Source organism: Cellulophaga tyrosinoxydans (assembly GCF_900176415.1).
In the GTDB taxonomy this organism is placed as follows: domain Bacteria; phylum Bacteroidota; class Bacteroidia; order Flavobacteriales; family Flavobacteriaceae; genus Cellulophaga; species Cellulophaga tyrosinoxydans.
This window is the reverse complement of sequence record NZ_FWXO01000001.1, coordinates 719,461-834,803: the sequence shown is the minus strand read 5'-3', so window position 1 is coordinate 834,803 and position 115,343 is coordinate 719,461. Positions and strand designations below refer to the sequence as shown.

The 115,343-nt window shown below is 33.1% G+C and carries 104 protein-coding genes and 1 pseudogene (2 of these 105 only partly in view); 43 read left to right on the top strand and 62 right to left on the bottom strand.

What is annotated here, in order from left to right:
* The 8 genes from porW to B8963_RS03750 all read right to left on the bottom strand — a co-directional run.
* Positions 1–1,005, bottom strand: partial view of a type IX secretion system periplasmic lipoprotein PorW/SprE gene (porW, locus tag B8963_RS03785; RefSeq protein ID WP_084060055.1) — the 5' portion only. It extends 1,545 nt beyond the left edge of the window; 1,005 of the gene's 2,550 nt are visible here — the first part of the coding sequence; it begins with the start codon at positions 1,003–1,005; its stop codon lies off the left edge, out of view.
* 395 nt (positions 1,006–1,400) lie between these two features.
* Positions 1,401–2,096 carry an ABC transporter ATP-binding protein gene (locus B8963_RS03780; protein ID WP_084060054.1) on the bottom strand — a complete coding sequence of 232 codons (696 nt, stop codon included), beginning with the start codon at positions 2,094–2,096 and terminating at the stop codon, positions 1,401–1,403.
* Between the two features lie 26 nt (positions 2,097–2,122).
* On the bottom strand, positions 2,123–3,595 hold the full coding sequence (locus B8963_RS03775) for a DUF5687 family protein (protein ID WP_084060053.1): 1,473 nt from the start codon (positions 3,593–3,595) through the stop codon (positions 2,123–2,125).
* A gap of 35 nt (positions 3,596–3,630) precedes the next feature.
* Positions 3,631–4,035: a DUF2059 domain-containing protein gene (locus B8963_RS03770; protein ID WP_084060052.1), complete on the bottom strand. Its 405-nt coding sequence runs from the start codon at positions 4,033–4,035 to the stop codon at positions 3,631–3,633.
* A 42-nt stretch (positions 4,036–4,077) separates the two neighbouring features.
* A complete protein-coding gene (locus B8963_RS03765; RefSeq protein ID WP_084060051.1) occupies positions 4,078–4,770 on the bottom strand; it encodes a hypothetical protein in 693 nt (230 codons plus the stop codon).
* Entirely contained in the window at positions 4,767–5,408 is a 642-nt protein-coding gene (locus tag B8963_RS03760) for a hypothetical protein (RefSeq protein ID WP_084060050.1), read from the bottom strand. The genes B8963_RS03765 and B8963_RS03760 overlap by 4 nt, the downstream gene beginning before the upstream one ends.
* A complete protein-coding gene (locus B8963_RS03755; RefSeq protein ID WP_084060049.1) occupies positions 5,405–6,052 on the bottom strand; it encodes a hypothetical protein in 648 nt (215 codons plus the stop codon). The genes B8963_RS03760 and B8963_RS03755 overlap by 4 nt, the downstream gene beginning before the upstream one ends.
* Positions 6,053–6,063: 11 nt before the next feature.
* Entirely contained in the window at positions 6,064–6,402 is a 339-nt protein-coding gene (locus tag B8963_RS03750) for a PadR family transcriptional regulator (RefSeq protein WP_084060048.1), read from the bottom strand.
* A gap of 126 nt (positions 6,403–6,528) precedes the next feature.
* On the opposite strand from B8963_RS03750, the gene B8963_RS03745 reads away from it, so the two are divergent.
* On the top strand, positions 6,529–7,578 hold the full coding sequence (locus tag B8963_RS03745; protein WP_084060047.1) for a ferredoxin--NADP reductase: 1,050 nt from the start codon (positions 6,529–6,531) through the stop codon (positions 7,576–7,578).
* A gap of 74 nt (positions 7,579–7,652) precedes the next feature.
* Here the strand turns inward: B8963_RS03745 and B8963_RS03740 are convergent, their stop codons facing one another.
* Positions 7,653–8,429, bottom strand: coding sequence for a patatin-like phospholipase family protein (locus B8963_RS03740; RefSeq protein ID WP_084060046.1), 777 nt, complete (start codon positions 8,427–8,429; stop codon positions 7,653–7,655).
* A gap of 332 nt (positions 8,430–8,761) precedes the next feature.
* On the opposite strand from B8963_RS03740, the gene B8963_RS03735 reads away from it, so the two are divergent.
* The 8 genes and pseudogenes from B8963_RS03735 to B8963_RS03700 all read left to right on the top strand — a co-directional run bounded on the left by B8963_RS03735 (position 8,762) and on the right by B8963_RS03700 (position 18,775).
* Positions 8,762–9,460, top strand: a complete 699-nt coding sequence (locus B8963_RS03735) for a TIGR04282 family arsenosugar biosynthesis glycosyltransferase (RefSeq protein WP_084060045.1) — start codon at positions 8,762–8,764, stop codon at positions 9,458–9,460.
* 77 nt (positions 9,461–9,537) lie between these two features.
* Complete coding sequence (locus B8963_RS03730) at positions 9,538–12,741, top strand: SusC/RagA family TonB-linked outer membrane protein (RefSeq protein ID WP_084060044.1); 3,204 nt, start codon at positions 9,538–9,540, stop codon at positions 12,739–12,741.
* Between the two features lie 9 nt (positions 12,742–12,750).
* Positions 12,751–14,214, top strand: a complete 1,464-nt coding sequence (locus tag B8963_RS03725; RefSeq protein WP_084060043.1) for a SusD/RagB family nutrient-binding outer membrane lipoprotein — start codon at positions 12,751–12,753, stop codon at positions 14,212–14,214.
* 6 nt (positions 14,215–14,220) lie between these two features.
* Entirely contained in the window at positions 14,221–15,561 is a 1,341-nt protein-coding gene (locus B8963_RS03720) for an SLC5/6 family protein (protein ID WP_394334729.1), read from the top strand.
* Positions 15,546–16,148 (top strand): annotated as a pseudogene (locus tag B8963_RS03715) (metallophosphoesterase family protein); the annotation flags it as partial. The gene B8963_RS03720 and the pseudogene B8963_RS03715, both read left to right, overlap by 16 nt.
* A 270-nt stretch (positions 16,149–16,418) precedes the next feature.
* Positions 16,419–16,754, top strand: coding sequence for an arsenosugar biosynthesis-associated peroxidase-like protein (locus B8963_RS03710; protein WP_084060716.1), 336 nt, complete (start codon positions 16,419–16,421; stop codon positions 16,752–16,754).
* 87 nt (positions 16,755–16,841) lie between these two features.
* Positions 16,842–17,900: an arsenosugar biosynthesis radical SAM (seleno)protein ArsS gene (gene arsS / locus B8963_RS03705; RefSeq protein ID WP_084060042.1), complete on the top strand. Its 1,059-nt coding sequence runs from the start codon at positions 16,842–16,844 to the stop codon at positions 17,898–17,900.
* A 260-nt stretch (positions 17,901–18,160) separates the two neighbouring features.
* Positions 18,161–18,775: a TetR/AcrR family transcriptional regulator gene (locus B8963_RS03700; RefSeq protein WP_084060041.1), complete on the top strand. Its 615-nt coding sequence runs from the start codon at positions 18,161–18,163 to the stop codon at positions 18,773–18,775.
* Here B8963_RS03700 and B8963_RS03695 read toward each other — a convergent pair.
* The 3 genes from B8963_RS03695 to B8963_RS03685 form a co-directional block, all read right to left on the bottom strand.
* Positions 18,772–19,812 (bottom strand): glycosyltransferase family 9 protein, encoded by a 1,041-nt coding sequence (locus B8963_RS03695; protein WP_084060040.1) that lies wholly within the window; start codon positions 19,810–19,812, stop codon positions 18,772–18,774. The two genes, B8963_RS03700 and B8963_RS03695, sit on opposite strands and share 4 nt — an antisense overlap.
* 11 nt (positions 19,813–19,823) lie before the next feature.
* A complete protein-coding gene (locus B8963_RS03690; RefSeq protein ID WP_084060039.1) occupies positions 19,824–20,426 on the bottom strand; it encodes a DUF4254 domain-containing protein in 603 nt (200 codons plus the stop codon).
* A 132-nt stretch (positions 20,427–20,558) separates the two neighbouring features.
* Positions 20,559–21,491, bottom strand: a complete 933-nt coding sequence (locus B8963_RS03685; protein ID WP_084060038.1) for a DUF6427 family protein — start codon at positions 21,489–21,491, stop codon at positions 20,559–20,561.
* A 39-nt stretch (positions 21,492–21,530) separates the two neighbouring features.
* Between B8963_RS03685 and B8963_RS03680 the strand changes: the two genes are divergently transcribed.
* Positions 21,531–21,752 carry a DUF6341 family protein gene (locus B8963_RS03680; RefSeq protein ID WP_084060715.1) on the top strand — a complete coding sequence of 74 codons (222 nt, stop codon included), beginning with the start codon at positions 21,531–21,533 and terminating at the stop codon, positions 21,750–21,752.
* A 60-nt stretch (positions 21,753–21,812) separates the two neighbouring features.
* Here the strand turns inward: B8963_RS03680 and purD are convergent, their stop codons facing one another.
* The 19 genes from purD to B8963_RS03585 all read right to left on the bottom strand — a co-directional run bounded on the left by purD (position 21,813) and on the right by B8963_RS03585 (position 42,877).
* The gene (gene purD / locus B8963_RS03675; protein WP_084060037.1) at positions 21,813–23,084 is read right to left on the bottom strand and encodes a phosphoribosylamine--glycine ligase; all 1,272 of its coding nucleotides are present in this window, start codon (positions 23,082–23,084) and stop codon (positions 21,813–21,815) included.
* A 74-nt stretch (positions 23,085–23,158) separates the two neighbouring features.
* Positions 23,159–24,226, bottom strand: coding sequence for an MraY family glycosyltransferase (locus B8963_RS03670; protein WP_234989604.1), 1,068 nt, complete (start codon positions 24,224–24,226; stop codon positions 23,159–23,161).
* 484 nt (positions 24,227–24,710) lie between these two features.
* Entirely contained in the window at positions 24,711–25,463 is a 753-nt protein-coding gene (locus B8963_RS03665; protein WP_084060035.1) for a glycosyltransferase family 2 protein, read from the bottom strand.
* A gap of 215 nt (positions 25,464–25,678) precedes the next feature.
* Complete coding sequence (locus B8963_RS03660; protein WP_084060034.1) at positions 25,679–26,980, bottom strand: O-antigen ligase family protein; 1,302 nt, start codon at positions 26,978–26,980, stop codon at positions 25,679–25,681.
* A gap of 16 nt (positions 26,981–26,996) precedes the next feature.
* Positions 26,997–27,701: a glycosyltransferase gene (locus tag B8963_RS03655; protein WP_084060033.1), complete on the bottom strand. Its 705-nt coding sequence runs from the start codon at positions 27,699–27,701 to the stop codon at positions 26,997–26,999.
* Between the two features lies 1 nt (position 27,702).
* A complete protein-coding gene (locus B8963_RS03650) occupies positions 27,703–28,563 on the bottom strand; it encodes a glycosyltransferase (RefSeq protein WP_084060032.1) in 861 nt (286 codons plus the stop codon).
* 3 nt (positions 28,564–28,566) lie between these two features.
* Positions 28,567–29,595: an EpsG family protein gene (locus tag B8963_RS03645; RefSeq protein WP_084060031.1), complete on the bottom strand. Its 1,029-nt coding sequence runs from the start codon at positions 29,593–29,595 to the stop codon at positions 28,567–28,569.
* A gap of 437 nt (positions 29,596–30,032) precedes the next feature.
* Positions 30,033–30,998, bottom strand: coding sequence for a glycosyltransferase (locus B8963_RS03640; protein ID WP_084060030.1), 966 nt, complete (start codon positions 30,996–30,998; stop codon positions 30,033–30,035).
* A 5-nt stretch (positions 30,999–31,003) separates the two neighbouring features.
* Positions 31,004–31,651: an acetyltransferase gene (locus B8963_RS03635; protein ID WP_084060029.1), complete on the bottom strand. Its 648-nt coding sequence runs from the start codon at positions 31,649–31,651 to the stop codon at positions 31,004–31,006.
* A gap of 2 nt (positions 31,652–31,653) precedes the next feature.
* Positions 31,654–32,721 carry a DegT/DnrJ/EryC1/StrS family aminotransferase gene (locus B8963_RS03630; RefSeq protein WP_084060028.1) on the bottom strand — a complete coding sequence of 356 codons (1,068 nt, stop codon included), beginning with the start codon at positions 32,719–32,721 and terminating at the stop codon, positions 31,654–31,656.
* On the bottom strand, positions 32,718–34,157 hold the full coding sequence (locus B8963_RS03625; protein WP_084060027.1) for a lipopolysaccharide biosynthesis protein: 1,440 nt from the start codon (positions 34,155–34,157) through the stop codon (positions 32,718–32,720). The genes B8963_RS03630 and B8963_RS03625 overlap by 4 nt, the downstream gene beginning before the upstream one ends.
* 195 nt (positions 34,158–34,352) lie before the next feature.
* Entirely contained in the window at positions 34,353–35,207 is an 855-nt protein-coding gene (gene rfbD / locus B8963_RS03620; protein ID WP_084060026.1) for a dTDP-4-dehydrorhamnose reductase, read from the bottom strand.
* Complete coding sequence (gene rfbC, locus B8963_RS03615; RefSeq protein WP_084060025.1) at positions 35,208–35,753, bottom strand: dTDP-4-dehydrorhamnose 3,5-epimerase; 546 nt, start codon at positions 35,751–35,753, stop codon at positions 35,208–35,210.
* Positions 35,753–36,619 carry a glucose-1-phosphate thymidylyltransferase RfbA gene (gene rfbA, locus B8963_RS03610; protein ID WP_084060714.1) on the bottom strand — a complete coding sequence of 289 codons (867 nt, stop codon included), beginning with the start codon at positions 36,617–36,619 and terminating at the stop codon, positions 35,753–35,755. The genes rfbC and rfbA overlap by 1 nt, the downstream gene beginning before the upstream one ends.
* A 19-nt stretch (positions 36,620–36,638) precedes the next feature.
* Entirely contained in the window at positions 36,639–37,682 is a 1,044-nt protein-coding gene (gene rfbB, locus B8963_RS03605; RefSeq protein WP_084060024.1) for a dTDP-glucose 4,6-dehydratase, read from the bottom strand.
* Positions 37,683–37,684: 2 nt separating this feature from the next.
* Positions 37,685–38,740, bottom strand: a complete 1,056-nt coding sequence (locus B8963_RS03600; RefSeq protein ID WP_084060023.1) for a hypothetical protein — start codon at positions 38,738–38,740, stop codon at positions 37,685–37,687.
* Between the two features lie 5 nt (positions 38,741–38,745).
* Positions 38,746–40,434: a DUF6909 family protein gene (locus B8963_RS03595; protein ID WP_084060022.1), complete on the bottom strand. Its 1,689-nt coding sequence runs from the start codon at positions 40,432–40,434 to the stop codon at positions 38,746–38,748.
* A 67-nt stretch (positions 40,435–40,501) separates the two neighbouring features.
* Positions 40,502–42,001, bottom strand: coding sequence for a GH3 auxin-responsive promoter family protein (locus tag B8963_RS03590; protein ID WP_084060021.1), 1,500 nt, complete (start codon positions 41,999–42,001; stop codon positions 40,502–40,504).
* Positions 42,002–42,007: 6 nt separating this feature from the next.
* A complete protein-coding gene (locus B8963_RS03585) occupies positions 42,008–42,877 on the bottom strand; it encodes a M23 family metallopeptidase (RefSeq protein WP_084060020.1) in 870 nt (289 codons plus the stop codon).
* A 205-nt stretch (positions 42,878–43,082) separates the two neighbouring features.
* Here B8963_RS03585 and tatA point away from each other — a divergent pair, with 205 nt between their 5' ends.
* Together tatA and B8963_RS03575 are read left to right on the top strand one after the other, a co-directional pair.
* Entirely contained in the window at positions 43,083–43,274 is a 192-nt protein-coding gene (tatA, locus tag B8963_RS03580) for a twin-arginine translocase TatA/TatE family subunit (RefSeq protein ID WP_084060019.1), read from the top strand.
* Between the two features lie 483 nt (positions 43,275–43,757).
* Complete coding sequence (locus B8963_RS03575; protein WP_084060018.1) at positions 43,758–45,866, top strand: OmpA family protein; 2,109 nt, start codon at positions 43,758–43,760, stop codon at positions 45,864–45,866.
* Between the two features lie 72 nt (positions 45,867–45,938).
* On the opposite strand, the gene B8963_RS03570 is transcribed toward B8963_RS03575, so the two are convergent.
* From B8963_RS03570 to B8963_RS03540, 7 genes are all read right to left on the bottom strand, one after another.
* Positions 45,939–46,679, bottom strand: a complete 741-nt coding sequence (locus B8963_RS03570; protein WP_084060017.1) for a succinate dehydrogenase/fumarate reductase iron-sulfur subunit — start codon at positions 46,677–46,679, stop codon at positions 45,939–45,941.
* A gap of 10 nt (positions 46,680–46,689) precedes the next feature.
* The gene (locus B8963_RS03565) at positions 46,690–48,690 is read right to left on the bottom strand and encodes a fumarate reductase/succinate dehydrogenase flavoprotein subunit (RefSeq protein ID WP_084060016.1); all 2,001 of its coding nucleotides are present in this window, start codon (positions 48,688–48,690) and stop codon (positions 46,690–46,692) included.
* Positions 48,691–48,702: 12 nt separating this feature from the next.
* The gene (locus B8963_RS03560) at positions 48,703–49,380 is read right to left on the bottom strand and encodes a succinate dehydrogenase cytochrome b subunit (RefSeq protein WP_084060015.1); all 678 of its coding nucleotides are present in this window, start codon (positions 49,378–49,380) and stop codon (positions 48,703–48,705) included.
* A gap of 593 nt (positions 49,381–49,973) precedes the next feature.
* Complete coding sequence (locus B8963_RS03555; RefSeq protein WP_084060014.1) at positions 49,974–50,984, bottom strand: hypothetical protein; 1,011 nt, start codon at positions 50,982–50,984, stop codon at positions 49,974–49,976.
* A gap of 345 nt (positions 50,985–51,329) precedes the next feature.
* A complete protein-coding gene (locus tag B8963_RS03550) occupies positions 51,330–51,716 on the bottom strand; it encodes a DUF2721 domain-containing protein (protein ID WP_084060013.1) in 387 nt (128 codons plus the stop codon).
* Between the two features lie 9 nt (positions 51,717–51,725).
* The gene (locus B8963_RS03545; protein ID WP_084060713.1) at positions 51,726–52,064 is read right to left on the bottom strand and encodes a cupin domain-containing protein; all 339 of its coding nucleotides are present in this window, start codon (positions 52,062–52,064) and stop codon (positions 51,726–51,728) included.
* Positions 52,065–52,074: 10 nt separating this feature from the next.
* A complete protein-coding gene (locus B8963_RS03540) occupies positions 52,075–54,924 on the bottom strand; it encodes a beta propeller repeat protein (RefSeq protein ID WP_084060012.1) in 2,850 nt (949 codons plus the stop codon).
* A gap of 223 nt (positions 54,925–55,147) precedes the next feature.
* Between B8963_RS03540 and B8963_RS03535 the strand changes: the two genes are divergently transcribed.
* The 3 genes from B8963_RS03535 to B8963_RS03525 all read left to right on the top strand — a co-directional run bounded on the left by B8963_RS03535 (position 55,148) and on the right by B8963_RS03525 (position 57,708).
* Positions 55,148–55,444 carry a hypothetical protein gene (locus tag B8963_RS03535; RefSeq protein ID WP_084060011.1) on the top strand — a complete coding sequence of 99 codons (297 nt, stop codon included), beginning with the start codon at positions 55,148–55,150 and terminating at the stop codon, positions 55,442–55,444.
* A gap of 140 nt (positions 55,445–55,584) precedes the next feature.
* Positions 55,585–56,877 carry an aminopeptidase P family protein gene (locus B8963_RS03530; protein WP_084060010.1) on the top strand — a complete coding sequence of 431 codons (1,293 nt, stop codon included), beginning with the start codon at positions 55,585–55,587 and terminating at the stop codon, positions 56,875–56,877.
* A gap of 15 nt (positions 56,878–56,892) precedes the next feature.
* The gene (locus B8963_RS03525; RefSeq protein WP_084060009.1) at positions 56,893–57,708 is read left to right on the top strand and encodes an amidohydrolase family protein; all 816 of its coding nucleotides are present in this window, start codon (positions 56,893–56,895) and stop codon (positions 57,706–57,708) included.
* 52 nt (positions 57,709–57,760) lie between these two features.
* Here the strand turns inward: B8963_RS03525 and B8963_RS03520 are convergent, their stop codons facing one another.
* On the bottom strand, positions 57,761–58,357 hold the full coding sequence (locus B8963_RS03520) for a fasciclin domain-containing protein (protein WP_084060008.1): 597 nt from the start codon (positions 58,355–58,357) through the stop codon (positions 57,761–57,763).
* Positions 58,358–58,551: 194 nt separating this feature from the next.
* On the opposite strand from B8963_RS03520, the gene B8963_RS03515 reads away from it, so the two are divergent.
* From B8963_RS03515 to miaE, 3 genes are all read left to right on the top strand, one after another.
* Positions 58,552–59,166 carry a MarC family protein gene (locus B8963_RS03515; protein ID WP_084060007.1) on the top strand — a complete coding sequence of 205 codons (615 nt, stop codon included), beginning with the start codon at positions 58,552–58,554 and terminating at the stop codon, positions 59,164–59,166.
* Between the two features lie 11 nt (positions 59,167–59,177).
* Positions 59,178–60,671 carry a YfcC family protein gene (locus tag B8963_RS03510; protein WP_084060006.1) on the top strand — a complete coding sequence of 498 codons (1,494 nt, stop codon included), beginning with the start codon at positions 59,178–59,180 and terminating at the stop codon, positions 60,669–60,671.
* Positions 60,672–60,746: 75 nt separating this feature from the next.
* Positions 60,747–61,328 carry a MiaE family protein gene (miaE, locus tag B8963_RS03505; protein WP_084060005.1) on the top strand — a complete coding sequence of 194 codons (582 nt, stop codon included), beginning with the start codon at positions 60,747–60,749 and terminating at the stop codon, positions 61,326–61,328.
* Here the strand turns inward: miaE and B8963_RS03500 are convergent.
* Positions 61,315–62,601 (bottom strand): branched-chain amino acid transport system II carrier protein, encoded by a 1,287-nt coding sequence (locus B8963_RS03500; protein ID WP_084060712.1) that lies wholly within the window; start codon positions 62,599–62,601, stop codon positions 61,315–61,317. The genes miaE and B8963_RS03500 overlap by 14 nt on opposite strands.
* Before the next feature lie 275 nt (positions 62,602–62,876).
* Between B8963_RS03500 and B8963_RS03495 the strand changes: the two genes are divergently transcribed.
* Positions 62,877–63,131: a hypothetical protein gene (locus tag B8963_RS03495; protein WP_084060004.1), complete on the top strand. Its 255-nt coding sequence runs from the start codon at positions 62,877–62,879 to the stop codon at positions 63,129–63,131.
* A gap of 144 nt (positions 63,132–63,275) precedes the next feature.
* Here B8963_RS03495 and thiL read toward each other — a convergent pair whose 3' ends face one another.
* The gene (thiL, locus tag B8963_RS03490; RefSeq protein WP_084060003.1) at positions 63,276–64,322 is read right to left on the bottom strand and encodes a thiamine-phosphate kinase; all 1,047 of its coding nucleotides are present in this window, start codon (positions 64,320–64,322) and stop codon (positions 63,276–63,278) included.
* A gap of 190 nt (positions 64,323–64,512) precedes the next feature.
* Here thiL and B8963_RS03485 point away from each other — a divergent pair, with 190 nt between their 5' ends.
* The 12 genes from B8963_RS03485 to B8963_RS03430 all read left to right on the top strand — a co-directional run bounded on the left by B8963_RS03485 (position 64,513) and on the right by B8963_RS03430 (position 74,400).
* The gene (locus B8963_RS03485; protein WP_084060002.1) at positions 64,513–64,842 is read left to right on the top strand and encodes a HesB/IscA family protein; all 330 of its coding nucleotides are present in this window, start codon (positions 64,513–64,515) and stop codon (positions 64,840–64,842) included.
* 99 nt (positions 64,843–64,941) lie between these two features.
* On the top strand, positions 64,942–66,387 hold the full coding sequence (gene sufB / locus B8963_RS03480) for a Fe-S cluster assembly protein SufB (RefSeq protein WP_084060001.1): 1,446 nt from the start codon (positions 64,942–64,944) through the stop codon (positions 66,385–66,387).
* Between the two features lie 82 nt (positions 66,388–66,469).
* A complete protein-coding gene (locus tag B8963_RS03475; protein WP_084060000.1) occupies positions 66,470–66,865 on the top strand; it encodes a four helix bundle protein in 396 nt (131 codons plus the stop codon).
* A gap of 27 nt (positions 66,866–66,892) precedes the next feature.
* Positions 66,893–67,645, top strand: coding sequence for a Fe-S cluster assembly ATPase SufC (sufC, locus tag B8963_RS03470; protein ID WP_084059999.1), 753 nt, complete (start codon positions 66,893–66,895; stop codon positions 67,643–67,645).
* Between the two features lie 79 nt (positions 67,646–67,724).
* The gene (sufD, locus tag B8963_RS03465; protein WP_084059998.1) at positions 67,725–69,041 is read left to right on the top strand and encodes a Fe-S cluster assembly protein SufD; all 1,317 of its coding nucleotides are present in this window, start codon (positions 67,725–67,727) and stop codon (positions 69,039–69,041) included.
* Positions 69,042–69,045: 4 nt separating this feature from the next.
* Positions 69,046–70,272 (top strand): aminotransferase class V-fold PLP-dependent enzyme, encoded by a 1,227-nt coding sequence (locus tag B8963_RS03460; protein ID WP_084059997.1) that lies wholly within the window; start codon positions 69,046–69,048, stop codon positions 70,270–70,272.
* A 182-nt stretch (positions 70,273–70,454) separates the two neighbouring features.
* Positions 70,455–71,519 (top strand): zinc metalloprotease, encoded by a 1,065-nt coding sequence (locus B8963_RS03455; RefSeq protein WP_084059996.1) that lies wholly within the window; start codon positions 70,455–70,457, stop codon positions 71,517–71,519.
* Positions 71,520–71,596: 77 nt separating this feature from the next.
* The gene (locus tag B8963_RS03450) at positions 71,597–72,034 is read left to right on the top strand and encodes a hypothetical protein (RefSeq protein ID WP_143312463.1); all 438 of its coding nucleotides are present in this window, start codon (positions 71,597–71,599) and stop codon (positions 72,032–72,034) included.
* 60 nt (positions 72,035–72,094) lie between these two features.
* Positions 72,095–72,520: a SufE family protein gene (locus B8963_RS03445; protein WP_084059994.1), complete on the top strand. Its 426-nt coding sequence runs from the start codon at positions 72,095–72,097 to the stop codon at positions 72,518–72,520.
* A gap of 27 nt (positions 72,521–72,547) precedes the next feature.
* Positions 72,548–72,877 carry an SUF system Fe-S cluster assembly protein gene (locus B8963_RS03440; RefSeq protein WP_084059993.1) on the top strand — a complete coding sequence of 110 codons (330 nt, stop codon included), beginning with the start codon at positions 72,548–72,550 and terminating at the stop codon, positions 72,875–72,877.
* A gap of 20 nt (positions 72,878–72,897) precedes the next feature.
* Positions 72,898–73,401 carry a DUF2480 family protein gene (locus tag B8963_RS03435; protein ID WP_084059992.1) on the top strand — a complete coding sequence of 168 codons (504 nt, stop codon included), beginning with the start codon at positions 72,898–72,900 and terminating at the stop codon, positions 73,399–73,401.
* A gap of 72 nt (positions 73,402–73,473) precedes the next feature.
* Entirely contained in the window at positions 73,474–74,400 is a 927-nt protein-coding gene (locus B8963_RS03430) for a DUF3078 domain-containing protein (protein ID WP_084059991.1), read from the top strand.
* A 687-nt stretch (positions 74,401–75,087) separates the two neighbouring features.
* Here B8963_RS03430 and hflX read toward each other — a convergent pair.
* Positions 75,088–76,299, bottom strand: a complete 1,212-nt coding sequence (hflX, locus tag B8963_RS03425; protein WP_084059990.1) for a GTPase HflX — start codon at positions 76,297–76,299, stop codon at positions 75,088–75,090.
* 53 nt (positions 76,300–76,352) lie between these two features.
* Between hflX and B8963_RS03420 the strand changes: the two genes are divergently transcribed.
* The gene (locus B8963_RS03420; RefSeq protein WP_317043682.1) at positions 76,353–77,432 is read left to right on the top strand and encodes an endonuclease/exonuclease/phosphatase family protein; all 1,080 of its coding nucleotides are present in this window, start codon (positions 76,353–76,355) and stop codon (positions 77,430–77,432) included.
* Between the two features lie 122 nt (positions 77,433–77,554).
* Complete coding sequence (locus B8963_RS03415) at positions 77,555–79,765, top strand: S8 family serine peptidase (RefSeq protein WP_084059989.1); 2,211 nt, start codon at positions 77,555–77,557, stop codon at positions 79,763–79,765.
* Positions 79,766–79,809: 44 nt separating this feature from the next.
* On the opposite strand, the gene B8963_RS03410 is transcribed toward B8963_RS03415, so the two are convergent.
* The 7 genes from B8963_RS03410 to B8963_RS03380 form a co-directional block, all read right to left on the bottom strand.
* A complete protein-coding gene (locus tag B8963_RS03410; protein ID WP_084059988.1) occupies positions 79,810–80,523 on the bottom strand; it encodes a 3'-5' exonuclease in 714 nt (237 codons plus the stop codon).
* A gap of 2 nt (positions 80,524–80,525) precedes the next feature.
* Positions 80,526–82,322, bottom strand: coding sequence for a DUF4153 domain-containing protein (locus B8963_RS03405; RefSeq protein WP_084059987.1), 1,797 nt, complete (start codon positions 82,320–82,322; stop codon positions 80,526–80,528).
* A 247-nt stretch (positions 82,323–82,569) separates the two neighbouring features.
* Positions 82,570–83,046: a methylated-DNA--[protein]-cysteine S-methyltransferase gene (locus tag B8963_RS03400; RefSeq protein ID WP_084059986.1), complete on the bottom strand. Its 477-nt coding sequence runs from the start codon at positions 83,044–83,046 to the stop codon at positions 82,570–82,572.
* Position 83,047: 1 nt separating this feature from the next.
* Positions 83,048–84,163 (bottom strand): CNNM domain-containing protein, encoded by a 1,116-nt coding sequence (locus B8963_RS03395; RefSeq protein ID WP_084059985.1) that lies wholly within the window; start codon positions 84,161–84,163, stop codon positions 83,048–83,050.
* A 42-nt stretch (positions 84,164–84,205) separates the two neighbouring features.
* Complete coding sequence (locus tag B8963_RS03390; protein WP_084060710.1) at positions 84,206–85,513, bottom strand: serine hydrolase domain-containing protein; 1,308 nt, start codon at positions 85,511–85,513, stop codon at positions 84,206–84,208.
* 58 nt (positions 85,514–85,571) lie between these two features.
* Positions 85,572–86,558, bottom strand: coding sequence for a porphobilinogen synthase (hemB, locus tag B8963_RS03385; protein WP_084059984.1), 987 nt, complete (start codon positions 86,556–86,558; stop codon positions 85,572–85,574).
* A 6-nt stretch (positions 86,559–86,564) separates the two neighbouring features.
* A complete protein-coding gene (locus B8963_RS03380; RefSeq protein ID WP_159447272.1) occupies positions 86,565–87,173 on the bottom strand; it encodes a hypothetical protein in 609 nt (202 codons plus the stop codon).
* 252 nt (positions 87,174–87,425) lie between these two features.
* Between B8963_RS03380 and B8963_RS03375 the strand changes: the two genes are divergently transcribed.
* Together B8963_RS03375 and B8963_RS03370 are read left to right on the top strand one after the other, a co-directional pair.
* On the top strand, positions 87,426–88,301 hold the full coding sequence (locus B8963_RS03375) for an ABC transporter ATP-binding protein (protein WP_084059982.1): 876 nt from the start codon (positions 87,426–87,428) through the stop codon (positions 88,299–88,301).
* Positions 88,302–88,303: 2 nt separating this feature from the next.
* Positions 88,304–91,909: an ABC transporter permease/M1 family aminopeptidase gene (locus B8963_RS03370; protein WP_084059981.1), complete on the top strand. Its 3,606-nt coding sequence runs from the start codon at positions 88,304–88,306 to the stop codon at positions 91,907–91,909.
* Positions 91,910–91,967: 58 nt separating this feature from the next.
* On the opposite strand, the gene B8963_RS03365 is transcribed toward B8963_RS03370, so the two are convergent.
* From B8963_RS03365 to hemA, 12 genes are all read right to left on the bottom strand, one after another.
* Entirely contained in the window at positions 91,968–93,278 is a 1,311-nt protein-coding gene (locus B8963_RS03365; RefSeq protein WP_084059980.1) for an NAD(P)/FAD-dependent oxidoreductase, read from the bottom strand.
* 193 nt (positions 93,279–93,471) lie between these two features.
* Entirely contained in the window at positions 93,472–93,864 is a 393-nt protein-coding gene (locus tag B8963_RS03360; RefSeq protein ID WP_084060709.1) for a YchJ family protein, read from the bottom strand.
* 10 nt (positions 93,865–93,874) lie between these two features.
* Complete coding sequence (locus tag B8963_RS03355; protein ID WP_084059979.1) at positions 93,875–95,098, bottom strand: tetratricopeptide repeat protein; 1,224 nt, start codon at positions 95,096–95,098, stop codon at positions 93,875–93,877.
* Positions 95,098–96,399 carry an ATP-binding protein gene (locus tag B8963_RS03350; protein ID WP_084059978.1) on the bottom strand — a complete coding sequence of 434 codons (1,302 nt, stop codon included), beginning with the start codon at positions 96,397–96,399 and terminating at the stop codon, positions 95,098–95,100. Before B8963_RS03350 ends, B8963_RS03355 begins: the two co-directional genes overlap by 1 nt.
* Before the next feature lie 32 nt (positions 96,400–96,431).
* Positions 96,432–97,334, bottom strand: coding sequence for an oxygen-dependent coproporphyrinogen oxidase (gene hemF, locus B8963_RS03345; RefSeq protein WP_084059977.1), 903 nt, complete (start codon positions 97,332–97,334; stop codon positions 96,432–96,434).
* Positions 97,335–97,387: 53 nt separating this feature from the next.
* Positions 97,388–97,951 (bottom strand): GNAT family N-acetyltransferase, encoded by a 564-nt coding sequence (locus B8963_RS03340; RefSeq protein WP_234989603.1) that lies wholly within the window; start codon positions 97,949–97,951, stop codon positions 97,388–97,390.
* 5 nt (positions 97,952–97,956) lie between these two features.
* Positions 97,957–98,982, bottom strand: coding sequence for a uroporphyrinogen decarboxylase (gene hemE / locus B8963_RS03335; protein ID WP_084059976.1), 1,026 nt, complete (start codon positions 98,980–98,982; stop codon positions 97,957–97,959).
* Between the two features lie 38 nt (positions 98,983–99,020).
* On the bottom strand, positions 99,021–99,377 hold the full coding sequence (locus tag B8963_RS03330; protein WP_084059975.1) for a bleomycin resistance protein: 357 nt from the start codon (positions 99,375–99,377) through the stop codon (positions 99,021–99,023).
* Between the two features lie 6 nt (positions 99,378–99,383).
* Entirely contained in the window at positions 99,384–100,064 is a 681-nt protein-coding gene (locus tag B8963_RS03325) for a potassium channel family protein (protein WP_084059974.1), read from the bottom strand.
* Between the two features lie 32 nt (positions 100,065–100,096).
* The gene (locus B8963_RS03320) at positions 100,097–101,845 is read right to left on the bottom strand and encodes a TrkH family potassium uptake protein (RefSeq protein ID WP_084059973.1); all 1,749 of its coding nucleotides are present in this window, start codon (positions 101,843–101,845) and stop codon (positions 100,097–100,099) included.
* 16 nt (positions 101,846–101,861) lie between these two features.
* Positions 101,862–103,436, bottom strand: a complete 1,575-nt coding sequence (gene hemC, locus B8963_RS03315) for a hydroxymethylbilane synthase (protein WP_084059972.1) — start codon at positions 103,434–103,436, stop codon at positions 101,862–101,864.
* Positions 103,433–104,689: a glutamyl-tRNA reductase gene (hemA, locus tag B8963_RS03310; RefSeq protein WP_084059971.1), complete on the bottom strand. Its 1,257-nt coding sequence runs from the start codon at positions 104,687–104,689 to the stop codon at positions 103,433–103,435. The genes hemC and hemA overlap by 4 nt, the downstream gene beginning before the upstream one ends.
* Positions 104,690–104,895: 206 nt before the next feature.
* Between hemA and B8963_RS03305 the strand changes: the two genes are divergently transcribed.
* Both B8963_RS03305 and B8963_RS03300 read left to right on the top strand, forming a co-directional pair.
* Positions 104,896–105,783 (top strand): helix-turn-helix transcriptional regulator, encoded by an 888-nt coding sequence (locus B8963_RS03305; RefSeq protein WP_084060707.1) that lies wholly within the window; start codon positions 104,896–104,898, stop codon positions 105,781–105,783.
* An 86-nt stretch (positions 105,784–105,869) separates the two neighbouring features.
* Positions 105,870–106,661 carry a ThuA domain-containing protein gene (locus B8963_RS03300; RefSeq protein ID WP_084059970.1) on the top strand — a complete coding sequence of 264 codons (792 nt, stop codon included), beginning with the start codon at positions 105,870–105,872 and terminating at the stop codon, positions 106,659–106,661.
* A 71-nt stretch (positions 106,662–106,732) separates the two neighbouring features.
* Here B8963_RS03300 and B8963_RS03295 read toward each other — a convergent pair whose 3' ends face one another.
* Entirely contained in the window at positions 106,733–107,581 is an 849-nt protein-coding gene (locus tag B8963_RS03295; RefSeq protein ID WP_084059969.1) for an N-acetylmuramoyl-L-alanine amidase-like domain-containing protein, read from the bottom strand.
* 231 nt (positions 107,582–107,812) lie between these two features.
* Here B8963_RS03295 and B8963_RS03290 point away from each other — a divergent pair, with 231 nt between their 5' ends.
* The 6 genes from B8963_RS03290 to B8963_RS03265 form a co-directional block, all read left to right on the top strand.
* Positions 107,813–109,159, top strand: coding sequence for a coiled-coil domain-containing protein (locus B8963_RS03290; protein WP_084060706.1), 1,347 nt, complete (start codon positions 107,813–107,815; stop codon positions 109,157–109,159).
* Positions 109,160–109,262: 103 nt separating this feature from the next.
* A complete protein-coding gene (locus B8963_RS03285; RefSeq protein WP_084059968.1) occupies positions 109,263–110,321 on the top strand; it encodes a hypothetical protein in 1,059 nt (352 codons plus the stop codon).
* Positions 110,321–112,285: an AAA family ATPase gene (locus tag B8963_RS03280; RefSeq protein WP_084059967.1), complete on the top strand. Its 1,965-nt coding sequence runs from the start codon at positions 110,321–110,323 to the stop codon at positions 112,283–112,285. The genes B8963_RS03285 and B8963_RS03280 overlap by 1 nt, the downstream gene beginning before the upstream one ends.
* The gene (locus B8963_RS03275; RefSeq protein ID WP_084059966.1) at positions 112,285–113,535 is read left to right on the top strand and encodes a DUF6638 family protein; all 1,251 of its coding nucleotides are present in this window, start codon (positions 112,285–112,287) and stop codon (positions 113,533–113,535) included. Before B8963_RS03280 ends, B8963_RS03275 begins: the two co-directional genes overlap by 1 nt.
* Complete coding sequence (locus tag B8963_RS03270) at positions 113,532–114,053, top strand: hypothetical protein (protein ID WP_084059965.1); 522 nt, start codon at positions 113,532–113,534, stop codon at positions 114,051–114,053. Before B8963_RS03275 ends, B8963_RS03270 begins: the two co-directional genes overlap by 4 nt.
* Before the next feature lie 17 nt (positions 114,054–114,070).
* On the top strand, positions 114,071–115,343 hold the 5' portion of the coding sequence (locus B8963_RS03265) for a hypothetical protein (RefSeq protein WP_084059964.1). It continues 389 nt past the right edge of the window; the window shows 1,273 of its 1,662 coding nt (coding positions 1–1,273); its start codon is at positions 114,071–114,073; its stop codon lies beyond the right edge, outside the window.

Here is a 115,343-nt window from a genome sequence, read left to right as displayed (position 1 = left end):
TAATGATTTATTGAAATAAGCAATGGCTAAACTATCAGATTTGTTTGCTAAATGATATTCTGCTATTTGACGATAGATTTTATCTAAAAAAGGTCTATTTTCTCTATCTTCCTCTAATTCGGTTAAATATTCAAATAGCTCTAATTTGTTTTCTTTGGTAACTGGAATATTCTGAATTTTTTGCAAATGTGCATTAATCATATATTCTCTTGGCGATTTTCTATTAAGCTCAATTACCTTGTCGAACGCATAATTAGCACTGTCTTTATGGCCTAATTCATTATAAAGTTGACCTATAATGTAGTAATAACGTCCCTTTTCTGGATTTTTTTTGGTGTATGCCGATGCTATTTTTAATTGCTGAACAGCAGTATCTATTTTACTCAAGTTTATATAGGCTTGGGCCATCATAGCGCGCGCATCTGCATATTCTTGATCTTTTAAAAGTTCGTATTTAAAAAGACGTTTAAAATTTTTAAGGGCTAATTCATCGTTTTCTAAACGAATATTCACCTTTTCACGCCAGATTGAAGCTTCATTGAGCTTATCGCTTTTTGGGTATTTTCTTAAAATATAATTGAAAGCTTCAAGTGCAGGAAGAAAACGTTGCTCAAAGTAACGCGTTTTTCCAAGCAGTAAAAAAGCCTCGTCCGTTTGCGGATTTCGCTCTTCGTCTTTAATATCCATACTATGTTTTTGTATGGCCTTGGTTGCTTTTTCTTCAGCAATTTCAAATTTAGGATTCTTATTTTCAGAGTCCAAAATAATTTCTTCACGAATGGTAATCCGCTCTACAGGTAGAATTTCCCAGTAATTATCTTGATAGGTTGCATTTAATTCATCGCGGCCTTCTTCAAAGGCAATATTACCATTGTACAGCACATTATACTTGGTATTTAGTGCATGCCAATTACGATTTATAAGTGCATCTTTTTTAGTGGAACATGCATTAAAAAGCACACCACCTAAAAGTGTAGAAATAATAAGTTTAAACCGAAGCTTCAATTTTCAGAGTTTATGTACTTACCTTAACTGAAAAACTGGCTGATTATTATGTAGTTTATCGATAAAAAGTGCATTATTTTTTTTGATGCTAAAAAGCAGTGGTTCTTTTTTAATGCTTTTCACAAACTTAGTAGTCGGTTTTAGTTACTGTTTAATGTAAAAAAGACCAAAAAGGAAAGTTTGAACGAAGATTTTACGTTTTAAATCGATGTTAGGATTTTTCTATTCTACAAAACAATTTCAAAAAACAAACCATCTAGTTGGTTTGCTCGTTTTCTAGAAAAACTAGTTATGCTGCCAATTAAAGATGGATTATTCTGGTTAAATAACCCAAAATAATCATTTCTAGGTATAAATTTGTATTTTAAAAGTCTTCCATTTAAGGTTAGGAGCAATTAACCCGCAAAGAACACTTCTAGTTCTTTTAAAGTTTCAGCAGAGGTCTGAATATCTTTTACAATTTCACCTTTATTTAAAACCACAATACGTTCACAAACTTCGGTAACATGAATTAAATCGTGACTAGAAACCAAAACAGTTACATTATTATTTGCGGCTAAATCTTTAATAATACCTTTTAAACGTATTTGCGTAGTAGGGTCTAAGTTTGCAAATGGTTCATCTAAAATTACTACTTCAGGATTACCAATAAACGAAGCTACAATACCAGCCTTCTTCTGATTTCCTTTAGATAAATCACGCAAATATTTTTTCTGACCTAGTATTTCACCATGAAAAAAATCTTGAAAAGTAGAAAGTAATGCATTCACATCGGCTTTGTTTTGTCCTCGTAATTCTCCAATAAAATAAAAATATTCCTCTGCGGTTAAATAGCCAATTAAGAAGGTTTCATCAATAAAAGCAGAAGTAAATGGTTTCCAATCTTCGCTTGTATTTACTTGTACGCCATTATTTATAATGTGACCTGTGGTAGGCTGAATTAAATCTAGCAAGAGGCTAAAAAAAGTGGTTTTCCCTGCTCCATTATTCCCTACTAGGCCAAAACTTTGTCCTTTCGGAATTTGTAAGTTTTCGATATTTAATACAGTTCCGGAGCTATATTTTTTTGTTAGATTTTGTGCAACTATCATGGTGTTATTTTAAAGCGTTGTTGTTTTTAATTGGTTTGTTTGTAAGCTAATAAGGTTTTGTATTTTTCCTTTTTATAAATCTGTTCAATTTTTTTGAACACTAACCCTTTGAATGCAAATCCTATGACTCCTGCGAGTGCCACAAAAATATAGCCAGCGGTTGGGTTTATTAAATAATGTCCTAAAGCATAAATTAATAATGGCAATATTAATTTAGGCAGGGTTAGCATAATGGTTTTTAGGTTAAACGATTGTTTGTCTCCAAAAGCTTTCTTTGCAGAAGTTAAATCTATAGGTGTTCGTGTGTACGCGCCACCCAGCAAAACCATATAAGAGTTTACCCCAATATTATACATTGCGCCTACCAAAATTGCCAAATAGGCATCTAAACCAAAAAACAAGTAGAATGATGCAATGATGGTACTTAATATGGTAGCTATAACAATTAAATACCATTTAGAGTCTAGGTATTCTTTGTACTTAATATTCTGACTCATCATTAGTGGATAGTACGAGCTATCCCAACTTGGTACAAATTGCCCAAAACTAAACAAGAACCCGCCAGAAATGAAGATGCCTGCAAAAATTCGCCAAATAGGTCCGTCATAAACCTCTATGGCACCTGTAAAAAATAAAAAACCATAGAAAATGAAAACAAAACTTGTAATTACCGCCATTTTAGACCGTTTGTTGCGCTTTATTAGTTTAATATCATTTTTAAGAAAGGTTCCGAGGTTTCCAAATCTGTTAAGCCAACTTAAGTCTTCGGTTTTTGCAATGGTTTGTTTGGTGGCCAAGCCAGCATCTAGGTATAAATTCTTTTTAAAATGTTGAAATGCAACAACATATAATGCCACGGCAACAGCGATTAAAAGTATCGCCAGCCAAGGTAAGTTGTACATAGCATTAAAAAATGGCCCAGTGAAGGCTGTGATATCGAATAAATCAAAATACTGACTAGCGCCTAAAAGAGCAAGAATAGCTATAGCGGCATAGAATAAAGAATCTTTATTATTTGCCAATACATTTATAAAATTATTACAATAAATAAGTGCGATTATAGCTAAATGCCATCCAATTACGCCTATGGGATTATAATCTTTCATTAAAAGCACTATAGAAAAAGGAATAAAAAAGAAGGCATGAGACCAATTAAAATAGGACAATATGGTTTTGCCAAGTGAAAAATTAACTATCTCCGCTTTTTTAAAAGGAAGGTAAAGCAACGGTTTTATATTAGTAACCGGCATTTTTTGTAGCATATACCTAAATACTAAATCCACGGCAATGTAGTATATCATGAACTTATTAACTACATCAAAAGGATCACCCATGTTCTGATCTTCAATAAGAAAATAGACCCCAACGCCCATGCCGATAAAAACCACTGCCATGTAAAGGGCAGCGAAAATCATTAATATTTTAATGGCAATATTACTTTTTAATGACGCCGCTCTAAAGAACGATTTCCATTGTAAGTTTATAAAATGTTTAAACATGCTATTGGGTATTTTTATTCTCGGCAAAGAGTTATTTATTGAGCGTATTTCTGAGCAATTGCTCCTACTTGCATTCCCCAAGTTTGACCAATCATCATCGCTTTTTGAGAAATTAAATATTGTTTTTCGCTTAGTTTTTTACCAAGTTCAGTATCGTAGAATTTTATCAATTCATCAAGTTCTGCATCTGTAAATTCTTCAGTATACAATGTACCGAGTTTAGTATAAATTTCGTCTAAAGTTGCTTTCGCTTCAGTATTATACGCTTCTTTGTTTTCGGAACTAACACTAGCACCTATTTGCGAAATGGCATCTTCAAAAGCTTTATCGCCTCCTGATGCTTTTATCAAAGCAACTGCTTTTTCTTGTGATGCTGAAGTTTCTTGCGCAGTTATCGTAAAAGAAACACATAACAGGAGACTAAAAAATAATTTTTTCATAATGGAGTATTTGATGAATAGGTGTTAAAACTAATGAATTTGTTACAGAGTCGACATCATTTTATATTCAGGATAAGTTTCTTCGAGTAATTCTTCTGCCTTTGGAGGAATCACAAAAACCATAACATAGAATAATAGGAGTAATGTTATTGAAGCAATTGATAGTAATAGAATGATATAGTTGTTTTCTATTTCAAACCTAATGTTCATTAATTGAATTGGAATTTGAATAAAATTTATCATCCCTATGTTGGCTAATAACATTTCTTCTAACATCCATTTTCGGTCTTTCTTTTTTAGGATGCGATGGTATCGAACCAATTTAATAGTTGCCGGAATTAAAAATAGTAGAAAAACCCCAGTAATGGCGTATTGCTGATATCCTAATGCAGTTTCTTTAAGGACTATAAAAAGAAGAACACATAATAGTAGCGTTAGTAGAATTTTAGGGAGCGAGAAAAATTCTTTATAAAAGCGTAGAATTATTTTCCAATACTTTTTAGAAAGTGCTTTGGAGCGGTCGGCAATTACATCTTGAAAACCAAAAATGCCAAATTTTTTAAATTCCTTATCTAATGCTTCTTGAAATGATAAATGGGGATTTTTAGCTTGTAAACTTTCTATGCCATTAGCTAAATGGTCCACCAATTCAGTTTGTAAATCAAAATGATATACAAAATGTGCTCTTGTGAATTTGTACAGTTCTTGGATTTGGTCTTCGGTTAGTTTGTTCATACTAAAGCTTTTTTATAAAGTGTAGCATATTCTTTTCTGTATTTTAAAACAAGTTGGACAAAGCATATCGCCAAGACTAAAAAGATTGAAACCAAAATTATATTTAGGTTTAGATTACTTCCCAATGGGTTTTTTTGAAGACTTGGATTAAACAAAACTTGAACCAATTGAGTGATACACATCAAAATTAATCCAATACGTTCTAAACCGGAGTATCGTTCTTTTTTACGAGCACGAACACTAATAAAGTAAAAAACACCCAAAGAAAGAAGTATTGTTATAGGGGCAACTTTTAATATAATTGTAACATCAAAATAGTTAGAAATTAGTTTAAATAGCGCAAAAAAGCTTATTAACAGCACAAATGAACTTGGTTTTAATAAAAACTTACCTAGTGCTTTTAATACTTTTAAATCGGTAGTTTTTGTAAATTTTTTATTGTCTTTTAGATGCACCTTTTTATTGATTATCATGTAGTTTTTAAAAGCATTATAAAAATCAAGATTTTCAGAAGTCATTTTAGCCTCAACTTCTGAAGCGACATGGTCTACCATTTCCATACGCACATCAATAAATTCTATTTCTGAATTTTTAAGATAAGTGTCTATAAAATGTATTTGGTCTCGGGTTAACTTCATGCCAAATACACTTTTAAAAATGCATATTCTTTTACAACCTGTTTCCTTTTCCTATGGAATGCTAATATTGATGAAAGATTAAACAATCCAGCAAAAACTATAAATGGGATATAAAAATTTAAATTATTAATCCATTTATCTGGAAACATAAATAAAAAGTTCAAAAATAAAGATGGAGTGGAAATAATGGTAACCAAGCGAGAGATGGATACAGATTCTTTTTGCGTTTTTGTATTAAAACACTTAAATGTTAGTAGGTACATTTGATAGGCAACTAGAATAAAAACTGGAGTAATAACCGCCCACTTAAATTGTTTCGTTGTCAAATATGGGAATATTGTATAATAGCATATGGCCATAATGAGTATTATAAACAATGCTTTTTTGTTTTTGAAAATACCAAGCAATTGCTTCCAAATCTCTTTCTGATAACTCCAGTGTGTTGATTTTTCTTTGTCCTTCGCTATCTTTTTACACCACGCTAATCGTTCTTTTAAAAAACTTTCCAAATCAGGGTAGTTTTCCATGCTTTCATACTCACTAATTAAGTGATCCATTAACTCGTAACGGATATCCATATATTTAATGCCACGTTTTTTTAACCAGGCATCAATATTTTGCATGTCTTGTTTTACTAATTTCATCACAAAACAATTTAGTTAATACTCCAATCAGGGTTCACCAAGTTTTGCATGCTGCGGATAAATTCTTCTAGCTCTGCAAGTCGGTTTACGGTTTCTTTTTCACCTTGTTCCGTAAGTTTATAATACTTACGAAGTCGGTTATCTACTTTGGCTACTTCAACATCAAGCAATCCTTCAGCTTCTAATTTGTGTAACGCAGGGTAGAGGGCACCTTCTGTAATATTTAGCTCACCTTTGGTGAGTTCTTTTACTTTTTGTGTTATTTCATAACCATACATTTTTCCTTGCTCTTCTAAGAGCTTCAGAATTATGGTGTTAAGACTGCCCTTGTATAATTTTGAATTTCCCATGTTCGTTTACCTTGGTTTCAAATATACATAATTTTCTTATGTATAAGAATCTTAGGTATAATATTTTTGTAACTTTTAAGTTTTATATGGTTTGTGCTTTATGTAATTTTGTTGAAAATAAATTACATGAGCGATTTTCATTCTCTAAAAGTTTCAGCAGTACAGCAATTAACGCCAAGCGCAGTTGCTATTTCATTTGCTATTCCAGATAATTTAAAAGATGTCTTTAGTTTTAGTGCAGGGCAGTATATTACCATTAGTAAAGAAATTAATGGTGTTGAATTGCGTAGAGCTTACTCTATTTCATCAGTGCCCGCTACGAATAAAATTACGGTGGGGGTAAAAAAAGTAACAGATGGTATCTTTTCAGTCTATGCCAATGAAAAAATTAAGGTAGGCGATGTTCTTGAAGTTATGCCGCCAGAAGGTCGCTTTGTTTTTGAACCAACCAATAGCGCAAAACATGTAGCTGCTTTTGTTGCAGGTAGCGGAATTACTCCAATTATGAGTATTGCAGAAACGGTACTAAAAAGCCATTTAAATAGCACTTTTGTTTTGGTTTATGGTAATCAAAACACCGAGGAAGTAATGTTTTCTAAAGAAATTGCAGCACTTGAAAAGCAATATACCAATAGGTTTTTTGTGCAACATGTTTTAAGTAGAGTTAATCATGAAGGCGCTCTTTTTGGTAGAATAGATACGTCCACGGTAAATTATATTGTAAAAAATAAGTTTCAAAATGTTTCTTTTGATGCCTTTTATTTATGTGGCCCAGAGGAGATGATCGATTTAGTTTCAGATACCTTACAAGAATCAGGAATTGAAAAAAGTAAAATCCACTTTGAGCTTTTTACTTCATCGAATACTGTAGATACCATGGCCGAGAATTTAGATGGTAAAACTCAAATTGAAGTTGTAGTAGACGATGAAACATTTTCATTTTCAATGGATAAGAAAATGTTGGTTTTAGATGCTGTTTTAAAAGAAAATATTGATGCACCTTATTCTTGTCAGGGAGGTGTTTGTAGCAGTTGCATTGCAAAAGTTACAGAAGGAAAAGCTGAAATGGTAAAAAATCAGATTTTAACCGATGCCGAAATAGCCGAAGGTTTAATTCTTACTTGCCAAGCACATCCTTTAACACCAACATTGAAAATAGATTATGACAATGTTTAGAATACAATAAGGAAAAAATAAAAATACAAAAGGAGAATAGTCAACTATTCTCCTTTTGTATTTTATCATCAAAATTAGTTTAGTTTTTCAAATGTTCTGCAGGCATTGTCGTACCCAATGGTAAATGCTTTTTCAATTCCTTTTCTATCCAGCATTCCTATATTTTCTAAGCTAGGTGATTCTAATAGCAAATCACAAGCTTCAATTTTTTTCTTTGATGAGGCATAAATCATCAATCCAGTTACTCTACCAGTAAGTTGAAAAGAGTTTTTCAAGTCTTTTTTCTCCAATTTGCTGATAATGGAAACATTGCTTCCAATAATATAATCGCACTTTTTTTCTAAAGGTTCTAGAGGAAAATTATTCATAATTCCACCATCCGCATAAAGTTGCCCTTGTAATTCTACGGGACTAAAAACAGGTGGTAGAGCAGCTGAAGCTAATAAAGGCCGAATTAATTCACCTGAATTAAAAAATACTTCATTGCCGTCTTGAATATTTGTTGCGACTACATGGAGTTCTTTTTGAAGCGATTCAAAATTATCTTGAGGAAAATAGGTTTTAAAAAGATTTACATATTTATCGGTATCAATAAAACCAGCCTTTGCTATGGTTAAAAATTGATAATTGAATAATGGGGTGGTTTTGAAAAAATTAAGCATGTCATCAATGGAATTCCCATTGGCATAAAGTGCGCCTACTAGTGCTCCAACGCTACTTCCAGTTACACTTTTGGCTTCAACACCAAATTCTTCCATTGCCTTTAGCAGGCCTACATGCGCCATACCGCGTACCCCTCCGCCAGAAAGTACAAGGCCGATAGATTTGTAATTATCTAGTTTATTTTTCATTTCGGGATTGAAAGTAGTGTAAAATTAATTGCTTATTTGATAAATTCAAAGATTTAATACGTTGTTAGGCACACAAAAAACAAACTACTGGGTTTGTTTCAAAGCAACAGTTGCAATTCTAATTGTAAATGTGGTAGAATAACAGATATTAGCTGCATTTTATGGTTGTTTTAAAATGATTTTAGAAAGATTAAAAAATCTATTTATACCAGTTAGTTTGTTTTCTAAGAAAAGCCTAAAATGTTAATTATCGAAAATGTTGTAAGTAAAAAATCATGTTTCGACCAAACCCTTACTATGTTTTTATCGTAAATTTAGCATAGAATTGCATTATGAATACGAGTAATCAAGGTAAAACAGCGATAATAATCTTTGCTAATTCTTCTAAAGAAGAGTTAAAGCATAAGGCTATTGTTAATGGTCAAAAATTATTTGATACACTTACTGGCATTACAATACAAACGGTTAAGAAAACCAAACTTCCTTATTTTCATTTTACAGAAAAAGAACAACTAGGTAATTCTTTTGGTGAACGATTTTCCAATGCTATTCACAAGGTTTTGTCACAAGGCTTCGACAATGTTATTGCTATTGGTAATGATACACCCAAACTTACTACCGCATCACTCTTAAAAGCGGAGAAAGAATTAAATAAAAATAAACTAGTTCTAGGCCCTTCAATGGATGGTGGTTTTTATTTGATGGGCATAAATAAATCCCATTTTAAGTTTGAGATATTTAAAAACCTACCATGGCAAACTAAACACATTAGAAAATCGGTTGTTCACGCGGTAACATCAAACCAGCAACAACAAGTGGTTTTCCTTTCTATGCTGGTAGATCTTGATACTCAATATGATTTAAAAAAAGCATTCAACTATAGCTTTGTGTTACCAAAAGAATTGGTAAAAATAGTATTACAAATTCTTCAAACTGTTCAAGTTTATACTACTATTATTTACTTGATTGTTTATAATATTCTTCATTCAAATTACTTCAATAAAGGTTCACCAGTAGTACTTCAATCTTAGAAATAGAAACAGCAGTTTAGCTTTTACTTAAAACTAAATCATGCTCAACATTGATGTTATAACTAGTAAACCTATACATGAAATATATATTAGTAGTGTTCATGCTTTGCTTCTCTGCAATGTCCATAGCACAAAATACCATTACCGGAAACGTCGTAAATAGCGATAATGAACCATTGGCTTTTGTAAATGTTCTTGTCAAAGGAACCAATATTGGTGCCACCACAGACGAAGAGGGTAATTATTCCATTGCACTCAATGAAGCATCAGAAATATTGGTTTTTTCCTATCTCGGCTATAAATCACAAAGTATCAACATTAAGAATAAACGCATAGTTAATGTCGTTCTTCAAGATGATTCAGAAGTGTTAAATGAAGTTGTACTCACTGCTTTAGGTGTAAAACGCTCCACACAAGAATTAGGTTATGTAGTGCAAAGTTTGGACACTAAGGGAGTTACAGAAGTAAAATCTGTAAATTTTTTAGATAACCTTTCAGGTAAACTCGCAGGAGTTACCATTACACAAGGGGCAACTGGTGTAGGTTCTACTTCGAAAATAACCATTAGAGGCGAAGCATCATTTTCTAATAACAATCCACTTTTTGTTGTTGATGGAGTTCCTATAAATAATAATTCTGTTTTTAATTTTAGCAATGAAGCTGCTGCAGGATTTCAGGAAATAGATTATGGAAATGGAGCTATGGAGGTGAACCCTGATGATATTGCTGAGGTTTCGGTTTTAAAAGGGCCAAGTGCTGCTGCCTTGTATGGTTCTCGCGCTTCAAATGGTGTTATCGTCATTGAAACAAAAAATGGCTCTAAAACCAAAGGCTTAGGTATAAGTTACAACACCAGCTTTTTTGTGGATTCCGCTTTTAAATTGCCCGAATTTCAAAATGAATATGGTCAGGGAAATTCTGGACAGTTTGCTTATGTAGACGGACTAGGTGGCGGTACGAACGATTTAATTTCTTATAGTTGGGGACCTCGCCTGGATCAAGGAACCCTGATTCCTCAGTTTGATAGTCCTGTTACTTTAGCAAATGGCACTGTAGTTCGTGGCGGAGATACGGCTTTATATAGTGGTTTGCCTATAACTCCAACGCCTTTTGTTTCGCATCCGGATAATTTAAAAGATTTTTACGAAACAGGTACTACACTTATAAACAACATCGCTATTTCTTCGTCATTTGATAAAGGTAATTACCGACTTTCTTTTACCGATTTGCGTAGTGAATCAATTATCCCAGGAGTTAATTTAGACCGGCAAACGGTTAGTGCAAGATTAGGGTTTCAGCCTATTGATAGATTAAAGATTAATTCTTCAGTTAGTTATGTAAATTCTAAAAGCGATAACCGGCCAAGCAATGGCTATGGTTCCGAAAATGTAAACTATGCTTTAGTGGCTTGGGGACCTCGTTCTCTTAATATTAATAGTTTAAAAAACTATTGGCAGCCTGGTCTTGAAGGTGTTCAGCAGTATTCGTTTAATTATACTTTTTTTGACAACCCTTATTTTACGCTACTTGAAAACAGAAATTCCTTTAATCGTGATCGTGTTTTTGGTAATATTTCCGCTAGTTATGAAATTACAGATCAGATAACTGCCACCGTGAGATCTGGAATGGATTATTCGAGTGAAGTACGGCAAATGCGAAGAAATTTTAGTTCTAATCGTTTTAGAAATGGAGGTTACGCGGAACATGATGTGTTTTTTAGAGAAGTAAATACCGATTTTTTATTGAACTATAAAAATGTATTTAATGACTTTAAGGTCGATTTTTCAATAGGAGGAAATAGACTAGACCAAAAAGCATTTACGGGGCAATCACAAACTACAAGTCTTGCTCAACCAGGTATTTTTAGATTATCAAACGCAGCCTCTCCCGTTGAAGTTTTTGAGTTTGAATCCAACAAACGGATTAATAGCTTTTACGGTGTTGCCAAATTCGGATATAAAGATTTTCTCTATGTAGACATTACAGGAAGAAATGATTGGTCGAGCGCATTGGCTACTCCTTTTTCAGTAGATAACACTTCGTTTTTCTATCCATCGGTGTCAAGCAGTTTTATCGTATCTAGAGTCTTAGATTTGCCAACAGCAATATCATTCGCAAAATTAAGAGCTAGTTGGGCACAAGTGGGCAATGATACTAACCCGTACCAAACAACAGGTGCATTTATTGCTCAAACACCTTTTAACGGGCAACCAACATTTAGCAATCAAAATTCCATAGCAAATCCAAATTTAAAGCCAGAAAGCACGTCATCTTTCGAAATAGGGGCTGACTTACGTTTTTTCGGAGATCAACTTACTTTTGATATTTCGTATTACAATGCCTTGACCAAAGATCAAATTATTTCGCTTCCTATTGGAATTTCTTCGGGGTATACGCAACAAGTTGTTAACGGCGGAAAAGTACGTTCCAAAGGCCTTGAAATTATTGCCGGTATTTCACCAATTATTTCATCAAATTTTAAATGGAACAGCACTTTTAATTTTAGCACAAATAGAGCAACTGTTGAAGATTTACCGCAAGAAGATGGTCGATTAACTTTAGCCTATTCTAGAATTTATGACAGCCAAAACCAAACGGTATATTTACAAGTTGAAAAAGGAGGTCGTATTGGAGATTTGTATGGAACGGGTTATTTAAAAAATGAAAATGGAGATTTTATTTTAACTGATCAAGGTAGATATATCGCCGACAACAATTTGCAAAAGTTAGGAAATTACAATCCAGATTTTACACTTGGTTTTAACAACCAATTCAATTATAAAAATTGGGATTTAAGCTTTTTATTAGATTGGCAGCAAGGCGGTATTATAGTTTCTAGAACTAAGGCGCTTGGTAATGTTGGTGGGCAGTTAGCAGAAACAGCTTATAGACCTACCGAAGGAATTATACCAATTGGTGTGATTAATGTTGGTACATCCGATAATCCAGTTTACGAGCAGAATACTGTGGCGGTTACTGCTGAAAGCTATTACCGTCAATTCTATGATCGTAACCATGAAGAGAACAACACTTACGATGCATCGTTTTTAAAACTAAGACAATTTGCTATTGGATACACATTCAACAATTTAAAGTTCTTTAATCAAGGTGCTACTTTAAGTTTATCTGTAATCGGAAGAAACATTTTTGCAATAACAGAGAATCCGCATTTTGATCCAGAACAACTAGCCGTACAAGGAAATGGTTTTGTGGGAGGAGTAGAAGACATGTCTTATGCGACATCACGAAGCATTGGATTTAAAGCAGGATTCAATTTTTAATTAGAAAAAATGAACACAATACATAAAACAACTATAAAGTCTATTGTAGTATCCATACTTAGCTTATGGACAGTATTATCTTGTACCAAAGATTTTGAAGAAATAAATACAAATCCTAATTCGCCAGTAACAGTGCAACCTAGCCTATTATTGCGTCAGGTAATTTATGATTATGGCGAGCAAATGTCTTATGAAGGTTTTACGGCAGGAAATCTTTTAGGGCAGTATTCCACCGCATTAGATTTTAATTTGTTTGATAGACATAATTTAAAATCTCCTCAGTTGGGAGGCAACCCTTGGCCTATTTTCTATAAAAACCTTCGGGATAATGAAATCATTCTGGAACTAGTCAAAGAAAATGAAACCTATACAGTCTACGAAGGTCCTGCGCTCATTTTAAAAGCGTATATGACTGCTGGTTTGACAGATTTGTTCGGAGATGTCCCTTATTCAGAAGCATTTAAAGGCGCAAAAGGTTCTGTTACGCCTAAATATGATTCTCAAGAATCTATTTATCTCGATGAAGGGGGAATTTTAGATAATTTGGATAAGGGAATATTGGCTATCCAAAATTATGATGGGAGTATAGCTTTAGAAGGCGATATTTTATTTAATGGAGATTTACAAGCTTGGGTGCGATTTGCAAATTCTTTAAAAATTAAAGCCCTTATGCGTATTTCAGATAAGATTGATGTCGCTAGCGATTTACAATCCATTTTTGATTCTGGAATTTATATCCAAGAAAATAGTCAAAATGCGATATTTAATTTCACAGATGGTGAACCTAATAATTTTAGATTGGCTCGTTTGCGTGTAGGAGATTTTAATAATTACGTGCTTTCAGAAACCATGTTTGAAATTATGACCAATTTAAACGATCCGCGTATAGCTACTTTATTCAGACCTTTTGCAAATAGTGCTGATGGTGAGTTTAACGGACTTATAAACGGAATAGATGCTTCTCAAACCTCTATATCACCCGCAGATTATTCACTTACAGGAACTATTTTCAGAGAAAATACCGCTCGTTTAGATGCCAATTTTATGACCAGTATGGAAACACAGTTTTTATTAGCCGAAGCTGCACTTAAAGGCTTAATCACTACTGATTCCAAATCGCTTTACGAATTGGGAGTAACGCAATCATTTGATTATTGGGGTACGGATTTGCCAGCAGATTATTTAGTTACTTCTGGTGCTTATGATAGTTCAGGGACAAATGCCTTAGTGCAAATAATAACCCAAAAATGGATTGCCAATATGATAAATGGTTATGAAGGTTGGATTGAATACCGAAGAACAGGTTTCCCGCAACTTAAAGCCATTTCGGCAAGCTTAAACAATAATATAATTCCAGTTCGCATGCCTTATCCAGCGGAAGAGGAGGCTTTGAACAATGTAAACTATACCAATGCGGCACGCGCAACAAATGACAACAGTATAAACGTAAAAGTATGGTGGGACGTAAACTAGAAACCAATGATTGATATACAATATTGGCAGTGGGGACTTATAATAGCATCTAGTTTGCTATTGTTTTTGTTGTCTCCATTGGCAAAAAATACCAATCAGTTTTTTAAGGCGGAACATAAGAAAAAAGCACCCAATACTTTTATGTTAATGGGGAGCCTAGTTATATCATGGATCTTTGCCAAAAGCATTACCAATGCTGCTAATTTAGGGTTAGATTATGGGATTGTAGGGGGCGTGGCTTATGCAGCATATTATTTATCCTTTACTGTAGCCGGAATAGTCATTTACAAAATGCGAACTCAAGGTAGGTATAGAAGTATCCACCATTTTCTAATTTCAAAGTTTGGAAAAGGAGCCGTTGCGGTTTTTTCCATATTAATAGCCATACGTTTGTTCAATGAAGTATGGAGTAACACCATGGTCATAGGAAGCTATTTTGGCGATATGGGAACAAGTGTTTATTATTGGTCTATACTTGTTTTTACTGTTCTTACTTTGGCTTATGTTTTAAAAGGCGGATTAAGCAGTTCTATTTTTACTGATGTTTTACAAATGGGATTGTTTTCGGTGCTTTTGATTGTTATACTTGGTGTCATTTTTGGACCAAAAACTAATTTTACAATCCACGAGGCTACCCTTTCTGGAATCTGGTCTTTTGAAATGGGATTAAATCTATTATTTGCCGCAGTATTACAATCTTTAAGTTATCCTTTCCATGATCCAGTTTTAACGGATAGAGGTTTTATCAGTAGTCCTAAAATCACTTTAAAGAGCTTTTTGTTGGCTACTGTAGTCGGTGGAATTTGTATTATACTTTTTAGTATAATTGGTGTTTATGCTAAATCCAGTGGCATGTCTGGGCAAGCGGCAGTTGAGGTTGGTAAGGCATTTGGTGTGGTGCTTTTATTAGTCATTAATTTTATTATGATTACTTCTGCAGCATCCACTTTAGATTCTACCTTTTCTTCATTTTCAAAATTGGTATCTATTGATCTTAAATTGGGTAATTCTTTAAAAGTTGGTCGATGGTCTATGGTACTCATAGCCGTATTAGGTACGATTCCTGTTTTTCTAGATGCTGAGATTTTATCAGCCACTACAATTAGCGGCACAATGGTAATAGGATTAACTCCTGTTTTTATATTCTGGAAATCCAAAGCACCAAAACTAAGTTTTCACTTAAGTGTTTTTTGCGGAATTGTTTTTGGTTTTTTATTGATCTTTAATCTTTTTCCAAATCAATTGATCTTTACAACCGGTAAATATGCCGATTTGCTTTGGATTAATTTTTGGGGAATTATAAGTTGCATAACCCTTTATTTTATACCCATATGGATAAGAAAATAGAACACATAGGTTTAGTTGCGGGTAAGGTTTTAGTATTTGGAGGTGTCTATAGCAACCTACAAGCACTTGAAGCGCTTATAGAAATTGCTAGTAAAGAAAATATCGCCCCTGAAAATTGTATTTGTACAGGCGATATTGTGGGCTATTGTGCACAACCAGAAGAAACGGTAGCATTATTTAAAAATTGGGGAGCAAGAAGTATTTCTGGCAACGTGGAACAACAATTATTTGAAGATGCGGAAGATTGTGGATGCGATTTTACAGCAGGGAGTCGTTGTGATGGATTTTCTAAAATGTGGTATCCTTATGCTAAATCTAAGTTATCACCCGATTCTATTTCATGGATGGGCACTTTACCAAACCATATCACTTTTAATTACGTAGGTAAAAAAGTAGCTGTAGTTCATGGCTCGTACGATAATGTATCCGAATTTGTTTTTGAATCAACACCTGAGGAAGTCAAACAAAAAGTATTTAAGTCTTTACATGCTGAGGTAATATTAGCGGGGCATTGTGGCTTACCTTTTATTCATCAAATGGGAGCACAGCATTGGATTAATCCTGGTGTTATTGGTATGCCGGCAAATGACGGAACCACAAGAGTATGGTATATGATTTTAGAGGATGTAGGAGGTGAATTAAAATATACTCATAGGTATTTAGAGTACGATTATACCACAGCTTATGTAAAAATGAAAGAGAATCATTTGCCTATGGAATATGCAGAAACATTGCTTTCAGGGCTGTGGGATAATATGGAGATTCTCCCTGAAACGGAAAAACGATTAAAAGGAATACCTTATAATTTTGAGAACGAAACAAAATACAATCAATCTAAAACTATAAAAACAAAGAAAATGGCAGATTCATATTACGATCCAGCGGATCTTAGAAAGTTTGGAAAAATCACCGAATGGAGTGAAGAGTTAGGCACTAAATTTTTCGATTATTACGGCAAAGTATTCGAAGAAGGCGCTTTAAGTGCTCGTGAAAAATCGTTAATAGCACTAGCCGTTTCGCATGTGGTGAAATGTCCGTATTGTATAGATTCCTATACCAAAGATGGTTTGCAAAAAGGGATAACTAAAGAAGAAATGATGGAGGCTGTTCACGTAGGTGCCGCAATTGAAAGTGGTGCAACCTTAGTGCATGGTGTTCAAATGATGAAGAAATACGACAAACTATCCATGTAATTGAGTTGATAGTTGCTGGTTCAATAATAGATTTAAGACCTTTAGAGTTTTAAGTAAGGATTACTGTAAATAGAAGACAAAAAACAAATGGCTACAAAATCATTAAAAGCAAGGCATGACGAACTTGCAATTACTAACAGGCAATTAGAAATTTTAAACGGAGGTATTTTTGCCGAAGGTGAATTACCCTATTTTAAAGATAAAATTGCGCAAATTGGGCATTTTCCACTTCGACCTAAAAAATTGGAGATTTTGCAAATTAATGTTGGTTATATGTGCAATCAAGTTTGTGAACATTGCCATGTAGATGCAGGTCCTGATCGTAAGGAAATAATGACAAGGGAAACCATGTCGCAATGTTTAGAAGTAATCAGAAATACAGGAGCTCATACGTTAGATTTAACAGGCGGTGCACCTGAAATGAATCCAGACTTTAGATGGTTTGTTGAAGAAGCAGCGAAGGCAGGGATTAAAGATTTTATTGTAAGATCTAATTTAACCATAATCCGTGCGAACAAGAAATATTATGACTTACCAGAATTTTTTAAGAAACACAATGTCCATGTAATTTCATCTATGCCACATTATACACGTGGTAAAACAGACAAGCAGCGTGGTGAGGGTGTTTTTGATAAATCGATCAAAGCATTGCAAGAATTAAATGCGGTTGGTTATGGTATGCCAGACAGTGGTTTGCGATTAGACTTGGTTTATAATCCTTCAGGAGCATATTTACCAGGCAACCAAGCCGCGATGGAAAAAGATTTTAAAAAAGCATTGATGGAAGATTTTAATATTCAATTCCACAATCTTTTTGCGATTACGAATTTACCCATTGCTCGTTTTCTAGATTATTTGATAGCATCGGAAAATTATGAAGATTATATGTATGCTTTAGTAGATGCATATAATCCTGCTGCAGTGCAAAATGTAATGTGTACCAATACCATTTCTATTAGTTGGGATGGTTGGTTATATGATTGTGATTTTAACCAAATGTTAGATCTTAAAGTAGCAAGTAAAGTAAAACACATAAAAGACTATAATGAAGATTTGTTGAACGATAGAAATATTATTATTTCACAACACTGTTATGGTTGTACCGCTGGAGCAGGTAGTAGTTGCCAAGGGACAGTAACAAATTAGAAATACTTGAACTAAAAAACAATTACAATTTTGGGTGAAATGGGTAATTAAGTGCCGATCGCTGGCCAAAAGCTATCGATAATTAACGAAATATTACCGACTAACGGGTTTGTGATTTTTTTGAGAAATCAATTTTCTGGGTTAATTCCGCAATTTAACGAGTTTTAATTGGTTTTAACCCAATTTTAGGGTGTAATGGATGCTTAGGTTTAATTTTGTAAAAGACTTTAGAGTCTGTTTACCCCAAAAAACCCAATCTTATGGAAAAGAACCTAAAACGCATGGCTACCATGCATAAAATGCAAGTAACCGGATTAGAATTGTTTTACAAACAAGGATTTTATAATACAAGCATAGACGATATTTTAAAACAATTAGATCTTTCAAAAGGTGCATTTTACTATCATTTTAAATCTAAGGAAGATTTCTTCATTAGCATATTGCAAAACTTAGTAGTACGTAAAGTATATAGCATGCTTATTGAGCCTATAGAAGGTCATGATAATCCGCTAGACCTTATTACCAATTGTATGGAAGAAGCTTTACAGACTGCAGAGCATAATGAAAACGATTATGGGTTTGTATTGAGTAATTTCATGAATGAATTTAATGGCAAGAATCCTGAAATAATGAAGTACTTAAATGATACTTTAAAAATTTGGGAAGTAAATCTTGTTTCTGCATTACAAAAAGGAAAGTTTAATGGCTATGTAGATCGTCATGTAGATTGTGAAGGTGTAGCGAGCTATATTATTTCTTCTTTCTTAGGAATACGAATGCTGATGGTAGAAGGTAGTGCAACAGCGCTAAGATATAGGTATATGCAGCAACTAAAATTCTATTTTAGAGCCATAGCACAAAAACAGACGGCTTAGTTTAGTAGCTTTTCAATTTTTAACACAATCGATTCTGGCGAAATTGTTGCCATTACATTTTCATAACCCTCTGGATACTTATTTCCGTATACCGATGTTGGTATTTGTGGATATTTTTTACGGTCAGAAAGTAATGCATTTTCTGTGGCTTGGCCAAAAGGATAAAATCCAGCATAAGGATGTGTAACGCCCCAAAGTGTTATCGTTGGAATGGCATAATTAGCAGCTAGGTGGGCATTTCCACTATCCATTGCAACCATTACGGCTAAATTGGAAATAAGCGCCAATTCTTCCTTGAAGGAAACTTTATTAGCCATATTTACTACTTGGTTATAGGTAGTTTCCCATAGATGGAGTATGGCTTCTTCTTTTGCGCCTCCACCAAAGAGAATTATTTTATACTTTTCGGTATTGTTTAATTCAGCAACTACTTTTTCCATTAAATCTAGCGGATACATTTTCCCTGAAAATGCAGCAAATGGGGCAATTCCGATCCATTTTTTGTCATGTGCAGCTATCTTGTTTGTTAGTGCTTGCGATAAATTAATTTTAGAATTTAAGATTACCTTACCTAAAAGAAGAGAGAAACCGAGTTTTGAAAACACTTCAGCGTAACGTTCATGGGTTGTTTTAAGTTGTTGTATTTGTTTATCTACTTTCAAGGTAGTTAGCGCCTTTTTTTCTGCCCTACCTTTATCTATTTGAACAACAGGAATTTTTCCAAAAGAAAAATATAATTTTAAAATATTAGTTCTAAGAACATTGTGTAAATCAGCTACAGCATCAATTTTAAGTGCCTTTAATTCTGAATACAATTTATACAATCCAATAATGCCTTTGTGCTTCCCTTTTAGTTCTGTTTCATAAATGGTAACATTAGGTAGTTGCGAAAAAATTGGTTTAAAAAACCCTCTGGTAAGCACCGTTATTTTAAGCTCAGGATATGTTTTTGTTAAAGCCGTAAGTACAGGAACGGTCATTGCAACATCGCCCATTGCAGATAATCTAATAACCAATAGGTGTTTTACTGTGGCCATGACCTCTGCAATTACTTTTTACCGCGTAAAACAGGATTCATTTCATCATCGTTATACATTTTCATCTGTTTATAGACTTTCATGTATTTATTGCCATTTTCAATATCTTGTAAAAGTTGATCTATAGCAGTGGATAAATCTTTCTTTTGTTCTAAAAGGACTTTCAATTTATCCTGACATTTTTTTAGGTGATCTGGAGAAGCATCAGTTCTTTGTGCTTCTTCATTCATATGATATATTTTTAAGGCTAAAATAGACAATCGGTCTACGGCCCAAGCAGGACTTTCAGTATTAATTAATGCGTTATCTTTTAATGAAACTGATTGGTATTTATTCAAAAAATAGCTATCTATATACTCTACTAAATCTGTTCTATCTTGATTACTAGCATCAATTTTACGTTTAAGAACTAAAGCATCTACCGGGTTTATATTTGGATCACGGATAATATCTTCATAATGCCATTGTACGGTATCAATCCAATTTTTTCTATATAATAAATGCGCAATTTCATCTTTTGGATATGGGTTTGTAAAAGATTGATACACATCATCTTTTATATGGTATTGGGTAATACTTTCTTCAAAAATGGAAAATGCAAATTGGCTAAACATAACTATAAACTTTATTGGCACCGCCAAAGGGTATAATACCCCAAGGCTTGCCTTGAATTAAAAATTGATTTCGTTTCAATGCCTCGTGGGCTTGCCCCGAGGTAGTTTACTGCAAAGATACTTTTAATTGTTTTAAATAAATTTTGCAACCAACAATATGAACGGAATTATTAGCGTGGCAATAAGCACAAGTTCTTTAATGTTCGGTTTTTTAATAGTTTCTATGTAATTAGACATAAAAACCGATGCTGAAAAAAATGTAATTAGTATTGGAGCAATGGTATTGGATGCTTTAAGTAATGTAATAACTATACCAATAAAAAAGAATACGGTGACCAAACGCATGGTATTAATTCTGCCTTGACCAGATTTTGATAGTTTTAAAAAAGTTACCACTATTAAAACCAAGGATCCAAGGATGTATAAAAGTAGTTTTAAACTATTGCGCCATTCAAACAGGTAATCTTGGGTGATGCCCACAGAGAAATTATAATGAGATTGTAAAAATTGATGTTGATTTAGCATGGTTTGTACTCCCAATACAATGCTTAAAATAGTTACAACTCCAATAAATGGCACCATCCAATTTCTAATATTTTTAGGTTCGTATAAATAAATAGTAACACACACTAAAATTAAAAATAGAATAGCCCAATCATAAAATAAACTTGAAATTACTACCCAAAGTGTGGCATCAAATAATTTAATTTTTATTTTTTTAAGTGATTTTATGCTCAGTAAACGTCTAATTGCAAGGAGTAGAAAAAAGGAACATAGAATGCTATTGTTGTCTAAAAGCACCTCTGGGAATAGCACAATTAGAAGGGTAAAAAAGAATATAGTATAAGAGTGATTTGCTGTTATTTTATTGCGTTTGGCAATAAAATTGATGATAAAAACCATAAACAGCAATGCCCCTAAAGTTACGATCTGATGTAATAGATAGTCGGTTTTATAGGGTAAAGAAAACAATGAAAAATAGGTAAACCAATAGAATACAAACAAGAATGTGAGTATTATAATGTAATTAATTGGTTTTGTTTTGCCAAAAATGCTTGAAATCATCTTGGGTTTTTATATTTTTGCATGGTAAATATAATTAAGATGGAATCATTTTTTAGAGCGATTGAAGATTTATTTGTAAACGTATTGTTTGCACCTTTGGATGCGTTGCGTTTTATGCAGAACTGGTGGGCAGCAAATACGCTGAACTGGATTTTTATGATTATTGGTGCTGTGGCCTTTACTTACTGGATGTTACAATTGAAAAAGTACAATGATAACGGTGAGGAGAACAAGGACGTTTCAGCACACTCTTATCTATAACAACGACTACGCTCAGTAATTTAATTACTACTATTTAGTTACTGAGCGTAATCTTTGTGATTATAAATCAAATCCTAAATCTTTTCTGTAATACATCTTATCAAATTTGAGTTTTTCAATATTTTGATAGGATATGGCTAATGCTTCTTTGTGATCCTTGCCAAAAGCGGTCACGGCTAGGACTCTTCCGCCAGAGGTAACAACCTTATTTTCTTGTAATGCTGTACCAGCATGGAAAACTGTAGCGTTAGTAATGTTTTCAAAACCTGTAATTTCTTTTCCCTTTTCATAAGCTTCAGGATATCCTCCCGATACGGCCATAACTGTAGTAGCCGTGCGTTCATCCAATTGTAAGTCGATCATATCTAAGGATTGATTCGCTACTGCTTCAAATATCTCAAGAAGATCATTTTTAATTCTAGGAATAACCACTTCGGTTTCAGGATCACCAAGGCGTACATTATATTCAATCACTTTAGGATTATTAGCAACCTTAATCAATCCTATAAAAATAAATCCTTTATAGGGTAAATTATCTTTTTTAAGGCCTTCTACGGTAGGTTTAACCACTTGCGTGTGTATTTTATCCATAAAGGCATCATTCGCAAATGGGACAGGGGATATGGCGCCCATACCACCGGTATTTAAACCAGTGTCGCCCTCACCAATACGTTTATAGTCTTTTGCTGTGGGTAGCACTTTGTAATTAATGCCATCAGTAAGTACAAAAACACTCAGTTCTATTCCGTCTAAAAACTCTTCAATGACCACTGTGGTGCTTGCATTACCAAATTTAGCATCAACCAGCATTGCCTTAAGTTCGTTTTTAGCTTCTTGTAGGTCTTTTAAAATCACCACCCCTTTGCCAGCAGCTAAGCCGTCTGCTTTTAAAACATATGGAGGTTGTAAAGTTTCTAAAAACTGAAAACCTTGCTCCAAGGTATTAGCGGTAAAACTTTGATAAGCCGCAGTTGGAATGTTATGACGCATCATAAATTCTTTTGCAAAATCTTTGCTTCCTTCAAGAGCTGCAGCAGCTTTTTGAGGCCCAATTACTGGAATATTTTTTAAATCAGCATCATTCAAAAAATAATCATGAACGCCGTTAACCAAAGGATCTTCAGGGCCAACAACTACCAATTGAATATTTTCAGAAATCACCGCTTTTTTAATAGCCTCAAAATCATTTACACCGATAGTAAGGTTGGTTGCGATTGTTGCTGTACCAGCGTTGCCGGGAGCTACAAATAATTTTGAAAGTTTAGGGCTATGTTTAAGTTTCCAAGCTAGTGTATGTTCACGACCTCCAGCTCCAAGAATAAGGATGTTCATAAAAAAAGATTTTCGCAAAAATACCTATTGATTGGGAATTATCTAAGTTTTACTGGAGAAATCCCTGTGTTCTTTTAGTTTTTGAAATCTGACTTCTTTTTTTTCAATTTTTTTAATGTTGGTTTTTCAATTTTTGTTTTTAGGCTATCTACTTTTTTTCTTAATATTATTTTTTGCTTTAATGTAGAAAAATTATAGTTGTATTTGAAAAAAACATAGCCTAGAACAATAACTACAGTAACCAACATAATTACCATTCCAATATTTTTTGCGGTACTTCCTAAAACAATAAAAAGCATAACAAATATTAAATTGAAAGTTCCGATAAGAAAACTTGCTTGTTTGTGGCTTAATCCCCAATGATCAATTAAAACATGATGCGTATGGTTTCTATCTGGTGAAAAAGGGCCTCTTTTTTGAGAAAGACGTATAGCAAACACTCTAGCAGTATCAAAAAGAGGAACAATTAAAATGCTTATGGCAATTAATGGTGCATTTTCTAACAAAAATGGAAGTTCTGTATAATCTTGAGGTTTAAGAGCTAAAAATTTTAAAGTTAATACACTTATAATAAAACCAACAATTAATGAACCTGTATCGCCCATAAAAATTTTACGATCACCGGATATATTATAGCCAAAAAAAGCCATTAAACTTGCGTTTAAAGTCAATCCGATTAACGAATAATAATATTCACCAGACAAATAAAATATTGTGGTATAAATTACCAAGATAACAATACCGACAATTGAGGCCAAACCATCAATTCCATCAATAAGATTGTAAGAATTGATTATGGTAATCATCATAAATCCAGCAATTCCTAGATATAAAAAATAAGGAATTTCATTAATGTTTAAAAATCCATTTAATGAATGGATTATAAAACCTTCATTCGCAAGAACAAAGGAAACCGCTAATGTTTGAGCTATTAATTTTGATAAAGGAGATAGAACAACTAAATCATCTTTTAGTCCAACAATAAATAATATGGTAAGACCTGGAATAATATACATTCCTTCGTCAAAAGTGCTCCAAGATTTAATAAAAAATAAAGCTATTATTAGGGTGTAAAAAAAAGCAGCACCACCTAAAGTTGGCGTTTTTCCTTTGTGCGAACTCCTGTGGTTAGGATCGTCCATAAGACGTTTGTATTCAACAAGCCTTATAATTTTAGGTATTGTTAAATACGTTAGGAGAAAAGCTCCTAAAAATAGTGTTATTGCAGATTCGAGGAAATACAAATTATATATTTTGTTTAGTGTTAAACAAAAATATCACTTATCTAGCTGCTTATCGAATAATTTTGAAAATTGTTTAACATTGTTGATATATTTAATTTACATTATTTTCCTATTCGATGTATTGTATGGGTTTATAGGAATAATAACTTCATATAATTTGAAAAAATTAAAAAGTTCCTAAACTTAAAAAGTATGACCTTCTATTTAAAATATTTTTTCTAAGACTACGCTATGAAGGATCTAACCACTTGGCAAACTAAGATTCATACAAAAATTCTTACTGGATACTAAAGTTTATTTTGGAATTGTATCGTTTTTCGAAAAACACATCAATAATTTAATCATTTATTTTCTATGGGCTTTATAGTTAAGCTCTAAAGTATTAAGTTCCAAAAAATTGTTTGATTTTTGATGTGTTTTTCAAGAATAGGGTATAAACCCCTCCAATTCCATTCTTCTTTATTGCCTTATAATCTTCTTTCGATTTTAATAATATATTTTTTAAACTCCTATTACTTGCACCTCCAATACGCATTATACTAATGATTTTAGATAAATATGCAAATTTTAAGGATTCGTCTATTAATATACGCAACATAAAATCATAATCAGCCGAAATCTTAAAGTCTAAGTTGAAGTAACCGTGTTTTTGATATACTTCTTTTTTTAAGAATAATGTAGGGTGAGCAGGCATCCATCCTTTTTTTAATAAATGCTTAGAAAATGTACAACTTTTCCAGCGACGAATGATATTTACAATATCAGTTTTAGAAACATAGTTTAGATCACCATAAACGCCATCAGCTTGTTGCGTTTTAAATACTAATACTAGTTCAGAGATAATAGTTGTTGATGCCAACATATCATCAGAATGCACAAAACCAATAATATCTCCTGTTGCTAAAGCTACCCCTTTGTTTAAAGCATCATAAATACCCGTATCGGCCTCTGAAACAAGTTTGATGTGTTTATGTTTGGCTTGATAGTGTTGTACTTTAGTTAACGTAAGGTCTTTGGAACCCCCATCTATTATAATATATTCTATGTCACCATAATTTTGACTTAAAACCGATTCCATACAAGATGTCAGGCTAGAAAAACTATTATATGTAGCTGTTATGATAGATACTTTCATTAAATATTAAAGTTTTTAATGGAATTCAATAAATGAAAAAATTAACTAAATCGTATCTTTTTTAAAGATTCTAAAGGCTCCATGAATGTAGCAAATATAATTATTCACATTTTTTTATTGGTGTACAAAAAATATAATTATGCTCTTTCATTTTAAACTTAAAAAGTTTTTTATAAATACTTATTATTGAAATTTTTAAACCAGTATATCTATGATTATTTTCTGGTTCGTTTCGATAATATATTAATATCTCCTTTGATATTTTTTAAATTAATTACTTTTATTTGATTGAAATTACTCCAACCAAATAAATTAATTAATAAACTAAAAAGTATTACTCCTGTTTGTCTTTGCAATATGTTTTCAGTAAGAAAATTGAGAATAAAAAAAATCAAAATAATTTCAAAAAGTAAATCATTACATCTTAATGCTAAATTAAAATTATATGCTAATAGGAATAAAAAAATAAAAAATCCTAATATTCCTGTTCCAAGCCAAATACTTAAATATTGGTTATGTGAATTATATTTACCAATGTATAAGACATCCGATTTATCTTCATAACAACTATTGAGATTATCTTGAACATCTCCTATGCCATAACCAAAGATCCATTGTTTTTTTAGTAAAATAATAGAACAGTCATAGATACCTTTTCTTATACTTGTGGAATTCCAAATTATTACTTTTTCGTAAGTATTTGATAAGGCAACTTCGTTGAACCTATGTCGTAAATTTGGAACATATAAAACAGCAGTAATTATTGTAGTTGATATTAGAAAAATTGTTAATATTTTAAAATAAAACTTTTGCTTTCTCTTAAATAAAAAATAAACAATTATAATGAATAAAGATATAATTGCCATTTTACTAGCTAATGCTATTATATTCAAAACTAAAATTATAACTATTGAATATAGTAAATAATTGCGTAATTTCTTACGTAAACTAAACAAGAAAAATATACTTATACTGAAAATTAGCGATGCATATATTGGATGAAGTGCTAGTAAGGGAATTGAATCAATTTCATTTCGCAAGATATCTGAACTAATTGTATATAGTGAAGTGTTATTTGTCTTGAATAAAAGATAAGACCAAAAAACAACTATAAAAATGATTGTTGTAGCAATAAATGTTATTTTGAAATATGCAATATGTTTTGATTTTATATTCAGAAAAATAAAGCATATTGGCACAAGCAATAAAGATAAGCTTGTTTCTAGTTTTTGACTTAAGTCGGAAATATTTTGAGTATAGAAACTAGAAAATAAATAACATATATAAATGCTAGTCATTATCAATGCATAAAAGCATCTTTTTTGAAATATATAATTATTTTCAGGATGATTATTTTTAAAAATACTTAGTACTGCATTCAAAACTAGAATAACAACAGGAAAGCCCTTTATACTATTAGGCAATATTGGAAAAAGGCCAAACGAAACAATTGTTAGTATTTCTACAAAACCAGAGAACTTGGTTTCGCTAATATTTTTGAATCTTTGAGTATACATTAAATCAAAATATTATTTATTTTACTATTCTCTGTAATAAGTTCTTTAAAGTGTATAATCTCATTCTGATTTTAAAAAATAAGCTATTTAAACTTGGCGCTGTACCTCTTGAAGTATTTGTATTATGACGACGATAAAATACTAATGGTTTGGAAATGATTTTGGTTTTATAGTAAAGTTCCCCAATAAGCGGTATCCAAATATCATGTGCATATAATTTTTGATTATTTGGGAATGGTAATAGCTTATTTTTCATTGTACTTCTAAAAGCTAAACATGCTCCAATATGTCTAATTTTGTAAAAATTATATAAAAAACCTCCTTGGCCTCCAGTAGCCTCATGATATGTTAATCCCGTTGGCTCTAAGATGTTATTACAAATTTCGGCATCACTAATTACGAGATCATATTTTTTTAAATAACCCATCATGATTTCAACTTTATTATCCACCCAAACATCATCTTGATCACTTAGAAAAATATATTTACCATTTGCATGAGATATTGCATTTTCAAAATTTTTAGTATATCCTTTTTCTTTCGAATTAAAGACTATCTTGATTCTTTGATCAAGATTTTTTACAACATCTAAAGTATTATCATAGGAGCCATCATCCGAAATAATTATTTCATCATTTGGGCCAAGTTGCTTGATAATTGATAATAGCTGTTCCTTGATATACTTTTCACCATTATATGTTGCAATACAAACCGAAATCATTTTATTTAATTAGATATTTAATAGTTTTATTGAAATATGCTTTATTCGTATATTTAATCTGTTTAATCAAACGTTTTATTAGACGAAGCTTATGGATATACTTTCTTTTTTTGGTGCTTGAATAAAATTGGTTTTCAGAACTAAGAATACTTTCATACCTGCTCAAAGATACATTATTCTCGAAGTTTGCAACTGATAAGTCATGCTTTATGTTTATATCAACTATGAAAATTGATTTCTTTTTTTCATAGATTGTTGTAAACAACCAAAAATCCAACATATCTAGAGGGTAATCAATTGAAAACCCTCCTATTTCTGACAAAAAGTCTACGCTTATAAGTGCGCCTGAATTTATGGCAATAATATTGTAATCAACTCTGCCTCTTACCTTCTTTGAAAGTTTTTTCATAATACCATAAGAGTTAATCTTGAAAGGGGATATTATTGTTTCATTTATATCTTGAAGGACTCGGGGAATATACCCAACAATTGAAGTATTAGAAGCATCACTTGTTTTCATTAAGGTTTGTAAGTAGTTTACTGGTAATTTAGTGTCTTGATCCAATAATAATAACCAGGTATAATTATCGTTTCGAGCTTTTGAAAGTGCATAATTATAGGCGGAACATATGCCAGGGTTGGTATAATCAGAAATATATTCAACTTCAAAAAATGTTTTATATTTTTTTAGAAATGATAAGTCAACTCTTATTGAAGAACTATTATCATACACTAGTATTGTTTTTTTAGAATTAAAATGGGTTGATGACTCAAGTAGAGATTTGAATGTTTCTGAATTTTCTAGTAATTCATTATACAAAACTAAAACAATAAGTATATTAGTATCTTGAGTAGTTAACATCTTCTAATTAAAATAAGGTTTAAATAATTCTAATCTAAAAGTCAGCAATAACAGACTAAAAAGAGATAGAATAATTATTAGGAATTTTGCATCTATTTTTTTCTTCGTCAAATATATTAACATTGGAATTAATATAATTTCAACAATGTGGAATAATTCGGAAAATCTTATTCCCAGAGCGGGGATATCAGCAAATGCTACATATAGAGAAGTGCCAATTATATAAAATTTTAAAAGAATTATAAAGTAAGCATTTTTTTTTGATAAAAATTTCCATTTCCATAAGAAAATATAACATAGAATAATGTGGATTAATTGAAGTACACTTAATACTTCAATTGAATTATTCTTAGCTAGTATAGCGTAAAATTCAAATCGTGTGCCACCTCCTTCATAAAAACTATTCACTAGACCAATTAGGGAAGAGATATTTATATTTAAATAAAACAATAGGTAAGCTACAGGTATTAAAAAGTAAAAAATGTTCTCAACTTTTTTTGTCGAGATAAAATACATAGGTAAAATAGCTATTAAGGAATAATGAGACATGGCACCAAGGAACACTAATAATAAAAACATTTTTATGTTTTGTGATCGTATATAAGGGATTGCCAACAGCAAAATTGCAGAAGCAATTGAAGTTCTTATTTGAGTCATATCATGCAGAAAGTAGAAATAGGAATAATATACGAGGATCGAACACAACCAAAAATCAGATAATTTTTTAATTGCTAGATATTTTAAACCCACGCCAAAAATCGCAAATAAGACGAAAACACCGATAACATTATTTATGGTAAATTTAATTATTAGTGAAACTACAATAAAGAAAGGTTCAAATAAAACGGGTTTTCCGGTAGTTATTAATGTATAATTTTTAACATAAGTCAAATAATCATTATCTATGTTGCCTCTAAAGCCTGCTATAACTATTAGAAAACCCATAATTAATATTAGGGTTAATTTAGGTTTTTCCTTACGGCTCAGTGTAAGAATAGACAATCCAGTAAATAGGAATATATAAAACCACATAAGTACTTTAAGGTGTTTTTTATTAGAAATTACAGGCTAATTAACCTAATTTTAATGCTATCTTTTACTGTATTCTGCCTTTAACATGGCTTTTATTAAATTTCGATTTTACTTATATTATAGCATAATCGCGGCATATGGTTATTTTATAATCCACTTATGGATTTTAATAATTTTCAGGTTAATGGCTTTAGCTTAGATGAAATAGTCCATTAAATCAGAATCAATCTAATTTTTTTTAGCTAGCTCAAGTATTTATTTGTAATTATTATTTCAATTATAAATCAGGTTATGAACATTTAAAGATATCTAATAACCTTTCGTAATTATAATGAGTTTAGTATTCAAATGTATTGGATAGTTAATAATAATGCTTTAAATTCAAAATAGATTTAATTTTTACTTGCTGTGTTTCTGAAATTAAACTTACTAATAGGCTATTTATTAATTTTCTCTTTTAAAAAAAATGCGAAACTCAAAAGTTCCTTACTTAATGGAATTCTCGAGATAAAAAATAAAATTCTATCCCTAAAATTTCTTTCATTCTTTGGAATATAAATTAATGCATTTTTTATTTCATCTTTAAGCCCCAATAAAATTATTAAAGGTAGTGTTTGACTAAAATGTCGCTTTAATACTTTTAATTTAAAGCTTTCAGGTAATTTATATTCATCTACGTAATCGAGTTGAATATCTAAAATCCCCAAAGCTCTTAAATATAGTTTGTCTTTAGATTTGGAATGACTAGCACTCTCCGGTAACATTCTATAAACCGCAGTTGTTTCTAATAATACACAAACCTTGCTTTTAGCATAAATGTCTAATAACCAAGGAAAAGTAGCATCAAGGTATGATTTTCCAAATGATGGTAAAAATTCTTTCCTTAAAACCCACGTGCATGGCGCCATATAGCCCGCGGCTAATAAAAATTCTTTAAAATCACTGTAAATAGGAAATCTAACTGGATCATTTTTAAATAGAGATTCTTCCATTTTTCCACTCAATTGATGAAGTATGTTAAAATCTGTAGCTACTAGGCCATATTCCAAATTTTCTTCTAAAAAATTAACCTGTTTTTGTAATTTTAAAGGCTCTACCCAGTAATCGTCACCTTCGCAAAAAGCAATATATTTACCATTACATTGAGATAGTGCATCGATAAAATTGGCTATCATACCTTTATTTTCCTGTTGGTTAATATATCTAATTATAAAAGATTTTGAATGCTTTTTCAATATATTTTTAACAATATCATCTGTATTGTCTGGTGAATTATCATTTGCTATTATCAATTCTATTGGAAAAGTAATTTCCTGCATTAGAACTCCTTCAATCGCTTCTTCAATATATTTTTCATGATTGTAGGTTATTAGAACAACGCTAACCATTGGCAGTACATTCATTCCTTTTAAAAATTTAAAGGTTCTAAGTTTTTGACAATTTTTGCAGGGACTCCTATTGCCATTGAATTGTCGGGTACATCTTTCGTTACTACAGCTCCCGCACCTATAATTACGTTTTTTCCAATATTAAGATTAGGTAAAATTGTACAATTAGCTCCAAGATGCGTAAATGAACCAACAGAAACTCTACCTAAAATAATAACATTAGGTGATATTTCCACAAATTCACCTATTTTGCAATCATGAGTTATAATTGCATTGTAATATATCATTGTTCCTTTACCTATTCTCACGTTATTAGAAATGTTAACACCATTAAGTATTACTAAACCTTCTCCTAATTGAATGTCATATTGGCCAATAAATGCATTTGGACTTATTGCAGATTCGAGCTTTCCCCCTAGTTTTTCAAACTTAAGAGCTATCATGTTTCGCAAGAAAGGTTTTCCAATGCCAATGGTAAATTCATTTCCATTTTTTTCAAAAAATGCTAAAACTTCTTTTTGAGTTCTCAAAATGGGATATGTATCATATAAAAGACGACCAATATCCTTATTAACATCATCGTAAAAAGCCAAGTTGATTTTCATGTTTTTTTGGTTAAAAACATCTAAAACTTCTGTAGCAAATCCTTTAGCTCCTATAATTAACATCTTTAAGAATTTATGAATTGGCAAATCATTTCTATATCTTTTTTGACTAAATCATGAGACAATGGCAAACACAATATTCGGGATGCAATATCATCTGAAATAGGCATAGTCACTTTTGGTAAAAATGGAACATTATTTAAAGAAGGATAAAAATATCGTCTAGGAAATATTTTATGACTGTTCAATTTTTTTTGAACTAATAAAAGTTTTTCCTCGTTTTGAAAAATGACTGGATAGTAACTATAATTCCAATAAGTACCTTCCCTTATTTTTAGTTTATTTAATTTATCAAAATTTAATTTCAAATCATAAAGCTCCACCACGTTCTTTCTGCTTTCCAAAATTTTATCTAAATGTGGTAATACAGCAAGCCCCATAGCTCCATGTAACTCTGAAACTTTACCATTTATTCCCAATCCATGAAATTCTAATGGCCCATTATGGCCAAAATTGTGACTATAAAACATTTTATGTCGTAGTGATTCATTCTCACAAAATACTGCTCCTCCTTCACCGGTTTGAAACAATTTAGTTGCATGGAAACTGCAAGTACTTACATCGCCATATTCAAATACACTTTTACCTTTATACCGAACTGCAAAACTATGGGCTGCATCGTAAATTACTTTTAGATTGTGTTTTTTAGCAATACGGTCTATTTCTTCTATATTACAAGGATTGCCAAACACATGCGTTGCTAAAATACAGGTTGTTTTATCAGTTATTGCTGCTTCTATTTTTGTTTCATCAATGGTGAGATATTCAGGGTGAATATCTACAAATACAGGTTTGCAATTTTCCCAAATAATAGCAGAAGTAGTAGCAACATAACTAAAAGGTGTAGTTATAATTTCACCTTGATTTCCTAGGATTTTTAAAGCAATTTGTAAAGGAATTGTCCCATTAGTCATTAAAATTATGTTGGAAACTTTTAGATAATCTTTCAAATTCTCTTCGAGCTCTAGAACTAATTCTCCTCTATTAGTTAGCCATTCATTTGCCCATATTCTTTTAAGTTGGCTAACATATTCTTCAATAGGCGGAAAAAAAGTTTTAGTTACGTTGATCATTTACGTTGAATTATATCTATTAATTCTGTTAAAGAACTTATCTTAATTAAATAGGCTGTTGATACAAAGGTAATGACCCCTGACAAAGTACCCAAAGAAAGGCGGCTGAAATCATTTAAAAAATTAAGTTGCAACAAATGGTCTATATAATAAACTACGACCCCAGTAAAAACAGCTAATATAATTATAGGTAGCAGATCTTTGATTTGTTGCCAAGCTGAATAATTTAAAAATTTACCACTATAATGGGTATTGATAAAAAAAGCAAAAATGGAAGAGATAACGCTGCCATACAATAAACCATATATTCCGTATTGCAATGAAATTAAGATCACCAAAACAACTAATATTTTCTTTATGACTTCTAATTTTAGAAATAAATCACTGCGTCCTTTTACATTCAATATTTGTAAGTTATAAGAATGTATAGGATATAGTATGCCGTTAAAACAAAGAATTTGAAAATAAGGTACGGCAGGCAACCATTTTTCTGTAAATAGAAAGCGAAATAAAGGTTCACCTAAAACTGCCATTAGAATTAAGGTTGGTGCTACCAGAAAAATGACCATTTGCATTATGCGTTTATAAATGTTTTTCAATCGTATATCATCGTTTTGTATCGCTGAAAACAGAGGGAAGGAAACTTTTGTAATGATTGAGCTAATACCTCCAACTGGTAACATTTGTAAGGTTTCAGCACGTGTATAGAATCCCACTTGAGCAGGCAAAAAAAACTTTCCAATAATAATGGCATAGGCATGTGTAAAAATAATATCTAATATTCCTGAGAACATCAGTTTTACGCCGTAGTTAAAATGTTGCTTGAATTTCTTCATGTTAAAAATCCATAAAGGACGCCATTTAGCCCAATACCACAATTGAATGGTTGCCGCTGCTGCTTGAACAATTCCACTCCAAACCAAACTCCAAACCCCATAACCATTATATGCCATAGCAATTCCAACAACGCTTCCTATAATCAAAGAAGGAATTGTTACCTTCATTTGGGTTTTGAAATCCATTATTTTCGTAAGTCTTGTAATTTGTATCGCTGAAAATGCATTGATTATAAAAGTTATACAATAAACCCTTACTATAGAAGTTAATAAATCTTGATTATAGAAACTTGCTATTAATGGTGCAGCGAAATAAATAACGAAATAGATTATAATACTTCCAGCCAAATTAAAATAAAAGACCGTTGTATAATCCTCATCGTCTAAGTTTTCAGAACGAATTAAAGATTGTGTCAATCCACTATTAATTAAGGTTGTAGCCAATCCAATAAAAATACCCAACATAGCTATTAATCCAAATTCGGCAGGTAGTAATAGTCTAGCTAGAATAAGTGATACCCCAAAACCAATAGCTTGGGTGCCGAAAAGTTGCATCGTTGACCAATAAACACCAGATAAAGCTTGATTTTTTAAAGACATTCTTTAATTAACTTGTTATGTTAAATTGGATTAGTCACGACAATTCCTTTTTTCAACAATTCTCCGTATAGGATATTTCAAAATCAAATATTTTACTATTTTTAAAGTTTTCTAGATGGGGTAAATTAATATTATTATCTAAAACTTGAATTTCCCCTTTTATCCGTTACTCAATAAGTTTGGACTCCATAGAATTCATTTTTCACTTAATTTCAATAGGCAATATTCTAATCTAGCTTTCCAATCAATTTTTTTTTCTATTCTTAACTTTAAGATGCTATATTTTGGTCGTTTTGCAGGAGTAGGATAATCTTTAGTTGTTATAGGGTTAACTTTAATTTTCGCCTGTTTTTGTTTAAATATTTCTACAGCAAAATCATACCAACTTATTCTTCCACCATTGCTATAATTTTTTATCCCATAAGATGTAGTATTATTTTTAATTAAACCCATTGTAAACTGTGCTAAATCTCTGGCGTAGGTAGGTGATCCAATCTGGTCATTAACAACGCTAATTTCATCTCTATCCTTTCCTAAACGAAGCATTGTTTTTACAAAGTTATTACCATGCTCTGAATATACCCAAGAGGTTCTAATAATGAAATAGTTAGTTAAAATATTTTGAACATATTGTTCTCCTTTAAATTTAGAGGCTCCATAATTATTTATTGGGTTTGGTTGGTCTTCTTCTGCGTAAGGAGAATCTTTAGTTCCGTCAAAAACAAAATCTGTTGAAATATGTATTAAAACAGTATTTGTAATTTTACAGGTTTCAGCAAGATATTTAACTGCTTCAGCATTTACTAAAAAAGCTTGTTCTTTTTCACTCTCCGCCTTATCTACTGCGGTATAGGCTGCACAATTAATACAATAGTCAAAGTTTTCACTTAAGAACAAAGTACTTACTTGATTTCTATTTGTGATATCTAATTGATTAGAAGTCTTGAAATCAAAAATGTACAATGGATATTCAACGGATATATCTTTTAGGCATAGACCTAATTGACCATTAGCACCTGTTATTAAAATTTTTAGTTTTTTATTAGTCATTTATAGTTTTGCTTTTTCTAAAGTAGGCAATTCTAAATCTTTTTCAGAAACTTTTATTAGTTCTTCCGACAACTGCCAATCTATATTTAAAGAATCATCGTTATATATTATACCTCCTTCCGAACTTTTATTGTAAAAGTTATCACATTTATAGAAGAATTCTGCAGTTTCACTTAAAACAGCAAAACCATGGCCAAAACCTTTTGGGATAAATAGTTGTTTTTTATTTTCAGCAGATAATTCTATTGCAAAATGTTGTCCAAATGTTGGAGATTCTTTTCGCAAATCGACTGCCACATCTAATACAGCACCACTTAACACGCGAACTAGCTTTGCTTGAGCGTATTCTCCTATTTGGTAATGAATAGCACGTATGACGCCTTTGTTTGAGAAAGACTGATTATCTTGGACAAAGAATACTTCTTGTCCAATGGCGGAATTAAATTTATTGGCATTAAAACTCTCAAAAAAATAGCCTCTATCATCTTCAAAAATATTGGGCTCTAGTATATAACAGCCTTGTAATGGGGTTTCTATTGCGTTCATTAATTTTTATTCAATATTCCTAAAAGATTTTTGCCGTAACCACTTTTCATAAGAGGTTCAGCTAGAGCTTTAAATTGTTCTTTGTTAATTAAGCCCATTTCATAAGCAGCTCCTTCGATAGCTCCAATTTTTAAACCTTGTCGTTCTTCTATTACTTCTACAAATTGTGACGCTTGCATTAAAGATTGGAATGTACCCGTATCTAACCATGCAGTACCTCTATCTAAAATACTAACACTGAGTTTATTTTTTTCTAAATAAACTTTATTTACGTCTGTAATTTCTAATTCTCCTCTCGGGCTTGGAGGAATGTTTTTTGCAATCTCTACTACTGTATTATCATAAAAATAGATACCCGGAACCGCAAAATTTGATTTTGGTTCTAGAGGTTTTTCTTCTATGCTGATTGCTTTCCCATCATCGTTAAATTCGACAACGCCATAACGTTCTGGATCATGAACCCTATAGGCATATATTATGCCGCCATCGGGGTTATTATTAGACTGTAATAATTTAGCCAATCCAGAACCATAAAAAATATTATCTCCTAATATCAAGGCTACTTTATCTTTTCCAATAAATTTTTCGCCAATTATAAAAGCTTCTGCTAATCCATTCGGCGCCTCTTGTACCTCATATTCAAATTTACAGCCGTATTTTGTGCCATCACCTAATAAATCTTCAAAAAGAGGAAGATCTTTTGGAGTAGAAATAATTAATATTTCACTTATCCCAGCATAAATTAGCGTGGAAAGGGGATAGTAAATCATAGGCTTATCATAAATAGGCATTAATTGCTTACTTACAGATAATGTTAATGGATGTAATCTAGTTCCTGAGCCTCCTGCTAAAATTATACCTTTCATACTATTTTTGATTAGTTTTTTATTGATACATCTTTGAATAATATTCCTTGTAGTCACCAGAGGTAACATTTTCTAACCATTTTTGGTTATCTAAAAACCAATCAATAGTTTTAGCCAATCCTTGTTCAAAAGTTACAGAAGGTTTCCAGCCTAGTTCTTGGTTTATTTTTGTTGCATCAATAGCATAACGTAAATCGTGACCTGGCCTATCTTTTACGTAGGTAATTAATTTTGCACTTTCTCCTGTTTTTCGATTTAACTTTTGATCCATTAACTCGCATAATAATTTAACCAAATCAATGTTTCTCCATTCATTAAATCCACCAATATTATAGGTTTCATGATTTTTTCCTTTATGAAAAACCAAATCTATCGCGGCTGCGTGATCTTCAACATATAACCAGTCACGAGTGTAATTACCATCACCATAAACCGGGAGTGGTTTATTTTGTATGATATTATTTATAAATAGTGGAATCAATTTTTCTGGAAAATGGTTTGGCCCATAATTATTGGAACAGTTTGAAATTACAAATGGTAAATTATAGGTTTCACCATAGGCTCTTACAAAGTGATCTGAACTTGCTTTGGATGCAGAATATGGAGAATTTGGATCATATGGTGTAGTTTCCGTAAAAAGCCCATTTTCCCCTAAAGAACCATATACTTCATCAGTACTTACATGGTAAAAAAGTTTTCCATCCATGTTGTCTCTCCAAAGTTCTTTTGCTGCATTTAATAAATTTACAGTCCCTATTACATTGGTCATTACAAATTCTAGAGGATTGGTAATTGATCTATCTACGTGTGACTCAGCAGCCAAATGAATAATACCATCAAATTTATATTTCTTAAAAATTGTATTAATATAAGTGGCTTCAGTAATGTCACCTTTCAGAAAAGTATAGTTGGGTAAATTTTGGATGTCTTTTAAGTTTTCAAGATTTCCGGCATAGGTCAATGCATCCAAATTAAACACTTTGTAGTTTGGATAATTATTTACAATTCTACGTACCACATGGGAACCTATGAATCCAGCACCGCCTGTAATTAAAATGTTCATCCCTATTTAATTTTATAGTTTTTAAGGTATTTATTTAATGACAATAGACCTAAGATTAGTAATATAATACTCAAAAGTATTGCAGGAATTAAAAACTTATAACTATTCAGTAATCCCTTAACTTCAACTCCTTTTCTTGGAAAGGCGGAAATCACATTCAAAATACTAGATTTATTAGCTTTTTCTTCATTCAATTCTACTAAACTAGTTTTTAGCTCTTCTAGTTTATTTACCAGAGAAAGTTCTTTGTTGTCTTGATTACCATTTTCTCCTAGGCTAATATTTGTACCTTGCATAGGCTTGTCAGCTTCTTTGAGCATGACTTTTTTGTATAAAACTTGCAAGGAATCTATTTCATTTATCTGCTTTGCGTAAATACTGTCTTGGAGTTTAATATTAATATCACTTATATCTTTCTGAAGATTGAAATAATCGTTTCTGGATATAGAATTTATAATAGAGGATTGTATTTTTTTGCCAATTTCGTTATTCGATGCAGTCAATGAAATGGTATGAAAACGAGCATCTAAAGAGTTAAAATTCTTTAGGTAAGCTTCCATATCAATCGCTTTTTGTGTGGTAGTGTCTAAACTACGAACGAATTTATCAAATAGCTGTACTTTCTGGTTTTCATCTGAATACGATTCTATTGAAAATTTTTTAATAGAACCGGCCTCTTTTAATGGAATGTCTAAAGCTTCTGCCAACGCAACAGAATCTTCTGATTTGGCTAATTCATTATAAAAATTGATATTATTGTACAATTGTTGAACGCTATTAAAATTTGGTTCAACAACCATTGTAGATAAATATTCTGGTTCTTTGTTTATATCTAAATAAATACCAATACTGAGTCCAACTATTCCTGTAATAACTAATTTTAAAAAATGCTTCTGTATAAAAAGCAGGAAGATGATTATTCCATTGAAAATGCTATTGAAAATGTTTCGAAAAATTCGAGCAATTTTTTTAAATCCATTGCCAATTACTTGAAATAATTGACCTAAATCTACTTCGTCTGAAGAGGATGATGGCGTGTTTGGAACTTGGTTACTCATGGTTATTAAGAATTATTAAAAATCTGTTCTAATATTTTGTGTGTGATTAAATAGGTTGGTTTTACCCCTGTAGTACCCAAACCTCCAGAGGCTAATGTACTTCCTGTTTCTAAAGGATTATCTGAGGCATAATACGCATATCTAACCTTAACATCTTCACGTATACTTTTTCTAATTTTAGAGGCAGATTGAATTGCTTTTTGATAATGTACACCTTCCATTTCTAATCCAATAACATTCCATGTGGAGGCATGAAAAAACTTTAAAATATCTTTATTTTGTAATGAAGTCCCTAAAACAGTAACCATTGCACCTTCTAAAACTTTTAATCCTTGGCCTTTAAAGTCGTCTGCGCACAGCTCATTTTTAAAAGGATAGTTGTCAGCGGTACCCTCGAAAATATGCGCTGATGGGATCATTAAATCACCCTTTCCACCTTCTAAAATACCCGCTTTCCCCATAATAGATAACGATTCAATATCTAAAAATACCTCTTGGTTTTTTTTAATTTTATAGGGCTTTAAGAATTCATCAATTGTCTCGTATGCTTGTTCTCCAAAGGCATAATCCATTACAAATATAATAGGTTTTTTCTCACTAGCTAGGTCTTTTGCAAAAGTGTAGCTGCTATTTTGACTAGTTAGTTTTGCTGTATCGAATATTTGAACATCAATATTAGTCCCCGAAACATCATCAATGGATATCATTCCATTCTTTTTTGCAACGGCAATAACTTTGTTGCGTAGGGCAACATTTTCCGAAGAACTTAGTTTTTCAAAAACTTCTAAAGATTGTGTGTCTGGAAATTCTTTGATTAATGCCTTTCTAGCAAACAAAGAGTTCATAACACTATGCATGTTAGCGCTTATGATATGAATTGGTCTGTTTAGTAAACCTGCTGTGCTTAATATTTCTTTTATAGCATTTGCCCAACGTTCACCATGTATATGATGTCCAAGACGTTCTCTTAGTAAAGGTGAGAAAGTAATTGCTCTTTTATCTCCGCTTAGTTCTTCTTCAATGGCTAATTTTCCTAGCCAGTAAATTATATTTAAAAAACGGTCAGGATTTTTCTTTGTTGCAAACTTTTCGTAGACTTCAATTATTTCGGCGAAAGATCTTCCTAAAATATTTGCAGTATGTATGATTGCTATTTCTCTTTCTGCTTGGGTAAGTTTAGTTTTATTAACAGCACTTTCTAATTTACCCCAATCACGAATTGTTTTCCCGGTATCTTCAATTATAACTCTTGTGGCTATTTTGTGAGCTTCAATAAATAAAAATGTAAGATGCGTTAGAATATCATAAATATCTGATCTACCTCTAGTAATTTCGATATTCATTTGCTCATCGTCAATGCGGTAGCAATTACGGCGTCTTTTTGGTGGAATTATGGCTGTAAAATGCGATTTACTATAGCCTTCATCTGAAGTTAAGTTAATGAATCTGCATTGTTCAATTCCTTCTGGCAAACGTTCTAAAACATAAATTAATCCACTTAATTCCGCTTTTTCTTCTGCAATAGTACCATAAATTTCAGGTCTTAGCTGTAAAAGTGCATTACGTAACGTTTCACCAGAAACGCCCATGGGCTTGTAAAAACCACGATTAAATAAATGGCGCATGGTAATATACAGTCGCTCTATCGCGTTTGTAGATTCTTGTGCCCTTGTAGTATTTGTTGCTTTACTCATAAAAAAAATTCTCGTAAAATTACAATTAATATTTTAGTTTTTTATTTTTCAAAAAATCTTAAAATAGTTAAGCTTCAATATAATTTTTTAGTTTATCCGCTACCGTTCTGTCATTGGATAAACGTTGAACTTTATTTTGACCCCCAAGTTTGCCAATAGATTTCATATAATATCGAAAACCATCTTGTCTAATTTTAGTAACTTTCAATGTTTGAAGAACTTTACCTGTAATTAAATCAAAATAATAACTGTTTTGTTCTTGTAAGGTCTGATCCAAGACGCTAATAAATTGATTCATATTACTTGGATTTTTTTCAAACTCAACAAACCACTCGTGATATGGAAGTTCATTTGTATTTGGGGTGATTTGAGGGGCAACGGTAAATTCATTAACACGAGCTCCTGTTGCTTCAATTGCTTTTTGCATTGCTGCTTCAACTTCTTTTCCAATTACATGTTCACCAAATGCCGAAATAAAATGTTTAATTCTTCCAGAAACAATAATCTTAAAAGGTTTTAAGGAAATAAACTGAATGGTATCTCCAATATTATATGCCCATAGACCAGCATTCGTAGAAATTATCATCACGTAATTTACGCCAATCTCCACATCTTTTAAAGTGAGTCTTGCTGCGTTTTCATTAAAGAACTCGTCAGACTTTATAAACTCGTAGAATATACCTGAATTTAAAAGTAGCAGCATTCCCTTTTCTTTTTGAGAATTCTGATAGGCAAAAAATCCTTCGCTCGCAGGGAAAAGTTCTATACTATCTACTCGTCGACCTATTAAGTTTTCAAATTTGGCTCTGTAGGGCTCATAATTTACGCCTCCATAGATAAACAGGTTAAAGTTTTTAAATAATTCACCTACTTTTTTATTGCTTTTATCATTTAATTTTTCAAAATACATTTGCACCCAAGAGGGGATACCCGCTATAACGGTCATATCTTCTTTCATGGTTTCTTCAACAATTTTATTTACCTTGGTTTCCCAATCATCTATACAATTGGTTTCCCAACTTGGTAACCTGTTTTTTTGTAAATAATTTGGCACATAATGTGCCGATATTCCTGAAAGTCGACCTAATTTAATCCCGTTTTTTTCATGTAGTTCTGGGCTGCCTTGTAAGAATATCATTTTACCATTAACAAATTCTGCATTACCAGTTTCATCAATATAATTTAGAATGGCATTTCTCGATGCTTCTATCTGGTATTTTATAGATTCTTCAGTTATAGGTATATATTTAGATCCAGATGTTGTGCCTGAAGTTTTTGCAAAATATTTTGGTTTATTGGGCCAAAGTACATTGGGAGTTCCGGCTACTACCTTTTCAATATATCCTTTTAATTCTTCATAATCACGGACTGGCACATTTCTAACAAAATCTTCATGTGATTTTATGGCGTTAAAATTATGATCTTTACCAAACTCAGTATTTTCCGCTTTTTTGAGAAGATTTAGAAAAACTATTTTTTGGGTCTGTATAGGATTATTGACCCATTTAGCGTTTTTTTTAGAAATTCTTTTCGCGAATATTTTTGCAGCTAACGATTTTAGAGACATAGAATTTTATTTAAAATCGATATAATCTTTAGGATTGGCAGGATTGGCATTACTCCATAATTCAAAGTGTAAATGAGGCCCAGTAGTTAGTTCACCCGTATTACCAACCGAGGCAATTACTTCACCAGCTCGGACAATTTCGCCTTGTTCCTTGTTGAGCGACCCATTATGTTTATACACAGACAGTAGTCCGTCTTTATGCTCTAGAATAATCACGTAGCCTGTTTCTGTGTTCCATTCGGAAAATATAACAGTACCATCAGCCACAGCTTTTACTGGAGTGCCACTCGGAGCAACGATATCAATAGCATAATGTTTTTTATTTGGATCATACTCTTGAGTTATGGTGCCATTAATTGGCGAAAACAAAATTTGATTTATATTTTTAGTACTGCGTTCAAACAAATTGTACTTATCCTCAAGAGCAACTTGTGCTCGGAGTACAGAATCTTCTTTTATTGGCGTTAAATCTATTGTTGAAGGATCTATTTTGAACTGTTCGAATAAAGAATCCCTATTAATTTTATTATTGGTAACATCACCATTTAAAACCATTCTAATATTGTCTAAATACTTATTGGTATAATTTAAAACAGTCACTAACGAATCGGTCTTGTAAGTTAGTTCTGTGGCTTGTTTTTTTAATTTAGTAGATGAATAGCCTGGTATATATTCACGTAGAGGAGTAAAGGCAATTAAAAGTGTTGTAAACGCAATAAGGCAAACTATAAAAAGTGATCCAGTAATAAATACATTTAAACGGCTAAGTTTAAAAGATATTTTTTCTTCAAAAGTATTTTCATTTAGAATAACTAAACGATATTTATGAAGCAATTTTCGCTTAATTTCTTTTCTTTTTTTTCTCTTTTTAGCCATAATTACACAAATATAAGCTTAGTATTGTATTTGAATATAGATGTTTAGAAAAATATTAAGACAACATCGTATTTATAATAAGCTTACTTAATTTACGTTATAACCTTGAAAATAGTCTTATTTTTAAAGATATTTAAGGTAAGTAAAATATTAACAGTAGGTGTAATACTTTTTTAGTAAATTTGTATTTCTAAAATATTAAATTATGATAACTTCAAATATATTCTTAGGGATGGTGGGGCCATGGCAAATAGCTGTAGTAGTGGTATTAATACTGTTACTTTTTGGCGGTAAAAAAATTCCAGAATTAATGCGTGGACTTGGAAGTGGTATTAAAGAGTTTAAAGACGCTTCAAAAGAAGACGATTCTAAAGATAAAATAGAAGAAAAAAAATAGGCATTTGGTTGCCTCAATAGATGAAAGTCCTTGATGTAATCAAGGACTTTTTTATTTTCTTAAATGTCTTAATTAAATTTCATTTGCTTGAAATGGAAGCTTATAATTAATTCAGAAAAGTATTTTTTTCGTAGAAAAGCCTAGACTTAACCACATTAAACTAGTTCTGGCACTACTCATAATCACCTTTACACAACATAAAATGTTGATTTTGTGCAACATATTATATTTTTGATTAACAACGTTTAGCCTTCGGTACTTGGTTGCGCTTGATATTGTAACACAATATTTAGTGTGATATATTGAAGTAGGCCTGATTTATATACGAAACAGTTAAACTAAACGTTAATAAACATAGTAAAACATATCAATAAATAATATAACCAAATTTAATGCAAGAAGGCATCGGGTTTTCCGCTGTCTCCAATTTATTACATTAGAGAATAAGTTAATACCCCAAAGATTCTTCTAATTCTACCTACCATGAAAAAAATTCTTTTAGCATCACTTTTACTTGTCAATTTTAGTATGTGGGGACAATCCCGCACTACTACAAATTTGCAAAGTTCAGGTGGTCAAAAAACTATTAATCAGTCAGAAACAAAGCAAGTTGCGATTGAAGACGTAACCATTGAAATGCTTAATGCTTTGCGCGAAAAGGACAATTTAGAAAATGTTCTTCCTAATAAAGAAAACCCTAATGCTTCTAAGTTAGTTCAAAAAGCCGATGCATATTTTAATAAAATGTGGTATGCCGAAGCTGCTGAGCTTTATGAAAAGGCATTAGAGGATAAGAAGAATTATTCTTTTGAAATATTGAAAAAGGCTGGGGATTCGTATTATTACAATACCAACATGCAAAAGGCATACGAGTGGTATGATGTACTTTATAATGAGTACAAAGACAATATGACGGCTGATAATTACTTTAAATATGCACACACATTAAAAGGTACAGGAAAATACGGCAAGGCCAAAAGGTTAATGCGTTTGTACAACAGAATGGAGAAAAAGGAACTTGAAGAAGTTGATGTAGATGAAAAAACCCAAAATGAAATTGTACTTGACGGTATTATAGATGCTAATGATAAGTTTAAAATTAATGGAGTTGCAATAAATACGGAATACTCCGATTTTTCTCCTATGTATTACGGTGATGACCAAGTGGTTTATGCTTCCTCAAAAGATTCTTCTGTTTTTGCTACAAGAAAATATAAATGGAATGATCAGCCTTTTCTTGATTTATATGTGTCAAAAATTAATGAAGAATCGGATGATTTAAAGAATTCAATCAAATTCTCTAAAAAAATCAATTCAAAATACCACGAGGCTTCAGTTACTTTTTCGCCAGATAATAAAACCATGTATTTTACGCGAAATAACTATGGGAAGAAACTTAAAAGAGATAAAAACGGTGTAAATCATTTAAAAATATACAAATCAACTAAAGTAGGGGATGAATGGACCGAGCCTACAGAATTACCATTTAATAGTGATAATTATTCTACGGGTCATCCAGCGTTAAGCCCTGACGGTAAGTTGCTGTATTTTGTTTCAGATATGCCTGGTAGTATAGGTGAGTCAGATATTTTTGTTGCTGATGTTTTGGCAGATGGTACGTATTCTGAAGCCAGAAATTTGGGGCCAGAAATAAATACAGAAAAGAAAGAAATGTTTCCTTTTGTAACGGGTAATAAATTATATTTTTCTTCTAATGGTCACGTAGGTTTGGGTGGTTTAGATGTTTTTGAAGTAGCTTATAATCAAGACGGATTTAAAGAAGTAAAGAATGTTGGAAAACCTGTAAATAGTAATAAAGACGATTTTTCATACATTATAAATGCTGCAGGTAGCAAAGGATATTTTGCATCTAACAGAGAAGGCGGAAAGGGAGATGATGATATTTATTCTTTTGAAAAATTAGTTATAGATAACGTAACCAACTCGGCAATAGCGGGTATCGTAACAGAATTGGTAACTGGAGAAACAATGCCAAGAGCCTTAGTAATGTTATTAGATGAGAACAATATTAAGCTTAAAGAAATAGAAACTAATGATGATGGTAGCTTTGTATTTGAAGATTTAGAAGGCGATAAAAAATACATCATTAGAACGGAAAGACAAGGGTATTTTGAAGATATACAAAATACGACTACGAAAGTGGAAGAAACAGCAATGGTTGATGTATCCTTAAGAAGACTAGAAGAACTTATAGCAATAGAAAACGGTATCAAAAAGCTTAAAACTGATATGATTTACTTCGATTTTGATAAGTCTTATATTCGTGACGATGCATCAAAAGAGTTAGACAAGTTAGTTGAGGTAATGAACGAGTATCCGAAAATGGTTATTAAAATTGAATCTCATACCGATAGTAGAGGAGCACAAGCATATAACAGATACTTATCAGATAAGCGTGCGAAAGCATCTAGAGATTATATAATTTCTCAAGGTATTGATGCTGCTCGTATTGAAAGCGCCATTGGTTACGGTGAAGACAAGTTACTTAATGAATGTAACGGTAGTGTAAGATGTACTAGAGAACAACATGAACTTAACAGACGTTCTGAATTTATAATCGTAAAAATGTAATTAATAAAACAATAGTTAAACTAAAAAACCCAAGCAATTGCTTGGGTTTTTTAGTTTAATATAACGAATGGTTTATATATTTGCTTTCAATAGCTCTCTGTTCATACGAGCTATATTCTCTAAGGAAATACCTTTAGGGCATTCCACTTCACATGCTCCTGTATTGGTACAGTTACCAAACCCTTCAAGATCCATTTGAGCAACCATATTTCTAACACGATCAGCAGCCTCTATTTGACCTTGTGGCAATAATGCATATTGCGATACTTTTGCGCCTACAAAAAGCATTGCTGAAGCATTTTTACAACTTGCTACACAAGCACCACATCCAATACAGGTTGCAGCATCCATAGCCTCGTCTGCCGCGTGCTTAGAAATAGGAATAGAATTAGCATCTTGAGTGTTTCCAGATGTATTTACTGAAATATAACCACCGGCATGCTGAATGCGGTCAAAAGCACTTCTATCAACTACTAAATCCTTTATTACAGGAAATGCTTTTGCTCTAAATGGCTCTATAGTTATCGTATCACCATCTTTAAACATACGCATGTGCAATTGGCATGTTGTAACTCCTCTATCTGGTCCGTGTGCTTCTCCATTAATATACATAGAACACATTCCACAAATACCTTCACGACAATCGTGATCAAATGCTACAGGTTCTTTACCAGAATTTACCAATTGTTCGTTAAGAACATCCATCATTTCTAAAAAAGACATGTGTTCAGATATTTCTGTCACTTTGTAATCGACCATTTTCCCCTTGTCGTTTGCGTCTGCTTGACGCCAAATTTTAAGTGTTAAGTTCATACTATCTTTTTTATTTATAACTTCTTTCTTTAACTTCTATATTTTCGTAGATCAGCTCTTCTTTATGTAAAACTGCATCTTTTGGTTCCCCTTTATATTCCCAAGCAGAGACAAACTGAAATTCTTTCATTCTTTTAGCTTCACCATCTTCTGTTTGGTATTCTTCTCTAAAGTGTCCACCAGCAGATTCTTCTCTTACCAAAGCATCTTTAGCAAATAATTCACCTAACTCTAAGAAATCGGCTACTCTACCAGCTTTTGCTAATTGTTCATTATATTCAGTAGCAGTTCCTGGTACGTTTACGTTTTGCCAAAAGTCTTTTCTAAGTGCCGATATCTCTTCAATAGCTTCTTTAAGTCCTTCTGCGTTACGTGACATACCACATTTATCCCACATGATTTTACCCAATTTTTTATGGTAATAATCTACAGAGTGTTGACCCTTATTATTTAAAAAGAAGTTGATTCTATCTGTAACTTCTTTTTCAGCAGCATCAAATTCTGGGGTGTTTGTTGGTATTTTTCCAGTTCTAATATCGTTAGATAAGTAGTCTCCAATAGTATATGGCAATACAAAATACCCATCGGCTAAACCTTGCATTAATGCAGAAGCACCCAATCTATTTGCTCCATGATCAGAGAAGTTTGCTTCTCCAATAGCGTAACATCCTGGTATGGTTGTCATTAAATTATAATCAACCCAAACACCGCCCATAGTATAATGTACTGCAGGATAAATCATCATTGGTGTTTTGTAAGGATCTTGATCAACAATTTTTTCATACATCTGAAAAAGGTTACCATATTTTGCTTTTACAATAGCGGCACCTAATTCGTATATTTTTTCAGCAGAAGCATTGGTGATATTATGAATTTTTGCTTGTTCTTTTCCATAACGTTCAATAGCTGAAGCAAAATCTAAATAAACCGCTTCACCAGTTGCATTTACACCATAACCAGCATCACAACGCTCTTTTGCTGCTCTTGAAGCAACATCACGTGGCACCAAGTTACCAAAAGCCGGATATCTACGCTCTAAGTAGTAATCTCTTTCATCTTCTGATAAGTCTGTTGGTTTTTTCTTTCCTTCACGTATTGCTTTTACATCATCTAAGTTTTTCGGAACCCAAATACGTCCGTCATTACGTAATGACTCCGACATTAAGGTTAATTTAGATTGATAATCACCTGAACGTGGAATACACGTTGGGTGAATTTGTGTATAACAAGGGTTTGCAAAAAACGCCCCTTTCTTATGTATTTTCCAAGCTGCAGTTACATTTGAACCCATGGCATTGGTAGATAAGAAATACACATTTCCGTAACCACCTGAAGCAATTACTACAGCGTGAGCAGAATGACGCTCAATTTCTCCGGTAACTAAATTACGAGCAATAATTCCACGAGCTTTGCCATCTATTTTTACAATATCTAACATTTCATGGCGGTTGAACGGGGTAATTTTACCACGAGCAATTTGTCTGTTCATTGCAGAATATGCACCTAATAATAATTGTTGTCCTGTTTGTCCTTTTGCGTAGAATGTACGTGAAACTAATACCCCACCAAAAGAACGGTTATCCAATAGTCCGCCATAATCACGTGCAAAAGGCACACCCTGTGCAACACATTGGTCAATAATATTTGTAGAAACTTCAGCTAAACGGTATACGTTGGCTTCGCGAGAACGGTAATCACCACCTTTTACGGTATCGTAAAATAAGCGGTAGGTAGAATCCCCATCGCCTTGATAGTTTTTAGCCGCATTTATACCACCTTGAGCGGCAATAGAGTGCGCTCTTCTAGGAGAATCTTGATAACAAAATGTTTTCACATTGTAACCAAGTTCTGCTAAAGTTGCAGCAGCAGAACCACCAGCTAAACCTGTACCTACAACAATAACATCTATATTACGCTTGTTAGCAGGGTTAACTAAATCAATATGATCTTTATAGTTGGTCCATTTATCCTTTAATGGGCCTTTTGGTACTTTTGAGTCTAATACAGACATAAGTAAATAGTATTAATGGTTAAAATGATGATAAAGTGCAATAAGTACAAATCCTAGTGGAACTAGAATTGCATAAGCCTTACCAATATTTTTCATAACTTTTTTTCTTCCTACTGGCGCTCCAACCGACTGGAATGCCGAGTTAAATCCGTGTTGAAGGTGTAGCGACAAAAACACAAAGGCTATTATGTAAGCTCCAACTCTAATCGGACTGACAAATTTATGTGTTAGTTCTTCGTAATAACGAAAGCCTTCACCATCTGCCAATAATCCAGACATGTCGCCTTGAATGTATTTGGTATTGATTTCTGGCAACCAAAAATCAATAAAGTGAAGCACTAAAAAGGCTAGAATTGCCAATCCGCTATAAATCATGTTTCTACTCATCCAGCTAGAATTAGCTGCTCCGTTGTTCTTTGCGTATTTTACTGCTCTGGCATTTCTGTTTTTAATTTCTAGAATAAAACCCATCACAAAATGATAAATAACTCCAAAGATTAAAACAGGTTGCAATACATATTGAACAGCCCAAAAAGTACCCATAAAGTGAGAGGCTTCGTTGAAAGCGTTGGCGCTAAAAACTGATAATAAATTGATTGCAAGATGCTGAAGTAGAAAAAACATTAAAAAGAAAGCAGAAAGTGCCATTGCATACTTTCTACCGATCGAAGATTTAAAAAATCCGCTCATTAGTTTAGTTTTTTATACAAATTTACTGCACAGACAAGTTATTAACAAACTTTAATGGGGATTACTGGTCTTATTTAGAATCAAAATAAGTAAAATACAATTGTCTAATGTTTTCAATACTTTCGAAAAGAGTATTTTTATTTTTCCTCGCCAATTTTTATTCAAATATGTTTTAGGAGAAAACGTTTTCGTGAATTATAACAAACTCATTGGTATAAAGGCTTTTTTTTAACAGGCATTTGTAATGTGTTGGATGCGTTTTAAAGGATGTAATCTGCATTTAAACCAAATAGTACTATTCTGTACATTGTTTACAAAACAAAAAACAAACTGTGTGGTTTAAAATGCGCTAAAGTTAACTCTAACTCATTCTTTTTTTCTCTTTTTCAAAATATTAGCATTATTCAACGTTTTACATCCCCCGTCCTGCGGGCAGCCTCTTGTAAGGGGTAATTTATACGTTAACAATTCCCCCTTACAAGGGGGTTAGGGGGATGTTTTACGCCTAGTTATTATTTACTATTTTCATATTATACTAACTTATCTATTGCCGGCACGAGCGTAACGCTCGCGCTAGCGGGGATTTTTTGCTGTTATATTGATTCCTCTTTCTCAAAAACGTGCAAGGTTCCTCCTGCTGTTAATACAGCAATCATAAAATCATTTACCTTAATTTTTTCTATATGCAACCAATTATCTGGATTAGATTCTTTATTATCATCTTTTAAAAATTCATGAGTATCTAATATTTGATACGTTTCTAAATCTAGAATTGCTAATACACTAGCAATAAAAGTTGCTCCTTGCTGTATGGCTAAGTATAATTTATTGTTATGAATAACACTAGATTCATGTTTTATACTCCAATTAGGTTTGTGGAAAATTGTATTTAAAACTATTTGTTTACCAGTATTTGCATTTATATTGTAAATACTTAAGGTTTGGGTATTATTAAAAATACCAGAAGTTGCCACTATACTTGTATCATTATTGTTATACAAAAACCCTTTTAATAATGGTAGCTTTTGAACAAGTTCTCCTGTGATTGTATTTATTACAATACTACCAATAGGGTTTTGGTCTTTATTAGCAAACGATAAAAATAATAAGGTATTTACAACTAATAATTTATTTGTTAGCAAATATGCTGTTGTATCATTAATTATAACTTTCCAATCTGTATTCCATAATTCTTCACCTGTATTTAAATTATGGCCACTAATAAAATTATCACCATAGCACAAATAAATATTTTTTAGAATTAAATGAATGCTTCTATCTTCATAAAAAAAACTTGAAAATAAAGTGTTGTTAGTTTTATAATCAAATAAATAAAAATTATCACTATCCGTATAAAGAAGAATATTATTGTAATGAATTCCGGAAAAATATTTTCCTTTCATCTTATTCAAATATTCTAACTTCTTATTCTTATTTAAGTAAAAATCTTTAGAAGAAAAAACATTACTACTAATACTATATATATTAGATGAAGGATAAACATATTTATCTTCATTTAAATAAAAAAAACCATTAGATAAATAGCCTACATATCTATTTAAAATATATTTATTTACTTTTTCTATTTTATTTAAAAATTTCATCGAAAATCTCTTTATTATCTAATTCATTAGTAAAGAAATCAATAAAGTTATCTTCATTGATTTGGTTGATTTTTCCCGCTCCGCAAAGTCTCCTGACTTTGAGGCTATTATGTTCAAACTTGCTAATAATGTTCATAGTGTAAAAATCAATTTATTTTTGAATTTTCATCCAATCTACTACTGTAGCAGTAATAAAATGTGCTTTGTCTTGTTCTCTAATGATATAACCTTCTTTCATGTTTTTTAATTTACTTTAATCTTTTCGACGCTGTTTGTTCCTCAAAGTCGGGAGACTTTGCGGAGCGGCTACACGAGCTTTAAGCCACTATATTTACATTTAAAAAATCACTCCAAATCTTTTAACTGAATAGCCAATGCTTTGGTCGAAAGCTGTACTTCTATAAATGATAAAACCAAAGAAATTATTAAAGCCAAAAGGCTAAAACCAAAAACCAAATTAGCCCAGAAATTAAGTTGTACATAAATTAATGACATGGTGATTACTGCTAATAAAAAGCTTAAAATGGCAGTTGCTTGCATATTTTTTATGATGGATAATCGTTTACTTAGTTTTTTAACTTGTAAACTCACAGATGAGGATCCGGTTTCTTGATATTGTTTATGCAATTGCCTAATTAGAGCGGCAATAGCTAAATAACGTGCATTGTACGCCAACATGGTTAACGAAATTGCGGGAAAAAGCAAGGCAGGAATGCTTAAAGTTAAATTCATAGGAGTGTATTAATCTGTGGCAATACCAAAATAGAGCCATTCTACATTTTCTTGAAAGGGATTGCTTTGGGCGTGTATTTCGCCTGGTTCAATAGTGATACAATCACCAGGTTGTACAAGTATTTTTTGGTTATTTACAACAAATTCGGCTTGGCCTTTTTGTATGTAAAACACTTCAAACATTGTATCATGTTTATGAAGCTCGACAAATTGTCCGGGAGTAAAAACAGCACTACCAAACATCATAAGTTGTGGTATTTCACCCGATCCAATAAATACTTTTTTCTTTATTTCTGGATTGTGAGAAACCCCTAATTCAGGTAATGTAGTGCTGTGTGTTAGTTTCATTTTTTGTAATTTATTCAATCTCAAATGGCACTTTTTCTTTTAGACCATTGCCGTCTAGTACCATTTCATATTTCCCTTTTGGCAAATAGGTTTTACCATCGTTAGCTTCCTTTAATTCGGTTTTTACCTTTTTTAAATATGAAGATTTACCTGATTTTGAAAATGCTAAATCATACGATACCACATTAAAACCTTTGTCTGCATTTACAGTTGTAGCACTAACAGGAATACCATTTTTCGTAACTATTGTTGCATTGTAAACACCTGCTTTTGTGGTATAAAAAGTAATGTCTAAACCTGGCGTTTGTGGCTTTCCCCAAGTACTCCAAGAAGAACCCCATCTATTAGAATGTTTTATTTTTTCTGGTTGAAAAGCATAGAAAGACTTTGATAGCATAGCTGCATTCATTGCTTCTAGTTGAGCAATATCAGTCTTATAAATGCTACGTCCGTGTGTTCCTACCAATAAATGCTTTGCTTCTGGCTGTATCACCAAATCATGAACTGCTACATTAGGAATACCGTTTTGAAAAACTTCCCAAGAATCACCTTGATTAAAAGAAGCATATAACCCATTATCGGTTCCTACAAAAAGTAGATTTTCATTTATAGGATCTTCTAAAATCACATTTACTGGCGAAGCAGGAATGTTAGCCGCTATGTTAGTCCATGTTTTACCGTAGTTATCACTTTTAAACACGTAAGCTGTAAAATTGTCATTTCTATACCCATTTAAAGTGGCATAAACTCTTTCTTTCTTATGCTTAGACGCCGCTACACGAGAAACCCACAAATCTTTTGGTAAATTGGTAGATATATTCTCCCAATTGCCACCTCCGTTTTGTGTAACTTGAATATAACCATCATCACTACCTGTATAAATTAGACCAAATTTAAAAGGAGATTCAGAAATGGTAGTTAAAGTGCCATAGGCCACATTACCTGCCTTGCCACCTTGCGTTAAATCTGGCGAAATGGTTTCCCAATCATCTCCTTGGTTTAAAGATCTGTGTAGTTTGTTGCCTCCTAAATAAAGAATATCTTGATTGTGTGACGATAATAAAATTGGAGTTTGCCAATTAAATCTATAGGGTGTTTCTCCTAATTCGTGTTTGGGTTGAATGTATTTTTGTTTGTCATTGGCAACATCTAGTCTAAAATAATTTCCAAATTGATATCCTGTATAAACAATGTTAGCGTTTCTATTATCTATTTGAACTTGCATGCCGTCACCACCCATGATAGATTTCCACGGATAATCCCCACTCTGGTGCCATTCGGTGGATTCTTTAGCAGTATGTGCTCCTTTCCATACGCCATTATCTTGTAAGCCACCATACACATTATAGGGTTTTTCATTGTCTACATTTATGGCATAAAACTGACCAACGGATGGGGAGTTGTTCTTTATCCAACTAGCGCCGTCATCATAGGTTATATTTACGCCACCATCATTACCATTAATTAAATGTCCTGATTTTTTCGGATTAATCCACAAAGCATGATGATCTGCATGAACATTGTCACCGTTAATTGACGTATACGTTTTTCCACCATCATCAGACTTAATAATGGGCACTCCAGCTAAGTATATTTTATTTACATTGCTTGGATCTACATTTATTTGTGCAAAATAATATCCGTAGCTGTAAAATAGGTCATCTATATAATTTATGTTTTGCTTGCTCCATGTTTTTCCATCATCATTAGATTTATAAACCTCAGCGCCAATTACCGGAGTATCGAATAACATAGCGTTTGCGTCTTCTAAATATTTAGCTAAATCTACTGGTTTTACGGAACCGCTTCTCACCAATTGTTTTACATTATCGGCGCGATATTTTTCTTGAAAACCATTGGTTTTAAGAAACTCGTTTAATTTTTTATCCTCTAAATTCAGTAGTTGATCAACAGACATGTTTTTAAAATCGTCTTTAGAAAGATTTTCAGATTTTTTAGGAGAACTATCATCAGTAGGTCTTCTAAATTGGTTGTCATGAACAGCATAAACTGTATTGTCATCAAAAACGGCTAGCCCAATTCTTCCAACACCATCACCCGTTGGGAAACCACTTTCTGCAGTAGAAACTTTCACCCAAGTGTTACCAGCGTCAGTACTTTTATAAATTCCAGAACCGTTTCCGTTTCCGATAAAATCCCAAGCTTTTCTATCTTTTTCCCACGCAGCCGCATACATTACAGAAAAACTATTTGGAGCCACAGCCACATCAATAATTCCGGCTGCATCATTTACATATAAAGTTTTAACCCAGGTTTTTCCACCATCTGTAGTTTTATAAATACCTCGGTTTTCATTTGGGGTGTATAAATGTCCGGTAACACCAACAATGACTTCATTGGCATTATTAGGGTTGAGAATAATTCTACCAATATGGTGCGAGTCTGTTAAACCCATATTTTGCCAAGTTTCGCCTTTGTCAGTAGACTTTAAAATACCAATTCCGGCATACGAAGATCTTGAGGCATTGTTTTCTCCCGTTCCTACCCATATGGTTCCATTTTTCCAATCTACCGCAATATCTCCAACATTTTGAGTATCAGAATTGTCTAAAACAGGGGTGAAAGTAGTGCCATTGTTAGCGGTATACCATAAACCACCTGAGGCATAGCCTACGTAAAATTCAGTTGGGTTTTCTGGGTTAACATCAACATCTACCACACGGCCACTCATAACTGTAGGACCAATATTTGTAAATGGTATATTTTTTACGATGGAATTTTTACTTAACTGTGATTTTTGCTGCAAAGCCGTTTCAACGTTGTCTGAAGAAGTTGCGGCTATTTGAGAAAAACCTAAAGTTGCACTAAAGAGTAAAGTAATTAAGATTGATTTGTTCATGGTCTTTGAATTGGAATTAGTCAATGGAAAGTTAACAAATCTCAAATTAAGATGAACTATATGACAACTATTTAAGTGCTAAGCTTAAAAATAGCTTCTTATTAGATTCTAATTAAATTCATAATATTTAATTGATAAAGTAATAAATTAACAATTCTAATTGTTTTAGTCGCAAAAATGTTGTTAATTTATTGAAATCTAACCAATTAAATATAAAAACAACATGGAAGAGTACTTACCTTTAATTATTCAACTTGTTACCGGTGCCATAGGCGGTAATGTTGCAGGAAAATTATTAAAAAACTTGTCTTTAGGAACTGTTGGAAATACCATTGCCGGTTTAGTTGGTGGTGGTTTAGGCGGACAACTACTTGGCATGTTAGGCATGGGAGCAGGTGCTGCTGCTGGAACAGATGCTATGGATGTGTCTAGTATTATTGGAAGTGTAGCTGGCGGTGGTGTTGGTGGCGGTGTCATCATGGCAATAGTCGGAGCTATCAAAAATGCCATGGCAAAATAATTACTAAATTTTTTAGCTTAAAAGAGGTTGCATTTTGCGCCTCTTTTTTTATGCCTATGATCTAATTTCTTTAATTACTTTTTAAGACTGTGTTTGGTCTGTTTATTAATTATTATTTTTGAAGAGACTAATTTTATACCATGAAGTACGATTTAATAAGCAACTCCCTTTTTATAAAAAACAGAAAAAAGTTTATGGCAAAAATGCTTCCTAAAAGCATTGCTGTTTTTAATTCTAATGATATATACCCAATAAGTGCGGATAGCACAATGCCTTTTGAGCAACATAGAGATATTTTTTATCTTTCTGGGGCTGATCAAGAAGAGACCATTTTATTACTTTTTCCTGATGCTATAAATAAAAAGCATAAAGAGATACTATTTGTTCGTGAAACTAACGAACATATTGCCATTTGGGAAGGTGAAAAACTAACCAAAGAAAAGGCTACATTGGTTTCAGGGATAGAAACTATTTACTGGCTGTCAGATTTTGATAAGATTTTTTTTGATTTAATGACCGAGGCCAACATCATTTATTTCAATACTAACGAACATTACCGTCAAGCCGTTGAAACGCAAACTAGAGAAGATAGGTTTATTCAGAAATGTAAGCTAGATTTTCCTGCGCATCAGTATGCTAAAAGTAATCCAATTTTACAGGAAATACGCGGGGTAAAAGAACCAGAAGAAATTGCACTTATGCAAACTGCCTGTAATATTACCGAAAAAGGCTTTAGAAGACTTCTTGGTTTTGTAAAACCAGATGTTTGGGAATATGAAATAGAAGCAGAATTATTACATGAATTTGTCCGTAACCGTTCTAAAGGGTTTGCCTACACGCCAATTATAGCTTCTGGGAACAATGCTAATGTATTGCATTATATAGAAAACAACCAGCAATGCAAATCGGGGGATTTAATATTAATGGATGTTGCTGCGGAATATGCCAATTATTCTAGCGATTTAACACGGACTATTCCAGTAAATGGCAAATTCACCAAAAGACAAAAAGAAGTATATAATGCGGTGCTTCGTGTAAAGAATGAAGCCACCAAAATGTTGGTTCCGGGTACCATTTGGGCAGAATACCATAAAGAAGTTGGGAAAATAATGACCTCAGAATTATTAGCTCTTGGATTGTTAGATAAAGCCGATATAAAAAACGAAAATCCGGAATGGCCAGCGTATAAAAAATACTTTATGCACGGTACCAGTCATCATATTGGATTAAATACCCATGATTATGGAGCCTTAAAAACACCAATGAAGGCTAATATGGTTTTTACGGTGGAACCGGGAATTTATATTCCTAATGAAAAAATGGGAATTAGATTGGAAGATGATGTTGTTATTCAAGAAAAAGGAGCTCCTTTTAACTTAATGCAAAACATTCCAATTGAAGCAGATGAAATAGAAAGTTTAATGAACGCTTAAGTTTAAAAAGTTAGCATGATAATAGACGTACACACCCACATAAACAATTACCACGAAGATCGCGTAGTTTCTCTCGAAGAATGCTTAAACAAGCTCGAAGAAACTATGTTAGAGAATAAAGTAGATTATTCTTTGGTTTTAACATCATACAAAGTCAATGAACATAGACCAAGTACCAAACAAGTAGTCGAAGCTATAGCAGGAAGAGATAACTTAGGAGTGGTTGCAGGAATAAGTTACTTGAATTATAATCATAGAGATTTACGTGAAATAGGTGATTATTTGGAACAAGGCTTAATAAAAGCATTAAAATTCTATCCAGGTTACGAGCCTTTTTACCCTAATGATATACGATTAAAAGTAGTGTATGAAATGGCATTGGAATATGATGTTCCAGTAATGTTCCATTCAGGCGATACGTATGCACCAACAGGCAGAATTAAATATTCGCACCCTATCCATATAGATGATTTAGCAGTGGATTTTCCTGATTTAAAAATAGTAATATGCCATGTGGGAAATCCATGGATAAAGGATTGTATGGAGGTAGTGTATAAAAACAAAAATGTATATGCCGATATTTCAGGGCTTGTACTAGGAGATTTTTCTTCTAAGTTCGAAAAATTTATGAAAAAGGGCATTGAAGAAATGATTACCTACGCTGGTAACCCAAAATATTTATTATACGGTACCGATTGGCCAATTTCTAATATGAAATCGTACTTAAAATTCATGAAAAACCTGAATATTCCTGAAGATAAAAAGGAACTTATTTTATGGCAAAATGCTGCAGAATTATATAAGATTGATGTTTCAAAACTTAAAAAATAAGAAAAACGACCCTAAATGGGTCGTTTTTTAATAAGGGGACATTTGAATTAAATTACATACCTGGCAAAACTACTGTGTCAATCACATGAATTACACCATTAGATTGGTTTACATCGGCAATAGTAATCGTGCTCATATTTCCGTTAGCATCAATAATTTTAATAGAATCTCCGCTTAGCATAAACTTTAAAACATTGCCTTGAACTGTTTTAAGTTCTGTTTTGCCTTTTCCCTTTTTTATAGCTTTTAAAAGATCTTGAGAAGAAAATTTACCCGCTAAAACATGGTAGGTAAGCACGGATTGTAACTTTTCTTTGTTTTCGGTCATTAATAAACTTTCCACGGTTCCTTTCGGAAGTTTGTCAAAAGCAGCATTCGTAGGGGCAAAAACAGTAAACGGACCTTCCGATTGCAATATCGTCACTAGATCCGCAGCTTTAACCGCGGCTACCAAAGTAGTATGGTCTTTAGAGTTTACAGCATTAGAAACAATATCTTTAGAAGGATACATTTCTGCGCCACCCACCATTTTTGTATCCATTTTCATTTTTTTGTCTTTTTTCATCGTCATTTCTTGCGCAAATGACAAGGTTGATGCCATTAAGAGTAAGGCAAGGCTAATTGATTTAAAATTTTTTAATGTTTTCATTGCTTTATTTTTTAAGATTATGCCTTACCTACGAAGTCTTTCTTTAGAGGGTTTTATTTTAATGAGCTTTGTGAAGATTTTAACAGATCAATTGCAGTATTTGTAGTTAATGTTTTTTTAATTTGATGAATCGCAAAAAAGAGGTATACAGTTTCCTTACTTTTAAGGAATAATAGTACGTTAGTTTATTGTATATGACCGAAATAATTACCACAATATTCTTTTTAATTGCAGTAATAGACCCTTTAGGATCTGTTCCAGTGTATTTAGAGGCCACAAAGAATTTTGATTTAAAGCACAAAAGAAAAATTGCGATGCGTGCATCGTTGATTGCTTTTTTAATATTATTATTCTTTATTGTAATTGGTCAATTAATACTAGAAGGCATGAAGGTGTCTTTAGATGCTTTTCAAATTTCTGGCGGTGTAATATTGTTTTTATTTGCGCTTACAATGATTTTTGGTGATGGCAAACCGGAGAACGAAAAAAGTAAAATAACGGATTATAAACATGTCTCTATTTTTCCAATCGCAATTCCATCGATCGCATCGCCAGGAGCAATAATGGCCGTGGTTTTAATGACAAATAATAATATTTACACCATAGAACAACAGGCGGTTACTACTGCGTTAGTTTTTGTAGTAATTATATTAACTTGTGTTTTATTATTAATAGCCAATGTTGTGCAAGAAAAAGTTGGAGAATATGGTATTACTGTAATTAGTAAAGTTATGGGATTAATACTGGCTTCCTACGCTATTCAAAGTATTTTAACTGGTTTAAAAGAGTTTTTTACCATTCTTCATTAACCACTGTATTCATGAAAAAAATAAAATTTCCCACGGCGCATACTATTCTAATTGGTATCGCCTTATTTGTGGCAATTTTAACATGGTGTATCCCAGCGGGTAAATATGATTCTTTAAAATATAATTCAGAAGATAATTCCTTTGAAATTAGCAGTACAAAAAAAGACTATAAGCTTACCGCAACACAAGAATCTTTAAATGATTTAGGGGTTCAAATTCCGTTAGAAAAATTTACAAGCGGGGCTATTTATAAGCCTATCAACATACCAAATACGTACACAAAAGTAGATTCCAATCCGCAAGGGTTTGCTGAATTTATACAAGCACCTATAAAAGGGATAATTGAAGCTTCGGATATTATTTTTCTTGTATTAATTATTGGAGGATTAATAGGTATTATGAATCATTCTGGTGCTTTTGATGCAGGTATTGCAGGCTTAGCAAAAACACTAAATGGGCGTGAGTATATTCTAATTATTGTCGTGACTACACTTATTGCTATTGGTGGAACTACCTTTGGATTATCCGAAGAAACCATGGCTTTTTACCCTATTTTAATCCCCGTTTTTTTAGCAGCTAAATATGATGCTATGGTGGGTCTAGCATCTATATTTATTGGTTCGGCAGTTGGTTGTTTATTTAGTGTAACCAATCCATTTGCTACGATAATTGCTTCTGATGCCGCTGGAATTAGTTGGACTACAGGTATGACAGGGCGTGCTATAATGCTATTGCTTTGTCTTTTAGTTTGCATATTGTACATTCTACAGTATGCAAAAAAAGTAAAAAAAGATCCGTCTAAATCTTTAATCTACGATCAGAGAGAAGAAATGAATAAAGCTTTTGGATTAAAGACTAGCAACCAGCTTAAATTAACTTGGAGGTTAAAGTTTATTTTGATGGTGTTTTCCTTGTCTTTTTTAGTAATGATTATCGGGGTGTCATTTTTAGATTGGTGGTTTGTAGAAATGACAAGTACCTTTCTTCTTGCGGCAATTGTTATTGGGTTTGTTGGTAGAATTAACGAGAGAGAATTTGTTGATGCTTTTGCAAAAGGTGCTGGAGATTTATTGAGCGTTGCTTTTATAATAGGGATTGCACGTGGTGTAACTATATTAATGAATGACGGTTTAATTAGCGACACCGTTTTGTATTATGCAAGTACCGCTACTGAAGGTATGAATAAAGGAATTTTTGCTAATTTATTAATGCTAATTTATTCTGGATTAGCTTTTTTTATTCCCTCTCAATCTGGTATGGCGGTTCTTACCATGCCAATTATGTCTCCACTAGCAGATACAGTTGGAGTAGGCCGTGAAGTTGTAGTAAATGCATACCTATATGGATTAGGGTTATTTTATTTTATAAATCCTACAAGCATGATATTAGCTGCGCTTTCCCTGGTTAAAATAGGCTATAATAAATGGCTAAAATTTGTTTGGCCTTTGCTATTAATACTTACCATCTTCATAATGCTTTCCTTAACCTTTTCTGTATATTTCTAGAAGCACACATCGGTGCTAATTAATTTATTGGGTACTAAAGCGTACCTTTGTATTAAGTTATTTAAAATTACCACTATGCTTGGTTTAAAGTTAGCAACGGACCCACGTTGGGCTAAATTAGTTGAAACTAATATCGAAGAAATCTTAACGGATCATGCTTGGTGCGAGCAAAAAGCAGCTACCAATGCCATTACCATTATATCTTTAAATTCAGAACATGAGGAATTGGTGACCGAACTTTTAAAACTGGCACAAGAAGAATTAGAGCATTTTCAAATGGTACATGATATCATTAAAAAACGGGGTTATACTTTAGGGCGAGAACGAAGAGACAGTTATGTAAATGAACTTTTCAAAATTCAAATGACAGGTGGAAGCCGTCAACAGGCATTGGTGAATAGGCTATTGTTTTCTGCCATGATTGAAGCGCGAAGCTGTGAACGTTTTAAAGTTTTATCAGAAAATATAAAAGATGAAGAATTGTCTAAATTCTACAGAGAATTAATGATAAGTGAAGCAGGCCATTACACTACTTTTTTAAGTTTTGCACGTAAATATGGTGAAGGAATAGATGTAGATAAGCAATGGAAAGAATTATTGATTGCAGAGGGAGAAATCATTAAAAATTACGGCAAATCTGAAACTATTCACGGGTAGTTTTTGGTTGAGGTAATAAATTTGCGATAATAAATAGTAAAACGGCCGGTAACACCCAACCCATTCCAAATTTCTGCAAAGGAATCCATTCAAGAATGCCACCTTCAACAGCTAAAGGACTTCCAATACTGCTTAAAAAATCAGGAATACTGAATAGTGCTGTCGCAATAACTACAGATCTAAACACAAAAGTTGATGCATATTTGTTAGGTACAATATTCAGTAGAATTAAAACAATGGTTATTGGATAAATAAACATTAGTGCAGGTACAGCTACTGCAATTATGTAGCCTACATTAAACTGACCCATAACAACTCCAAGAACACAGCCTAAAATAGCTGTTAAGGTGTAGACTTTTTCAGAGCCCTTGAACAAATGTTTAATAAAATCTGCCGTTCCAGCCACGATACCAACAGCTGTTGTAAAACAAGCAAGACTAACTAGAACACTTAAAAATATATTGGCAGTGCTTCCTAAAGTTAGGGTGCTAATACCTGTTAAGAGGGCCGATCTTGTAATTGCTGTGTCAAATTGATTGTGCATTACAGCACCCGTAAAAATTAATCCTGTGTAAATAATTAAAAGAGCTAAACCAGCTAACCAACCCGCAGTTTTAATTATAGCTTTTTTTTCGTCGAAGGATTTTTCTTTGTTACTTAAATTTACTGAAACTATGATTACACCCCCAACAACCACAGCTCCAATAGCATCAAAGGTCTGGTAGCCTTCTAAAATGCCATGTGCAAACGGACTAGGGAATTCTGTTACCCCAAAATTAAATTCAAAATCGAATATGGTTAGACCAATAATGGCAAACAAAATAAGAATAATTGCGGGGGTCAGTATTTTACCTAGAATATTTAAAATTTTTGATCTATTCATTACGAAAATAAATACCAAAACAAAATACACCACACTGGTTAAAATGTAGGGAGAATCAAAAAAAGGTTGAATGGCAATTTCGTGGGTAAAAGAAGCTGTTCTTGGAGAGGGTATACTTATTGATATAGCATAAATTAATATGGAGAAAATTAAACTAAAAGTAGGCGAGACTTTCTTTCCAAAATCAAATATTGTACCCTGTAATTTTGCATGAGCTAGAATACCAAAAATTGGAATCAAAACAGCAGATAGGCAAAATCCTAAAGTTACCAACCACCACATATTTCCAGATTTAAATCCTAATAATGGAGGAAACAATAAATTTCCAGCGCCAAAAAACAATGAAAACAGTGCAAATGCTGTTACTAGGGTATCCTTAGATTTGAACATAGGGTCTTTAAAATGCTGGAAAGATACTCGAAATTCTAGAGGATTAGCCATGTCTTTTGTCGATGATTTGTGCATTTAAACGAAAAAACATTCTGATTGTCGTTTTGTTCAAATTTTTTTAAGGAACCATTCAATAAAATGAGTAGTTGTATCGTTCTTAAAATAAAGCAATTACAAAAGTATTCGACAGTAAAAGTATATCACCCCAAATAACAACATAACAAATTGCAATTTTTAAGTTCCCAAAACTTATTTGCAGTATTAAAAATTAACCTATGAAAAAAGTACTATCTAACTGTGGCTCCAGATTTAATACATTCTGCTGCTCCATTTTCGGACACCATTACACTATATCCAGAAAAGTAACTTCTCATATTAAAGAATACAAATGTATCCATTGCGAAAAGCAAGTAACAACTGATGCAAATGGTAGGCTATCTAGCCTAACACCAGAAATGCAAGATATTAATGCAACATTAGAAAATTTGTATCAAAAAAGACATCGTTCGTCACACCAACAAGTGGCGTAATTATGCTTGGCAAAACGGATTTCAATCCTGAGTGATTTAGAAATTCTAAAGTTATTCCTAAAAATATAATGATGATACTAAGGTCATGTGCCCTATGACCTGAGTAAATGTTATTGTTTGTTTTTGGGAATTCTTTTTTTTAACCTATTCCTTAAAAGAATTCCAACCTTGGGCAGTTAATCCAATTTTTGAACCACTTCTAGTCACCATATTGGCGCCTAAACTCGCATCAGTCATATGACCAATAACCGTTAAATTTGGATTCCCTTTTATTTTATCAAAATCCTTTTGATCAATAGTAAATAGCAATTCATAATCTTCACCACCGCTTAACGCTACGAGTGTGCTATCTATTGAAAACTCTTCGCAAGCAGAAATGACTGTTGGATCTAACGGAATTTTATCTTCATATAAATCGCAACCAACATTACTTTGTTCACATAAATGCAAAATTTCAGAAGAAAGTCCGTCGCTAATATCAATCATAGCTGTTGGTGTAACCTCTAACTGTTTTAACAATTCAACAATATCTTTACGTGCCTCTGGTTTTAATTGCCTTTCAACAATATATGTGTAAGGCTCTAAGTCTGGCTGACTATTTGGGTTGACTTTAAAAACTGCTTTCTCGCGTTCTAAAACTTGTAATCCCATGTATGCTCCACCTAAATCTCCTGTAACCACTAACAAATCATGTGGTTTTGCGCCACTTCTATAGGCAATTTCATTGTCATTAGCTACGCCAATTGCAGTAATGCTTATGAGCAAACCCGTTTTTGAGGATGTGGTGTCACCGCCAATTAAATCTACATTAAAGCTTTTTGTTGCTAACTCAATTCCGGCATATAATTCTTCCAAAGCTTCAAGAGGAAACCTGTTAGATACAGCAATGGATACGGTAATTTGTGTTGCCACAGCATTCATGGCATAGATATCGGATAAATTAACCATCACTGCTTTATAGCCTAAATGCTTAAGCGGCATGTAACTTAAATCAAAATGAATTCCTTCAACTAATAAATCGGTAGACAGAACTGTCTTTTTATCTTTTAAATCTAGAACAGCAGCATCATCACCTATACCTTTTAGGGTTGATGCATTAGTAATTGCAAAATCTTTAGTTAGATGTTTTATCAATTGAAACTCACCAAGCTCTTGCAAAGCAGTTTTTTTAGGATCTTTATCTTCTATCATGCTGCAAAAATACATAGTATTCCCTAAAAATGATACGATTTTTTAAAGATAAACTCAGGGAGAATTATTGGCTTTTATTAGGCGATAAGTAACGGTTATAGAACTATACGTTATATTAATGTTAGTAAATATGGAAAAAAGCGACTTATAGCTTATATTTGTAAATTATTTAGAACAAATCCAATTAAGTATGATTCAAGTATCAGAAACGGCAAAAAAAAGAGTCATCTCGCTTATGGAAGATGAGGGTTTTGACGCGTCTAAAGATTACGTTAGAGTTGGCGTAAAAAGTGGTGGTTGTAGTGGGTTATCATACGAACTAAAATTTGACAACCAAATAGGCGAGACCGATAAAATTTTTGAAGATAATGACATACGTATTATCGTAGAGAAGAAGAGTTTTTTATATCTGGTTGGTACTATTTTAGAATATTCAGGTGGTCTAAATGGTAAAGGTTTTGTGTTTAACAATCCAAACGCACAACGCACCTGCGGATGTGGAGAGAGTTTCTCTCTATAAAAAGCCCCCTAACCCCCAAAGGGGGAACTATAGATAGGGGAGCGAAAAATATTAAAGAATGTAAAATTCCCTCTTTGGGGGATTAAAGAGGGCTATATTATGGCATATACAGAAGAAGAATTAAAAAAAGAACTAGAATCCAAAGAGTATGAATATGGATTTTATACAGATATTGAGTCTGAGACTTTCCCTATTGGTTTAAATGAAGATATAGTAATTGCTATTTCTAAAAAGAAAGAAGAACCAGAATGGATGACGCTATGGCGTTTAGAGTCTTTCAAAATTTGGAAAGAAATGGTGGAACCAGAATGGGCAAATGTTCATTATACAAAACCAGATTTTCAAGCTATTTCATATTATTCAGCACCAAAGAAAGCAGATCCTAATAAATCTTTAGACGATGTAGATCCTGAATTGCTAGAGATGTATAAGAAATTAGGTATATCTGTGGATGAACAAAAGAAATTACAGAATGTTGCTGTAGATATAGTAATGGATTCTGTTTCTGTTGCCACTACATTTAAAAAGACTTTAGCGGAAAAAGGAATTATTTTCTGTTCCATTTCCGAAGCAATAAAAGAACATCCAGAATTAGTTAAAAAGTATATAGGCTCGGTGGTGCCTCAAAAAGACAACTTTTACGCGGCGTTAAATTCTGCAGTATTCTCCGATGGAAGTTTCTGTTACATTCCTAAAGGTGTTCGTTGTCCAATGGAATTATCAACCTATTTTAGAATTAATCAGGCGGGAACTGGTCAGTTCGAGAGAACCTTAGTAATTGCTGACGAAGGTAGTTATGTAAGTTATTTAGAAGGTTGTACAGCACCATCTAGAGATGAGAACCAATTGCACGCTGCTGTTGTAGAATTAATTGCTTTAGATAATGCAGAGATAAAGTATTCTACCGTTCAAAACTGGTTTCCAGGAAACAAAGAAGGTAAAGGTGGGGTATATAATTTTGTAACCAAAAGAGCTTTATGCGAGAAAAATGCAAAAGTATCTTGGACACAAGTAGAAACAGGTTCTGCGGTTACCTGGAAATATCCTTCATGTGTTTTAAAAGGTGACAATTCTATCGGTGAATTTTATTCTATAGCCGTTACCAATAATTTTCAACAGGCAGATACAGGTACAAAAATGATTCATTTAGGAAAGAATACCAGAAGTACTATTATTTCTAAGGGTATTTCTGCTGGTAAATCACAAAATAGTTACAGAGGTTTAGTACAAGTGAGCAGCAGAGCAGACAATGCTCGTAACTTCTCGCAGTGCGATTCACTTCTAATGGGTAATGAATGTGGAGCACATACGTTCCCTTATATAGAAGCTAAAAATAAAACAGCGCAAATAGAACATGAAGCCACCACAAGTAAAATTGGTGAAGATCAAATTTTCTATTGCAATCAAAGAGGAATTCCAACAGAAAAAGCCATTGCATTAATTGTAAATGGTTTTAGTAAAGAAGTATTAAATAAATTACCAATGGAATTTGCTGTTGAAGCTCAAAAACTTTTAGAAATTAGCTTAGAAGGATCGGTAGGGTAGAATTTTTGTTTAAAGTTTAAAAAATTTGTTTAATGATTAAGGTTAAACAATATAAACTTTAAGTCATAAATTAGAATTTAAAATGGCAACTGTAAAAAAATTTGAAGATTTAGAAATTTGGCAAGAAGCACGAAGATTGTCAACTGCTATTATTGCAATTTCAAATGAAACAAATTTAAAATCAGATTTTAGATTAAGAAGTCAGATTAAAGCCTCTTCTGGTTCGGTAATGGATAATATAGCGGAAGGGTTTGAAAGAAATGGAAATTTAGAATTTAGACAATTTTTATCAATTGCAAAAGGTTCTGCTGGGGAGAGTAGATCACAATTATATCGAGTATTTGATAATAATTATATTGATAAAGATAAATTTGAATTACTTGTTTCGGATTATGAAAAATTAAGTGGAAAAATAAATAATTTTATTACATATTTAAACAATAATGAATTTAAGGGTACAAAGTTTAAACAACTTTAAACCTAAAACTTTAAACTAAAATTAAGGATGTTACAAATAAAAAATCTACACGCTAGCGTAGAAGATAAGGAAATATTAAAAGGAATTAATTTAGAAGTTAAGGCTGGTGAAGTACATGCGATTATGGGTCCAAACGGATCTGGTAAAAGTACTTTAGCTTCTGTAATTGCTGGAAAAGAAGAATTTGAAGTAACCGAAGGCGAAGTTGTTTTAGACGGTGAGAATTTAGAAGATGTTGCTCCAGAAGAACGTGCACACAAAGGCGTGTTTCTTTCTTTTCAGTATCCTGTAGAAATTCCTGGAGTTTCTGTAACCAATTTCATGAAAACTGCCATAAACGAAGGCCGTAAGGCTAAAGGATTGGAAGATATGCCAGCAAATGAAATGCTGAAATTAATTCGCGAAAAATCTGAAATGCTAGAAATAGATCGTAAGTTTTTATCTCGTTCTTTAAATGAAGGTTTTTCAGGAGGTGAGAAAAAGCGTAATGAAATTTTTCAGATGGCCATGTTAGAGCCTAAATTGGCAATACTAGATGAAACCGATTCTGGATTAGATATTGATGCACTACGTATTGTAGCAAATGGTGTTAATAAACTAAAAAGTAAAGACAATGCAATTATTGTAATTACGCATTACCAAAGATTATTGGACTATATAGTGCCTGATTTTGTTCATGTTTTACATAATGGAAAAATTGTTAAATCTGGAGGTAAAGAATTGGCTTTAGAATTAGAAGAAAAAGGATACGATTGGCTAAAAAATCAAGCAGTGGTCTAAATAGGTTAAAAAGTCTAAAGCGCTATTTTAGATAAGCTTAAACTTTATACTTAAAACACACTACTTAATACTTAAAAAAATGAGTTTAAAAGAAAAATTAATTTCTTCATTTATGGCTTTTGAGAACAATGTTGATGTAGATCATCCTGTTCATGAAGTACGCTCAGAAGCAATGAAGAATTTTGAAGCAAAAGGGTTTCCTACTAAAAAAGAGGAAGCTTGGAAGTATACTTCTTTAAATAACCTGCAGAAAATAGATTTCAGTATTTTTCCGAAAGAGGTTAATGCTTTAGAATATAGAGAAGTAAAAAAATACTTTATCAATGAAATAGACACCTATAAAATAGTTTTCATTGATGGTATTTTCAGCTCAAATTTATCTGAAACAACACATGATGGCGTAGATATTTGTTTGATGAGTTCGGCTTTAAATAAGCCTATGTACAAGCAAATTATCGATGTTTATTTTAATAAAGTGGCTTCTAAAGATGAGTCGCTAACTACATTAAACACAGCATTTAGTAAAGAGGGAGCTTATATTTATATCCCTAAGAACAAAATGCCAAAAAAGCCAATCGAAATTTTACATTTTGCAACAGGTAATGAAGCAACTTTAATGTTGCAACCTCGTAATTTAATTATAGTAGAAGAAAATGCTGAGGTGCAAATTATAGAACGCCATCAAAGTTTAACTACTAATGAGGTTTTAACAAATACAGTTACCGAAATATTTGCTGCTAAAAATGCCATAGTAGATTACTACAAAGTGCAAAATGATGCTGCTAATGCATCATTAATAGACAATACATATATCAATCAAAAAGATAAAAGTGTTGTAAAAGTACATACCTTTTCATTTGGCGGTAAGCTTACGCGTAATAATCTAAATTTCTACCAAAATGGGGAATATATAGATTCCACGATGAAGGGTGTTACTATTTTAGGCGATAAACAACATGTGGATCATCATACCTTAGTACATCATATAGAGCCAAATTGCGAAAGTCATCAAGATTATAAGAGTATTTACGGGGAGAATTCTACTGGTGTTTTTAATGGTAAAATTATCGTAGAAAAATTGGCTCAGAAGACCAATGCATTTCAACAAAACAATAACATACTTATAAGTGATAAGGCAACAATAAATACCAAGCCGCAATTAGAAATTTTTGCCGATGATGTTAAATGTTCGCATGGGTGTACTATAGGTCAGTTAGATGAAGATGCATTGTTCTATTTACAATCTAGAGGGATTCCAAAAAAGGAGGCAAGAGCATTGTTAATGTACGCCTTTGCTAATAATGTTTTAGAAAGCGTTCGTATACCAGAATTAAAAACAAGAATTAATAAATTAATTGCCAATAAATTGGGGGTTAATTTAGGGTTTGATTTATAGAAATATGATTGTGACAGCATTTGATGTATTAAAAATCCGTGAAGACTTTCCCATTCTTAAAAGAGAAGTAAACGGAAAACCTTTGGTTTATTTAGATAATGCAGCTACATCACAAACCCCTAAGCAAGTTATAGATGTAATTGTAGATTATTACAGTAATTATAATGCAAATATTCACCGTGGTGTTCATGCGCTTTCTCAAGAAGCAACGGATAAATACGAGCAATCACGTATTAAAATTCAGAAACATTTTAATGCAGCAAAATCTCACGAAATAATTTTTACCTCAGGGACAACACATAGCATAAACATTGTAGCAAATGGATTCTCTTCTCTTTTAAAGAAAGAGGACGAAATTATAGTTTCAGCCATGGAACACCATTCCAATATAGTTCCTTGGCAAATGCTTTGTGAGCGTACAGGCGCCAAATTAAAAGTAATTCCAATGAGTTTGGATGGGGAATTACTGATAGACGAATACTACAAGTTGCTTTCAGATAAAACAAAATTGGTATTTTGTAATCATGTGTCTAATGCATTGGGGACCATTAATCCTGTTAAGGAAATTATAGCTAATGCGCACAAATTTGGAGCTGCTGTCCTAATCGATGGTGCTCAAGCAGCACCGCATATAAAAGCAGATGTACAGGCTTTAGATGCGGATTTTTATACCGTTTCTGCACATAAAATTTGCGGACCAACAGGAGTTGGAATACTATATGGCAAAGAAGCTTGGTTAAATAAGTTACCCCCTTATCAAGGCGGAGGTGAAATGATAGCTCAAGTGACTTTCGATAAAACTACCTATGCTGATTTGCCCCATAAGTTCGAAGCAGGTACACCAAATATTTGCGGAGGAATTGCTATGGGAGCTGGACTTGATTATATGAATACTATTGGTTTTGATGCCATTGCTGCCTATGAGCTTGAACTTTTAGAATATGCCACGAAAAAACTTTTAGCGATAGAAGGTTTAAAAATCTACGGAACAGCTAAAAATAAAACGGCGGTAATTTCATTTAATGTAGGTGCTATTCACCCTTATGATATTGGTTCTATTTTAGACAAATTAGGTGTAGCGGTACGTACCGGACATCATTGTGCACAACCCATTATGGATTTCTTTAAAATACCAGGAACCGTAAGAGCAAGTTTTAGTTTTTACAATACTATGGAAGAAGTAGATGTGTTGGTAGAAGCAGTTAAAAAAGCTAAATCTATGCTTTCTTAATTTTTTTTATAAATATTCTATATTATTTTTTAGTCCCACTTTCCCCTTTAAACGTTCCTCTGCATCGATGAAATGCACCGGGGTTGACTTTATTTTTCCTACAAAAAAACTAACTTATAGTTAAGTTTTTGTTAAAAATTTATATATTGAACCGTAACTAATTCAAATAATATCACAATTTTATGAAAAAAGTAGTTTTGGGGCTAGCAACGCTTGCCATGGTATATGCATGCCAAAATGATCAAATGGATACTAATTCAAATGATTTTCAAGAAGTACAAGTCGACATGACCGATTTTACATTGCTTGTGGAGGATGAAGGCAGTTTGACTGGAAAATCAGTACAAGGAGCTGATAAATGTCACTCTATGAATAATCTGGCTTTTAGATTAGAAAATAATCCTGGCTTATCAAAAAAAATGTATGATATAGAGTATAATACTAGAAAAGCTATAGCTTTAAAAGCTAATGGTAAAGGTAAACCAGGAGGTGGATCTGGTGGAGGTGGCGGAACCACTCCAACTATTTATACAGGTGCTATTACAATACCGGTGGTGATTAACATTATTGAATCAAGCCCAGGAAAAGTAACCGATGCACAAATAAATTCTCAAATAGCAATTTTGAATGAGGATTTTAATAATAACAATTCAAGAACAAGTAGTATACCATCTGAATTTGCTGTTGCTGTAGCGGATATTGATATTACTTTTACAAGAGGTGCAGTTATTAGAAAAACTTCTTCAGTAAGTTCATGGGGCACTAATGATGCCATGAAATTTGCTTCGCAAGGAGGTATCGATGCAACAGATACTGCTAATAATTTAAATATATGGGTGTGTGAAATTGGTGGTGGAATATTAGGATATGCTCAATTTCCTGGAGGTGCATCTGCAACCGATGGAGTGGTAATAGGAACCGACTTTTTTGGAGAAACTAATGCAGGTGGTATTTATGGGCATGGTAGAACAGCTACCCATGAAGTAGGACATTGGTTAAACCTTCGTCATATTTGGGGAGATGGAAGATGTAACAGAGACGATTTTGTGGCTGACACACCAACTTCCGATGCGCCAAATTATAATTGTCCATCTTACCCTACTGTAAACTGTAGAAGTACAGATATGACCATGAACTATATGGATTATGTTCAAGATGATTGTATGTATATGTTTACCAATGGTCAAAATGATAGAATGAGAGCTTTATTTGTGTCTGGAGGGCCTAGAGAAGGTTTTGTAAACTAAAAATTTAAGCAAACTTAAGTTATAGGGTGTCAATTTTGACACCCTTTTTTCGTAGTTTTAATTTCTAATAATTTCATATGAAGAGTATTCTATTCAGTGGTTGTATGGTTATATTTATTATGGCCTGTGGCGTTAATAAAAAAGAACAAAAAAGTAGTTTATTAGGGATTACTTATAATGCTGAATCCAGAGGTGTATATCTCAATATTGAAGTGAAAAAAGCTACTATAACCATTATGAAGGACAGAAATGGTGAAAATGTTGAAACATTAGAATTGGATTTAATCGATTGGGAAGATATATGTTTAATGGTAGAAAAATCTAATGTCGAAAACATAAAAAGGTACAAATCACCTTCTGAGAATAGATTCAGTGACAAAGCTGCAATTGCTAATTTAAAAATTGAATATGAAGACACTTCTTATGAGTCTAATAGTTTTGATCATGGAAATCCTCCAGAACAATTAAAAGAATTAATTGAGAAAATATTAGCATTATCGGAAACGGCTCAATAGCAAATCTTATCGTATTTTTGTGCATCGAAAATCTCTTCACAGAATATAAATAAAGAGACTATGACTATAAAAGAAATACAGGAAGAAATAGTTGACGAATTTTCCATGTTTGAAGATTGGATGCAGCGTTACGAGTACATGATTGAATTGGGCAAAGCACTTCCTATAATTGATGAGCAATACAAAACCGACGATAATATTATAAAAGGATGCCAAAGTAGAGTTTGGGTACATGCCGAATTAGAAAATGACAATTTGGTTTTTACAGCAGATAGCGATGCCATTATTACCAAAGGTATTATTGCCATTTTAATTCGCGTGTTTAGCAATCAAAAACCACAAGATATTATAGATGCGGACACTAATTTTATTGATGAAATTGGATTGAAAGAACATTTGTCACCCACTAGAGCAAATGGCTTAGTTAGCATGATAAAACAATTAAAATTATACGCCATTGCTTACCAAACACAATTAGGAAAGTAATAGCATAAATACTAAAAAATAGAAATAATGAGCGAGGAAACCACCATAGATACAGCAGAATTAGGGGAAAAAATAGTAGGGGTATTAAAAACAATCTACGATCCAGAAATTCCTGTAGATATATATGAATTAGGACTTATTTACGATGTTTTTGTAAATGAAGATAATGAAGTAAAAATACTAATGACTTTAACTTCACCCAACTGCCCAGTTGCAGAATCATTACCTGCAGAAGTAGAAGAGAAAGTAAAATCATTAAATGCGGTAAAAGACGCCGAAGTAGAAATCACTTTTGATCCACCTTGGACACAAGAATTAATGAGTGAAGAAGCAAAACTAGAATTAGGAATGCTGTAGTACCAAACACGATTAGTGTAATGAATGAAATAGTAAATAGAGTTTCTCAAAGCGCACTAGTTACTTTCGATTTGGAGGATTATTATCCTGTTGGAAAGCGTATTACTATAGATATAAAAGATTGGCTTTTTGAAGGATTTATTCTTCGAGAAAAAGACTTTAGGCAGCAATTAGAAAATCATAATTGGGAACAATACCAAGATGCCTACGTTGCTCTTGGGTGTTCTTCTGACGCTATTATTCCGGGTTGGGCATATATGTTAATTGCAACTAAACTACAGCCTTTTGCCAAAAAAACAATTATTGGTACGCTTGAAGATTTAGAAACAGCCTTATATCAATTAATCATAGAAAAGCTAGATGTTTCTTCGTATACTGATCTGCCAGTAATAATAAAAGGGTGTAGTAAAAAACCTGTTCCACCAAATGCATATATTATGGCTACAGCTAAGATTCAAGCTGTTGCTAAAAGTATTATGTATGGTGAGGCATGCTCCGCAGTGCCTTTATTCAAAAGAAAATAAATTTTTATAACATTGTTTTACTTACAATTAGTAAATTTGCCCTTCAAAAATTTAAACACTAAACATTAAATCATGAAAAAATTAGTATTCACATTAGTAGCTAGCTTTACCATTGCAGCTGGTTATTCTCAAACTGTTGAGGAGCTTAAGGCCGAGCAAGCGCCTAAGAAAGATTCAATTGCGGCAATACAAGCTAGAGTAAATGCCATTCAAGCAAAAATTGATGGTATGCCAGGTTGGAAAAAAGGAGCTTTTGGTACTATCGGTGGTAGTATTTCAAGTTTCAGTAACTGGTATGCTCAAGGAGCACCAAACAACAATTCTGGAAACATTGGTTTTACAGTTAACGCATTTGCAAACAATTTACAAGAAAAGTATTTCTGGAGAAACTCAGCGAATGTTAATCTTGCATGGGTAAAACTAGATAATAAAGATGTAGCAACGGATAGCGATAAGTTTCAAGGAACTACAGATGTTTTTCAATTAACATCTTTATACGGTCGTAAATTAAGTGAAACTTTTGCTATTTCAACTTTAGGAGAATACAGAACTACAATATTAAATAATTTTAATAACCCTGGATATCTTGATGTCGGTGTCGGTGCTACTTGGACTCCAATTGCTGATTTAGTAGTGGTAATTCACCCATTAAACTACAACTTTGTATTTAGTGATAATGATGCTGTTTTCGAGTCTTCTTTAGGGGCTAAAATAGTAGCAGATTACACTAAAAAAATTGGAGCTGTAAACTTCAAATCTAATCTTTCTATGTTCCAAAGTTATAAGAGTGGAGATTTGTCTAATGTAACTTGGACAAACTCGTTTGGTTATACCTTATGGAAAATGATAGGTGTTGGTTTCGATTTTGGTTTAAGAAGCAACAAACAAGAAGCATTAAACTATGCATTAGCACAAACTCCAGCTACTGCAACTGGGTTTAATGATGTAGATAATAAATTACAGTCTTACTGGATGTTAGGATTAAACTACTCATTCTAATAACACTTAGGCAATAGTATTTTATAAAAAACGCCCTTCGAGAGAAGGGCGTTTTTTAGTTCTTTAGCGTAGGTTAATTAGCTAATTTGGGTATGCTTTTATTGTTAATTCCGTGCTCCGATTTGGGGAACCGTTACACTATTTTGTACCATCATAACGTTGCTAATTTGGGGAAAAAACTTCGTTAATCAAATACAGGTCAAAGATACGTTCAATGCGTTGTTTTGTAGCAATTTTTGTTGTGAAGCCTACTCAAAATGTTGTAGCTCTTATGAACGGTTTAATTTATCGGATAATGTGCATATGGATTTGTTCAAAAAGCAGTTGTTTTAACTATTTTCCCCAAACTTTTAAAGCAGAGTTTACCTAATTTTTTTAAATGCAAAAGCCTTAACGTTTTTGCAAACGAAAAGGCTTTGTAATAGGCTAGTCTTGGGGGACTATAATTTTTTCAAGCTTTTGTAGGTCAAGCACACGATTTGGGAATCTCAATGCTTTCAGTTAATTCATATAAAGTGCAACTTGGGGTAAACACTATATCTTAAATACAAGTCAAAGATACTAGCGAAAAGTGAAAGCGCCATATTTATGTTGTAAAGCACCTATATTTTGTTGCGTATATTTTAACGGTTACTTTTCTCCGACAAACAGACAATCTCTTGGTGTTTTCTAGTAAGAAAAAGCCCACTAATACTCGTCTAAGTGCTCCGGATATAGAAAATTATTATAAGGGAAACGTGTAATATGAATATCTCTAACTTCATCATAAACTCGTTTTCTGAATTCATCTAAATTATCCTTGTTCAAGGCCGAAATAAATAAAGCTCTATCACCAACTTTACGCATCCAGGTGTTACGCCATTCTTCTAGTGTAAAATGTTTTTCTGTTTTTTCAGTAATCAAATCATCATCATCTATAGTTTGATGCGTGTATTGGTCTATTTTATTAAAAACCATAATGGTCTTTTTGTCTGCAGAGCCTATTTCCCCTAAAATTTTATTCACAGAGGCTATATGTTCTTCAAACTGAGGATGTGATATATCTACTACATGCAGCAGTAAATCTGCTTCCCGTACCTCGTCTAAAGTCCCTTTAAAACTTTCCACCAATTGCGTAGGTAGTTTACGAATAAAACCAACAGTATCACTTAACAGAAAAGGAAGATTGCCTATAACCACTTTGCGCACTGTAGTGTCTAAAGTTGCAAATAACTTGTTCTCTGCAAAAACATCACTTTTACTGACTACATTCATAAGGGTAGATTTGCCTACGTTGGTATAACCTACAAGTGCAACACGGACTAATGCACCGCGATTACCACGTTGGGTTTCCATCTGCCTATCTATCTTAAGTAGTTTCTTTTTTAAAAGAGCAATACGGTCACGGACAATACGTCTATCGGTTTCTATTTCCGTTTCTCCAGGTCCACGCATTCCAATTCCACCTTTTTGGCGTTCAAGGTGTGTCCATAAACCCGTTAACCTTGGTAAAAGGTATTCATATTGTGCTAATTCTACCTGTGTTCTTGCATAACTAGTTTGTGCACGTTGCGAGAAAATATCTAGAATAAGGTTTGTTCTATCTAAAATTTTGCATTTTAATTGCTTCTCAATATTACGTTGTTGTGCAGGAGAAAGTTCATCATCAAAAATTACACAACCAATTTGGTGTTCTTCAACATAAGCTTCTACATCTTTCATTTTACCACTCCCAATGTATGTCTTTGGATTTGGTAAGTCTACTTTTTGCACAAAACGCTTAAAAACTTCGCCACCAGCGGTGTAGGTTAAGAACTCCAGCTCGTCTAGATATTCTTTAACCTTTTCTTCATTCTGATCCCTATTGATAACACCAATAAGAACCGTTCTTTCATAATCTATTTCTTTTTGTTCTAGCATAAGATAAATTAAAGTACAAATCTAAGGAATAGTACTGTAGCTATTTTGTATTTTTGAAAGGAACCTACAATACTTTAATTTTTGAGCATGGTTCATTTTTTGCGGACCTTTCTGAAAGTAGTAAATTACTAGCAGATTCAAAAATCACTACTAAAAGTATGTTTTTTTCTTATTTTAAAAAAAAAGCGAATAAAAGTCTTTACACCGTTGCGTTCTATAATTTAGAAAATCTTTTTGATACGGAAGATCATCCGGATAAATTAGATGCTGATTTTACGCCAAATGGTCGTTTAAAATGGACTCAAGAGCGGTATGAACGTAAACTGTTTAAATTGGCTTCTACTATTTCTAAAATAGGGTGGGAATCTACAGGTAGAGTGCCTTCCTTAATTGGTGTTGCAGAAGTAGAAAATAAAACCGTGCTAAGAGATTTATTGGCGATTGACAGTCTTAAAGAGCATAAGTATAGTTATGTACATTATGATTCTCCTGATGAACGCGGAATTGATAATGCCTTAATTTATGATGCAACTGTTTTTGAGGTAATACATTCAGAGGCCATACCACTTATGGTTTATAATGAAGGTAATGTACAAGACATGACAAGAGATATTTTGTACGTACGAGGCAAATTAAACGGAGAAGATGTTCATGTTTTTGTTAATCACTGGCCTTCGCGACGTGATGGTGGTGTTGAGACCGAATATAAAAGAGTAAAGGCATCGGAAACTATAATTACTTTTATGGAAGGTTTAGAAGAAACATATAGCAATCCAAATTACATTATTATGGGCGATTTTAATGATGGTCCAAAGGCCGTAAGCGTTAAAAACCTTGTAGAAAAGAAACAACTGTTTAATCCTATGGAGCGATTATTAACGCCCAAACGAGGGAGTGCTAATTATAAGTTTAATTGGAGTTTATTCGATCAAATTATCATCTCCCATAGCTTTTTAAACTACGAGTCTAAAACCCATAGTTTTAATACTTCTAACATCTTCGATGAACAATTTTTAAAAGAATACAAGGGCAAGTTCAAGGGTAGTCCGTTTAGAACTTATGTAGGCAGAAAATATATGGGTGGTTATAGCGATCATTTTCCTGTGTATATTCAATTAAAATGGAATAAATAGTACTAAAATTTTACCAACCATCGACAGTTATAGTGTATTTCATCGAAAAAATAGTGGTTTTTGTCGGAAGTTTTATTTTGTTGTAATATATTTGTAGTCCAAATCCTACTAAATATTACATTATGGACTACAATAGACTTTTCCCAAACTGGGTTTATTCGTGCCTAATTATCGGAACAACCTGCTTTTGTGTTACATTTTCAAACGCACAAACTAAAAATCAGATTCAGTTTATTCAATCAGAAAATAATTCTAAAGCTTTAGTAAAAGTAAAAGAAGATTTTGTCACTGAGTATGCGAGTAAGCAAAAGCAATTGGTAAAATTTGCAACGGCAAAAGGATTAAAGCTATCCGAAACCTTAGCGAATGGAAATCAGATTTCTTTAGTAGATATTGGATCAGATGGTACTCCTTTATATTACAGTACGTTTAGTGATAATGCAAGTGCAGTTTCAAGAGCAAACACCTTGTATTCAGGAGGTTTGTTAGATTTGGGAATTAGTGGTGAAGGAATGAAAGTAGGCGTTTGGGACGCTGGAAAAGCATTAATTTCGCATCAAGAATATACCTCTAGAGTTTCTGCTTCAGATAATGCAGGAGAAGTAAGTCCACATGCAACTATGGTTCTTGGAAGCATGATTGCTAAAGGTATAAAAGCAAATGCAAAAGGAGTTGCCTATGGTGCCTCTGCTATAAGTAATGACTGGTCTGCCGATAAAGTTGAGGTTGCTGAAGCTGCTGCTAATGGTTTATTACTTTCTAACCATTCCTATGGTATTCGCCCAGATTTTATACCAGATTGGTATTTTGGCGCTTATATTAAAGTATCACAAGATTGGGATAATATAATGTATAATGCACCATATTATTTAATGGTGACTGCTGCTGGAAATTCACAAAAATTAAAATTTAATGATGCTCCGGTTTATGGTAAAAATACAGACGGATTTGATTTATTATTAGGATTTTCGACTTCTAAAAACGGAATTAATGTTGCGGCAGTAGATTCTGAAATTGATAATAAAGGAAATATAAAAAAGGCAAGTGTTGCTAGTTACAGTAGCCATGGCCCTACAGATGATGGTAGAGTAAAACCAGACATTGCTGGTTGTGGAGCTAATATTTTTTCTACACAATCTACAGGTGATACAAGTTATGATACCTATACAGGTACTTCTATGGCTGCGCCAGGAATAACCAGTGCAATGTTGTTGCTACAGCAGTATTATCAACGTTTAAACAGCAATTACATGAAAGCAGCAACCTTAAAAGGTTTGGTATTACATAGCGCAGATGATGTTGCTGAAGCTGGTCCGGATTATAAAATGGGTTGGGGAGTTATGAATGCTAAGAAGGCTGCAGAATTAATAGTGAATAATGAATACAGTGCTATTATTTCAGAAGAACAATTAAAAGAAGGTGAAAGCTATTCTATTACGGTAACTGCTAGAGAAGGAGAAGCTTTAATTGCCTCTATTTCATGGACAGATCCTGCAGGTAATTATGTGAATACTGGCGATCTAAATAACGCTACAGCGGCATTAGTGAACGATTTAGATATTAGAATCACTAAAGACGGACAAGTTTTTTATCCTTGGAAATTAGATCCTAAAAGAGCTACAGCTCCAGCACAAAAGGGCGACAATTTAGTGGATCCTTTTGAAAAAATACAAATTGATAACGCTAAAGGTAAGTATACCATAACCGTAACACATAAAGGAAATTTAACCAATGCTGCACAAAACTTTTCACTTATAGTTTCCGGAGGGTCTGAGTCTGCTTGTACAGTTGATATTCCTTCAGATTTTAAAATTAACGCAGCAGAGGACAATGCTGTAAATGTAAATTGGAAAAACACACCAGATTCTTTTTATGAAATTTTATTTAAAGGAGAGAATGATGCGGATTGGAGTACTATGTTTGTTGAGGAGAATCAAGTAAAATTTGAAAATTTAACTTTGGGTACTACCTATGCATTACAAGTGCGTACCAATTGTACTGAAAATATTTTTTCGGAGTATTCTGAAATTAAAACGTTTCTTTTTGAAGGGGCAAATACAAATACCAGTTTTGATGTGGAACTGGAAACCTTATCCCTAGCTAATAAGTTAAAATTTTCTGTACATCCAAATCCAACTACAGAACAAATAAATATTGAAGGAGAATTAGGGGATAATGCCTATTACAGTATTGTTTCTAGTACAGGAACAATGTTAAAGAAAGGAAAGGCCAATTTTAACGCCATTAAAGTTGACGATTTATCATCTGGTTTTTATTCATTAACCATTTTTGAAGATGGCGAACAACAATCTATGAAGTTTATAAAAAATTAGTTTTTAGTTAGTTCAAAAAAAGTAAAATCCCCCCGATTACTTTTTTAAACATTCTTAATTTCATCAGCTTCTAGTAAATCATCATTTCTTAGGCGAAGAAACACCTGAGCTGTAGTGATAACATCTAGTTCGCAATATTGGATAATGCGGTCAAGGTCTTTATCTTCATAAAATACCTTTTTTACCATGCTGCCATCAATATCTCCTTTTGGAGAAGGTATGCCAAGCACATTGGCCATAAGTTTTAATGATGTGAAGTGCTTATAATCACCAAACTTCCATAACTCCATAGTATCCAAATGTGCAATTTCCCAAGGTTTTTTACCGAAAAGATTTAATTTATTTGGAATTTCTATGCGGTTTATAAGCATTCGCCTTGCGATATAAGGAAAATCGAACTCCTTAGCATTATGACCACAAAGTAAGTATTTTGGATGCGCAAAATGCCCATCTAGTAAATTTTTAAACTCCTTTAAAAGTTGGGGTTCGTCTCCATGAAAAGTGGTAACTCTAAAGGACCTATGGTCTCCATTAAAATTAAAATACCCTACGGATATACAAATGATTTTACCAAATTCTGCCCAGATGCCTGCCCGTTCGTAGAATTCTTCTGCAGTAAAGTCATCTTTACGTTGGTATTGCGATTTATGATCCCAAAGCTCTTTTTTATCTTCGTCTAAATCCGAATAGTTTGCTTGTTCAGGAACAGTTTCAATGTCTAAAAATAAGATATGTTCTAAATTTATTTTTTGAAGCATGTTTAATTTCTTTTTAGGAATAATGCAGCCTTCACATTATTTAATTCAATGGTATCATTGTTTTTATTAAAGCTCAATTCTATAAATATTAGCCTTGCTGAAATAGCTTTTGATTGAGCTTCTAAAATCAACTCTTTTTCAGGGGCTTTATTAATATTTTGGTCATACTTTGTTAATGCTTCTAGTTTAGATGCTAACGGAAATTCCAATAGAACTGCGGAACTGTTTTTAGAATTAATAGTTAACTTTTTGGCATTTGTTTCTAATACAATCTCCAGAGTGTCTAAGGTAATTGTATGCTCATTATAAGCATACAAATCTAAATAAGCAAACTGATCATAATCAGAAATATTGTTATAATGCGGTTTGTCCCAAGTACTATACAGGTTATAGTACTCATTTGTATAATCACTTTTGGTCATGGTAGTAGAGTCTAATTTTATGGCTAAACTATCCCATATTTTAGCTTGGTCTAAATATCCATGATTTCTATAATCATCTACAATAGTATCTCTAAAACCCTCCAAATTAAGCCTGGTTATACCATCTAAACGAGAAACTTTTTTACGATCTTCTAGATAATCTAAAATCGATTTTAAGCGGTCTAGCTCTTCTTCTGTTGCGGTGTTGTTTTTGTTTTTAACCGAAGTAAAAAGTGTATTAAACTGATTTACTTGACTATTTTCCGAAACTTTAAAAGCACTCCAAAAGCCTATAGAAGAAAGCAAGGTGATTACGAATAGGGAAATCGGAATTACTTTTAGAGCCTTTTCTCTACTTAAAAGCAAATAGGCCAAGATCCCAACATTCCAAATAGCAATTGCGATAACAAAATACCTGTTCTCTGTAATGCCATAATCTGTGATTCTTCGTAGAATGGCAACAAATAAAAGCACATTTAGCGGTATCAATAGAAAGTAAAACCAAGGGTAAAATTTATTTATCGTCCAAGATTTTAGATTTTTTTGAATTGGGTTAATGATCACTTGAATTATGTAACCTAAAAACGATAGGGCGATGACCAAATAAGAAACCCAGCCTTTAGGTAATTCCCATTGGATAACTATTTTGGCACTATAGGCATAAAGAATGGCTAGGTATAGAATTACTAATGGAATCAGTATATACTTTACAAGTACCTCCAATGCTTTTTGAAAATATATGGTTGTGTTTTGAAGAATGTTTTTTGGGAAGTCCGATAGGTAGATCCATGTATTGACAATTCCTAAACAAAAGAGAAAGAGCTGACCGTATCTTTTTCCTTTTATAGAAACATCAAAAAGCGCATCTATCGCTGCTAAGGCCAATATTAAACCAACATATAAAATACCTGAAAAGAATAAACTACGAATAATGGCTGTACCGATAGATTTAAGGTAATTCCAATAGGCGTTTTTATCCCATTTTAAAAGAAAGGGTGCAAACAGTACAAATAAATGACCTGCTATTAAAAAAAGAAAAAAACGAAAAAGATATACAGGTGAATCATCGTAATGCTGCTCTTTTGGAAAGTACCAATACAAAAATCCGAGCAACGCAAGTACAACAAGTTTTATCCATTGCGATTTTTTAGGATTCTCTAATTGTTCTATAAAAAATTGCGTGCCAATAAGCCAGCTAATACCTACAATCAGGGTTAATACAATATCCGAGTGTACATCAAAAAAATCACGGGAATTATATTCTATTAAATAAATGCAGAAAAAAGTCCCGAATATTGCCCAAAGTAGGGTTAGTGGAAAACGTTTAAAGGCATTTTGAGCTTTGTCTGTAATTTCGGAAATCGAAGGAAAATTCATAGTTTAAAATATATTTAAATATAGCATAAAATTACTATTGCTAAATAATTTAAAGCACCCTGAATTCCTTGAAAGTAAATGAATTAGTAAAAAACCATAAACCAACTAGCTAGTTTGTTTTAGATAATTGGTTGTTGTTTTATAAGTCGGCAAACATCTTTGATTACATAATTTTATCGATGAAATACCACAAAAGAATTTTTAGTATAAAATATTAGAGGCGAACAAACTAGTGAGTTTGTAAAAATTAAAAAAGAGAGGTTTGTTTAAACGGACTTTCATGTTCCAAAAGCCATTGTTTGCGGTGTAAACCACCAGCGTAACCTGTTAGCGAACCATCACTACCAATAACACGATGACAAGGAACAATTATCCAAAGGGGATTTTTGCCATTTGCAGCCGCTACAGCACGAATTGCTTTTACATCGCCTAAGGTTTTGGATAATTCTAGATACGAAGTTGTTTTCCCAAATGGAATCGTTAAAAGCGCATCCCAAACCTTTTTTTGAAAATCGGTACCTTCTGGGTTTAAGTCAAGCGTAAATACCTCGCGCTTGCCATCAAAATATTCATTTATTTGATACACGGCATCTTCAAGCACTTCAGGAATTATATCGGTTAGTTTTTCATCAGAATTTAAAACGGTAAAAGCAGACAAACCATTTTCATCACCAACTAATTTGGCAACACCTAAGGGAGTAGGTATGAAAATAGTTTCTTCCATTTTATTCTGGTTTTTTCTCGATTACACCACTTTGTTTGGCTCTAATTTCCCAATTTTTACGTGCTAAAACCTGTAAATCTGCTACGTTATCACTTTCATCCATGATTTCAAGGCCTAAAAGTGTTTCAATAACATCTTCCATGGTTACTATACCACTTACGGAACCATATTCATCAACCACTAAGGCTATATGCTCCCTTTTGGCAATTAAGGTATCAAATAGTTCAGGTATAGGAGTATTCCGTTTTGTAATTAATAGATCACGGCGAATTTCCGAAAGCGGGACATCTCCATTTTCATTTATGATTTCCTCTAAAATAGTATCCTTTAAAACAAAACCTGTGATATGGTCCATTTTACCTTGATATACAGGAATTCTAGAAATACTAAGTTTTGGATTTTCCTCAAAAAATTCTCTAATAGTTTTGTCTTCGGAAGCAATTTTTACTACTGCTCGTGGCGTCATGATGTCTTTAACTAAAACTTCATCAAAACGCAATAAATTTTTAATGATGGTAGATTCTGATTGCTGAAAAACACCTTCTTCATGTGCAATATCTGTCATAGCTGTAAAATCTTCTCTACTTAAAACACTACCATGATGGCCTTTGCCACCAACCAATCGGGTAAACAACTGTAAAATCCATAATAGGCCTGTCCATTTTAAGCACAAAACCATAATATTTAAAGATTTTGCAGTAAAATTGGCAAGTTGTCTCCAATAGGTTGCTCCAATAGTTTTAGGAATAATCTCTGAAGCAATCAAAATGAGAATGGTCATTACCGTAGAAACAACACCTACCATAAGATCCTCAGTAAAAGAAATTCCGAAAATACTACGTTGTGTATTGCCATACATATCTGCATAAGCAACTTTGGCCTGTACACCTACTAATATAGCACCAACCGTGTGGGCAATAGTGTTTATAGTCAGAATGGCAATTAAGGGTTTGTCTACATCTTTTTTTAATTCCTCTAGTGTTGTAGCATAAACTTTGCCTTCTTTCTTTTTAACATTAATAAAGGTAGGTGTAATACTTAGTAAAACAGCCTCTAAAATGGAACATAAGAAAGAAAAGAAAATAGAAATTACTGCATAGAAAATAAGAAGACTCATAAATTTGAATTTAAGGCGCTAAGATACCAATTATTTAACTACCTAATTTGCTTGATCAGAAGCTTTTATTGCTTTATAAAATACTTGTTGAATGGCGGCACGAATATTTAGATTATAAATATTCCGATGATCTCTTGAGGGATAAACTCTATTGGATAAGAATATATATACCAATTGGTTTTCAGGATCGGCCCATACAAAAGTGCCTGTAAATCCGCTGTGTCCAAAACTATCTGCACTAACTTCAGGAGCAGGGTAGGCATCTACTAATGCCAAAGTTGTATTATTTAAATATGGTTTATCAAAACCCAATCCGCGACGATTATTATTTTCTGGGTATTGCACTTTAGTAAACTCCTTTACTGTATTTGTAGCTAGTAGCTGTTGGTTGGCATAGGTACCAAAATTTATATAGAATTGCATCATTAGCGCTGCGTCCATAGCTGTGCCAAAGAGTCCGGCGTTGCCAGATACACCACCTAATAATGCCGCATTTTCATCATGTACCCAAGCTTGTGTTACATCATGCCTAAATAACGTATCTATTTCTGTAGGAACAATGGCATTAGGAAGATTCTTTAATTTAGGTCTGAAGCCTATTGTGGAAATTCCGAGTGGCGTATAGAAGGTATTTTGGAGATAGGTTTCATAATCTTCTCCAGTTAATTGTGTTATTAATTCGGGAAAAATTAAAAAAGTTAGTCCTGAATACAAGTATTTTTTCTCGTCTAAGACTTTAGATCTATTTATAGTTCGATACATTTTTTTGTTAAACCTATCTTTTATAAATAGTCCATCATAGGCTTGGTGTGTAAACCTGTTTTTAGCAGTGGATTTCACAAAACGCTTTTTTACTTGACCATTCTTTTTAAGAACAGCGTTTAAAAAAACAATGTAAGGTTCTAATCCTGCTTGATGCGCCAAAATTTCACGGAAAGTAATATCCTTTTTATCTTTTGTAGTGCGCCAAGGTTTCCAATAGGTACTAAAGGGTTGGTCTAAATCTAATTTACCTTCATCAACTAATTTCATAAGGGCAGGTAATGGACCAAATATCTTCGTAACCGAAGCCAAATCATACAAATCATTTAAAGCTGCTGGTTGAATACTATCATAGGTATGATAACCATAGGCTTTGTGGAATATAATTTTAGAATTTTTAGCCACTAAAACCTGTGCTGAGGGGAAGGCTTTATTTTTTATACCGTTTGTTATAATTGAATCTACTTTTGCATGAATATAGATCGAATCCATGCCAACTTCCGATGGAGAAGCGTAAGAAAGCGTATTTTCTTGACCATACACACCAACAAACACCCATAAACTTAGAAATGGTAAAAATTTCTTCATTCCATTATTTCTATTTTTCACCTATCAGTTTTTATTCTCCCTTTGGGGTTAGGAGCTTTTACATCAATTTCACGGCGTCTTTGGCAAAATAACTAGCGATGATATTCGCGCCAGCTCTTTTGATGGCAATTAGTTGTTCCATCATTACCGCATCATGGTCTAACCATCCTTTTTCTGCTGCTGCTTTGAGCATTGCATATTCTCCACTCACTTGATAAACAGCCACAGGAACATCAACTTCATTTTTTATTTCACGTACAATATCGAGATAGCAAAGTCCTGGTTTTACCATTACAATATCGGCACCTTCTTCAATATCCATTTGTGTTTCTCGAATAGCTTCAAATCGGTTTGAAAAGTCCATTTGATAAGTGCTTTTATTTTTAGGTACATTTTCTTTATCAACGGGTGCAGAATCTAAAGCATCGCGGAACGGACCATAGAAGCCACTAGCGTATTTGGCGCTATAACTCATAATTCCAGTATTTATAAAACCTTCATCTTCCAAAGCTTCACGAATGGTTAAAATACGCCCATCCATCATATCACTAGGAGCAACAAAATCAGCACCAGCTTTCGCGTGCGAAATGCTCATTTCTGCTAAAACTTCTGAGGTTTCATCATTTAATATTTGCCCTTTTCCTACAATGCCATCATGCCCAAAGGAGGAATAAGGATCTAAAGCAACATCGGTCATAACCAACATTTCTGGACAAGCATTTTTTACGGTTTTTATGGCACGTTGCATTAAACCATTGGCATTTAAAGCTTCGGTTCCCTTATTGTCTTTTAAGTTATCAGGCACTTTAACAAATAATAGAACGGCGCCTAAACCCATATGCCAAAGTTCCTTTACTTCTTTTTCTAAATTGTCCAAGCTAAGGCGGTAATAATTGGGCATAGAAGCGATTTCTTCCTTTACATTTTTACCTTCAACAACAAAAAGTGGGACTAAAAAATCACTTGGAGTTATAATGGTTTCACGAACAAGTGTTCTTATAGCCTCACTGGCACGTAATCTTCTATTTCTGATTAATGGGAACATATTAAATTATTTACAGTATTTATTTCTTAATTCTAGTGCTTCTTTATCACTTTTATAGCCGTGTAAAAGAAGGCCTTCTTTACAGTTTAATTTTTTATCAACTATCTGTTTAATTATAAAAATTTTATACTCATTGAATTTTTTCATTTCATTCGGAATTAATTCAATTTGTCTTTTCAAATCTATTTTGGTTAATTTTTCGGATTTGACGACCTCAAATACTGTTCGCTGTAATTCCTTAAAATGTATTTTATCTTCTAATTTAAAATTAAAATCATAACTTTTTACCTTAGTTTTTAATAGTATTGAATTATTAATCCCTAAGCTCTTTTTTTCAACAGGATGCCTATAATATCGATTTATTCTTTTTCCATGATAAGAATCCATTTCAAATTTTAAATCAATCAATTCAGCGTATTCTATTCTTTGTTTATAATCAATAATAATTTCATTGTCATTTATTTCTATATGCCCCTTCTTATGATGTTTAATATTCTCAAAATCATAAAACTGATAAACATAAGCAATTAACATAAGTAAACTTCCTATCAAGAAAATAGGCCAAATTAAATTTTGAATATTAGCATATAATGGCATTTTAAAATTTAGATACACAATAAAAAAAGTAAGGCAAATAATTAATATCCCAACCCAATAGATAATGCTTGTGATTGAGATTCTTTTTTTAATGATAGTATACCTGAATGCTGTAAATCTCAATTTTTAATATTGTATAGAATAACAAATATAAAGTAAGTACAATAAAATTCCTTTGATCTATCTTATTAAAAAAACCACTAAATTGTAACAATATAATTTACTTAAGCACTAATATTCTAATACTAAAAAAGATCAAAACCATTGCCTATGCTCACTATTCAGAATTTAAACAAAACTTATCCAAACGGTACACAAGCGTTGAACCATGTTAATTTAGAAATTCATAAAGGTATGTTTGGTCTCTTAGGCCCTAATGGCGCAGGAAAATCTACACTAATGCGAACTATTGCTACTTTGCAGATTGCCGACAGCGGAACCATTGAGTTTGATGGAATAGATGTTTTTAATCAGCCTGAAGAGTTGCGTAAGGTTTTGGGGTATTTGCCACAAGATTTTGGAGTTTACCCTAAAGTATCTGCGGAAATGATGTTAAATCATATTGCAAAAATAAAAGGAATTCATAGTTCAAGTGATCGCAAGGCCTATGTTGCCGATCTTTTGAATAAAGTGAATTTATATAAGTTCAGAAAAAGAAATTTAGGAGATTATTCAGGGGGTATGCGCCAACGATTTGGTATTGCTCAAGCCTTAATCGGTAACCCAAAATTAATTATTGTTGATGAACCAACCGCTGGATTAGATCCCTTGGAGCGTAACCGCTTTCATAATTTGTTGAGTGAATTAGGAGAAGATGCAGTTGTGATTTTATCCACACATATTGTAGATGATGTGGTGAATTTATGTACCAATATGGCGGTATTTAACGATGGATCCGTAGTTGTACAAGGACATCCACAAGAGCTATCTAACTCCTTAAATAACAAGGTTTTCAGAAAAAGAATAGAGAAGAATGAAATAGAAAAATACCAATCGGAATATACGGTCTTATCTTCGTATTTACGAAGTGGTAATATGAATGTAAATGTCTTTAGTGATGTGCATCCTGGAGATGGGTTTGAGGTAGTCAATAACAATTTGGAAGATTTTTACTTCTACAGTATTAACCAACCACAAGCAGTATAATTATGAAAGAGATATTTCTGTTTGAACTTAAATATAGGTTAAGGCGACCAGCAACTTACATTTACATTGGATTAATGTTTATTATTCCTCTATTGCTTGCAGTATTCGCCGATTCAATAACTGCACAATACACGAATAGTCCAAACGCGATTGTTGGTGTTCTTGGTGGTATGAGCATCATAGGTTTGTTTTTTTATGCAGCGGTAATGGGCGTAGCAGTTTATCGTGATGAAGATCATAAAACCGCCCAAACCTATTTTACTTTTCCAGTTTCTGAGAAAAATTATATTCTAGGTCGTTATTTTGGAAGCTTTACCATTGTAACTTTTATGAATATTGCTGCTGTGGTAGGTGCGATGATTGGTTTTGGAGTCGGAGCACTTTTAGACAGGCCAGATTATGGCACCTATACTTCGTTTAACATTTGGTCGTATGTACTACCGTTTGTGTATTTATTAAGTTTTAATGCCTTTTTTATTGGGAGTCTATTCTTTTGTTTAATGACGTTTTTTAAACGAATGTCTATTTTATACTTAGGCGGAATTGTCATATTAATTCTAACGATAGCTTCAGGGCAATTACTGTCTAGTTTGGATACCGAATGGTTGAGCGTTTATGTAGATCCATTTGGCGAAACAGCACATGGATATATTACCAAATATTGGTCTATAAATGAGTTAAACACCAATCAATTATCCTTAACAGGAAAGTTTGCAATTAATAGATTGCTTTGGCTAGCAATTTCAATTGGAGTATTCTTTTTTACATTATTTAAGTTCTCGTATAAAGGGTTTTTAAATGCATCAAAAAAGAAAGCAACAAAAGAAAGTAACGAAGCATATGTGCCAACCGATAGAATTTTGAATATTACACAGGTGTTTACTTCTAAAGCTCGTAGAGAAAATCTTTTATCATTAAGTAAAATCGAATTTCTTTCTATTGTTAAAGAAACTGTTTTTGTAATATTAATTGTTATCGGAATTATCATTGCTAGTTTTATAGCCTTCCAATCAAATCAGATTTATGGCACGCCATCGCTGCCATTAACTAGGTATATGGTTTCACAAATCTCTAGTGGAATCTCATTATTCTCCGTAATCATTTTGATTATATATGCGGGTGAAGCAGTGCATAGAACAAGACAAAATAAAACCTTTGAGTTTTATGATGCCTTACCGGTAAGTAACAATACCCTTTATTTATCTAAAATAATAGCTTTAGTGGGTGTTGCTGTTGTACTTACCTTACTCAATGTAGTTGTCGGTGTTTTATACCAAACGTTTAGCGGGTATTTTAATTATGAGTTAGGAATGTACTTAACCTATAATTTTACTAAAATATTTCCGAGTTACATCATGACCTTGCTTTTGGCATTTTTTATTCATGTTTTAGTCAATAATAAGTTTTTAGGTCACTTTTTGGTAATACTTATTTACATAGGGATGCCTTTGCTTTTAACCCTAGCCTTTAAAACTTCTAATCCATTAGTGATTTTTGGAGGAACTCCAGGTGGTTTTTTAAGTGATTTAAACGGATTTGGACATTATTTAATAGGCGAATCTTGGTTGAATCTCTATTGGATTTTAGCCATGGGTATTTTAGCAACCATTGGTAAAATATTTTGGAATCGTGGTTTCTTTTCTTCTGCAAAAGAACGCTTGAGAATTGCTCAACAGCGTTTTAGAGGAAAAACAATTGCCTACACGCTATTGTTTATAATAGCTTTTATTTCTGTTGGTGCGTATAGTTATTATAATTTAAAAGTTTTAAACAAACTTGAAGATGGCAATTATAGTGAAAAGCTAAATGCAGATGCTGAGAAAAAATATGGTAAATATCTCGACAAGCCACATATTCAGGTGATTGATTTAAAGGCTTTTATTGATATTTTCCCTAAGGATAGAAGTATTAACGCGAAAGGTGAATTTCTTGTCACTAACAAATTTAGTGTTGCAATAGATACTTTATTAATGGAAATAAAATTTCCAATTGCCGATACTAAAATTAAAAAAGTGATCTATAATGGTAAAGAAATACAACCATTTTTATCCGATACAGATTATCGTTTGTTTCTATATAAATTACCAGAAGCATTACAACCAAAAGATACAGCATCATTAGTTATAGAAACTCAAGCGCTAACACATGGTTTTACAATGGACAGAGAAACAGCGGTTCTTGGGAATGGATCTTTCTTTACAGATGCTATATTTCCATCGTTTCATTATGAACGTGCTTTAAGTGAAAATGGCGTACGAAAAAAGTATGGCTTAAAGGAATTGGATTATTTACTTGCACCTAGAACCGATAGCACTGCCTTGAAGAAAAACTTATTTAATGAAGATGGTGATTACATGAATTTTGAAGCGATTGTAAGTACAGAAAAAGGGCAAACGGCCATTGCACCAGGGATATTAATTAAAAAATGGGAAGACAACAATAGAACCTATTTTAACTATAAACTTGAAGATAAAACCGATTATTTTTTCAGTTTTGTTTCTGCAAATTATGCGGTTGAAAAAGATTCTTGGACGGCACCAAGTGGTAAGAAAGTTGCTATTGAAATTTACCATTCTCCAAAGCACACAAAAAACTTAGCGTATTTTATTAAGGGCATCAAAATTGCATTAGACTACAATTCTAAGAATTTTTATGAATACCCTTATTCTGTAATTAGAGTAATTGAATTCCCCGCGCATTCTAATTTTGCACAATCATTTGCAACCACAATTCCGTATTCAGAAGATTTTGGTTTTGCTGCAGATTTTTCCAAAGCAGAAAGCTATAATTATGCCTTTAGAGTAACCTCACATGAGGTTGCGCACCAATGGTGGGGACATATTGTAACGCCGAGTAAAACGTCTGGTGCAAATATTATTTCAGAGACCTTGGCGGAATATGCATCGTTAATGACCATGAAACAAGAGTATGGCGAAAACGGAATCAAGTCTTTTTTAAAAAATTCTTTAGATACGTATTTGAGTGGTCGCCAATTTAGCTTTAAGCCAGAACGCTCACTAATAAATGTAGAAACTGGTCAGTATATTTGGTACCAAAAGGGATCAATGATTATGTATGATTTGCAAGACATTATTGGTGAAAACGTTGTAAACAAAGGACTTCGTAATTTTTTAAATGAATTTAAATACAATGAAAAAGGTTATTATGCTACCTCAGAAGATTTGTATAAAGCCTTATACGCTGTAACGCCAGATTCATTAAAGTACAAGGTTGATGATGGTTTTAAAGAAATTGTACTTTATGAAAACAGAGTGCTTGACGCTAAAACCAAAAAGTTAGACAATGGCAAATGGGAAACTACCTTTACCGTAAATTCTAAAAAAATCTATTACGACGATAAGGGGAAAGAAACCAAAGTAGATGATAAAAAGAATCTTGTTGACCTTGGTTTGTTTGCAGAAGATAAATTGAATGAAGACGGAGTTGCCATTAAAAATCCGTTATTTTTTGAATTAAAGTGGCTAGAATCTGGTGATAATACCTTTACTATTACCACAGATAAAAAGCCATTAAAAGCAGGAATAGATCCTTACAATAAGCTTATAGATCGTAATTCAGATGACAATCTAAAAGCGGTAGAGGAGTAATTGAAACTCCAGTACGTATATAAAAGCGATGAATTACTACTTCATCGCTTTTTTTATTTTAAACATTTTTGCCTTTTAGCATTTTATTCCAATACAAATAGGGTAATCCATATTTTTTTAACATCCAAAGTCTCCAATGTTCTTTAGAAGAATCAGAAATAAACATTTGTTTAAGTTTTGGATCTGGAATGAAATTATTGTTATAGTCAAATTCTGCTAATACCATTTTACCATAATCTGTTACAAGAGGACAAGATGAATATCCGTTGTAACTCATATCACCCATTTTATGTTGTGTAATTAATAGGCTAATATTATCTACTACAATAGGCACTTGTTTTCGGATTGCCGCTCCGGTTTTTGCTGTTGGAAGAGCAGCAACATCTCCTAAGCTAAAAATATTTGGGAATTTGTTATGTTGCATAGTTTGATGGTTTACATCAACCCAACCAGCATCATTAACTAAAACAGAATCTTTTACAAATTTGGGTGCTACTGATGGCGGTGCAGTATGGAGCATATCATAATGAATTCCATAACGATTTCCGTCTCGAGTTACTTTAACATCCTTATAATTATATTGAAAGTTTTCGTCTAGTTTTAAATCAGTAGCTTCATTTCCACTTATCACAACACATCCGCCAGAGGTAATATCTTTCCCCATTTCATACCAGGCGATTTGTTTGTCACTATCTACAGCTACAAGTTTATGATGAAATCTAAGATTTATATCTTTTCTATCCACTACTTCCATCAAAGTTTTTGCAACTTCTTTTACACCAAAAATAACGGTCCCGCCAGTTGCAAAAATAACATCAGTCTTTTTTCTAACACCACTTTTTCTAAAATGACTTTCCGCTAAATACATTATTTTTTGAGGTGCGCCGCCACATTTTATGGGTGTTGTTGGTTGAGTGAAAAGTGCCGTACCTCCTTTGAAATTTTTAATAACTTCCCAGGTATGCTCTGGATTGGTGTAATTACTACAAACAACTCCTTTGTCCATTGCTTCCCCAAGTCCTGGTACTAAACTAAAATCGTATGCCAGTCCAGGAGCAACCACCAAAAAGTCATATGTAATAGCACCTTTTTTTTCTGTAGTTACGGTATTTTTTTCAGGATCAAAACCAGTTGCCTTATCTTTAATCCACGTGATACCATCTGGCATAACTGAAGACATGGGTTTTGCAGTTTTTTTGTAGTCATAAGCTCCTGCTCCAACTAGGGTCCAAGCGGGTTGATAATAATGTATTTCTGTAGGTTCAATAATAGCAATATCTAAATTTTTATCTTTCTTTTGGAGCTGTGCGCCAGTCATTATTCCAGCAGTGCCTCCACCAATAATTAGTATTTGATGATGCGTTTTCATTGATTTTTAAATTTAATATTTCTATAATACTAAAAATATTAGATCAATTTTTATGTAACCTTTGTTACATAACAAACTTTAATATGTGAATAATGTAACTTTTAACATCAAAATTTAAGATTTGTGTGTTTTTGATGTGGTAAAATATAGATTTTTCTAAATTTAAATCATAATTTTCTACTGAATAGAGATTTTATTTGGTTTCTGCCAATCCCAGATATACCCAGTTTCCATCCTCTCGTATGAAGGCTGATTTTTCATGGATTACCTCTACTTTGCCATTTTCAAAATAATAGGCATTAAAGGTAACCGTGCCTTTATCATCGGTTGGGTGCCCTTGGCTAGTTTCCAAAACTTCTAATCGGATCCAACTAACTGATTTTGCCCAGTTTTCTATGGCTTTCTTTTCCTTTATGGGGCGAGTAGAAGAATGATGACTTTTCATTAAATATTCTCCATTGGCCATAGTGAAAGCCGAATAACGAGAACGCATTAATTGTTCAGCAGTGGTTACAGCCGATAGATTAGCATGTGCAATTTTACAACAATCGGTATATTTTTTAGTGCTGCCACAACGACAATTCATAGGGTCTGTATTAGGTTCCAAAATTTCCAATCCAAGTAAAAGCAATCAACATTAAAAATATGATGATTTGAGTGGTAAGCAGCGTAGTAAATAATGGCGCAATAAGTGCCACTAAAATCATTGCAGCCCCATAACTTATTCCAAATAGTTTTGCCTTATTCTTAAACATAAGAAATGCTCTAGGCATAGGTATTAGCGCGCAAATAAAGGCTATTGCCAAAGTAAGGCAATAGTCTATGCTAAAAATATAAAACAGGGCTATATTAATTAGTCCTAATAGCGCAAGAACACCAAAGGCGTACCCACTTGCTTTTTGCTTTTTATCCAACAAATATTTACCGTAAGAATCAAAATTTAGTATGGTATTAGATAGCGGCTCCATAATCCAACCCCCTAGTGCAAATAATAAATAGGCAACAACTAATGGAATAACCAAATAGGTCATTCCTGCAGCATCTAGAACTTTAACTCCTATTCTATAAGCAATATACAAGCCGATGACGAAAATCCATTGATTTTTTGAAGACTGTTTTGCCATCCAAAAAGAGTATTTTAAATACCACTTGTAAATAAAATTTTTACTCTTTATCGCCGTACTCATACCTTCCCGCGCATAGTCAAAATTTGGATCAAATTGTAAGGCTTGCTTAAAATGATTCAGCGCTTTTCTAGTGTTTCCATTTTCAAGTTCTACCCAACCAACATTGGCATGAGAAAAACTATCCTCTGGATTATCATATAAAATATGTTCAACGGTTTCATCCGCTTCTGATATTCTATTAAGTTTGGTAAGTAATTGCGCTCTTAAGTTTAAACAGTAGGCGTTCTTGGGGTTTATTGCTAAGCCTTCATTTACTTTTGCTAAACCATCCTCATATTTTTTTTCATGAAGCAGTAAACCAGCTTTAAGTCCAAAATAATCCGCATCATACGGATGGATCGAGATAGCAGTATCAATAAATTTGTGAGCTTCTTTAAATTTATCTTTCTGAAGTAAAATTTTTGCTTTTAAATAAAAAACATCTGGGTTGTTGGGCTCTTCTTCTAGTAGCGTTTGCGTGATAGCATCAGCATCATCGTATTGCTCTAAATTGATGTAGCAAATTGCTAGGTAAAACTTACTAGTCCAATCATTCGGATTCTCAGGAATTGCCTTTTGAAAGTATGCAATTGCATCTTTATATCGGCCTAATTCAAAGAGTTGAACCGCCCGTTCGTGGTTTATTGATTGCATTATTTTTTGATGTTTAGATAGGTCAGAATTTCATCATAAAGTCCACCATCATTAGAATACAAAGCATAATTTTTTGCCGAACTAAACCACTCTTTAGTACTAGATTTCATTTTCTTGGCTGCATTTAGAATGTCTTTTGTAGATAAAGGTCTTGGAATTCCATCTTTAAAAGCATCTTCTAATTTTTTTTCTATGGCAACATCTATTGTCGCTTTTATATCTGCCCCAGAAAATTCTTTTGTAGATTTTGCCAATGAAGCATAGTCAATTGTTTCAATGGGTTTATCTTTTAATTGAATAGTAAAAATTTCTTCTCTAGCTTCAACATCTGGAGGAGAAACAAAGATGATACGGTCGAACCTTCCTGGTCTTCTAAATGCAGGATCTAAATACCAAGGAGCGTTTGTAGCACCAATAACCAAAATACCATCATTATCAGCATCAATACCATCCAATTCCGCTAAAAACTGATTAATTACTGTTCTACCAGCACTTTTATTCATATCGTTTCTATTGGCACCTAGGGCATCAATTTCATCAATAAAAATAACGCAAGGTGTATTTTCACGTGCAGTTTCGAATATTTCATGAAGGTTGCGCTCTGAGCTACCAATCCACATGTCTAGTATTTCAGTAATACCTACATTAATAAAATTGGCATTGATTTCACCTGCTGTAGCTCTAGCTAAGTGTGTTTTTCCACATCCCGGAGGGCCATAAAGTAATATGCCACCTCCAATTTTTTTACCGTAAGCTTTGTAAAGATCCTTGTGCTCTAAGGGCTTTATAATTTTTAATGAAATTTCATTTTTTACATGATGCATTCCGCCAATGTCTTTGAAACTTACATTAGGTTTTTTCATGAATGAAATAGCATCATCATCAATAAATTCATCGTCATCATCAAAAGGAGTAGATGGAAGTTTTAATTTATGATCAAAATCTTCATTACTATACGATGGATCAATTGCTATAATATTTTGATAAGTATCTAAGGCTTCATTAGTATTCTGAAGATTCAATTGACAATAACATAGCAATTCTAAATACTTAATATTTTTGGTTTTTTTAGTAATTTCTTCTAAAACCACCTCTGCTGCTGAGGTTTTTCCTTGTTTGTAAAAACAATTGGCTAGCTCGTATTTTACATCATGATTAGTATTGTCTAATTCAATACATTCATAAAGATGCTTTTCGCAATTTTCAAAATCGCCTTGTTGTAAATATAGTTTGGCAACTTGCAATTTTAAAGGCACATTGTTTGGGGAAAACTTTAAGGCTTCTAATAGACTATCGAGCATATTTTGTTTTTTATTTTAAAAATAGCATTTTTTTAAACCCAATCTTTAGGGTTTTTTAGAACATTTAAGAGTTTTTCTTCATCGCTATCCTTTTCAGGTTGATGGTCATATACCCATTGTACATGTGGTGGCAAACTCATTAAAATACTTTCAATTCGACCATTTGTTTTTAGTCCGAATAGCGTGCCTTTATCGTGCACTAAATTAAATTCTACATACCGTCCACGACGAATTTCTTGCCATTTTCGTTGTTCGCTAGTATATTCCAAATCTTTACGTTTTATAACAATGGGTACATAAGCCTCTAGAAAACTATTGCCTACTTCGGTAACAAAATTATACCAATCTTGCATTTGCATTTGTTCATTGGCTTTGCAGTAATCAAAAAAGAGTCCGCCTAAACCACGTGCTTCATCACGGTGCGTGTTCCAGAAGTATTCATCGCATTTTTTCTTATAGGTACTATGAAATTCTGGATGGTGAGCGTCACAGGCTTTTTTACAGGTAGTATGAAAATGAATGGCATCTTCCTGAAACAAATAATAAGGCGTTAAATCTTGACCACCACCAAACCACTGGTCTACTATTGTACCTTCTTTATCATACATTTCAAAATAGCGCCAATTGGCATGAACTGTAGGCACCATCGGGTTTTTTGGATGCAACACAAGGCTTAAGCCACAAGCAAAAAAATCTGCATCTTTTACGCCAAAATAGTTTTGCATGCTTTCGGGTAATGCGCCATGTACTCCAGAAATATTAACGCCCCCTTTTTCAAAAACAGCACCATTTTCTATAACTCGTGTTCTGCCTCCACCGCCTTCAGGGCGTTGCCAAATATCTTCTCTAAATTTTGCAGAAACATCCACTTCTTCTAATGTAGATGTAATGGTGTCTTGTAGTTGCTGAATGTAGGCGTAGAATTTATCTTTCATCCGTAATTTTTAATTGCATTTTAATGGTCAGATGTTATTTGCTAAAGAACACATTAATTAATCTTAATAGGGTTTAAGCTCCTTTCATTGTATTTTTCATATAACTCCATATCTAATGTTGGCTCATTAGGTGGCGTAAAGTGTTGTAAAAGTGTTTTTTGCCAAGCAAAACCACATTTTTCGGCTACAGCAACGCTTGGAAAATTGGTTTTGTGAGCTATAATTTCTAATTTTTTTATACCTAAATCATTAAAAGCCCAATTCACAATATACCGAACGGTTTTACTAATAATGCCTTTGTTTTCATATTGATAACCAATACAATAAGCAAGTTCACCAGATTTTTTCTGCCAATCTATTTTTTTTAAATAAACCAATCCTATTATAGTTCTGTTCTCTTTTTCTTTTAGCGTAAACAAGAACTCTTTTCTAGTCATAAATTCACTGACTTTTTGAGTCACAAAAATTTCTGATAAGGTGGGATTTAAGTTTAGTTCTAAAGTTTTAGGAAAAAATCTTTTTAATCGGTCTGCATTGGAAACTACAAAATCACATACACGCCATGCATCCTTTTCTTGGATAGCTTCAACGGTATGTGATTGTAGATCAAAAATCAAATTATTTAGCTTTTATATTCTTTCACGGCATCAATAAATGCTCGAGCATTATCAACAGGAACATTTGGCAGAATACCATGGCCTAAATTTACCACATATTTATCTTTTCCAAACTCGTTGATCATTTGGGTGACCATACGTTTTATGTCTTGTGGAGGTGATAATAATCTCGCAGGATCAAAATTACCTTGTAGTGTTATATTTCCGCCCGTTAAATAACGTGCATTTCTTGCAGAGCAGGTCCAATCCACACCTAAAGCAGAAGCGCCAGATTTTGCCATATCGCCTAAGGCAAACCAACACCCTTTTCCAAACACAATAACAGGAGTTTCATCTTTTAGAGCGTCTATTATTTGCTGAATATACTTCCAAGAAAACTCTGTATAATCTGTTGGAGAAAGCATACCTCCCCAAGAATCGAATACCTGAACGGCGTTAACACCTGCTTTTACTTTTGCTTTTAAATAAGCAATGGTAGTATCCGTAATTTTTTGCAATAATTGATGCGCTACTACAGGTTGCGTAAAACATAATTCCTTGGCTTTGTCAAAAGTTTTACTGCCTTGACCCTGCACACAATAGCAAAGAATAGTCCATGGAGACCCAGCAAAGCCAATAAGCGGAATCTCGTCATTTAATTTTTCTTTAGTAGCTTTAATTGCTTGCATTACATAATCCAGTGCTACATTCACATCAGGAACAATAACAGCATCAACATCTTTCTGATTTCGTATAGGATTAGGCAAATAAGGACCAAAATCGGGTTTCATTTGTACCTCAATATTCATTGCTTGTGGAATGACCAGAATATCCGAAAAAAGGATAGCAGCATCCATGCCATATCTTCTAATAGGTTGTACTGTTATTTCTGAGGCTAAATCTGGAGTTTGGCAACGTGTAAAGAAATCATATTCTTTTTTGATTTCCATAAATTCAGGTAAATACCTTCCTGCTTGACGCATCATCCATACCGGTGGGCGTTCTACAGTTTCTCCTTTTAATGCGCGTAAGAATAAATCGTTTTTTATCATTTGTAGCTTTTTGGCTGAATTTTTATTTTCTATTTATTTTATATGGATTGCCCGAAGGTTATTAAATTATTGTCTGGGTCTAGAAGCGAAAATTCGCGCTGTCCCCAAGGCTTTGTCTGTAAAGGACCGTTAGGATGTATTTTCACTTTTTTGTTTAAGAACGATTGGTATAATTCATCAATAGCATTTGTTCTTATATAGATTTGACCATAATTTTCTTTAGGATTTAAATCGGCAAACTTAAAAAAATGAATTTCTATTCCCTCTTTAGAAATCATAAAATAATCTTCAAAATCTTCTGAACCTAGCACAGAAAAGCCTAATTGCGTAACATAATAGTCTTTAGTCACTTGTTTATTTCGCATTGGCAGTTTAGGGTGTATTGCGGTTAACATGGGCGATTATTTTAATACAGATTTTATGTTTTTGTCTTTACCAAAAACAACTAAAATGTCATTTTCTTGTAATACGGTACTTGGTTTAGGCATTCCAAGAACTTCTTTTTTAATTTCAATTTTGCCTAATAAAGTTTTGTGCTCTTTTAAACGAATTATTGTAATAATATTTAAATGATGTTTTTTACGAAACTCTGATTCTAGTATGGTCTTGCCCACCACGTCTTTTGGCACTTCAATTTCAGATACCAAATAATCATCATCAACTTCTAAACTATCTATACTACCACTAATGTTAATGGTTTTGATAAATCGTTCGGCGTAATCTTTTTCTGGATGAACAATTTGATCCACACCCATGGCTTGTAAAATGGTATCCTCGATAGATGAAGATGCTCTAGCAATGATTTTAGCGTTCGTTAATTTTTTTATTATTGCCGTGCTCATTATAGCTGTTCCATTGCGATCCCCAATAGCAATGATGACCAAGTCGGTATTTTTAAGTGGTAATGAGTTATATGCAGCTTCTTTTTTGGCATCAAAGGCAACGGCATGGGCAACCTTATCTTTGATTTGCGATATTTTTTCCATATCCATATCTACCGCTATAACCTCGTGATTTGTATTGGAAAGTGCAATAGCTGCTGACATTCCGAAATTACCTAAGCCAATAATTATTATTTTCATTGTTGTATTTTTTTATTTGGAGATCTATTAGCTTAGTTAATGACGATATTTTCTTCAGGGTAGGTATAATCTGCTTGATTTACACCTTTTAGCAATCCTATCATTAAATTTAGAAGTCCAATTCTACCTAAAAACATTAAAATTATTAGCACATATTTGCTATTTTCTGATAACGAAGCGGTGATGCCCATGGAAACACCAACCGTACTAAATGCTGAAAAAACCTCAAAAGCAATTTGGATTAACGAAAATTCGGGATCGAAAATTAATAAAAATAATATACCTGTACCTATACTCGCTAAGGAAATTGCCATAATGGCGAATGCACGACGAACCGATTGTGCAGCAATTCTTCTTGTTCCTATTTCTATATAAGGTTGATCTTTTGCTACAAAAAACACGTTCAACGTTGCAATGGCAAAGGTAGTAGTTTTTATACCTCCTCCGGTTGATGCTGGCGATGCTCCAATCCACATTAGAAAAATCATAAACAAGATACCAGGAATACTAAAATGAGCATAATCTACCGTATTAAACCCGGCTGTTCTTGCTGTAACGGAAGAAAAAAGAGCTGTTGTAAATTTTCCGAACCAAGTTTGGTGCTCCATAAGGTTGGTTTTTTGTTCTGAAAACAGGAAGAAAAAGGTACCTGCAACTATTAAAATTAATGTAGTATACAGTACTATTTTGGTATTCAATAAAATGACACGTGATATAAATATTTTTTTAGAGCCACTAAATAAATTGGTAACAAAACGCTTTAAATACTGCACTACATTATAAGCAATGTGGTATCCTAATCCACCAAAAATAATAAGACCCATTACAATCCATTGCAAATAATAATTGAATCTTAAATTAACATCATATAAACCCATAGATTCTAGTGAAAACCCAGCATTGCAATAGGCAGAAATGGCATGGAATACCGAAAAAAAGCCTTGGTCGGGCACAATTTTAGACGTTGGGAGCGATGTGTAAATAAGAATGGCGCCAATACCTTCAATAAATAATGAAAAAGCAACTACTTGCATAACTCTTTTCATTACACCACCTAATTCATCATTAGATCCCATAATATCTTTCATATACAAACTCTCACGAAATGAAGAACCACTTTTAAAAAAATACGCAAAGAATGAAGTAAATGTTAGCATCCCTAATCCGCCTAATTGAAACAGAAACATAATAATGGTCTGACCAAAAGAGGTGAAATCTTTGGCAGTATCCACCACAATTAATCCAGTTACTGATGTTGCACTGGTGGCAGTAAATAGGGCGTCAGTAAAGGTTATTCCGTTGGTGGTAGATTCAGGAAGCATTAATAGAAAAGTACCGGCTAACGCGATGATGGCAAAACTGCCAACAAAAATAATAGCCGGATTAAAATAGTAACTGTAAATTTTACGAACTAAAAACGATAAGCGAATAAAAAAGTAGATTAGTAGTCCGTATTCTATAACATAACGAACATTAAAAAAACTATCTAAAAACGACTCTTCAAAGTCGCTTGCAATCATAATTATTTCAATAATTAAAAGTAGCGATAGATAATATAAGTTAATCTTAGGACTTGGGTTTTTAATGTGTTTCTTCTTAAATAGAAGATATTTGTACAGATTAAATAGAATTAGCGCGAATACAAGTACAGGCAATACTATTAATTTATATTGTCTTAACGCTTGGTAGTCTTTAAACCCGAAATCATAAATTAAAAAAATAACAAGACCTAAGTCTAAAAACAATAGAATTAGGTTCGAGAATTTTATTTTTTCCCACATGATTATGTGACTAAAATTACTTGTAATCCTTGTTGACCAAGTCAATTACACTCTCCAAGGTTGGTATTTTTGCAATTTTAACCTTAGAAAAATGTTTTTTGGCTTCGTCGGCAGTGGTGTCACCTATACAGTAGGCAACCACATTGCTGGTATTTTCTTGTATATAACTTTGTACGTTAGACGGACTATAAAAAAGCACACCCTCAACACTATCACTCACTTTTTTTGGCGCTTGTTTGGTTACATAAGCTTCAATTTCGTCGAGTTCTATATTATTTTCTTTTAACAAGTCGGGTAATTCATCTAAACGAATGTTACTGCAGAAATAAGTAGCTTTTGAACCATCCATAAACTCAACCAAATAATCGGCAAGTTTTTTAGCTCTATTTTCAGCATGCGTAACTTTTCCAATTCTACTTTCAATCAATTTTTTTGTTCTTCTACCCACGCAGTAGATGTTTTTAAATTGAAGTTCATCGGGATTACTACTTGCTAAAATAGCTTCTACAGCATTTTGACTCGTAATAATTACGTTTTCTATGGGCGATTTTAAAACCAATCGAGGGATTCGATTAAGACTTATTTGAAGAAAATCTTCAGAATCAGCCGTTATATTCGAATTGAAAAGTGCCTGTTGTGATGGCGTAAGTTTTTTTGTAGAAAATATATTTGGTTTTACCAGTGCACCTGCAATTTCACCCATTAAAAGCTTACCACCACGACTTAGTATGCGTTCTGCACATGCTTCAGCTAAATTTTCATGTTTGCCAAGTTTAGAAGTAAATTCTACTTCTATTTTTTTCTTGCCATCAACACTTAATAACACCCCTTTTAAACTAACATTGTTATCTTTAATATTTGCCAAAGCGCCTATTGGTGCTGTGCAACCACCTTCCAAAACGTTTAAAAATTTACGTTCTAAAGTGGTGCAAATTTCTGTTTCTTTATGGTTTAATTCTGCACAAGCTTTTCTTGAGAATTCATCATTTTCAAGAGCCACAACTACTACAGCTCCTTGGGCTGGCGCAGGAACCATCCATGTTAACCCTATGGTGTTCTCAAATTCTAAACCCACACGTTCTAAACCTGCAGCGGCAAAAATGGCACCATTCCAATTGTTGTTCTCTAATTTCTCAGCGCGAGTTTGCACATTTCCTCTTAAATCTACAACAGTATGTGTAGGATATCTATTTAACCATTGCGCTTTTCTTCTAAGACTTCCCGTGGCAATTACGGCATCTTTTTGAGCCAAAAACTCTTCGTTGTTTTTAAAGGCAAGGATATCCATGTAATTTCCGCGTTCTAAAACTGCTGCTTGTACAATACCCATGGGCAAAACGGTTGGTACATCTTTCATGGAATGTACAGCAATATCAATTTCACCTTTAAGCATTGCCACATCTAAAGTTTTTGTAAAAACTCCAGTAATGCCTAATTCATGTAGTGGTTTATCAAGCACAAGGTCTCCCATAGATTTTACTGGGACCAATACCGTTTGGTATCCTTGTTCTTCTAATTGTTTTTTAACGGTGTTTGCTTGCCAAAGTGCTAATTCACTATCGCGTGTTCCAATTCTGATTACTTTACTCATTTTGTTTCTACTTCTAATTGAAACACTTTTTGGATTAATGATAAACTGTTGTCAGCATCAATATCTTCGCCTTTCAGGTGATTGGCAAACTGTTTGGTTATTTTTTGAATTATGCGTTCAGAAATAATATCTGCCTGTATTGCATTAAAATCACGCAGTTTTTTACTTTGAAAGTCCAGTTCTTCATCTTTCATCGTTTTTAACTTCTTTTTTAAAGCCTTAATAACAGGAGCAAATTTTCTGGTTTCTAACCATTGGATAAATTCGTCTTTTATTTGCTCAATAATGGCTTCTGCATCAGGAATAAACTGTTTTCTCTTTTCCAGAGTTTCATCAGTAATTTGAGAAAGGTGATCTAAGTGTACAAGAGTTACATTCGGTAAATCTGTAACATCGTCAGAAACATTTTTAGGAATAGATAAATCTAGAATTAGCAACGGTTTTTTAGAGTAAATAAGCTCTTTAGTAACTGTTGGTGTTTTTGCGCCAGTGGCCACAATTAACACATCGGTATTTCTAATTTCTGTTTGTAAATCGCCGTAATCTTTAACGATTAAATTAAATTTTCCCGCTATTTTTTCCGCCTTGTCTTTTGTACGGTTTATAAGTGTGATGTGTGAATTTTGTGTGTGCTTCAACAAATTTTCACAAGTGTTACGACCTATTTTTCCAGTACCAAACAGGAGAATATTTTTATCAGAAATATCAGGAACATTTTTAAAAATATACTGTACCGAGGCAAAAGCAACGGATGTTGCACCGGATGAAATTTCTGTATCGTTTTTAATACGCTTACTTGCTTGGATAACCGAGTTGCATAAGCGCTCTATAAACGGATTCGCAATATCGAATTTTTTAGAACGGTTAAAACTTTGGCGAATTTGACTTATAATTTCAAAATCGCCTAATATTTGACTGTCTAAACCAGTACCAACTTTAAAAAGATGGCTTATGGCATCGTTATTTTTATACACATAGGCCACTTCTTGAAATTCCTCAACAGTTCCAATGGTGTTATCACATAATAATTTTATAAGTTGAAAAGGATGTTGCGCAAAACCGTATAATTCTGTTCTGTTACAAGTGGCAGTAACCAAAAGTCCATCAATACCTTGAGCTTTTGCCTCAATAAGCAAATTGTCAATGGCCTTTTCATCCAAACTAAATTTACCTCGTATTTCTGCATCTGCCTTTTTGTAATTAAGGCCAATGGTGTAAAAAGAGCTATGTTTTGAAATATGGTAATCTTTCATGAAAAATTGAAACAATTGCGCACAAAAGTAAGTGCATCTATTGTATAAAAATAACGCTAGCGGAACAATTAGTATCGTTGCAAGTTTTTTTAATTGTATTTGGATAGTATTACGCTGAATTGTAGTAATTTTATAGCAATGATGGGGTTTTAAATCGTTTTTATTTAGAACCTTTCTAAATAAAGCGATTGAAGAAAAGTAAAAATATGGAACAAAAAAATACCGCTAAAGGTTCATTTGAAGAAGTTTTAATAGATCAAGGCATTTTTGTGTTAAAAATTCAGAATGATGATAGTCATGTGCAAAAAGTTACAAGAGAGATAGATAGCTCTTATATTCAGTTTCATTTTTGCTTAAAAGGAAGTGCTAAATTTATATTTAATGATGGGCGTTATGCTTTGGATGTTACGGAGGAAAATTCTCTTTTATTGTACAATACTCAGGTAGATTTGCCTTTAAATTTAGAGCTAAATGCAAATTCGTGGCTTGTATCTATTGTAATGACTATTCAGAAATTTCATTCATTATTCTCTAACGAAGCCGATTATATTCCGTTTTTAAGTAAGGACAATAAAGAGAAGAAATATTACAACCAAGAAGCATTTAGCCCTGCAATAGCTGTAATTCTGAGTCAGATTATGAATTACAATCTACACCCATCTATTAAAGAATTGTATATTAAAGGAAAGGTATATGAACTCACAGCACTTTATTTTAATAAGAGCAGCGATTCGGATATAGAGCAATGTCCGTTTTTGGTAGATGAAGATAATATTCGTAAAATTCGCAAGGCAAAAGAAATCATCATTAATCGTATGGCTGAACCGCCAACGTTAGCAGAATTGTCGGAAGAAATTAGCTTGCCCTTAAAAAAGCTAAAAGAAGGCTTTAAACAAATTTATGGGGATTCGGTATTTAGTTTTTTGTTTGATTATAAAATGGAATTTGCGCGTAAAATGTTGGAAAGTGGCCATCATAATGTAAACGAAGTAGGACTTAAAGTAGGGTACAGTACTGCGAGTCATTTTATTTCCGCATTCAAGAAAAAATATGGAACAACTCCTAAGAAGTATTTAATGGCTTTAGCCGGATAACACATTATTAGTATATTTTAAGACGTTGTTTATAGTCTTATTTAAAAGAAATACCGAAATTTAGCTCTTAATAAAGAAAACACCCTATGAAAATTATTTTTAAAAGTATCTTGGTAGTGCTCACGATTATATTGTTTGGCTCTTGTGGAAGTTCAAAAATTAATCAGCAGGTTGATTTACATTATCCGGAGCCGTTAAAAACTTCTCAAAAGAAATTAGCAGCTCTTAAACCGCAAATTCTAGTTTTTACAAAAACTGCTGGCTATCGTCATGAAGCAATTGAAAAAGGGGTAGAAACGTTGAAAGAATTAGGCTTGGAGAATAATTTTGAAATTACCCAAACCGAAGATTCATTGCAATTTAATGCAGCGAATCTTAAAAAATACCAATTAGTATTGTTTTTAAGTACTACGCAAGATGTTTTGGGCGAAGAGCAACAAAATGCTTTTAAATCTTACATTAATAATGGAGGAAGTTTTATGGGTGTACATGCTGCCACGGATACGGAATATGAATGGCCATGGTATGGTAAATTGGTTGGAGCCTATTTTTTAAATCATCCAAAACAGCAAGAAGCAAAAATAATGGTTGTTGACAAAAACAATCCTGCGACTGCACATTTAGAAGACACTTGGATGCATTTTGATGAGTGGTATAATTTTAAAAATATAAACCCCGATTTAAATGTTTTAATGTCTTTGGATGAAACAAGTTATGAAGGAGGCAAAAATGGAGATAATCACCCAATTGCTTGGTATCATGAATTTGATGGTGGACGAGCATTTTATACGGGATTAGGGCACACTTTAGCGTCCTATGACAATCCAAAATTTAGACAACATTTGTTGGGTGGTATAGCGTGGTGTTTAAAACGCTAAAATCCCGAAATGTGGAAGTGAACACTTAGAGATAGTAAGAGCCCACTTCTTTGTAGAAGCTAGAGGGTGCTTTATTGTACCCTCGCTACCATAATGCCCGTATTATTTTTTACTCCCTTTAAGTAATCCACTAATGGTTCTTCAGAAACTTTTACTTCGCCAGAAGTAGAGGCGTGTAATAAATGAATTCGACCATCTTTTTCTCGGGTTGCAATGCCTGTGTGAGTAATATCTAATCCTTTTATAGAAGTAGTTAGCGCAATAATATCACCCGATTGTATTAAATGCTCATTGGCTGCAATTTCGTTTTGTGGCAGAAGGCAAAATTCTTGACTATTTAAATAGTTTTCCGATTCTTTTATCTTTTCAAGATTGGCATCGTTATCTTTTAAAAAAGGATATAAATCACGATGCGTACTCATAAAGTTTATTTCTTTTGAGATAACTTTTCCGCCAATAGCTGCGGTAATATCGGTTATAATACCCTTAAACTGATTGTTTGATATCCACTCCGTAAAATAATGTAAACGTGATGGATATCCGTTCAGAACACCATTTTTATACCGAATGGTTTCAAGAGTCTTTGTAAATTGATTAAAAGAAGTAGAATCACTTTGTTTTACTAATGTAAATGCTAAAACATTCTCCACAAAAGTGGTGCAATCAAGTTCATGAAGGTTAACAACAAGCGATTCTGTTTCGCCTATTTCCAAAGTCTTCGCCACATAGGGTGTGCCTAAAAAAGTTTTGCCAATGGCAACCATAGTTTCACCCATACCTTTTTTCTCGAACTTAGAAATCTGTTTTATTTTAGCTTCAAAAGCTTCTTTGTCTTGAGTAGAACAGATTACATTTTGAGATATAGCAGTAGTACTAAAAATAAGTAGTACTACAAATGATAAAAAATGTCTTTTTTTCATGAATCTAAATAGCTAGTTGTAAAAATAGGGAATATCCCACTATAAGTGCTAAAAGTTAGGTTATAAGAAGAAGTTGTAAGTATAGTATTATTAATTTTTTTATCGACTAAACGTAACAAAAATATTTTTTCTACTACCAATAGTTAAAACCTTTTGAAAGTTGTTTTTTCAAACTCGTTTTTTTTACCGAAATTGATACCAATTAATAATCCTTTAAACACAACCAATATTATGGCTGATGATTTTGACCTTTTAGAAACCGAATCCACCTCAAAACCCGAAAAAGTAGATGTAAATTGGGGAAAAGCTGTGGACCAAATGAAGTCCAAACTTGCACAGGAAGATGATCCTGAAGTGCGTCAAAAAATATTAAATGCCACACTAGATGATGTTGTGGGCATGGCTGAAAAAGATAGAAAATCGCTTTTAGATGCTATTAAAGATCTTACGGACTATCAGGATGAAGTAGGTATTATTTTTGAAAAATTCTCGACACTAAATGCTGCGGAGCAAAAAGTAATAGATTCTGCTCAAAAGGCATTGGAACGCGCTAAGGTTGAGTTAGAGAGTGCTGAAAATGTAAAGGATAACTGGTGGAATAACTTATGGGGGCGAAAAGCAAAAATTCGCAAAAGAGAAGAAGAATTGGTAGCTGCTCAAAAAACCAGAGATGGAGCCGATATGAAAGCGAAAGCAATGTTCCAGGAGCGAATAGAGTCGGCCGATGTGCAAACATTATTGAACGAACTTTCCTATAAAAGTCAGGCTGCGGTTGGGCGTTTAAAAAATCGCGAAGTTGAGATTAAAGAGGTTGAAGATAAATTGCAAGTTGCCATTGTAGAAGCTAGTAAAAACCACACGAAAGCTTTAGAAAAGAAAAAAGAAACTGAAGACAAATTAGAGGAACAATACTCGCTTTTAAAGCAAGCTAGACAAAGCCTTGAAGAAATATCTGATAAGCAATCTACAGAATATTCAGAGGCAATTGGTAAAGTAACAACTATTGAGCAAAAAGTGGAAGAATTAGAAGGCTTGAAGAATGCCTATACCACTTTAGCTGCAAGTAAAGATAGTTTTGTGCATAAACACAATTTAACAATTAAAGTATTAACGTCTTTACGTAGTAACCTACAAACACATCGTGCTAAATTAAAAAGTGATACCGATGAACGTTTAAAATATTACGATGGTTATGTTGTGGCATTAAAGGCGAGAACAGATCAGGAGTTTGCTGCAATTTTAGAGCATTTAGGAGTTAAGACAGATGAGCATATAGGTCAGACATTGGCATCTATGCATACTGCAAGTGCTAAAGCACGTCAAGAGATGATGGATAATATTCCTGTGCATGAAAAAGTAATGCAAGGGGTATATTCTAGCTATGCTGAAGCACTTCAAGAAATCAGGGTTAAAGATGCCGATATTCAAAAGGATTTCGCTAACCGCTATGGTATTGATATGAAAGAGATTTTTGAAGAATATTATGCTACGGATGGGAATGCGCCTACGAAAGATGCTGGTGCCGATGCACCCCAAGCACTAAAGCCAAAAGCTGCCGAAGACGATTTGCTAAGCTAAAAGCCTCTAGCCCCCAAAGGGGGAATAGTAAAGAATTTGAAAAGAAATAATAAATTATACACCCATAATAGTAAGCTCCATTGGGGGTTTGGGGGCTTTAAATATGTCAATAAATCAAATAGTTACACCTTTAGATAGCGCTGTTCTGGAAACTAATGAACAGTATCAAGTCTATTTTAAAATTGTAACACATGCCTTTAATGAACTAGTTGAAAAAATTGCTAATGAAAAAATATGTACTCCGGTAGAGGCGAGTTTCGTTATGCAATATGGGGGCTTATTAACCTATTCGCTTGAAGCATTTCGGGTAAAGTATTTGTTTGATGCTGATGAAAAAATGCGAATTGATTTAACAGAATCTGGGTTTCCGAATTATTTGGAGTTTAGGTATCTATTTAACGATTTAGAATTAAAGCAAGAGCATATTAATAAGTTGCCTAAACTAGAATCGGTAAAAGCCGAGTTTTTAGAAACACTCCTAAAAGATAAGCAGCCTATAGCAGAACATAAATTGCATCAAGCGGCAAGTTTGGTGTATTATACTTCGGTGGACCAACAGTATATTTTTAGGCGTTTTGTTCAGGGTAAAATCTTAGCAGCTAAAGGCAATGAATTCGGAGCACAATACATGGTGAGTTGGTCATTTTATGACGTAACAACCAATAGGCCTTTTATTTGCTTTATGTATTTTGATTTGTATAAAGAAAAACTAGAAGACTATAAATCGGAGATTTATAAAGTGCTTGAAAACACTGCTGACCGCGATATGCCAATAGATATGATGGCGTATGCTATAGATAAAAAGCTAGAGCATTTACATCCTAAAAAAATTAGAAAATTTGATCTTGGGCCTTTGCACAGTGTTTTTGCTAAAGATGAAATTGCTATTACCCATATAATTCTTAAGGGGATTGTAGAAAAAACATTCGATTTATCTGCTTATGCGATCTCGGTTCGTGTAGATGAAGCAATTTCTACGGGGGCTTTTACCGAAGGTAGCTTTTTCAATAAACAGCAGTTACAAGTTTGGGAGGCAAAACCACAAAAGAAATATTTGTTTTGCTCGCATAGGGTAATGCAGTCACTTTACGACAACATCCCAGAGACAATAAATTCATTAACTCAAGATCCTATTGAGATCCGAAGTTTAAAATTAAATTAATGGAACACAACAGTACATTTCCTATAAAACTAGCCGAATTAGATGCCCTTCGTAATGAAGCCACTTCATATTTAAAAGGGGTGCAGTGGGAGCAAGGCGGTAAAGCTAAAAGTAGAGATAAGAATCAGAAAGATGAATCTATTTTACTCTATCTCTCTAAAGCTAACGGAAACACTGCCAATGAGGTTGTTTCAGTTTCTAAATCCATACTTGCTTTAAAAAAGCGATTATTGATTGATTCTGTAGCAATACCTTTAAACCTAAACCATTCGCTATATGCCTTGCAAGAAGGTTTAACCATAGGTATTTGGTTAAAGGATAATTATTTTGATGCGTCTGGATTATCGAGTTTAAACGAAAGAAAATCCACTTTAGACGCACAGCAGCGGAGAGAATATGATTCCAAATTGCAAACGGCAACGGCATATATGCTTCATGGAATAGCGTATCGTATTCTATTTGAGCTTAAACCTTTGGCTTCAGACGATTTAAGCGTCATGAAAAATAAGTTTGCTGGTATTCCTGAGCTATCAGTAATGACGCCAATTAAGGGAATATCTTGCATGCTTTTTTACTTGGATAAGTATTTAAATCATCCAGAAATAATTACTTCAGATGCTGAGGTGCTAAATTTTACAGTGGTCTTTTTCGAGGCAATTATTGCAGAAATTCAATTGCGATTAAGTTCTTTTGAATACACCGAAACTATAACAGACCGTACCTATAAGCTAGAAAAAAGTGAGTTTGCCGTTTCTGGTTGGGAAAACGTGTTGGAAGGCACAGCTAAAAGTGTAGAGTTTAATAAAATTCGCTTTGAAGAAATTGTAGGTAATCGCGATGCAAAGCATTTTGCAAAACGACTTACAGAACGTATGCTGAGTTATGATTTTGTTGCAAAAAAGAATCCTTTTCAAGAATTAGGCGGATTTATGCCAGTTTTTATGGGCTACGGAATTCCAGGGACAGGAAAAAGTATGCTGATTGCAGCAATTGCTACAAAATTAAAAGAACATTGCGACGCACTTGATATTCCGTTTTTGTTTCATCCAATGCCAGATACGCTGATTTCAACGTTTCAAGGAGGTTCCGCGGAGAAAATGGTACAATGGATGAAGCCTTTGCAGGACTCGTCTAAATTAATTTTCGCACCTATTGATGATGCTGAAAACAATTTACAAGAACGTACTACGCAAGGAGTTTCCGCGGGAGTAAAAGAAGTAATTGGTGTTTTTCTAAGATATACCGAAGGCGCTTATGCCATAAACTACGGCAATAGCTCAATTGGATTGTTTACCAATTTGCCAGAGATGTTAGATAAAGCAGTTATTTCACGTGTACAAGGCCGTTTTAAAATAGATGGTGCTCGTACAATTCCAGATTTTATAGATCAAGATTATTTATGGTGGAGCAAGTTTGAAAAAACGATGCCCAATTTTGTAAACATGAAGAATCCTGAAAATTACACTTATTTAAGCGAACAAGGATTGGCGAAAAATTTAGGAGAAATATTGAATCAATCCGACGAACCTATTGAGGCCAAAATAGTAGAAATATACGAAGAAACAGAGGCTAAATTTGGTACTGATCAACACTTGTTTTTTGCAGAATTATACCAAAGAGTACAAAAATCATTTCCTTTCTTTTCGTCTAGAGATATTCGAAATATTCAAAGTGCCATATCATTGCGCTTAACCGATTTTGATTTACCTGAAGAATGGTTCTCAGATCCTGCTTTATACTTTAAAAAAGACTACGATACTAAATTTTCAATGTTAAAGGAATTGATGAAGCAAAACATGAAAGGTCTTAATTTCTCGGATATTAGACGACAAGAAACCGTTCGGTATTTAGATAATGTGGCCACCATAGCGGATACCGATTTTAAACGAAAAGTAGAAGGCAGAGTACATGATTTAAATGTGCAATTGGCTGCCAATAAATTATTTGATGCTGAAAGAAAATAATGGAGAAACTTAGAGCTGCAGGATTATTTGGTGGAGCATTAGTACAGTTATCTGGTTCATTGGCTAGTCGCTATAATGAATGTTTAGCTTTGCTTGGTGTTACGCCTACTAAACTAAAAACCTTTGCCGTGGATGGCATGGGCTGGAGTCCTGAAATTGCAGTTGAAAAAGGGGAAAATTATTATTTAAATACTGGAGAGGCTAATGTTAATGCTATTGTAATTTCTCCAGAACAGAAAGATAAACCTGTGCACATGCCTTCGCATAGTTTTGATGTTGATGTTATGAGGGCTGTTTTTACCGCATACCACCGTGAAATTCGAGACATAACCAAAGATTCTGCTTTGGTGCTCAACATGGATCAGAATATCGATGCTTTTTTTGAGCCTTTTGATTTGCTTAGGTATGCTAAAATAGAAGTAACATTTACACTTTTGCACCATTTGGATGAAAAACAAATGGAGCAAGAGGCGTTTATAAATTTATTTAATCGTAATAATAATTTTATAGATCGCGATGTGCATCAGCAACTATTAAATTCAGCCAAACGCTATGGCGATTTACGAGGAAGAAAATTAAAACTAGATCCTATTACTTTACAAGTGGGATCATTTTATACAAGAGCTTTTGGTGGTGTTTTTGTGTTGAAAGATTCCATGAAAGACATGCTCATTTTTGAAGATCAAAAAGTCTTTAAAAATGCTATTCAAGATACTGCTCACGATGTGCTTTTGTTTCATAAAGAACATGATGAATTAATGCAAACATTGGTGAGTCACCTTGTATTAGAAGATGATTTTAAAAGCGCTATGAAATCACCAAGGTATGACCGCATCAAGAAGCATATTTTTGCAGAATTTGCTAAAAAAGCTGCGCATCCATTACATGAAATTTTAGATAGTCACTTTTTATTCCAAAAGTATTTAAATGAACTTCCTATTGATGTGCAAAAGAAAATTTCGGGAGTGGAATTATACTTTCAAAAATTGATAATTGACAAAAATGTAAAGTTGAACGATTTTGTAGATACGGATTACATTAAGCTTTTGCATGAACCACATTCATCTTTAGAACAAGAACAAAAAGACTTAATTTGGAAATTGTTAGTGAAGATTATGCCCAAAGATCCAGTGCATTTATATTGGTATGATAAGGCACTATTTTATACCTTATATGCTAAATGGGATGACTCGTATAAAGAATGGGTTATTAAACAAATATTAGAAAATAATAAAAAATACGCCTTATGACTTTAGAAATAATTGTATTCGTAGCTGCTATTCTATTTGGTATTCTTTGGTATTGGCGAGAGTCCAAAGACAATAAAATATACCGATTGGTAAATAAAATTTCCAATTCCAAAAAACTGCAGATGAAACCAGAAAATAAAAAGGGTTTTATTCACCTGCAACCATTTTTAATTCGCTTGGTTTGGGTTACTGTAGTATTTGTATTGTTTGGAGCTATTGTAAGTTTTGTTACTCCGTTTAACGCCTTTTATATTCAATATTTTGCTTCTGCGATTGTGGGCACATTAATAGGATCTTATATCGCATCTGCTGTGCTATTTGCAGAAGATAAAACCAAAAAAGAAAACCTAGATAAGGTATTTCAAAAAGGGAAAGATATTATAGAAGATTTTACAGAGGGCTCAGACAAAGCTGCTACTGAAACGGATGAAAAAGCAAGCATAAAAACTCCTGAGCCTGAAAATGCGCCTAAGAAATCTGCACGAGATCGGTTCAAGGATAAAGGAATGATAAAATAATTTCTAAATAGCAAACAATGATAAAGAACTATTGGAATAAAGGTACCAGACAAAAAAGAAATGTAATTATAGGCGCGATTATTCTTGTGCTGCTACTTTTCTTTTTGCGTGATGATTATCAACCTGTATTATTATTTTTAAGAAAGTTTATTTTCTTACTACTGTTAGGGGGTTTATTCCTGTGGTTCATGCTTTCTCGATTTAGAAACGCATTGAGTGCTGGAAAACGTGTGCTGATTCTCTTAGGAATTGTTTTGGTTTTTGGTGTATTGTGGTTTTTCGGCTGGAAATTGGAGCTTTACCAATACATGCAAACGTATAATGTTTACAAAAATTTAAATATTGAAGAATTAGATGAGCTGCCTTTAACGCAAAACGAACGAATTCAGCCATTTAATAATATTGTAACAATGGCTTATGAGTCTGTTGGGGAAACGCAAGAAGTCTCCTTGCCGCAATTAGTTCGTGTAGATAGTACCAACCAATGGACCATGGCGGTGCAACCTGCTAAAGAATACAATTGGCAGCGTATGAATGATAATACCGAAGAGCTTTTTACAGTAGAAAGTACTTCGCCATTTCCACGCTTTTCCAAAGAGAATAGAATTCCGATTACCTTTTCAATCGGGGAGTCTTTAGCGTTTAGTAGAAATACGTACAATGCCGTGGTACAACGTTTTAATATTTTGCAACTTTTTACTTTAGAGCCTAGTGATGTTTTTTATATGAAAAATGACGAAGACAAGTGGGTGCAGGTAGTAAGTTTAATAAAATGGAAGGGATTTTTCTTTCCTTATCCTACCTATGGAGGTGTTATGGTGATTGATGCTGGGGAGCACAATTTGTCGGATTATGTAGAACGTGTAACCATAGGAAAGGGAACGTATATTCCGCCTTCCGAGATTAAAAATCATCCTTATTTAACACGTCAGAATACTTTAGCGGAAGAAATATCGAGATTAGAAGCGCAGTCTTTACAGTTTTTAGGCGGATTTACAGATCCTTTGCCATGGAATGTGAAAACAGCGGTTAAGATACCCGATCTTCCCGAGGATCAAAATCAACAACCTTACGTAACCGATTTTGATTTTACAGGCATGAAAACCAATGCATATAATGGTTTGTACCATTGGTTTGGTTTGGAACCAATAGGCGACGAGCGCACCAGTTTGGCATTTAGTGTTATGATTCCTGCAGACGGCTCAGAGAAATTGTATTATTATAATCATGCCGCAAGAAAAGAGGGGATGGCCGGTGTGTCTGCCATGCCTTTAAAAGTAATAGAATCGC

What these genes read in the sequence shown, in the direction of transcription:
- B8963_RS03540 (WP_084060012.1), bottom strand. Translation starts at nt 54,924, where the DNA reads ATGAACAAATCAATCTTAATTACTTTACTCTTTAGTGCAACTTTAGGT.
- B8963_RS03270 (WP_084059965.1), top strand. Translation starts at nt 113,532, where the DNA reads ATGACTTTAGAAATAATTGTATTCGTAGCTGCTATTCTATTTGGTATT.
- B8963_RS03360 (WP_084060709.1), bottom strand. Translation starts at nt 93,864, where the DNA reads ATGAATTGTCGTTGTGGCAGCACTAAAAAATATACCGATTGTTGTAAA.
- B8963_RS03545 (WP_084060713.1), bottom strand. Translation starts at nt 52,064, where the DNA reads ATGAAACTAACACACAGCACTACATTACCTGAATTAGGGGTTTCTCAC.
- B8963_RS03300 (WP_084059970.1), top strand. Translation starts at nt 105,870, where the DNA reads ATGAAAATTATTTTTAAAAGTATCTTGGTAGTGCTCACGATTATATTG.
- B8963_RS03555 (WP_084060014.1), bottom strand. Translation starts at nt 50,984, where the DNA reads ATGAAATTTTTAAATAAAATAGAAAAAGTAAATAAATATATTTTAAAT.
- B8963_RS03750 (WP_084060048.1), bottom strand. Translation starts at nt 6,402, where the DNA reads ATGGGAAATTCAAAATTATACAAGGGCAGTCTTAACACCATAATTCTG.
- B8963_RS03525 (WP_084060009.1), top strand. Translation starts at nt 56,893, where the DNA reads ATGATAATAGACGTACACACCCACATAAACAATTACCACGAAGATCGC.
- hemF (WP_084059977.1), bottom strand. Translation starts at nt 97,334, where the DNA reads ATGAAAGATAAATTCTACGCCTACATTCAGCAACTACAAGACACCATT.
- B8963_RS03670 (WP_234989604.1), bottom strand. Translation starts at nt 24,226, where the DNA reads ATGGACGATCCTAACCACAGGAGTTCGCACAAAGGAAAAACGCCAACT.
- B8963_RS03415 (WP_084059989.1), top strand. Translation starts at nt 77,555, where the DNA reads ATGGACTACAATAGACTTTTCCCAAACTGGGTTTATTCGTGCCTAATT.
- B8963_RS03770 (WP_084060052.1), bottom strand. Translation starts at nt 4,035, where the DNA reads ATGAAAAAATTATTTTTTAGTCTCCTGTTATGTGTTTCTTTTACGATA.
- B8963_RS03590 (WP_084060021.1), bottom strand. Translation starts at nt 42,001, where the DNA reads ATGTCTCTAAAATCGTTAGCTGCAAAAATATTCGCGAAAAGAATTTCT.
- B8963_RS03575 (WP_084060018.1), top strand. Translation starts at nt 43,758, where the DNA reads ATGAAAAAAATTCTTTTAGCATCACTTTTACTTGTCAATTTTAGTATG.
- B8963_RS03285 (WP_084059968.1), top strand. Translation starts at nt 109,263, where the DNA reads ATGTCAATAAATCAAATAGTTACACCTTTAGATAGCGCTGTTCTGGAA.
- B8963_RS03710 (WP_084060716.1), top strand. Translation starts at nt 16,419, where the DNA reads ATGGCAGATTCATATTACGATCCAGCGGATCTTAGAAAGTTTGGAAAA.
- B8963_RS03700 (WP_084060041.1), top strand. Translation starts at nt 18,161, where the DNA reads ATGGAAAAGAACCTAAAACGCATGGCTACCATGCATAAAATGCAAGTA.
- B8963_RS03635 (WP_084060029.1), bottom strand. Translation starts at nt 31,651, where the DNA reads ATGTTAATTATAGGAGCTAAAGGATTTGCTACAGAAGTTTTAGATGTT.
- sufC (WP_084059999.1), top strand. Translation starts at nt 66,893, where the DNA reads ATGTTACAAATAAAAAATCTACACGCTAGCGTAGAAGATAAGGAAATA.
- B8963_RS03495 (WP_084060004.1), top strand. Translation starts at nt 62,877, where the DNA reads ATGAAAAAAGTACTATCTAACTGTGGCTCCAGATTTAATACATTCTGC.
- B8963_RS03660 (WP_084060034.1), bottom strand. Translation starts at nt 26,980, where the DNA reads ATGTATACTCAAAGATTCAAAAATATTAGCGAAACCAAGTTCTCTGGT.
- B8963_RS03515 (WP_084060007.1), top strand. Translation starts at nt 58,552, where the DNA reads ATGACCGAAATAATTACCACAATATTCTTTTTAATTGCAGTAATAGAC.
- hemA (WP_084059971.1), bottom strand. Translation starts at nt 104,689, where the DNA reads ATGAAAGATTACCATATTTCAAAACATAGCTCTTTTTACACCATTGGC.
- purD (WP_084060037.1), bottom strand. Translation starts at nt 23,084, where the DNA reads ATGAACATCCTTATTCTTGGAGCTGGAGGTCGTGAACATACACTAGCT.
- B8963_RS03365 (WP_084059980.1), bottom strand. Translation starts at nt 93,278, where the DNA reads ATGAAAACGCATCATCAAATACTAATTATTGGTGGAGGCACTGCTGGA.
- arsS (WP_084060042.1), top strand. Translation starts at nt 16,842, where the DNA reads ATGGCTACAAAATCATTAAAAGCAAGGCATGACGAACTTGCAATTACT.
- B8963_RS03645 (WP_084060031.1), bottom strand. Translation starts at nt 29,595, where the DNA reads ATGTGGTTTTATATATTCCTATTTACTGGATTGTCTATTCTTACACTG.
- sufB (WP_084060001.1), top strand. Translation starts at nt 64,942, where the DNA reads ATGGCATATACAGAAGAAGAATTAAAAAAAGAACTAGAATCCAAAGAG.
- B8963_RS03395 (WP_084059985.1), bottom strand. Translation starts at nt 84,163, where the DNA reads ATGAGTCTTCTTATTTTCTATGCAGTAATTTCTATTTTCTTTTCTTTC.
- B8963_RS03570 (WP_084060017.1), bottom strand. Translation starts at nt 46,679, where the DNA reads ATGAACTTAACACTTAAAATTTGGCGTCAAGCAGACGCAAACGACAAG.
- B8963_RS03325 (WP_084059974.1), bottom strand. Translation starts at nt 100,064, where the DNA reads ATGAAAATAATAATTATTGGCTTAGGTAATTTCGGAATGTCAGCAGCT.
- B8963_RS03630 (WP_084060028.1), bottom strand. Translation starts at nt 32,721, where the DNA reads ATGATCAACGTAACTAAAACTTTTTTTCCGCCTATTGAAGAATATGTT.
- B8963_RS03755 (WP_084060049.1), bottom strand. Translation starts at nt 6,052, where the DNA reads ATGAAATTAGTAAAACAAGACATGCAAAATATTGATGCCTGGTTAAAA.
- B8963_RS03760 (WP_084060050.1), bottom strand. Translation starts at nt 5,408, where the DNA reads ATGAAGTTAACCCGAGACCAAATACATTTTATAGACACTTATCTTAAA.
- B8963_RS03565 (WP_084060016.1), bottom strand. Translation starts at nt 48,690, where the DNA reads ATGTCTGTATTAGACTCAAAAGTACCAAAAGGCCCATTAAAGGATAAA.
- B8963_RS03680 (WP_084060715.1), top strand. Translation starts at nt 21,531, where the DNA reads ATGGAATCATTTTTTAGAGCGATTGAAGATTTATTTGTAAACGTATTG.
- B8963_RS03650 (WP_084060032.1), bottom strand. Translation starts at nt 28,563, where the DNA reads ATGTTAACTACTCAAGATACTAATATACTTATTGTTTTAGTTTTGTAT.
- B8963_RS03685 (WP_084060038.1), bottom strand. Translation starts at nt 21,491, where the DNA reads ATGATTTCAAGCATTTTTGGCAAAACAAAACCAATTAATTACATTATA.
- B8963_RS03695 (WP_084060040.1), bottom strand. Translation starts at nt 19,812, where the DNA reads ATGGCCACAGTAAAACACCTATTGGTTATTAGATTATCTGCAATGGGC.
- B8963_RS03560 (WP_084060015.1), bottom strand. Translation starts at nt 49,380, where the DNA reads ATGAGCGGATTTTTTAAATCTTCGATCGGTAGAAAGTATGCAATGGCA.
- B8963_RS03290 (WP_084060706.1), top strand. Translation starts at nt 107,813, where the DNA reads ATGGCTGATGATTTTGACCTTTTAGAAACCGAATCCACCTCAAAACCC.
- B8963_RS03320 (WP_084059973.1), bottom strand. Translation starts at nt 101,845, where the DNA reads ATGTGGGAAAAAATAAAATTCTCGAACCTAATTCTATTGTTTTTAGAC.
- rfbB (WP_084060024.1), bottom strand. Translation starts at nt 37,682, where the DNA reads ATGAACATTTTAATTACAGGCGGTGCTGGATTCATAGGTTCCCATGTG.
- B8963_RS03535 (WP_084060011.1), top strand. Translation starts at nt 55,148, where the DNA reads ATGGAAGAGTACTTACCTTTAATTATTCAACTTGTTACCGGTGCCATA.
- B8963_RS03305 (WP_084060707.1), top strand. Translation starts at nt 104,896, where the DNA reads ATGGAACAAAAAAATACCGCTAAAGGTTCATTTGAAGAAGTTTTAATA.
- B8963_RS03370 (WP_084059981.1), top strand. Translation starts at nt 88,304, where the DNA reads ATGAAAGAGATATTTCTGTTTGAACTTAAATATAGGTTAAGGCGACCA.
- rfbA (WP_084060714.1), bottom strand. Translation starts at nt 36,619, where the DNA reads ATGAAAGGTATAATTTTAGCAGGAGGCTCAGGAACTAGATTACATCCA.
- rfbC (WP_084060025.1), bottom strand. Translation starts at nt 35,753, where the DNA reads ATGAACGCAATAGAAACCCCATTACAAGGCTGTTATATACTAGAGCCC.
- thiL (WP_084060003.1), bottom strand. Translation starts at nt 64,322, where the DNA reads ATGATAGAAGATAAAGATCCTAAAAAAACTGCTTTGCAAGAGCTTGGT.
- B8963_RS03720 (WP_394334729.1), top strand. Translation starts at nt 14,221, where the DNA reads ATGATTGATATACAATATTGGCAGTGGGGACTTATAATAGCATCTAGT.
- B8963_RS03730 (WP_084060044.1), top strand. Translation starts at nt 9,538, where the DNA reads ATGAAATATATATTAGTAGTGTTCATGCTTTGCTTCTCTGCAATGTCC.
- B8963_RS03735 (WP_084060045.1), top strand. Translation starts at nt 8,762, where the DNA reads ATGAATACGAGTAATCAAGGTAAAACAGCGATAATAATCTTTGCTAAT.
- B8963_RS03740 (WP_084060046.1), bottom strand. Translation starts at nt 8,429, where the DNA reads ATGAAAAATAAACTAGATAATTACAAATCTATCGGCCTTGTACTTTCT.
- hemB (WP_084059984.1), bottom strand. Translation starts at nt 86,558, where the DNA reads ATGTTCCCATTAATCAGAAATAGAAGATTACGTGCCAGTGAGGCTATA.
- B8963_RS03640 (WP_084060030.1), bottom strand. Translation starts at nt 30,998, where the DNA reads ATGAATGTACTGCCAATGGTTAGCGTTGTTCTAATAACCTACAATCAT.
- B8963_RS03440 (WP_084059993.1), top strand. Translation starts at nt 72,548, where the DNA reads ATGAGCGAGGAAACCACCATAGATACAGCAGAATTAGGGGAAAAAATA.
- B8963_RS03375 (WP_084059982.1), top strand. Translation starts at nt 87,426, where the DNA reads ATGCTCACTATTCAGAATTTAAACAAAACTTATCCAAACGGTACACAA.
- B8963_RS03595 (WP_084060022.1), bottom strand. Translation starts at nt 40,434, where the DNA reads ATGAGTAAAGCAACAAATACTACAAGGGCACAAGAATCTACAAACGCG.
- B8963_RS03390 (WP_084060710.1), bottom strand. Translation starts at nt 85,513, where the DNA reads ATGAAGAAATTTTTACCATTTCTAAGTTTATGGGTGTTTGTTGGTGTG.
- B8963_RS03275 (WP_084059966.1), top strand. Translation starts at nt 112,285, where the DNA reads ATGGAGAAACTTAGAGCTGCAGGATTATTTGGTGGAGCATTAGTACAG.
- B8963_RS03445 (WP_084059994.1), top strand. Translation starts at nt 72,095, where the DNA reads ATGACTATAAAAGAAATACAGGAAGAAATAGTTGACGAATTTTCCATG.
- rfbD (WP_084060026.1), bottom strand. Translation starts at nt 35,207, where the DNA reads ATGACTAATAAAAAACTAAAAATTTTAATAACAGGTGCTAATGGTCAA.
- B8963_RS03350 (WP_084059978.1), bottom strand. Translation starts at nt 96,399, where the DNA reads ATGCTCGATAGTCTATTAGAAGCCTTAAAGTTTTCCCCAAACAATGTG.
- B8963_RS03450 (WP_143312463.1), top strand. Translation starts at nt 71,597, where the DNA reads ATGAAGAGTATTCTATTCAGTGGTTGTATGGTTATATTTATTATGGCC.
- B8963_RS03530 (WP_084060010.1), top strand. Translation starts at nt 55,585, where the DNA reads ATGAAGTACGATTTAATAAGCAACTCCCTTTTTATAAAAAACAGAAAA.
- B8963_RS03400 (WP_084059986.1), bottom strand. Translation starts at nt 83,046, where the DNA reads ATGGAAGAAACTATTTTCATACCTACTCCCTTAGGTGTTGCCAAATTA.
- B8963_RS03690 (WP_084060039.1), bottom strand. Translation starts at nt 20,426, where the DNA reads ATGTTTAGCCAATTTGCATTTTCCATTTTTGAAGAAAGTATTACCCAA.
- B8963_RS03500 (WP_084060712.1), bottom strand. Translation starts at nt 62,601, where the DNA reads ATGTTCAAATCTAAGGATACCCTAGTAACAGCATTTGCACTGTTTTCA.
- B8963_RS03520 (WP_084060008.1), bottom strand. Translation starts at nt 58,357, where the DNA reads ATGAAAACATTAAAAAATTTTAAATCAATTAGCCTTGCCTTACTCTTA.
- B8963_RS03725 (WP_084060043.1), top strand. Translation starts at nt 12,751, where the DNA reads ATGAACACAATACATAAAACAACTATAAAGTCTATTGTAGTATCCATA.
- B8963_RS03295 (WP_084059969.1), bottom strand. Translation starts at nt 107,581, where the DNA reads ATGAAAAAAAGACATTTTTTATCATTTGTAGTACTACTTATTTTTAGT.
- B8963_RS03330 (WP_084059975.1), bottom strand. Translation starts at nt 99,377, where the DNA reads ATGTTAACCGCAATACACCCTAAACTGCCAATGCGAAATAAACAAGTG.
- B8963_RS03775 (WP_084060053.1), bottom strand. Translation starts at nt 3,595, where the DNA reads ATGTTTAAACATTTTATAAACTTACAATGGAAATCGTTCTTTAGAGCG.
- B8963_RS03665 (WP_084060035.1), bottom strand. Translation starts at nt 25,463, where the DNA reads ATGAAAGTATCTATCATAACAGCTACATATAATAGTTTTTCTAGCCTG.
- B8963_RS03460 (WP_084059997.1), top strand. Translation starts at nt 69,046, where the DNA reads ATGATTGTGACAGCATTTGATGTATTAAAAATCCGTGAAGACTTTCCC.
- B8963_RS03780 (WP_084060054.1), bottom strand. Translation starts at nt 2,096, where the DNA reads ATGATAGTTGCACAAAATCTAACAAAAAAATATAGCTCCGGAACTGTA.
- hflX (WP_084059990.1), bottom strand. Translation starts at nt 76,299, where the DNA reads ATGCTAGAACAAAAAGAAATAGATTATGAAAGAACGGTTCTTATTGGT.
- hemC (WP_084059972.1), bottom strand. Translation starts at nt 103,436, where the DNA reads ATGAGTAAAGTAATCAGAATTGGAACACGCGATAGTGAATTAGCACTT.
- B8963_RS03655 (WP_084060033.1), bottom strand. Translation starts at nt 27,701, where the DNA reads ATGATTTCGGTTTGTATTGCAACATATAATGGTGAAAAGTATATCAAG.
- B8963_RS03405 (WP_084059987.1), bottom strand. Translation starts at nt 82,322, where the DNA reads ATGAATTTTCCTTCGATTTCCGAAATTACAGACAAAGCTCAAAATGCC.
- B8963_RS03410 (WP_084059988.1), bottom strand. Translation starts at nt 80,523, where the DNA reads ATGCTTCAAAAAATAAATTTAGAACATATCTTATTTTTAGACATTGAA.
- B8963_RS03585 (WP_084060020.1), bottom strand. Translation starts at nt 42,877, where the DNA reads ATGGCTAAAAAGAGAAAAAAAAGAAAAGAAATTAAGCGAAAATTGCTT.
- B8963_RS03355 (WP_084059979.1), bottom strand. Translation starts at nt 95,098, where the DNA reads ATGCAATCAATAAACCACGAACGGGCGGTTCAACTCTTTGAATTAGGC.
- tatA (WP_084060019.1), top strand. Translation starts at nt 43,083, where the DNA reads ATGATAACTTCAAATATATTCTTAGGGATGGTGGGGCCATGGCAAATA.
- sufD (WP_084059998.1), top strand. Translation starts at nt 67,725, where the DNA reads ATGAGTTTAAAAGAAAAATTAATTTCTTCATTTATGGCTTTTGAGAAC.
- B8963_RS03745 (WP_084060047.1), top strand. Translation starts at nt 6,529, where the DNA reads ATGAGCGATTTTCATTCTCTAAAAGTTTCAGCAGTACAGCAATTAACG.
- hemE (WP_084059976.1), bottom strand. Translation starts at nt 98,982, where the DNA reads ATGATAAAAAACGATTTATTCTTACGCGCATTAAAAGGAGAAACTGTA.
- B8963_RS03485 (WP_084060002.1), top strand. Translation starts at nt 64,513, where the DNA reads ATGATTCAAGTATCAGAAACGGCAAAAAAAAGAGTCATCTCGCTTATG.
- B8963_RS03550 (WP_084060013.1), bottom strand. Translation starts at nt 51,716, where the DNA reads ATGAATTTAACTTTAAGCATTCCTGCCTTGCTTTTTCCCGCAATTTCG.
- B8963_RS03475 (WP_084060000.1), top strand. Translation starts at nt 66,470, where the DNA reads ATGGCAACTGTAAAAAAATTTGAAGATTTAGAAATTTGGCAAGAAGCA.
- B8963_RS03600 (WP_084060023.1), bottom strand. Translation starts at nt 38,740, where the DNA reads ATGAGTAACCAAGTTCCAAACACGCCATCATCCTCTTCAGACGAAGTA.
- B8963_RS03765 (WP_084060051.1), bottom strand. Translation starts at nt 4,770, where the DNA reads ATGAACAAACTAACCGAAGACCAAATCCAAGAACTGTACAAATTCACA.
- B8963_RS03510 (WP_084060006.1), top strand. Translation starts at nt 59,178, where the DNA reads ATGAAAAAAATAAAATTTCCCACGGCGCATACTATTCTAATTGGTATC.
- B8963_RS03435 (WP_084059992.1), top strand. Translation starts at nt 72,898, where the DNA reads ATGAATGAAATAGTAAATAGAGTTTCTCAAAGCGCACTAGTTACTTTC.
- B8963_RS03455 (WP_084059996.1), top strand. Translation starts at nt 70,455, where the DNA reads ATGAAAAAAGTAGTTTTGGGGCTAGCAACGCTTGCCATGGTATATGCA.
- B8963_RS03430 (WP_084059991.1), top strand. Translation starts at nt 73,474, where the DNA reads ATGAAAAAATTAGTATTCACATTAGTAGCTAGCTTTACCATTGCAGCT.
- B8963_RS03625 (WP_084060027.1), bottom strand. Translation starts at nt 34,157, where the DNA reads ATGTCTTTAAAAAATCAAGCTTTATCTGGTGTTTATTGGTCAACGATG.
- miaE (WP_084060005.1), top strand. Translation starts at nt 60,747, where the DNA reads ATGCTTGGTTTAAAGTTAGCAACGGACCCACGTTGGGCTAAATTAGTT.
- B8963_RS03280 (WP_084059967.1), top strand. Translation starts at nt 110,321, where the DNA reads ATGGAACACAACAGTACATTTCCTATAAAACTAGCCGAATTAGATGCC.